Genomic DNA, 114721 nt, shown 5'->3' on the forward strand with positions numbered 1-114721 from the left:
GTTCGTTTTCTGCTTTTCACATCAAAAAGAAAAAAGATCATTCAAAAACCAAAAACACAAAATGGGGTTATACGGCGATTAGGGCTACATTTGAAGGGGTTCAAAATGATACGATTCAAATAAATTTAAAATAGTAAAAGCAAAATGAACCTGTCCCAGTTTTTGTCCCAGTTTTTCTATAACTGACTGAAAAACAGACTAAGTTTGTAGCGCTGTTCCCGCTACTAAACAATTAGTTGATCGTTTTACGGTCAACTTTTTGTGTTTTATATGGTTTCTGATGCAGGTTGTGGATTCAAATCGATTCCAGTTGGTTTTGGATGACTTAATTCTGTCCCAGAATTTGTCCCAGTTTTTGTCCGCTTTTAAAACTGATTTATCCTTCAGTTTTTTAGTAAGTTGGTTGAAGTCCAAATGTCCGATACTTTGTGAATGTAAAAAAGACAAAATCTAAACTATTCGAATAGATTCAATTTTGCTGAAATGAAAATTCTGAATTTTTTAGAAAAATAGCGATTAAGAGTTAGCTCTTATTTGGAGTCTAGTTTTTTTCTTTTTGACCGAATGAACAGGATGTAAATATTTCATACTCTAGGCTATAACAAAAAGAGGGAATGGGTTTTCTTCTCTCAATGACCAATCATAGCAATGAAGCTGATGGAGACTGTTCCTAAAAATTTTATTACTGACCACATAAACAGATACTTTACTTAAATGGCTACAAAACTAGTTTACGTTCACTCTTCAAAATTGGGTTTTGAAAATGTAAATAAGTAAAGTTGTTTTTATATAAAAAATTTTTATAAAAAGACTTTTGAAGTATTACCTCATTCTTAATCTTTATCATGAGATAGGCTTAGTATTAGAAGGAGCAAACTGAACGAGATTTTGATTTAACTCTAGCTTACTTAACTGACTTAAGATTTTTAAGGGTTGTTTTTAATCTTTTACTCATTCGGAGCCACAGCTCCATTTTCAATCCAGGTCAGCCATGCTTCTTTAAATTCCTCATAGCTTAAGGGGGGCAAAGCTCTATCCCCTCCCATAGTCCAGCCTTCTTTTACAAGTCCATCATCAGCGTGCGCTTTCAAGGCCTCCATATCCTTATGTCCATTTCGCTCAGGATCAACTAACTGAAGTGCAAGCTCTCTGGGAGATTTACCTTCAAACACCATTTTCATATCCGCAGGCGGTAAATGCCATTCAGGGTTTCCAGGAGGGGTATGCTCTCCGGGAACACCTTCGGGTGCGTGACAATTGGAGCATTTGAGTGTCAATATACCTTTGCCGTCTAAACCCCTCATTGGCGACATAGCATGTAGTTTTTGCTCGTCTCCCTGTAGCGGAATATCTCCTGCTGGGTGGCAGTTCATACAGCGAGGGCTCATCAGGACTTTATATACATCCTCAAAAGCCTCCAGAGACTTAACCTCCTCAGCTTTCAACTCGGTTGATGTAGTATTTAGCCTATTTTTAAAGGAATATCCTGAGAAAATCAACAATCCGGCCAGGACTAAATTTGAAATTAGCAGCAGCCTGTTCTTGGCAATTTTACTGAAATCTTTGATGTCTTTCATAGTAAACAGTGGTTTATTACAGTTAAATTATACAAGAGTTATTCCTAGTAGAATATTCAGGTTGACAGTCTTTTATCCTGTAAAAACCCAGGTATCAATCCTATTTATAGGGAGAAACAATCGCTAACACCGAAAATATTTCCCCACTTTAAAACTCACTAAACTAGCCCATTAGTCATCAAAAAGTATCCGGATCACTTACAGCAACTTCCTGTCTCCCAATTTTTTGAAAAATTCATCCCTATAATTCCTGCTGATCGGGTATAGCTCTTTTCCTATCAAAACCTCATTGGACTGCACTTCATCTATATGTCGCATATTGATAATGAAGGAGCGATGAATGCGTACAAATTCCCCTGGCAAAGCATTGGCTATGCCAGTTAGAGAAACCAATGACATCACTTTCCGTGTCGGAGTGATTATCTTGATGTATTCCCGCTGGGCTTCTATGGCCTGAACTTCTGAATAGAGAAATTTCACAATTCTCGTATCGGTCTTAAGAAAAAAGTAATCAAGTTTCTCGGTTGTCTCTTCAGCAACTACTTGAACTGATAGGTATTCAACAGCTTTATCAATAGCTTTTCTAAAACGCTCAAAAGATACCGGCTTTACCAGGTAATCAATGACGTCCAACTCATACCCCTTTACCGCATATTCCTCATAGGCTGTTACAAATATTGTGAGCGGTTTATCTTTTAATTCATTCAGCAAATCCATGCCCGTCATCAGTGGCATCCGGATGTCCAGTAATAGGATATCCACCGGATTTTCCTTCAGGAACGCCAAAGCCTCCTCTCCATTGCTACACACTCCTGCCAGATCCAGACTACCTACTTTGGACACATAATCCGAAAGCAGTTTCCTTGCTGGCGGCTCATCATCTACGATTAGGATTTGGTAGTTCATTTTAGGTCTATGGTTAGTTTCACTTCAAAAGAGGTGAGCTGCTGATCCATGATTAACTCATGTTTATCGGGATAAATCAGGTTAAGCCTCTTTTTAACATTAGACAGCCCTACCCCACTTTCCTCTTCGGCGGTTTTGCGGGCATCGATCACATCATTTTTAATATGGAAAAAAAGCTGATCATTTGCATCGACATGTAGCTTGATTTCTATTGTTCCATCAATGGTATTTCCGTGTTTGAAGGCATTTTCCAAGAAAACCAAAAAGATCAAATGGGCGATCTGATGACTGTCTCTCACTCCCTTATGTTTGAAAATGATTTTGGGTTTCTCATCCAGCTTGAGCCTCCAAAGCTCTATGAAATTCTCCATAAAGGAGATTTCTCTGGCAAGCGAAACAAACCTTCCCTGATCTTCATAGAGCATATGTCGCATCATCTCGGAAAGTTTCATGATTGCAGGAGCAGTATTGCTGTCGCTGAAATAAGCCATGGAATAAATGTTATTCAGCGTATTAAACAGGAAATGCGGACTCAGCTGAAGCTTGAGAAACTTCAGTTCAGAAGCCAGTTGGCTGTTTCGGAGTTCTATTGCATTTCTCTGAGCCGAAATCATACTTGCAAAAAACCAGATAACGGTCGTGATCAGATAAAAACCAAGAGCCGGAACTGCCCTTATAAAATACGTGTAGGTTACAGACATATGGGTCATTCCGAGAAGGCTCACCCTCAAAAGAACAATGATTACCACCAAAGCGATAGACGCTAAAATGTAGGCAGAATACCTTCCTTTTTTATAAATACGCGGCAGGAGTATATAATAATTGATGTAGGCTATAGACGAAGAAGTCAACACATCTGAGATCACCGCCTTCCACACATCGTTAGGTGATCTAATCCAGTTGCTGAGCGAAGCAAATAATATCGCCCCATAGCACATCCAGAAGAGGACATGCAGCGCATAAAAAACCGGACGCGATACGAGATTATTTTTCATTTTTGAAATTTAGGATTTTAAATGACACCAAATCCCAGAGATCATCCAATTGACACGTGTGATCTACAGAATACCACTTTTATCCAATAAGTGGTAAAATATTCCGATCTAGATACCGGGAGAAAACGCCCTCGGTACTGACTTTTCTGTAAAGGTGCTGATGCAATCAAAAGCAAAGTAAACACTAGTGGGCAACTTATAGGAACTGCCCCAGAAAGGGGAGAAATCAAAAAACCACTTTTCATTCGTAGATCAAATCTGTCATTTGGGTGATTGATCTCTGCTGTCTATTGATTTTCCGCAAACCGTAGGAATATTTTTCGTCTCTTAGTTGTGTATAAAAAGGTTTACAAGTTTCGGCAGAGCCATTTCAACATCCGATTCATAGCCTACTACAAGATTCAGAAACATACCGACTTATAGTCATGTTCAAAATTAGAATTCTACATTTCATCCTAGCACTTAGCACTGTTTCCCCAGCTTTTGGCCAGAAAGGATCTATTGTATTAGAAGACCAGGGAAGTTTTGCAGTGGGAGGAAAAGTAATCACTGCTCCGGGTGCGTTTCACCCAATAGAAGATGGAGCTTTTAATCCATCGAACCAAAGTTCCGCCGGACAGACGCTTCATGGAGACCATGCCTATGTATTTTACCAAATTCCTGAAAAATCAAAGGAACTCCCTTTGGTGTTTTGGCATGGCTACGGTCAGTTTTCCAAAACCTGGGAAACAACCCCCGATGGAAGAGAAGGCTTTCAAAACATCTTCTTACGCAAGAAATATCCTGTTTACCTCATCGACCAACCCAGACGGGGAAGAGCTGGGCGGAGCACTGTTCCTGGAACCATTTCTGCATCACCTGATGATCAACTTTGGTTTGGGATTTTTCGCCTGGGAGTAGGCACAGAATTCTATCTGGGAGTTCAGTTTGATAAAAGTCCAAAAACGCTGGATCAGTTTTTCAGACAAATCACGCCGGATACCGGACCTATTGATTTTGATGCAAATACAGAGGCTGTCACTGCCCTTTTTGACCAAATCGGTGATGGGATTTTGGTCACCCATTCCCATAGTGGCGGACAAGGATGGCTTACAGCATTAAAGTCACAACATATTAAAGGAATAGTCTCCTATGAGCCCGGAAGCAATTTCGTTTTCCCTGAAGGCAGTGTACCAGATCCAATCCCTTATGTAGGAGGAACATTGCGTGCAGTTGGTGTACCAATGGATGAATTCGAAAAGCTGACCCAAATCCCTATTGTAATTTATTACGGAGACTATATCCCGACCGAACCGGTAGAAAACCCAGCCCAAGAACAATGGCGGGCTGCCCTGCAAATGGCGAAACGCTGGACAGAAACAGTAAACGAACATGGTGGAGATGTCACCTTGGTACATCTGCCGGAAATCGGCATCAAAGGAAATACCCACTTTCCATTCTCTGACCTAAACAATCAGCAAATAGCCGACTTGATGTCCGAATGGCTCAAGGAAAAAGGCATCAATAAATAAACATCAACTAATTAAAAAATAAAACCATGAAATCGAGCATGACTTACGAATCACATAATTAGTTGGTTATAAAGTCTGCGAGATTCCATCCCGTATCCTTCGTCACGGGACAGGTTATGACCATTTAAAATCAAATCACAATCATATGAAAAAGTACCTATCCATCCTTACTCTCCTCCTATTGAGTGTTTCATACACTTTTGCCCAGTCCGCCGAAGAGCAGGCCATCAAAAAACTCTCCATGGACAAGTGGCAATGGATGGCGGATAAGGATGTAGCCAAACTGGAGAAACTCTTTGACGACAAAGCCAAATTTGTCCACATGAGCGGAAGCTGGAAAAAAGACCGTGAACTGGAAATCATCGAGTCTGGAAGTATCTGGTACAAAAACGCAGAAGTCCATGATACAGCCATTGAGATTTCTGAAAACACCGCGGTGGTCTGGAATAGAATCACTTTGACAGCCCATGTTAGAGGCAACGATGTGGTCACAGAATTTACGGTGACCGAAGTTTATCAAAAGCAGGGTGAAGACTGGAAAATGTTGGTTTTGACATTCAGTAGTGTTAGAGACACACACGAGATTGAACATTAATCCTATATCCAAACAACTATGAAAAAGACAATTCTAGCATTCTTCTTAATGTTCTCCGCAATACAATTCTCCTTCGGGCAAGACGAGGCGACCAAACAAGAAATCATCGAGCTTTCTAAAACCAAATGGCAGTGGATGGCAGATAAAGAAGCCGATAAACTCGCCGAGCTTTTTGACGACAAATCAGTTTTTGTGCATATGGGCGGTGCCTGGGGCAAAGAGCAAGAAGTCAACATCATCCGCAGTGGCGGGATCTGGTATAAGAAAGCGGATATCCATGAAGTGTCAGTTGAAATCATCGATAACACCGCTATTCTACTAAACCGCATCACATTGATCGCCGAAGTCGGTGGAAATGAGGTAAGCAATCCATTTGAAGTCACTGAGGTTTACATCAAAAAAGCAGATGGCTGGAAATTGGGATCCCTGTCTTTCACAAAACTGATGGGACCTGGGGATCGGTAAAAATAAAAATCCATGAAGTATTTATTCCTTTTCATTTTCCTCTTTAGCTCCTTGAGCTGCACCAGCCAAACTCAGACTGAGGCTATTGTTAATCCGGTTGAAACAGACTCGGATAAAATCCTCATTGTTTACCTCACGCGTACGAAAAACACGAAAGCAGTGGCTGAGATGATTCAGGAAAAGGTAGGTGGCACTTTGGTGAGTCTGGAATTGGAAACTCCTTATCCTGAAGACTATGGAGCCATCGTGGCCCAAGTAGCCCAGGAAAATGAGACGGGAGTACTGCCTCCATTAAAAACAACGGTTGACCTCTCAAAATACGAAACTGTGTTTGTGGGATTTCCGACCTGGGGAATGCAGCTACCCCCACCGATGAAAACATTCCTGAGTGAAAATGACTTCAGCGGCAAAACGGTCATTCCATTCAATACCAACGCAGGTTATGGAATAGGAAGCAGCTTTGACTCAGTAGAGGAGCTATGCCCGGAAAGTAACATTCTGGAAGGCTACTCTACTACAGGAGGGATAGAAAGGGATGGGGTATTATTTGTCATGGAAGGGGAAAAAGAAGTGGAAGTTAGAACTGCCGTCAATAATTGGCTGAGTGATTTGGGCTTCTAAGCGATCATTTACGCAGCAAAAAAGATTAGAATAAGCTATGATTCAGACAGCGAATAAAATATGTGTAAAGATTAAAACTGAAGAATATTCAAATTCTGCGGCAAACAGGATTAGTGCAGATTTTCTGGAACTGCTGGAAAGTCAATTTCCCATTACTGATCTACGCGATACGCTTAAGCTTAGGTCTGCCTCAGATTTTGCACAAAAACTGGATATCCATGTAAACCATCTCAATAGATCAGTCAAAGCAATAAACAACAAACCAACTTCAGTGATTATTCGCGAGAGAATTCTTGCTGAATCCAAACGTCTTTTGAAGCAAACTGAGTGGAACGTGTCTGAAATAGCTCATGCATTGGGATTCACAGAAGTGACTCATTTCAATAACTTTTTTAAAAAAGGCATGAATATAAATCCTTCCCAGTTCCGCAAATCATTAATTGAGAACAGAAAACATAAAACATAGATTGGGTTACAAGAAAGAAAGTCCAGGCCCATGTGGGCTTGGCTTTTCTAGTTCATCTAATCAAACAAAAAAGAGTATTGACATGCAAAACATAACATTAAACAACGGAGTTGAAATGCCCATTTTGGGCTTTGGGGTTTTTCAAATCGCCGATCAGGCAGAATGTGAAAGAAGTGTAATAGATGCAATCGAAGTTGGTTACAGATTATTGGACACAGCTTCTTCATACAAAAATGAGGAAGCAGTCGGTAAAGCAATTAAAAACAGCGGAGTCGCCAGAGAGGAATTGTTCATCACCACCAAATTATGGATTGAAGACACAGGTTTTGACAAGACCAAAGCAGCCGTAGAGAAATCACTGAAAAAGCTCCAACTGGATTACCTGGATCTCTATCTGATCCATCAGCCATTTGGGAATGTGCATGAATCCTGGAGGGCGATGGAGGAACTGTACAAGGAAGGTAAAATCCGTGCGATTGGCATCAGTAATTTTCAGCCTGACCGGGTTGTGGATTTGATGGCCTTCCATGAAGTCGTTCCGGCCATTAACCAGATCGAAACGCACCCTTTCCACCAACAGATCGAGACCCAGCAATTTCTAAAAGAGAACAACATTCAAATCGAATCTTGGGGGCCTTTTGCAGAAGGGAAAAATGGACTTTTCAGCAATGAGCTTTTGGCTGCTATCGGTGCCAAATACCAGAAATCCATTGCGCAAGTTGTGGTAAGATGGTTGACCCAGCGTGGGATTATAGCGATTCCAAAATCAGTCAGAAAAGAACGGATGGCCGAGAATTTCAATGTTTTCGATTTTGAGCTTAGTCCTGAAGACATAAAGCAAATTGAATCGTTGGATCAAAAGGAAAGCTCCTTTTTCGATCATCGGGATCCAAATATGGTCAAATGGCTGACCAGTAGGAAATTAGAGGAATAGCCATCAATCAAGCAATAAACTTCCAACCCCAACCTTAAATCAAAATGAAAAAACCCCTATTGATCAGCTTATTTTTCCTGATAACAATTACAGGATTTGCGCAGGAACCCATCGTGAAAATCAGTTCCGGTTCACTCCGGGGAGCGACGGAAGGCGATGTCACCAGTTTCAAAGGGATTCCTTTTGCAGCGCCTCCTGTCGGAGAGTTTCGTTGGAGACCTCCCCAGCCTGTCAAAGCATGGGAAGGTGTCAAAAATGCCACGGAATATTGTGCCGATTGTCCGCAACGAACCTGGCCGGGATCTACTGCCAAAACATCAGAGGATTGTCTATTCCTGAACCTATGGAAACCCGCAGATGCAGTAAAGGGAGCGAAACTTCCGGTGATGGTATGGCTTCATGGAGGAGGGTTTACAGGTGGAAGTGGCGCAGGTCCAGGCTCAGCGGGAGATGCATTTGCGAAGCAAGGGGTTATTTTGACAACCATCAATTACAGGTTGGGTAGATTGGGTCACTTTGCGTTTCCGGCTTTGAGCCAGGAGAATCCTGAGGAAATGAAAGGTAGCTATGCCTATATGGATCAGATTGCAGCACTACAATGGATTCAGGACAACATTGCTGAATTTGGCGGAGACCCGGATAATGTGACAATTTTTGGTTTTTCTGCTGGAGGAGTTGCTGTGCATTCCCTGTTAAGCATTCCATCAGCAAATGGACTTTTTCATAAAGCCATCAGCGAATCCGGAGGTGGACGTGATGGGGTTTTAACCGGAAGACCTATCAGAGAAGATAATGCTGATGAATTGTACCCAGTTTCGGCAGAAACCATCGGGATCAACTTTGCAAAAAGATACGGCATTCAAGGAACTGGTAAAGCTGCATTGGATCAGCTTCGGGCATTGAGCGTCGATGAAATTTTAGATGGTGGTTAGGAAAATGACAGCACAGGAGCCAGAACTTATTCAGGACCTATTCTGGATGGAGAACTCGTAGTGGAAACAGCGGAAACCGCCTATCAAGCCGGAAGACAGGCAAAAGTTCCGTTGATGATCGGAAGCTCAAGTGCAGAAATCGGTGGCGGATTTATCAATGCCAGTCAAACCAAGGAAGAGCTATTTTCACAATTCGGTGAGTTGGAAGCAGAAGCAAAAGCTGCTTACGATCCAGATGGCAACAAGGAATTCAATGAAGTCCTGACCAAGTTTACAACAGATTGGGGTTGGGGCGAGCCAGCTCGGATGTCGGCAAGAGCGTTCGTCGAAGAGGACCAACCGGTTTACGTATGGCAGTTTGGATACGTCCCTCCTGCTGCAAGAGAGCGATCTCCTTATGGAGCGGGACATGGTTCGGAAACTTCTTTTGTCTTTAACACGCTGAATGCAAGATGGGGAGCCCAGGGTGAGCCAACAGAAGAGGAAAAGGAGTTAGCACGGATCATGAATAACTATTGGGTCAATTTTGCCAAAAGAGGAAATCCTAATGGAAACAATCTCCCAGAATGGCCTCAGTACGACATACAAAAAGCAGGGATTTTGGATATAACGCTCGACGGAAAAGTTACCAGCACCCCCGATCCTAGAAAAGCACGATTCGATGTATTGGAAAAAGCATTTAAGAATCGCACCCGACTGCAAACTAGACTCGGTTTTTAAGTCCCTTAGATTCTGATTTTCCAACAACCACTAATACTACAACCACATGCAAACATCAAAATTTATTCTTCTCTTTTCCATCATCAGTTTGGGGCTCCATGTAAGTTGTACCGCAGATGATGGCCTGATCGATGATCAAGACACTGGTCAGGAGCAGGAAGTAGGCACACCGGTGGAAACGAATTCGCCAAATTCAAACTTTCAGCCAGCTTTTGAAGGCCAAACAAGAATTGGAAGTGTGACTACTGAAACCCCATTTAAGGCAACTGTTATATCCTCTGATTTGACCGCTCCCTGGGGAATCACCAATCTCCCAGATGGAAGGTTGTTAATCACCCAAAAGGCGGGCCAGATGCGAATTGCTACCACCTCAGGCGAACTGAGCGGAGCGATCACTGGTCTGCCTCCCGTCAATCCTGCCGGGCAAGGAGGGTTATTGGGGTTATGTGTTGACGCAGATTTTGGCAATAATAGAATGGTCTATTGGGTTTTCTCAGAGCAAACTTCCGGGGGAAATTTAACAGCAGTTGCCAAAGGAAGACTTGCTGACAATGAAAGTACCATCGAAAATCCGGCAGTGATCTATCGTGCTAATCCAGCAGATAACAGTAACGCACATTATGGTGGAAGAATTCTTTTTGATGCAACCGGAAATCTGGTAGTGAGCACCGGAGAAAGAGCTTGGCCAGCCACAAGAGCTCTGGCACAATCGGTAAGTACCGGATTGGGGAAGATCGTACGGATCACTACAGATGGCCAACCTGCTCCCGGAAATCCAACTTTTGAGGAATCCGGAGCTTTACCGGAGTTATATAGTTACGGACACAGAAACCCGCAGGGATTGGCCTTCCATCCCACAACAGGTGATTTATGGCTAAGCGAATTTGGACCTAGAGGAGGTGATGAAGTAAATCTCATCACACCGGGAGCTAATTACGGATGGCCAGTGATTACTTACGGGATTGATTACAATGGTGAGATAATGGGTGGTGGAATCCAGCAGCAGGAAGGCATGGAACAGCCGGTTTACTATTGGGATCCGGTTATTTCACCTAGCGGTATCACGTTTTACAAGGGGAATCAGGTGCCTGAGTGGGAAAACAATCTCTTTATCGGCGGTCTGAGCGGAATGCACATAGCGCGACTCGTAATTGATAGTGACAATAAAGTAGTCGGGGAAGAAAGATTGCTGGTTGGAGAAAACCAACGCTTCAGAGACATCACCCAAGGATTGGACAATTCCCTTTATGCCATTACAGATGCAGGAAGATTATATAAAATCGACAGGCAATAAGTAAAATATCCCTTTGTGATGATCTTCACAAGGGGATTCAGAATTTAAAGTAAATAGAGAAACATGATCAATAAAATAAAATCCAACCGACGGGAGTTTTTCAAAAGTGCTGCATTGGCTGGAGCCGGTTTGGTAATGACCCCTACTCTTGCAATGAGCTCAGGAGACAAACCACGCCTGAACGCATCAGCCGCTCTCCCAACCCGAAAACTAGGCGGTTTAGAAGTTTCAGGGATCGGTCTGGGATGCATGAGCATGGTAGCGGGTACTTATAATCCAACCCCACCAAAACAGGATATGATCGCCCATCTTCGCAAAGCTGTAGAACGTGGCGTGACTTTTTTTGATACGGCGGAAGTTTACGGGCCTTATGGTAGTGAAGAAGTTGTGGGAGAAGGTTTGGAACCATTCAAAGGTCAAATCAAAATCGCAACCAAAATCGGTTTTGAAATTCAAAACAGCCAACGAATGGGACGAAACAGCAGCCCTGAATCACTTAAAAGAGTGGTGGATGGTAGCTTAAAAAGGCTTCGTGTGGAAACCATCGATCTCCTTTATCTGCACAGGTGGGATCCACAGGTTCCGGTTGAAGAAATAGCAGGAGCATTTAAAGAAATTATAGCAGCAGGAAAAGCAAAACACTGGGGATTATCGGAAGTAGCGCCCGATACCTTAAGAAAAGCTCATGCAGAACTACCTGTTTCTGCTCTGCAAACCCAGTACTCCTTAGGTGAGCGATTTCCCGAAAACCAAATTCTGGATACTTGCGAAGAGCTTGGAGTAGGTTTCGTGCCTTGGGGACCGACATTGAGATCCTTTCTGACGGGAAGGTTTAATGAGTATAGCCGATTTGACGAATTGGACAGACGTTCTCAGTTGCCATTTTTCTCTTCTGAGGGATTGGAACAGAACATGCCGTTTTTGCGGATTGTTCAGGAATGGTCGCAGAAAAAAGGAATTACTATGGCGCAATTTTCCCTTGCCTGGCTACTTGCCCAAAAGCCTTTTATTGTTCCTATTCCAGGAACAATCAGCCCTCAGCATTTGGAAGAAAACCTAGGAGCTTTAGAAGTGAGGTTTAGCGAAAGCGAGTTAACTGAAATTCGATCCGAAATAGAGAAATTCGATTTGTTGGGTGTCCGTACTAAAGAATCTGCTTTAGTTGATCAGTAAATTCTAAATCACTCCAAGACATATCCTGTTTTAAATCAGTAAATTAAGCAGACATGTTTATTGAATAAGTATTTCAACCTACATATGAAAAAACCCATCCTAGCCATTCTGTTCATTCTTCTTTCGGTTTCTGGATTTTGCCAAAACAATCGAGTAATGAATCTTTTCCCTGAGGGAACAATCCTCCATGAAAATATTCCCTACCAAAATGACACACTAAAGAAGCATCTCCTGGATATTTATTTGCCAGCAAATGCTAAAGGCAAGATCCCTTTGGTGGTATTTATTCATGGGGGTGGTTGGCTAAGTAATGATAAATATGCCGACATGGGTTATATGAAGGAGACAGTTTCGGAAATTCTTGAAAGCGGCTATGCTTTGGCTTCGATCGATTATCGTTTTAGCACCCAGGCTGTTTTTCCAGCCCAAATGCTGGATTGCAATGCTGCCATTTCCTATTTGGTGGATAATGCTGACAAGTATGGATTTGATGTTGATCGTATGACTCTGATGGGATTTTCTGCGGGAGGTCATCTGGCTTCCATGGTGGGATTGGCCAAAAACAATAAGGTAGATTCATTCTTTATTCCAGGCAGTACTAAAAACTTCAGCTTCAAAGGAGTGGTTGATTTCTATGGCCCGGCAGATCTGACTCTTTTTCCCGGAGCCAATGATGCCACATCTCCTGAAGGAATCTTGATTGGCGCAGCTCCACTGGATAGACCAGACTTGGCAAAGGCAGCAAGCCCAGTGAGTTATGTAGATGAATACGATCCGCCTTTTCTGATCATTCATGGAGAGAAAGATGACTTGGTGTCTCCGAGACAATCTCATTTACTGAGTTCTTGGCTGAGTGTAAAAGGAGTGGAAAACGAACTGATTGTAGTCAAAGATGCTCCCCACTTCGGGCCTATGTTTGATGTGGAAGAAATAAGAACGAAAGTGATGGCTTTTTTGAGGAAAAGTCTGGATTAAAAAACTGCGATACTATATTCATGAAAACTGCAAGCACTAAAATTAACCGTCGCTCATTTCTCAAAGTTTCCGCACTTACCGGAGGTGGGATGCTGCTTAGCCTCAACTGGCTGGCGGCTTGCCAACCTAAGGAAGCAAACGCTTTGGGGATGCCTAAAGAATGGTTCCAGTTCAATGGATTTATTAAAATCGGCGAAAACGGGTTGGTAACCATTATGTCTCCCAATCCTGAAGGAGGACAGAATGTAAAGACGTCCATGCCGATGATCGTTGCCGAAGAACTCGATGTGGATTGGGAAAATGTCCTTGTAGAGCAAGCGGATTTAGACACCAAATATTTCACAAGACAATTTATCGGAGGGAGTCAGGCCATCCGCTCGGGCTTCACCAACCTTAGAACTGCCGGAGCAACTGCCCGTGCAATGTTGGTAGCTGCCGCAGCCCAAAGCTGGAATGTTCCGGCAAATGAAATAACTGTGAAAACAGGCATCATTTCCCATAAGGGATCAGGCAAATCAGCAAATTTCGGAGAGTTTGCTTCTTTGGCAGCCACGATGCCCGTTCCTGAAGAAGTTCCATTAAAAAGCGCCGGGGATTTTAAAATTATCGGCACCTCCAAGAAGAATGTAGAGTCTAAAAATATAGTGACAGGCAAACCGCTTTTTGGAATAGATACCAAGCGGGAAGGAATGCTCATCGCCATGATCGTTCATCCCCCTGCTTTTGGCAAAACACTGAAATCTTTCGACGATTCCAAGGCGCGGAACATGCCGGGAATTACAGATATTTTGCAGATCAAGTCCATTCAGGATGATTACAAAAAAACATTTTTTGACACCGTCCAATTCACGGATCTAATCGCAGTTGTAGGAGAAAGTACATGGCAGGTATTGCAGGCAAAGAAAGCTATAAAGGCAGAATGGGAAATTCAGGAAGCCTATGAGGAGAAGCGCGATATGTTAGGCAGGGAAGGGATAAGAGTAGTCCCAAAAGGTCTGGAAAGTATGGCTTCTCAAGAACAGGCAATGATGGTAGCAGCACAAAAACCCCAAACCCAACGGAAAGATGGCGATCCTGAAGCAGCATTTGCCCAAGCCGCAAAAGTCATAGAAAGAAGTTACACAGGCCCATTTTTAGCACACAACTGCATGGAGCCGATGAATTTTTTCGCTCATGTAAAAGGTGATAGAGTGGAGTGCGCCGGTCCTTTGCAGAAACCGGAACTGACCGAGCAGGCACTTTCTTCCAGACTGGGAATTCCTCTGGAAAATATAGAAATAGCCATGACCCGTCTGGGTGGTGGTTATGGAAGAAGATCTTACGCACATTGGCTGATCGAAGCGGCTGTGATTTCGCAAAAAATGAACGCCCCGATCAAGCTGATCTACACCCGGGAAGACGATATGACCGGAGGAGTTTATCGATCACGCTACCAGGCAACATACCGTGCTGCATTGGATGAAAACAATCAAATGATCGCATTCCATGTCAATGCCGGAGGGCTTCCCGAGAATCCTCTGTATCCGGACAGGTTTCCTGCCGGTGCTGTAGCCAATTACCTGGCTGAAGGCTGGGAAGTTCCTTCCAATATCACCACAGGTTCATTTCGTGCCCCGCGATCCAATTTTATGGCATGTGTGGAGCAATCATTCTTGGATGAAGTTGCCGAGGCGGCAGGCAAGGACCCTATTGATTTCCGCTTGGAATTATTAGCAGATGCCAAGGCAAACCCTGTGGGAGAAAGAAATGATTACGATGCGGAACGCTATGCAAAAGTGCTGGAATTGCTTAGGGAAAAGGCTAACTGGGGAAGTTCGAAGGATGGGATTTCCAGAGGAGTATCAGCCTATTTCTGTCACAACAGCTATGCAGCCCAGGTGTTGGATCTGAAAATCGTAGATGGTGAAGTGAAAATCGACAAAGTGACCAATGCGATTGATTGCGGGCTGGTGGTGAATCCCGACGCTGCCAAAAATCTCTGTGAAGGAGCAGTAGTGGATGGGATAGGAACGGCAATGTATGGAGAATTGAAATTCGAAAATGGGGTAGTCAACAACTCCAATTTTCATCAATATCGCCAAATCCGGATGAAGGAATCCCCAGATTCTATAGAAACCTACTTTGTAGAAAATGGAGAGGATCCCTCAGGACTGGGTGAACCTGCCTACCCTCCTGTTTTCGCTGCTTTGGCTAATGCACTGTATCAAGCAACCGGAAAAAGGTTTTATGATCAGCCCTTTATCAATCAGTTGAACAGTTAGTTGAATTTAGAATCCTTTTAAATAGAAATAATTCGATGGTAGAAAATACGCTTCGTTTGAATTTCGTAAGCAACACTCCTTGTAAAAAATTAATTTAGAGATAAATACAACACATATGGCACAGTATAATTTAAGCATCAACGGAAAATCAATGAATGTAGATGTCGATCCCAATACCCCTTTGTTATGGGTATTGAGAGATCATCTGGATCTGGTAGGTACAAAATTCGGTTGTGGCATCGCCCAGTGTGGTGCTTGCACCGTTCACATAGACGGCGAGGCGGTAAGATCCTGCTCCTACCCTGTCAGTGTGATTGAAGACAAAAAAGTGGTTACCATAGAAGGCTTGTCCGAAAAAGGCGATCACCCTGTACAAAAAGCCTGGCTGGAACATGATGTGCCACAATGTGGGTATTGTCAATCAGGACAAATTATGACTGCAGCCTCACTTTTAGCTGAAAATCCAAATCCAACCGATGAGGAAATTTCCTATGCAATGAATGGGAACATCTGTCGCTGCGGTACCTATACTAGGATCAAAGCAGCCGTAAAAACTGCTTCCAAATCACTCTAATCCGCGCAAATCATGACATTAATTGATAAAAAATTAAACAGAAGATCCTTCCTGAAAGTCTCTACACTGGCAGGAGGAGGAATGATGCTGAGCTTCAGCTGGCTGGCCGGGTGCAAACCCACCGCTGAAGAAGTACTGACCATGCCTGATGAGTGGTTTACAATCAACAGTTACATCAAAATCGGTGAAAATGGAGCCGTAACACTTTTCAACCCGAATCCTGAGTTTGGCCAAAACGTCAAAACTTCCTTGCCAATGATCCTCGCCGATGAGCTGGATGTGGATTGGAAAAACGTCTTTGTAGAGCAGGCAGACTTCTACCCAGAACGATTTGAAAGACAATTTACCGGGGGAAGCAATAGTGTGCGGTCAAGTTGGAAACCGCTTCGTACTGCCGGTGCTACAGCCAGACATATGCTTATAAATGCTGCTGCCCAAACCTGGAATGTACCTGCAGGGGAAATCATCACCAGTACAGGAATGCTAGAACATAAAAGTTCGGGTAAAAAAGCCGGTTATGGTGAACTGGCTTCGCTGGCAGGGACACTCGAAGCCCCGGATCCCGAGGCAGTGAAACTGAAGGAAAATGCAGATTTCAAGATCATCGGTAATTCCAAAAAGAACGTGGATGGAGCCAAAATTGTGACAGGAAAACCTCTTTTTGCTTTAGACCATAAAGTGGAAGGGATGAAATATGCTGCCATCGTCCATCCTCCGGCATTCGGTATGAAGCTAAAATCATTTGATAAGAGCTCCGTTACTTCCTTGCCGGGAATTCAGGATGCCTTTGAAGTGAAAGTTTTCAAGGATGATTATGGACGAAACTTCTTTGACACCACCACTTTCCCGGAGATCATTGCCATCGTAGGCAATTCTACCTGGGAAGTGATGCAGGCAAAGAAAAAACTGAATGTGGAATGGGAGAAAGCTCCTGACTCCACTTTCCCTATGGCGGGTAGAGGAGGTCAAAATATGGACATTAAAGTTCCTGGAGGCTTGGAAAACTCTGCTGCACATAAAGAAAAGATGGCTGAGTACATCACCAAACCAGGAAATGTGCAAAGAAAAGACGGGGATCCTGAGGGGGCTTTTAAAAAAGCTGCCCGTGTCCTCGAGAGAACTTATACGGCTCCTTTCTTGGCTCATAATACCATGGAGCCGATGAACGCTTTTGCTGATGTAAAAGGAGACAAGGCAGTAATCTATGGCCCAACCCAAGCGCCGGAATCGATTATGAATGCCCTTTCCAGTAGCCTGGGCCTTCCTAAAGAAAATATTCAGATCAACCTTGCCAGAATGGGCGGTGGTTTTGGCCGAAGAGCCTATAGCCATCATTTAGTAGAGGCAGCTTTGATCTCCCAAAAAATCCAGGCTCCTGTGAAAATGGTGTATAGCCGGGAAGATGATATGAGTGCCGGGGTGTATCGACCTACTTATTCTGCCACTTACAGAGCTGCTTTGGATGAAAACAATAACCTACTTGCTCTTCATATAAAAGCAGGGGGAATTCCCGAATCTCCCCTTCATGCCAATAGATTCCCGGCAGGGGCGATTGACAACTACCTGGCTGAAGGCTGGCAGATCGAATCCAACATTACAATCGGCGCTTTCCGTGCTCCTAGATCCAACTTTATTGCAGGGGCGGAACAGAGCTTTCTGGATGAATTGGCCGAAGAAATGGGAAAAGATCCAATCGAATTCCGGCTGGAATTGCTAAAAAGAGCAGAGACCAATCCAGTAGGGGAAAGAAATGATTATGATCCTAAACGGTATGCCGGAGTACTGGAACTGGTCAGGGAAAAATCAAACTGGTCTGCTGTACCGAATGGAATATCTCGCGGAGTTTCTGCTTACTTCTGTCATAATTCTTATGTAGCCGAAGTCATTGATGTGAGCATCAAAGACAATCAGCCTGTGGTAGAAAATGTATTTGCGGCAGTTGATTGCGGTATTGTCGTCAATCCGGATGCTGCGGCAAACATGGGTGAAGGTGCCATAGTGGATGGTATTGGAAATGCTTTCTATGGGGAAATGGCATTCGAAAATGGAGTTCCTACCAAGACAAATTTCGATAAGTATCGCATGATCCGGCACAGCGAAGCTCCAAAGAAAATCGAGGTTCATTTCGTTGAAAGTACTGAAGATCCAACTGGATTGGGGGAACCGCTCTTCCCTCCTGTATTCGCTGCATTGGGCAATTCACTCTACAAAGCAACCGGCAAGCGGTTGTATGATCAGCCTTTCCAGCCACAGATTATGCAGATGGAAAATTTAAGGATGTAACTTTAGTAATGAAACTGGATATTGAATTACTTTAAAATCATGTAATATGATGGGATTTTTCTATTCTTTGAATCCCTTTTATAGTTCTGTTGGTTACCTAATTTACAATATCAGTTTGCATTTATTTCATTTTTATGGTAGACAAGTATGCGAAATTGAATTTCGTCAGGGACTAAATCTGTTAGCAAAAAGAATGAAACATAGGTTTTTATAAAAAATGGTATATCCGCCGATAATTCGTACCAATCGTATAGCTCGTACCCCTCGTACCGTACGAATTGTACGAGGCTAAATTGAGATTCTAAACCATTCAAATTATTTCAATCCTGAGACAACTCAAATACCTTCAAATTTGCAGGAAATTCAAAGGTTCATTTTCTAGTTTTGACCCTACCTAAAATAGGTTCGTTTTCTGATTTTACATCAAAAAGGAAAAAGATCATTCAAAAACCATAAACATTAAAAGTGCCTATACGGCGTTTAAATGCACATTTTGAGAGGTTCGAAATGATTGAATTTAAATAAATTTAAAACTGTAAAAACAAAATGAACCTGTCCCAGGTTTTGTCCCAGTTTTATTATAAGTCACTGAAAATCAACAGAAGTTTGTAGCGCTGTTCCCGCTACACAGAACCCCTTATACGTAAAGTATTTGGGGTTTCTTCGTTTTTGGGGTTTTGGTTCCCATATATTGAATCACATCGATTTCATTTGTTTATTATCTGATACCCTTTTGTCCTCTTAATTTTTTATTTTGGAGCTTGACTGAATTAAGGGTTTATTGAAATTTTAAAGAGGATTAAAATAAATTCTTCTTCAAATCTATGTGACCCTGAAGTTGAAGAATATGATGCCATAACATCGTATGTACATAATGTCCAACTTGAAATAGAAAGAGTTTCGATTTCCAAACAGGGTAAAAGATCGTTTTGTTTTCTACTCTTAAATGGCTACTTGCTCCTCGGTGAAACTTCATTTTTTCTTTTAGTTGAAGCCGAGGATTTTTACATAAAAGTGAATTTAATCTAGATTCAGAACTGAAAATAAGCACTCTAAAATCACTTAATTTCGATAATAATTTTACAAAAGCTGCAGGGCTTTATAACCCGACTATTTGAGACTCATTACATACGGTAGACTTTTTGAAAGTGAAAATCAGATAAATAAGTCGATTCATGTCTGAATTACCTGAAAAACTGGTCTATGTAAATGAGGGATATCCTGGCTTTCTTCGAAAAAAGTCTGGAAAAGGCTTTGTCTATGTAGATAAAAAAGGGGATAAAATCGCAAAAAAGAAGGTTTTGCAGAGGATTCAGCAACTGGTTATTCCTCCTATGTGGAAGGAAGTTTGGGTTTGTAAAAGTCCAAATGGTCACTTGCAGGCTACAGGATTGGATGACCGAGGAAGGAAGCAATACCTATATCACGAAGAATATATACGATTTCGCCAGGAATCTAAATATGAAAAAATGTCTGAGTTTGGGAAAAAGCTTCCCCAAATCAGAAAATCCCTTGAAGCAGATTTGAGAAAAAAAGGCTGGCCAAGAGAGAAAATCCTGGCAGTTGTGGTGATGATGCTTGATGAGTATTACATCAGGATTGGTAATAAGTACTACGAACGCGAAAATAAAACCTATGGACTTACAACTTTAAGAAGAAAGCATGTAGTCCAAGAAAATGGAAAATTGACATTGAGCTATCGTGCAAAAAGCGGTAAGGACCGAAAGATTCCAGTGGAAAGTAAACGATTGATCAGGTTAATAAAACGTATTTCAGAAATTCCCGGATACGAGCTTTTCAAATATAAGGCCTGTGATGGCTCCTATCACTGTGTCGGTTCAAAAGATGTGAATGAATATCTTTTGGAAATTTCTGGAGTTCCATTTACTGCAAAGGACTTTAGAACTTGGGGTGGTACGGTACTTTCATTGGATCATTACGAGGAATGTGCCAAACTTGTTGAAGAATCGCCACAACGTAAGCTGGAAGCCACTATCGTAAAAAAAGTCTCAGAAGTTTTAGGAAATACTGTCGCAGTTTGCCGTAAATATTACATACATCCTATGGTAATGCAGGTATTGCTTGATGGAGAACTAAAGCGTTACCAAAAACATAAACTTAAAAATGTTCAAGATCAGGATCAACTTTCGGAAAATGAACAAACTGTCTTAAAGATCCTCCAAGCTAAAAAATGAAGATTTGGCAAATTCAAAGAAGAAATGAGATGGTTCTGTAATTTCTAAGTAAAGAACTTGACCTTTGAATTTACAATTGGAAATGATTCCTATACTTATTGGTGACTATATGAGGTTCGAGTATTGGGTTTTTGCGGTTCAAAAAGAACAAAACCTTCGAGGTTAGAAAAAAACCTCAAAGGTTAGATGCTGACTTCTTTTCTAACTTGCTAGTTTTCAAACATCCTTCAAGCCATACCTCACATAAGCGAACTTTGTTCCTTCAGGATGCCAGGATGGAACATTGATGGTTCCTTGACCTCCATAAAACTCTTCGGTCAAATCGGTCACTTCTTTGGTCTCCAGGTCAAGTAAGCGCAGTTTTACCTGTCTCCCAAAAGGATGTCCTTCTTTCTGGTCTTCGAGATAGGTGATGATTGTAGCTACTTTATTGTTTGGAGAGATATGTGCAAACCAGTTTGAGTGCATGTCAAAAGTCATCTGTTCAGGATTAGAACCGTCAGGTTTCATTCTCCAGATCTGCATCATTCCTGTACGATAGGAATTAAAATAAATGTATTTCCCGTCAGGAGAATATTCTGGACCATCATCGAGACTTTCTTCAGAGGTCAATCTGATTTCTTCCCCTCCATTCACACTCATTTTATAGATATCGTAATTTCCATTCCTGGGTGCGCAGTAAACAATGTCTTTCCCGTCTGGCGAAACTCCATGCCAGTAAGAAGGGGAAAGAGGTGTGATCAGGGTGGGGTTTCCTCCCTCGGCTGCTACTTTATAAATATAGGAGCCTCCTCTTTCTACATCGGGCTTTCCACTGGAAATAAACAAAGTCTTACCATCAAAAGAATAACCATGGTCATTGTTGGCTCTTTGGATGCTACCAGTATTTAAAGTTCCAAGATTTTTTCCCTCAGGACTTATTTTTTCCAGCTTTCCTTTGCTATTAATTAGGAGAAAAGACCCGTCAGGAGACCAATTTGGAGCTTCAAAATGACGATCTTCTTTTAAAATCATTTCTGATTTACCAGTTGCCATATCATAGATATAAAGTGAGCTGATGACTTGCTTCCCTTCTGGCACTTGTGCAAACACGCCAGAACTAAGTAAGAAGAAATAGATCGCTAGCTTTTTCATAGGTTAATTGGGTATAGGTTTATTGGTTTTGAATCAAATGGTCTGAAGTCGAAATCAACAATTGTGTATTAATCTTTAATTCACGAATTGTTCATTTAATCAGACCTAGAGTGTTAAGGAAGTTAAGTTAATAAACATTTTATGTTTAGGGATATTTGAATATAAAATTCTGGGATAAACTCAAATTCAAAATATATCGTACATGTTTTTTAAGATAATCTTAATAAATGCTAAAGAATGTTCTAATTGATTTTTCTTGAACTTGTCAGCGAATAATCATCCTGTTTTATAATGAAAAATAAAATTTCAAGAAATGAATTCCTTAAATCCTTGGGTTTTAAGGGAGCGTCTTTGCTGGCTATTTATTGCGGAGCATCTACTTTGACATCTTGTATCAATGAAGCTGGAGATCCTAGTGGCCCAGCAGCTCTTGATTTTACTTTGGACTTGACAGATTCTGCCAATTCTGCTCTTAATTCGATTGGAAATTACCTAATCATCAACAAAGTGGTGATTGCCAGGATTTCTGCGAATGAGTTTGCTGCTGTGACACAAATCTGTTCTCATGAAAATAGGTCGAAGGTAATTTATCAAGGTTCAGGGTTTTATTGTACCGAACATGGAGCAAAATATACTACCGAGGGAGTTGGTTTAAACTCAGAGGGTAAAAGGGGAATTAAAGCTTACAATACCGAATTTTCCGGAACTACACTTCGGGTTTTTGCATAATTATCAAGGAATTAAACATTGCCTTAAATGATCAAAAAACTAACAGTTGCGCTCTTATTTATTTTGATGTCCGGAGTTTCTTTTGCTCAGGATGACTTATTAAATATGCTCAATGAGGATCTAGAAAAGGAAACTGTATATACGCAGGCTACTTTCAAAGCAACTCGCCTCATCAATGGCCAGACCATTGAAACAATTTCCAAAAAGCATTTAAACTTCTGGATTTCTCACAGATTCGGTTCTGTAAACAGTGGCTTTCTTTCCAACTTTTTCGGTTTAGATGAAGCAAGAATACGCTTGGGATTAGAATATGGTTTGACGGATCAGCTGCTGATTGGAGTGGGGAGAAGTTCGGAGGAAAAGACCTATGACTTCTATACCAAATACAAATTGTTGAGGCAATCAAATTTGTTTCCTTTTAGCTTATCGGCTTATGGAAGTTTGGCAGTGAATACCATGCCTACAGGTTATGTTATGAATTCGGGAAGCGAGATGAAGTTCTTCAATAACAAAGAGCGCTTGACCTATACTACCCAGGCTTTAATTGCCAGAAAATTTAATGACAAGTTTTCTTTTCAGTTGATGCCTACTTTCATTCACATCAATAAGGTAGAAAATAGCTTGTTCGATAATAATTTATTCTCCTTGGGAATGGGAGGAAGGTATAAAATCAGTTCTAGAGTTACTTTCTCTGCTGAATACTATTATAATTTCGTGGACAGAGATTCCTACCAAATAGAAACTGGTGTACCATACCCTTATCATAATTCGCTTTCCCTTGGATTTGATATTGATACTGGTGGTCACGTCTTTCAGCTACACTTTACCAATGCTAGGGGAATGATCGAAAGACATTTTATTGCGTTGAATACAGGGACTTGGGAAAATGCCGATATCTTTTATGGGTTTAATATTTCCAGAACGTTCAGCTTTGATAAAGGAAGATAATTGCAAAAACTATGAAAAAGAGAATCATCCATTTAGTCCTTATTTTCTGTGCTGTAACCTTTACAGCTTCAGCTCAGACATTGTATTCCACTTCTAATGGAGAGATTTCGTTTTTCTCTGATGCACCTTTGGAAGATATTCAAGCAGTCAATAAAGCGGTAGCTTCCATCATCAATGCTGATAATAATGAGATTGCGGTGCAAATGAGGATCACTGATTTTGAATTCCCCAATAAATTGATGCAAGAACATTTCAATGAGAATTACCTCGAAAGTGAGAAATATCCGACGGGAGTATTTAAAGGTAAAATCAAAGAACCTTTGGATCTGAAAACAGCAGGTACTTATAAAGCAACGGCTGAAGGAACCATGACCATTCATGGAGTGACTAAATCAGTGACTATTCCCGGTACGATTGTTTCCAATGGAAATCAGCTAAAACTTGATTTTAAATTTCCCATAAAATTGGAGGATTATAAAATTGACATTCCAACTATCGTTTTTAACAAAATCGCAGAAGTGGTAGATGTGACAGGTTCGATGACCTTGGTGAAAAAATAAATAGCTGGCTCAATTTTGGGCCAGCTTATTATATTTATTTCGGTATTCCAGCGGTGTCAAACCTGTGATTTTTTTGAAGGTGTTTCTGAAGGCCTTCGTATCCGAATACCCAACATCAAACATGACTTCTGAGATATTCTTCATTGTAGATTCAAAGCTTCTTTTTGCTGCCTCTATTTTTACTCTTTGAATGTATTCCAGAACCGAGTTGTTGGTTACTCTCTTAAATCTCCTTTCAAAACTTCTTCTTCCAACTGCTACTTTCTCCGCAAGTGTGTCCACTGAAATCTTGTCTTCAATCATTTCTTCAATAAGTTCCTGGGCTTTTTTTACTGCTTCGTCCTGATGGGTTTTTTGAGCTGAAAAAATAGTAAACGGAGATTGGCTATTTCGATCAATGTCTATGGCAAAGTATTTAGAAAGCATGATAGCGGTTTCTCTATCTGTAAATTTCTCAACTAGATGCAATAGTAAATTCCAATAGGAATTCGCTCCTCCGCTTGAATAAATTCCGGATTCCTCGGTCACAATGCTCCCATCTTGAACATCAACATCTGGGTACATTTCTCGAAATAAATCTGTAAAACCCCAATGTGTAGACACTTTTTTCCCGTCAAGAAGACCTGTTGCCCCTAGCAAAAATGCACCAATACATAGGGAAGCAATTTCTACTCCTTTATGATATTGCTCAGAGATCCAAGGGATAAACTCTTTATTGGCAGAAATTGCAGTTGGAAGATCTCCGAAAAGTGGTGGGATAATGATGAGATCTGCCCGACCTGCATCTTTCAAAAGGATGTCTGGAGCTATGGAGAAATTCGGTCCTGATGGATAAATTTTAGGTTTAAGACCGATTAACTGAACGTCAAAAAGGGTGTCTTTCCCTGATTGAATCAAGAAGTTGTTTACTGTACTGAAACAATATTGGGTTCCTGCAATTACCTGAAGAACAGAGTGCTCTGGCGCTAAAATGTAGATCTTCTTCATATCCAAAAGTAACTATCCTTGTCGTAATTAACCCCATAATTGTCTAATTTGTACATCCTGATTTTCTAAGATGATTGGTACTTTTGAAATATAGACTTTACCTCATTTAAACAACCAAGAAATGACAACTGCAGAAAAAACAAAGATCACAGTTCAGGTAATTGTGAATTCAACCAAGGAAAAGGTTTGGGATAGTTGGAATAAGCCAAAGCACATTGTGAATTGGTGTTTTGCATCTCCAGACTGGCATTGTCCAAAATCTGAAAATGATTTGCAGCCTGGAGGAAACTTTATTTCCAGAATGGAAGCAAAAGATGGAAGTTTTGGATTTGATTTTGGCGGAGTGTATCAGGAAGTCAAAAAGCACGAATTTATCTCTTACATCATGGATGATGGAAGAAAAGTAAGCATCGAATTTTCAGAAACTCCAACTGGTATTCTTGTCAAAGAAACATTTGAAGCTGAAGCTACCAATCCGGTAGAAATGCAGCGAGATGGATGGCAAGCAATAATGAATAATTACAAAACCTATACTGAATCGCTATGAAAGATTTTGAAAAACTGCGCTTTGAAATTTTGATCAACGCTTCTGTAGAAAATGTTTACAGAAATATGATCCAAAAGTCAACCTATGAAGAATGGACAACGGTTTTTTCGCCGACTTCTTCTTTTGAAGGAAATTGGGAGGAAGGAAGTAAAATTCTTTTTGTGGGATTTGATGAAAACGGGAATAAAGGAGGGATGGTCAGTAGAATAGAGAAGAATATTCCTAATAAGTATGTGAGTATCGAGCATCTCGGTGAACTCAAAGATGGAAAAGAGATTTTGGGCACGCCCGAAGTTCAGGCTTGGGCAGGAGCGCACGAAAACTACATTTTCGAAGCTAAAGGAAAACAGACTTTGTTGAAAATTGAGCTGGATTCTAACAAAGAGTTTGAGGAATACTTTGCCGGAATTTGGCCAAAGGCATTAGAAAAACTGAAAGAAATCTGCGAGCGCTAATCCCAAAATTTTGGCATTGTGTTTACATACTTCTGAATATGAATCAGTCCGTTTTAGAAGAGACTGCGTTTTTTCTTCTTCATTCCATCAATGGAGAACTTTCCAGCTCCCATCACTAAGATCGCTAAAAACAAAACAAAGAATAGCAATGGTTTTTCTTTGGTGCCAAATGGATCATCAGCATGAGCATAAAAGGCTGCTGTTAGCATTGTAAGCATCAAAGGAACTGTTGCCCATCTGGTTTTGAATCCAATCATTACCAAACAGGTGCAAATCACTTCTGCAATGACAGCCAAAGCCAAAGAGATTTCTGGTCCCAAGCCGAAAGGATCGTGAAATCTCACCGGGCCTTCACCAAAAAGTCTACCTATTTTGGGAATCCCATGTGTCAACATCATACCACTTGCAGCAAGCCTGACAATTAATTTTCCTAGGTTTTTTAATAATGATTCATTCATAGGGCGTAAGTTTCTTTAACGATTTAAATTATAGTTCTTTTCGGATAATGAAACAAAGAATTATAGCAACAGCATTATTTGGAAACAATCGGTAGTCAACTAATTAGAATTGGTGGTTAGGAGGTTTTCATTTTCTTTCGAATTGACTCGAAAGTGGGTTTATTATCTACCCAATCCCCAATTTGGGGAGTGGATTTCCGATTTTTTAAAATATACCAGCCAAAAGGGGGGCTGTCTGTGACAGCTTGTCAGTAAAAAACAGGATGATCAAAAGTATCTATTGTACTTTATCTAGAAATAATTTTAATTATTCCAATTCTACAATTGCTTTATACAAATTGCCTCTTTCGGTACGAAGGTTGTTTCTTTAACGCGTGTCATAATTAAATTTGACTTCTAATAATCAGATATTCAGCTTAAAACAATAGAAATTCAATTCTGATTTATTTTCAACTAACATTTCCATACGGGTGATCTTAGTTTGGAAAAAATCAATTTATTATAAAAAAAATAAAAATGTCAAATCAAAGAATTCTCATCAAATATGGTGGGAATGCGATGATCAACCCAGACTTACAAGATGAGATTGCCAAGCAAATCTATAAGCTTCAGCAATCTGGTTTCGAAGTCATTATGGTACACGGAGGTGGGCCATTTATTAACAAAGCCTTAGAAAAAGCAGCCATCCAGTCTCATTTTGTGGATGGTCTCAGGGTGACCGAACAATTGGCTTTTTCTGAAATCCAAAAAGCTTTGATAGGAGAAGTCAATGCCAATCTGATTTCCACCCTCACAAAAAATCAATTGAAAGCTGTTGGTCTTTCCGGAAAAGATGCAGGGATGGTCAAAGCAAAAAAATACAGACATCTGACTGCCGAGGGCAAAGAGGTGGATTTAGGGTTAGTTGGAGAAATCACTGACATCGATACCGAGTTGCTCGACACACTTTGCAAGGCCGGCTACGTACCGGTAGTCGCTTGTATAGCGGATGGAGCAGATGGGCAAAGCTACAATATCAATGCGGATACTTTTGCAGGAAAATTGGCCGCTGCAGTAAATGCGGATCAGTTTATTGTTTTGACGGATGTAGATGGACTCTTTTTAAATTATCCAGACCCATCTTCTATCATTTTTCAACTGAACGAGGCACAGGTCAATGAACATATGGGAAGTACCATCAAAGGTGGAATGATTCCCAAGATCAAATCTTGCGTGCTTGCATTGCAAGAAGGAGTGAATAAATCCATTATTCTCAATGGAACGAAACCGGAGCAAATCACAAGCTATGCGGTGGATGGAAAGCAAGTAGGAACAACTTTGACACTCAATTAGACTATGACAAATCAAGATTTATATCAAAAAGACAAAGAGAATTATCTGCCAACCTTTAACCGGTTTCCTTTAGCTTTTATCAAGGGAAAAGGAAGTCGACTTTGGGATGCAAATGGCAAAGAATACATTGATTTACTGGCAGGAATTGCTGTAAACAATGTGGGGCATTGTCATCCAAAAGTGGTGGAAGCCATCCAAAAGCAAACAGCTGAATTGATGCATATCTCCAACTTTTTTGTCAGCCCACAGCAAGTAGCTTTGAGTGAATTGCTGGTAAAAATCTCTGGTTTGGATCGTGTTTTTTTGACAAATAGCGGTGCTGAATCAGTGGAAGGAGCAATGAAAATTGCCAGAAGATTTGCTCATAAAAATGGTAGAGGAGGAAAAATCATTTCCATGCAAAATTCATTTCATGGAAGAACTTTAGCAACAATCGCAACAGGTCAAGAAAAGTATCAAAAAGGCTTTGAACCTATCCCAGTAGGATTTTCACAAGTGCCTTTTAATGATCTGGAGGCAGTGCAATCTGCAATTGATAAAGATACCGCAGCAGTAATCTTGGAGCCTGTGCAAGGTGAAGGAGGGGTGATTCCTGTTGAAAAAGCCTATTTAGAAGGATTAAGAAAGCTCTGTGATGAAACTGGAGTTCTATTGATTTTTGATGAAATCCAGTGTGGAATCGGAAGAACTGGGAAGTGGTTTGCAAAAGATCACTTTGGGGTTCAGCCGGATATTATGACTTTGGCCAAAGGCCTTGGTGGAGGCATGCCGATCGGAGCTTTTTTATGTAATGAAAAGGTAGCTGAAGCTATCGAATTTGGTGATCATGGAACGACCTTCGGAGGAAATCCTTTGGCAGCGGCTTCAGCGATTGCTACTATCGAAACTATCGCAGAAAATCAGCTTTGCAAACGAGCAACTGAAACCGGTGCTTGGCTGAAAGAGAAGATGCAGGAGCTTATTGAAAAGCACGAGGAGCTGGAATCTATCAGAGGCTTAGGCTTGATGCTCGGAGTGAAATTAAAGTCACCGGGAGCACCTTTGGTAAAACAACTCCTAGAAGAGGGGATCATAGCCAATGCGACTGCGGTAAATATTTTAAGACTAGTTCCAGCCTTGAATATTTCGAAGGAAGATCTTCAGATTTTCTTAGATAAGCTGGATGAAATTTTAATCGAAACAAAAATTACTTCCTAAGATGAGTCATCAAAAATTAAAAGTTGCCATCGTAGGTGCCTCAGGATTTACAGGGTCAGAATTGGCGAGATTATTATTAAACCATCCGGATGTGACCATCTCGATGATCACTTCTGAGTCGCATGTTGGAAAACCATTTTCCGATTTGCATCCGCAGTTTTTTAATAGGCTGGATATTCCTTTGGTGAGCGCCGACGAGGTAGACCAACAACAATTGGATGTGATTTTCTTGGCTTTGCCACATGGCGTTTCGATGGATTTCGTTTCGAAGTGGAAAGATCTGGGAGCTAAAATCATTGATTTATCAGGTGATTTCAGGCTTTCTTCCAAAGAAGTTTATGAAGAATGGTATCAAAAGAAACACAGTTTTCCAGAAGGGTTTGAAGGTGCAGTTTATGGATTGCCTGAGTTGTATTCAAAGCAGATATCTGATGCCAATTTAGTAGCCAATCCTGGCTGCTATCCGACGGCATCCATTTTGAGTTTGGCCCCGCTTTTTGCACAGCAGATTGTGGTAGAAGATTCGGTGATCATCGATGCAAAATCCGGATTGACGGGAGCAGGAATCAAGGCGAATGCGACAACTCATTTCTCCAATGTCAATGAGAATTTTAAAGCGTATGGCATCGCGGGTCATAGGCATACCATTGAGATCGAAGAGCAACTTGGAGGGTTGGCAGGTTCATCTGCCAATGTGCAATTTACTCCTCATCTTCTGCCTGTAGACCGAGGGATTTTGGTGACAGCTTACGCCAAAGTAACCGAAGAAATGGATCAGGAGAAATTACGATCGATTTATCAGGACTTCTATCAGGATAAGCCTTTTGTTAGACTTCGAAATCAGGCTCCAGGCATCAAAGATGTACGAGGAAGCCATTTTTGTGATGTTTTTCCTGTTTGGGACGAAAGAACAAATAGAGTCATTGTGCTCTCAGCCATAGATAATTTATTAAAAGGAGCAGCCAGTCAGGCTGTTCATAATATGAACTTGATGTTTGACTTGCCAGAGGCAACAGGCTTAAATCAAATTCCACTTAAACCTTAACGGGAAAAAGAAAATGATTCAGAATATTACGAATGTACGAGGAATAAAATGTTGGGGAGCGCATACCGGCGTGAAGTCGATGAAGCGTGATTTGGCGATTATCTATTCTGAAGTTCCGGCTGCTGCCGCAGGAACTTTGACACAGAATAAAGTAAGGGCAGAGCCTATCAAAATCACAGAAAGAAATCTGAAAGACAACAAGGCTCAGGTGATCATTTGCAACGCAGGAAATGCCAATGCATGTACTGGAGACCAAGGTCGGGAAGGAGCCGAGGCAATGGTGAGAACTACTGCTGAATTGTTGGGGATTTCAGAAGAAGACGTGATTGTTGCCTCGACAGGAATCATCGGAGTCGAATTTCCTACGGAAGATGTAGTGGAAGGCTTAAAAGTGAATATCCCGAAATTGAGCGACGAACTTAAAGCAGGTTCTTTTGTGGCTAATGCGATTTTGACGACAGATACCTTTGCCAAAGAAGGGTTTATCGAGTTTAAACACGAAGGTGAAACGATTAATCTTGCTGGCGTTGCCAAAGGTTCAGGAATGATTCATCCGAATATGGCGACCATGTTAGCCTTTATCGTGACGGATTTTAATATCGATGAAAAGTTACTTCAAGAAACAGTCACATATTGTGTGGACCGCTCATTTAATATGATTACTGTGGATGGCGATACTTCCACCAATGATATGGTTGCCGTGATGGCTAATGGTCTAGCCGGAAATAGAAAGGTAACAAGCAAGGATGATCCTGGATACGAAGTTTTTCAGGAGAAATTATTAGAGATCTTAACCCATTTGGCTAAGCTGATCGTCTCTGACGGAGAAGGTGCATCCAAGTTTATTGAGTACAAGGTAACGAAAGCCAAATCTGAGCAAATTGCCAGATCATTGATTAGAGCGATTTCAGACTCTACCTTGGTCAAAACAGCCATGTTTGGTAGAGATCCGAATTGGGGAAGAATTGTTGCCGCATGTGGCAATGCTGGTGTTCCTTTCAATTATAAAAAAGTCAATTTATTCATTGGGGATCAAAACCATTTGGTTCAGGTTTTGGATAAAGGAAATCCGATGGAATTTGATAAGGCATATATGAAAAAATTACTTCGAGAATCTCAGATTCAGGTACTTCTTGAGTTGAATTCTGGAGAAGAAGAAGGTATCGGGTGGGGATCTGACTTGACGACTGATTATGTCATGTTTAATTCAGTTTATACTACTTGATTTATATCCAATCATGCAAAAAAAATCCTGCTTCGGAAGAAGCAGGATTTTTTTTGAGCTAATCAATATTGCTAAAAAACTCTTCCAGATCCAGCTCAAAACCATGTATCACATTAGATTTAATGATATCTCCATGCGAAAAAAGTTTACTTGGCTGATATTTACCTTCAATCAAATTATAAATAACCAAGGTTTCTTCAGAAGGATGAATAATCCAATATTCTTGTACTTCTGATTCCTCGTAGACTTCGTACTTATTCTTTAATTCCTTTTTATTGCTGCCTGGTGAAAGCACTTCTACAATTAGATCAGGAGCACCTAAACAACCCGCTTCGTCTAGCTTTGAGCGATCACAGACTACACATATGTCAGGCTGAACCACTGTGAATATATCCTCATCCTTTTTAGAATGGACAGGTAGGCGAACGTCAAAGGGGGCAATAAAGACTTTGCAGTTTTTACCTTCTAAGTGCTGCAATATCTTGGAAAAAAGTAAGCCAGCCACTTCCTGATGTTTTCTCCTTGGCGCTGCTGCAGCAGAGCGAAATACTTTACCTTTGATGAGCTCGACCATTTCATCAATTTCCCAAGTCAGATAGTCAGCATAAGAATAAGTTCCGTATTCCGTAAATGGCTCTTTTACAAGGTCTTTCTCTTCAGATTCCATAGTGGTAAGTTAAGAAAAGAGCTTGAGAATTTTACTAATAATTCATCTAAATAATTAGTACTATAACTGCGATCTTTCTTGTACTTTATGGTTTCAAGAAAATGGTTAATTGTATCTCCCAACCTTAAAACCTGAGATTTCCATAGAGGAATCTTTTTGCTGATGCAATTCGCTGATGATTTTGCCGGAGGCAGGAGCCAAACTTACTCCCATCATAGAATGTCCGGAATTCACCAAAACATTGGATAAGCCGGGTGCAAAGCCGATATAAGGAAGACCATCTGGAGAGCAAGGTCTAAGACCTTTCCAGATTTTATTTTCCTCTGGGAATTTTGCCTCAAAGGAAGGATAATAGCGGTTGATCGATTCGTAAATTCCTTTTACACGATTAATGTTGATTTTCTGATTGGTACCGGCAATTTCCATGGTTCCACCAAAACGGATTTGAGAACCATATGGGCTTACTGCCACTTTCATTTCAGTCAATATAGAAGCCTGCAAAATTTCGGGTTTATTTTCCTGAATGAAGGAATAGCCTTTTCCTCCCATCATTGGTAAATAAAAACCGAGCATTTTCGCTAATTCTCCAGACCAGGATCCTCCACAGAGAATGACTTTTTCCGTTTCGATTTTTCCTTTGTCTGTCAAAACTGCGTTCACAGAATTCCCGACTTTTTCAAAACCATGCACTTCGGTGTTTGAAAGAAATTTCACGCCCTTCTCTTCAAGATAGCTTTTTAGAAAACCGTATAATTTCCCCGGATCCAAATGTGCATCACCGGGAAACATCACAGCTCCTCGAGCTTTTACCTCCAGGTTTGGTTCTATTTTTTTGATGTCTTCAGGACTGAGAATATCTGCCTCCAATCCGTGTTTTCTTGCCAGATGAGCAAATTCTATTTCTTCTTTTTCAATGGCTTCGGTTTGGTAAATCATCATCAAGCCTTTTTCCTGCAAGGCAATTGCTGAAGAACGATGCTCGTCCCGAAACTCCTGATACAATACTTTGCTTAGTAAGCTGAGATTCTTTAGAAATGGTATGCTTCGTTCTACATGGGCCGGATTTGCCGATCTAAAAAACTGCAAACACCATTTCAATAATTTCGCATCCAATCGAGGGTGAATATAAAAGGGACTTTTAGATGAAAACATCCAGGAAATTCCTTTGCTGATCATCCCGGGAGCAGCCAATGGGATAATATGACTAGGCACAATCATACCTGCGTTCCCAGTGGAGCAGTTTTGGAGCATGTCTCCCTTGTCGATAACTTGCACTTCAATCCCTTCTTTTTGAAGGAAATAGGCCGAGAAAAGTCCAACTATTCCGCCGCCGATGATAAGGGTTGGTTTCATATTTAAGTACCAAGTACTAGGTACAAAGTACCAAGACAAGCCGATAGGACTTTTTACTTGGTACTTTGTACTTCGTACAATTTATATTACTTGGAATCCATGTACGTATGGATCGTCGTCGTCCAGAATGATTGTATTGTATCCGTAAACTTTTGCCCAGCCTTCGATACTTGGAATGATAGCTGGCTTGCCGGCGATTTCAGTTTCTTCTTCGATTCTGCCAATAAACTTAGAGCCGATGAAACTTTCATGAATGAAGTCTTCTCCTGGTTTTAAAAGGCCTTTTGCATACCATTGGGCCAATCTTGCCGAAGTTCCTGTACCACAAGGAGACCTGTCAATTGCTTTGTCTCCATAGAACACAGCATTTCTTGCGGTACTTTTAGGGTCAAGGGTTTTTCCAGTCCAAAGGATGTGGGAAAGACCTCGGATTTGATCATGCTCAGGGTGAATAAAATCAAACTTCTCATTCATTTTCTTTCGAAGAGATCTCGCCATCGAAATCAATTGCTCGGCTTTGAAATGCTCTAATCCCGGGAAGTTTTCCTGCGGATCCACAATGCAATAGAAGTTTCCACCGTAGGCTACATCTACAGTCAGTTTGCCTAATTCATCGGACTCAATCTCTAAGCCTTCTGCTGCCAAAAAACTTTTGACATTGGTCAGCTTTACTGATTTTACTTTTTTTCCTTCCTGCTTATACTCTACCAAAACAAGCCCGGCGGGCGTTTCTAGCCTCAGCTGGCCTGGAGTTTTTGGATAGATTAATCCTTCCTCGATCGCAATAGTCACCGTCCCAATGGTACCATGACCACACATGGCCAAGCAACCGCTGGTTTCGATGAATAATACTGCAACGTCATTTTCCGGATTATGAGGAGGGAAAAGCATGGAGCCGGACATCATATCATGACCTCTTGGCTCCAACATCAAACCAGTCCGGATCCAATCCAGATTCTCTAGAAAATACTGGCGTTTTTCCAGCATGTTATTTCCTTTTAGGAAAGGAACTCCACCGGAAACCACCCGCACCGGATTCCCACAGGTATGTGCATCAATGCAGGAGAAAGTGTGTCGTGTTGACATGTAATCTTTGTTAGTCGCTATTGGACTTTTTATTTCAGTAATAAACCTAGAGTGTTCCTTTTAAAAGGTTACGATAAAATTCTTTCAATCGTAAACTTTCCATTGACCTGTCTTACTATGCCTAATGGGTTCTCGTCTTTCAGCGCATCAGGAAGTAATGCGGATGGCATGTCCTGAAAAGCAATCGGTCTTGCAAAACGCTTGATAGCATGAGCTCCAACAGAAGTGCTTCTTGCATCAGTGGTAGATGGGTATGGTCCGCCATGTTGCATTGCATAGCCAACTTCTACACCGGTAGGAACTCCTGTGAAAAGTAATCTTCCACATTTTTCTTCCAAAAGGCTAATAAGTTCTCTTTGGTTTTTAAGTTCAGCATTGTCACCCCAAAGCGTAATGGTTAACTGACCATGAAGTTTTTTGGCAACCTCTAGTAGTTCGTTTTCATTTTCATAGACGACCATCAAAGCAAAAGAACCGAAAACCTCAGCTTGGAATATATCATCCTCGATCCAGTCGGAAGCTTTGATTTCTGCCAAAGCAGGACTGACATTGATCAAGTGCTTGGCATCAGGAACTTTCACCCATTTTAATTCTGGTCTGGTCTGGAGATTATCCAATGCTTTATAATATGAATCCGCAATTCCTTCATGAAGCATCGGACTTGAAGGAGCTGTTTGCAATGCTTCAGAAACTGCACTTTCAAAATTTGCTGCCAAATGCCTAGGCACGAAAATCAAACCCGGATTGGTACAAAACTGGCCGGAACCTAAAGTAAGCGAACTCACATAGCTTTGTGCCAAAGGAACCAATTCATTGCTTAAACGCCCTTGAAAAGCAAATACAGGATTTACTGAGCCCATTTCTGCATATACTGGAATAGGTTCTTTTCGGTCATTTGCAATGTTGAAAAGAGACTTACCTGCACCAAATGATCCTGTAAACGCCACCGCTTTTGCTAAAGGATGTTTGACAAGGTCCTGACCCATTTTTACCCCGCCTTCTACATGCGTGAAAACTCCAGCTGGAATTCCACATTTTTCTGCTGCCTGAGAAATACATTCTCCGACAAATTTGGAAGTGTCAGGATGAGCAGGGTGTCCTTTATAAATTACTGGGCATCCTGCTGCCAAAGCAGAAATCGTATCTCCACCTGCCGTAGAAAACGCCAATGGGAAATTGCTGGCACCGAAAACTACTACTGGTCCGATAGGAATCAGCATTCTTCGGATATCTGCCTTTGGAAGGGGAGTTCGAGTAGGATCTGCAGGATCAATAGTTGCTTCTACCCAACTTCCGTCTCGAACCTGAGAAGCAAAAAGTTTGATTTGACCTGTTGTTCTGCCTAGTTCTCCATTGATTCTGCCTTCTGGCAAATTGGATTCCCTACCAGCCATTAGGACAATGGCGCTTCTGTTTTCTTCCAGGATTTCTGCAATCTTTTCAAGGAATTCAGCTTTTTTATCAGCTGAAATAGATTTGTAGGTTAGAAATGCTTCTTGGGCTGCTGAAAATATTGTATCGAGATTCATAAATAGGTTGTAATAGATGAGAAAATTTGAGCTTTTGAAAAGCCAGAGCTTAAGTTACAATTTTTGTCTCTTAGCCCTGACATTTCCCGAAAGGGATTGCTAAAACCAATTAAAGTTTTGGTCTTTTTGCAATTCCTTCTTTGATAATTTTCTCAATTCTTTCTCTTTCTTCACCTATTAAAGTCAATCTTGGTGCGCGGACATGCTCAGAACCGATTCCGCAATGAGTTTCTGCCAGCTTGATGTATTGAACCAATTTTGGATGAATGTCCAACTCCAAAAGAGGTAAGAACCAACGGTAGATTTCTCTAGCTTCCTCAATTTTGCCTTCATTGACCAAATTGAAAATGGTAACAGTCTCCTTTGGGAAAGCACAAACCAAACCAGCAACCCATCCTACTGCACCCATCAGCAATTCTTCCATGGCTAAAGTATCCACACCACATAGCAATTGGTATCGATCGCCGAATCTGTTGATCATTCTGGTTACATTAGAAATATCACGGGTAGATTCTTTGATTGCCTGGATATTTTCACACTCGGTAAGCTCCGCAAACATTTCGATTGTCACCAAGGTCTTGTAATCAACCGGGTTGTTATAAATCATGATTGGCAAATCCGTACTGTCGGCCACTGTTTTGAAATAAGTAACTACCTCACGCCCATCTGCTGAATACCTCATTGGAGGTAGCATCATCAATCCTGAAGCACCTAATTCTTTGGCTTTTGCAGCCCAGAAGAGTGCATCTTGAGTAGCTCCTTCCGCGATATTCAGAATTACCGGAACTTTTCCAGCTACATAGTCTACAGTTTCCTTTGTCAAAGTGATTTTTTCTTCCTGACTCAAGACAGAGCTTTCGCCTAGAGTACCGCCTAGGATAATTCCATGGACTCCAGATTCCAGTTGAAAATCAATGTTCTTAAAAAATAAATCCATATCCAGACTACCGTCTGCATGGAATTTGGTTGTTACCGCAGGGAATACGCCTTTCCAGTTCATATCGTTTTTGTTTCAAAATTAGCGGGTTATGAAATAAGTTTCGAACCCAGGATTAGTAAAAAGTGGTTCTATATTGATTAAATAAATTTAAAATTATTAAGATTGTGGTAATTTAATACCATTCAAGAAGTATGAGTAAAGTAATTTCATTTCAAATTCCCAAAACAGGAAAGAACTTCGTCCAGTACCAAGAAGATCGAGGAAAGCATTTTTACAATAATCTCCACCAGCATCCACAGTGTCAATTGACAGTTATTTTGGAAGGTAGAGGACAGCTTCTTGTAGGGGATTACGTGGGTAGATTTCAATCGGGCGATGTGTTCCTTTTAGGTGAAAGTATCCCGCATGTTTTTAGAAGTGATGCTGAATACTTTGAGGAGGGGAATAATTTAACGATTGCAGGCAATACAATCTTTTTTGATTTTCAGGCATTTGGTAGATCAATACACGAAGTGGACGAGTTTCGGGAATTGATCCATTTAAATGAACAGATCAACGGCTGCTTTAAAATTGAAGGAAAGACGAAAGAACGAATTCTTGAATTGTTTCAGGATTTCCCATCACTTTCTGCTTTGACAAAGTTCCAGCGTGCTCTCCATATGCTTTCAATTTTGGAAATTGGATCAGATGAGGTGATTTCCCTTAACAGAATACCTGTTTTGAGATCGCTCTCTGAGAGGGATGGTAAAAGGATGGATCAGGTAATGCGATTTATTCTTGAAAACAGCGCAAGACCTATTTCACTCGATGAGGTAGCGGAACAGGCATATATGAGCAAAGAGGCTTTTTGCCGATTTTTTAAATTGAGGACCAGAAAGACTTTTACGCAATATCTTCAGGAACTGAGGATTACTGAGGCCAAAAAGCTTTTGCTGGAAACAGATCTAGGAATCGCCCAAGTTTCCTATCAGGTGGGCTTTCAGACCTTATCCCATTTTAATAAGACATTCAAAAGCATGACTAATCAGACTCCAAAGTCATGGAAAAAATTGAACTAAAGCCAGATAAAGGGGAGGGAATTCCCCGTTTTAGGGTATGTAAATTGCATTATTTTTAAAAATGAATTCTTTGTTATCATCTGTCAATATAGGGTTTTATTGAGTTAAATAATTGAAAATCAATTATTTAAATTTTTTTATTTCTGGTTTGTTTTGAGGGAAGTCAAATGAGGCATTCGCTTTGGCTTTCTTAAGCAAAAATAAACCAACTATGAAAAAGCTAATTTTATCTCTGTCACTGCTGCTTGCAGGTTTGGCAGTTCAAGCACAAGAAGTAAGAGAACTGGACGAAATTAATGAAGATAACTCCTGGTTGAAATTAGGAATCAATCTTGGAGCTCCTGTAGGAGATGTTGGAAACTATTCCTCATTTGCTTTGGGACTAGATGTTGCCGCCCAGTTTATGCGTACCGATAATTTCGGATTGGGAATCGCAACAGGTTATACCAAATACTTTGAAAAATCCGATGCACCTGCATTTGATGGATTGAATGACGGTTTCGGAGCTATTCCATTGGGTCTGATGTTCAGATATTATCCACAACCATCAGGAATTTTTGTAGGAACAGATGTCGGCTATACATTCTTAACCGATGTAAATTCCGCTGATGGCGGTGCTTATATCAGACCACAAGTCGGCTATCATAATTATAACTGGAACATTTTCGGGTATTATAATCAGGTTTTCAGAGCCGATCCGGCGATCGATGTACAGAGCATTGGTGTCGCTGTGACCTATAATATTCGATTTAAATAATAAACTAAAACCATTTCAACCATGAAAAATCAAGTAATTAAGTACACGCAAAATTTATTGTTGTTTTTTCTTGCCATGACTGCAAGCATTGCAACTTATGCACAAGATGGAGGGCTTGACATCGATGTGAATATCGGAGAGCCTGAATGGTATCAGCAAACTTGGGTATGGGTAGTAGGTGCAGCGATTTTCGTTTTAATCTTAGTCGCGCTACTCAGGAAGAAAAAATAGAAAAAAAAGGTCGTTTCATATTTGAAACGACCTTTTTTTTATAAAATATCTACACTTATTGTATTGTCATCAGGAATTCGATCAATCAATTTATTGTAAGGATCGATTCCTGCTTTTGCCGGTTCTCCTTTGACCCGAATCGTGATGGATGTTTCACCGGGCTTCAGCTTGTATTTCTGAACAAATAGGGGATTTACCCTGTCTTTACCGTTTTCATCCTGATCATCTGCCGCAAAAACCCCGACGTCTATGTAATCGCCATCGTAGTTAGCATTTGACTCTTCACCGGCTGGAGTGGCGTAGAGTTTTTGGGATCTCAGTTTTAGTGTGACATCATATTCTCCATCAGATACTTTTTTTGCGGTGACCTCTTCAGCTTTGTTGTCATACAGTGTGATTTTATTCCAAGTATCATCCAGATAATACTTTAAGCTGTCCGGAGTATAAGCTTCCAAATGTCGATAAAGATCCGAACTGCCAGGAAATGGAGGAGCTGTTCTTAATCCAAACTCTGCATTGAAATTATATAAAGCACTGTCGATGGCTTCCTCTCCTATCAAATCCCTCAAGCCATAAAGAATCAAACTTCCTTTATTATACCATTGATAAGCTCGATTACAATTGATGAATACATTCTCTTTCTTGCTTTCATTAGATCGGCCACGTAGGTAATCATCAAGTTCATCCTTTAAGAATCGTTTCATATTTTCTTTCCCATATCTTCTCTCGGAGAGAATCAACGCCGAGAATTCTGCCAATGCTTCCGAGGTCAAATTTGCACCCCTAGTATAATTCGGAGTAATTTGATGCCCCCACCATTGGTGAGCCAGTTCATGGGCAGTGACGTAATAAACATAGTCAAAACTATTTGGATCGGAAAAATCCGCAACCCAGCCAAAGCTTTCTGCAAAAGGTACCGTGTTCGGAAAAGACTGAGCAAACCCAGCATAGCGAGGGAATTCTAAAATTCTCATTTGCCTAAACTGGAAAGGTCCATAAGTCTCAGAGAAATAGGTCAAACCATCTTTGTAAGACTGGACAAACCGATCCAGATTATATTCGTGACCCTTTTGGTAATAAATTTCAATGTCAATTTCCTGACCACTAGGCAATGAAGTTTTGTCTCTTAATACTTCATAATCTGCCGAAAGAACAGAGAAAAATGATTGAATTGGGGTGTCTTGAATGTAATGAAAATACCTTCTGTCACCTTCAGTCCATTCTTTTTGCAGGTATCCCGGTGCAATCGCTATTTGACTAGGGATGGTACTGACAGTCGCTTCGAATTGGATTAAATCTGCTTCATCAGAGAATAACAACGTGTTTCTTCCATAAGGATCATCATGTGGAGGAAGGTCGTCTGGTTTTTCGGGCAGGTCATGTTCCCGACGCTTTTCATCACTGCTGATTTCATTTTGTGCTGAATAACCGATATCAGGCATTCCGCCAGCAATGAAACTTCCGTTGTAAACAAGCTCACGTCCGAATCCGGAATTTGGGAATCCCTGGTTGATCACATTACTTTTGATCACTAAATCAATGGTATCTCCTGGCATTAGAGTTTGCGGTAAAGCAGTGATTCTATACCATTCTCTATCTGGTTTTTTTCCGAAAATCTGGAATTTAAAAGGTTCATTTACCAATGGATATCGATAGGGAAGTTCAGAACCTTGATATAAAATTTCAAAATCAGTTAAACTGGTGCTGTTGAAATGAATCGAATCAATCGGTTCCTGAGTCTTATTGACCAATTGAACTTCGGCTTCAAAATAAGCATCCCGGTCCATTGGAAATAAGTCCGCTTTTAAATTGACTTTGGTGATTTTTGGTTGTGGAATGAATTCATACTTTTTGAGTGTTTTTTCATAGTTCACCTGGCGCAATTCTGTTTCATCAGAGGTTGCAAAATTGTTTTCATACACCACTGTATGGTAAATGAATCCAGCGCAGGCAAGTCCGATGACTAGGAAGACATAAGATGCCAAAGCCGTTTTCTGACCAAGATTCTTTTTGGCAGTTTTGAATCTGCTGAGAGCAGAATTATCCGTTCCTCTGCTATAAAAAATACTGAAGAATAGGATAAGAAATAAGCCAATGGCTGTCCAGTAAAGGTTAAACCAGAACAGAGGTTCGCCAAAATGCCCTAACCCATTCATATCACTCCATCGATAGCCCGGCTTATAGGAGAAGAAGAAAAGGTTGAAATTATAGCCTGCAAAATCCCTTAAAACTATTATCAAAACCCAGATTCCTATTGCAGCGGCATGACCTGCAAATTTGTTGTTTACAAAAAGGTGAACAGCAAAGACCAACATCACCATTTGGAGGTAATCTGGAAGAGAGATCAGGTAACTGTCTACCAGATATACTCCTAGATCATAATTGAAATAGCCTTTCAAAGTTTGAATAATGATACCTACGATAATCGGAAGGGTAGTCAAAATAAGACAGATAAATGCCATTCCGGAAAATTTTGAGGCAATCACTGTTCCATCTTTTACCGGGAATGTGTCATTAATAACTGAATAGCCAGATGCTTTGTCCCGGTGTAATGTTTCTCCAGTGAAGAAAACTAGAATGATGAAGACAAAGATGTTGTAATCAAAAGTCTTGTACTCCATCAAAAATGAAGTCGAGGGGAAATTTGGGACAGAATAAAGTGTATTTCCTATCCAAAAATCCAAAATCAAAAAGACCATTCCCCCCAATAAAATGGATCGGAAATACACGTCCTTCACAATGTTTTGAACCTCGATTTTTGTCAAAGTCTTAAAACTGCTCCACTGGTAGTTTCCGGCAAAATTTGCTTTTGCGATGATAGTAGTAAGACTTGGAGCAGGACCAGTTTCTTCCGCTTTTTTAGACTTTTTCTGATCTGTTCTGAAGAAATATGCAAAACTAAAACGGAAATAAGCAGCCAAGAAAAATATCAAACCTATACCAGACCAAAGTAATCTGTTACCTAATAGATTTCCAGTAAGCGGAAGAATGAAATTATTTTGTTCGAAAGGTGTCAGATATCGGGTTTGATAATCAAATGTGTTAAGTCCAAATGGATCTAGGAGTTGTACCAGATCTTTATTTTCAATATCGCTAGCTAGAAAATTTGCCAGTAAATAGGCTATAAATACAACAATGCCTCCAGAATAAATGGATTTGATGTTTCTGGTAAAGACAATCAAAGCAAAAAACAGCGTTGCCGCAAACCATAAATTAGGAAGCGTAAGCGTCAGCCAAGGCTGTAAATAATTCATCAAGTGATTTGGGCCATATCGAAGCGCGTCGGTGCCAAAAGTAGGGCCGAGGAGGCTACCAAGATAAATTCCTATAATGCTTCCGAAAGAAATGAAAAGCAAAGTGACAAAGGAACCCCAAAATCTTCCCATAAAGTAGGCGAATTTGGAAATGGGGTAACTGAATAGGAATGTCCCTGTTTTATGTTCCAAGTCTCTATAAAGTGGCACTCCCATAACAGCAGAGGCTAGGAGAATCCCAAACAAGGAGATCAAAAGTTGAAGGTTTGCGATCACAATAGGAGCATTGTGATACACTTTTTCGGAAGCTGGAGTATTTCCAAAACCAATTAACAGCATTGCTACGACGAGCAATAGTCCAAAGTAGATATAGGTGGCCGGGCGACTAAACCGGTATCTCAATTCGAAAATGAAAATGTCCAAAAACATATCTGCTCTTTAGATAGTAATGGGATCTACTTTTTTTGAAATGTAGCTGAAATAGACATCTTCCAGATCAGCAGGAACTGGGACGAAACCATTTCCAGGATCAGTTTCGCTTTCTATTCGGAGGCTGAGTTTTCCTTCTATCAGTTTCGTAGAAATCAGATTATAATCACTTCGATAAGATTCCAGGTCTCCTTTGTCAATGGATTTTTGGTAGATTCTTCCTTGGACAGTTGCAATTCCATCCTTGGGTTTTCCTTGCATTAGCACTTCACCTTTGCAAATGATCGCCATATTGGAGCAAAGCGTATTCACGTCTTCCACAATATGCGTCGAAAGAATCACGATGGTGTTTTCTCCGATTTCAGAAAGCAAGTTGTAGAATCGGTTTCTTTCCGAAGGATCCAAACCTGCCGTAGGTTCGTCCACAATGATCAATGAAGGATTCCCCACCAAAGCCTGAGCGATTCCAAAACGCTGTCTCATTCCTCCAGAGTAAGTTCCCAAACCCTTTTTTCTGTCCTTATATAAATTGACTTTCTGAAGTAAGCTTTCTACCAGTATTTTACGGTCTGATTTATTCCCAATTCCTTTCATCTGGGCAATATGATCGAGCATCACTTCAGCACTGATTCTAGGGTATAGCCCAAAATCTTGAGGTAAATAACCCAGCTTTTCTCTGACGGATTGTTTGTCCTCCAGCACATTGATCTCATCCAGCATAATACTACCGCTGTCTGCATCCTGAAGGGTTGAAATAGTTCTCATCAAAGTGGATTTTCCGGCTCCATTTGGACCAAGGAGGCCAAACATTCCCTGTGGAATTTCCAAGGAAATGTCATTCAAAGCCTGAACTCCATTAGGATAGGTCTTTGAAAGGTTCTTAATGCTTAAAATCATATTAAAGTGTGGTTAGTAGTGATATTTTAAAGAATAGAAAAATTAAAGAGTTTGGTGTGAATTGATTGGTATTTGAATATAAGGAATTGTTTTTAAAAGAGTTATAAAGGTATTTAGAGTTACTTGTAACTATTAGATGCATATGGGAACTACATAGTTGCATAGGACAATCATGTTTTTCTAGAAAAGGGGAATTATAAATGTCCAGTTGAAAGCTTGACTGAAAAATGGTGTCAGATGAGAATTGAGCTGCTAAACATTCTAAAACAGTAAATCTCTCGCTCATAAAAAAACTGGATAGATTCACTCCAAAAGCTTTAAATTAATCCTCTTACTTAGCCACCATCAACCATGAAAAAAACAATACTACTAATTCTATTCAGCATGAGTTTGCAATTGGTATCAGCCACCGAGCTGGTTCAAACCATTCAAACTTACCAGGCTGACTGGGGAGCATTGAGGAGATTATACACCAATACGCTATCTCTGGAATATTTTGATCGAATTGAGGAGTTTAACCAAGATTATCTTACAAACCTTCAAAAGCTGAATTATAACAATCTCTCTGAGGATGGAAAAATCGATTATGTGTTGTTCCGAAATTTTCTTGAAAAAGAGCTTGCTGAGCTCGCTTTAGAGAAGAAGGCATTTGAGGAAATATCTTCTGTGGTGGCATTTGGCGTTCCGTTGGAAGAATTTGTAGTTGGTAGAAGGAGAGCAAAAACGCCGGACTCCCAAGCTCTTGCTGCTACTTGGAATGAAGTGGCAAAAAAGGTAGATGCTCAAATAAAAAATCTTCCAAGTACTCCGAAATATACAAGTTGGCAAAAGGCAGATTTGGCAGCAGAAGCTGTGGAAACCTTGGATAGAGTAGTAGGAGAAGCTTATAACTATTATTATGATTATGATCCCATGTTTACCTGGTGGATGCCAGAACCTTGGAAAAAACTGGATGAAAGCATGAAAGCCTATGCCAAAGCTTTGCGCGAGCACTATACAAACTCTGTGAAAGATGATGGAAGTGGAATCATCGGAAAACCGATCGGAAGACAAGCTTTGCTCAATCAATTAGCTTTCGAAATGATCGCCTATAGCCCTGAGGAATTGATAGCGGAAGCCGAAAAGCAATTTGAGTGGTGCGAAAAAGAAATGCTAAAAGCATCCAATGAATTGGGTTTCGGTGATGACTGGAAAGCAGCTTTGGAAATGGTGAAAGAAACCTATTTGCCAGCAGGAGAATGGCCAGCAGAGGTAATTCGATTGGCTGAAGAGGCGACGGATTATGTGGAAAGCAATGATTTGATCACGGTACCACCGATGGCAAAAGAAACTTGGAGAACGACAATGATTTCTGCAGAGCGTCAGCGGGTAAGTCCATTTTTCCTAGGTGGTGAGGTGATTCAGATTTCATATCCAACCTCCGAAATGAGCCATGAGGATAAAATGATGAGCATGAGAGGAAATAATCCGCATTTCTCAAGAGCGACGGTGCAGCATGAGTTGATTCCGGGACATCATCTGCAGCAGTTTATGAATCAGCGAAATATGACCCACCGCAGAATGTTCGGAACGCCATTCTGGACGGAAGGATGGGCACTTTATTGGGAATTTGTGCTTTGGGATAGAGGATTCCCAAGAGATGCAAAAGATAAAGTAGGAATGTTGTTTTGGAGGATGCACCGTTGTGCAAGAATTATCTTCTCTTTAAACTACCACTTGGAAAAGATGACTCCTCAGGAATGCATAGACTTGCTAGTTGATAAGGTAGGACATGAGCGAGCCAATGCCGAAGCTGAAGTAAGAAGATCTTTTGAAGGAAGATATGGACCTCTTTACCAGATTGCCTATATGATCGGAGCTTTGGAGATTTACTCTATGAGAGATGAAATGGTGAATTCAGGCAAGATGGGAGAGAAGGAATTTCACGATCTGATCATGAGCCAAAATGCCATGCCGATTGAAATTTTGAGGGCGAAAGTCACAGGAAATCCTTTAAAAAAGGATCACAAAGCCAGCTGGAAATTTCTGGATTGATAGAGGTCCTAAACAAAAAAAAGGAACCCAATATTGGGTTCCTTTTTTAATTCCAATCAACCAAATAATTTACTTAGGTTCGTTTTTTAGCTTGATGACTACTACGCCATTTTCAGCCTTTTTTCCGAATTTCTCAATTGCTTTTTCACCTTTTAATACCTCCATACTTTGGATGTCTTTTGGATCAATGTTTTCGAAACCCTTCACTTCTTTCATGCCATCTTTGGTGTCGATATAAAAAAGCGGCTTCTCATTTTCATCCGCTCCAGCAACCATGACAGATACTTTTGGACTATATGAACCATTTCCATATGCTTTAGCTTTATCACTATCCCAAGTCACAACATAGCCAGGCTTTCCTACTTTTAAATTACTTTCATTGACGCTAGTTGCTATGGCACTTCCTGAAGTATAACCGCGGACACTAGTAGCTGAGGCTCCATCTTTCACTATGAAAAAGCTATTTTTCTGAAGCATCTTTTGCTGCTCCTCAGTGAGTTCGTTTTTGATAGCCACCAAATTATCAAGCTGCATTTTTTTCAATTGGTTTTCTAGCTTTAGGACGGTATCCATCTGCTTTTGAACAGCAACTTGGTCAATTTTTGGTAAGTTGAGTAGGTTTTTCAGTTTGGTAGTAGCTTCATCAAGGTCCCACTTTATCGTGCTGAATTCACCGGCATTTTTGCTGTAGGCTTTTTTAATGTTTGCAACCTGAGCATCCGTCAGATCAAGTTCCTCACGCATTCCCATTACCTTGTCTGCAGAATATAGATTTCTTTGAAATAAATCCTGCCCTGGTCCTGGTCCAATGGAAGTAGCTATTTGTCCCTGAGCGATTCCTGCGCTCAATAGGAAAAAAAGAATTAGTACATGTTTCATAAAATAAGTTGGTTTAGTAATCTGTCAATAATGAGGCTGTAGGGGACTCCCATACATCCAAATAGGCTTTTTCTTCGATGATGAACTCCTGTTCATTGTTGTCTCCTTCCTGAAGTGTGATAATTAACACTTCATTAGGTCCTTCAGGCAAAGGTTGAGGTTCTTGCATGATTAACCCCAATAAAGCCAATGAGGCTGCTATCCCTGCTGGTATCCAAAGATTGAATTTTCGTGTTTTGACTTCCGGAAAAGCTGGGATGTCTAACTGCTCATCTTGCTTTTTCATCTGATCAAAAAACCGCTCTAATTGTTCGTCATTTTCCATAATCTTCCTGGATTTGAACTTTCGTAATTAATTCTTTCAGTTTCTTTTTCCCGCGATCATAATGCGTGCGGGCTGTCCCAATACCGATTTGTAATATTTCAGCACTTTGGGCAATGGTCATTTGATGGTAAAAAACCATCAAAATCACTTCGCGTTGCATCTCTGGGAGCCGATTGATGATTGCCTCATAATCTGTGGCGTCAATTTCCTCCGGGATGTCAATAGGATCGTAGGTTTCGGAAATGGACACTACCTTTCCTGCTTTTCGCAGTTCATCAATCGCCGTATATCTGATGATGGAGAAAAGCCAGGTTTTTGCTTTTGAAGTATCCTTTAGCTTTGCTTGCCCTTCCAAAATCTTCAGATAGGATTGTTGTAAAACATCCTTTGCGAGATCATCATCAAATGAACAGCATTGCCTAGACCACAGGTATGCATCCCGATGGTGAACTTTGAGGATATGATCTAGCTGGCTCCGATTCATTTACATAGGTTAGTCGGACAAGGTCTTCAATATATGACATCGAAGTGAAAAAAAATTAAATAAGGTGAAACTCAGCGATGTGAGAATCAATTTGTCGGTTTTTGATTTTTAGATTCTCTAATTCGGAAAAGGTAGGCCAAAGTGAATTCCAGAGTGGTGAAATTTAAATCAAAAATGCGTTCCTGAGATTCTGGATTTGTAAAATCATATCCAAAACGAACTTCCCCCGCAAGAGTACTTTTTCCGAAAAGCTTGGAAATACCTGCTCCAGCAGTGAGGCCGTACATCAATTTTTTTGGCTTATCATCTGCTCCTCCATACGTCGGGATTTCTGGGGGAGAGCTTTCAGAAAACTCCCGGATCACATCATCTGCGCTAATCAGGTATCCTAAATGTGGACCGAATTTGATTTGAAATCTTCCGGATCTTCCAGCGTAAAAACTTGCAAGTATTGGGATTTTCAAATAATCTAGTTGCGTCTCATTGATTGAAATAACTCCTTCTGTATCTGCAATAGATTGTCTGAAACCGGTAGAAAGGTATTGAATGTTCAGTTCCACTCCTGCGTTTTTTGCATTGTAGTGTTCTACAACGAAAGCGAAAGTCGGTGCCGCTAGACCATCTACAGAGATGCTTCTGATGTTTAATGCCGGAATGTATGAAAAGGAGGAAGTGGTATAACCTCCTTTGATCCCAATACTTGTCTGGGCTTTTATTGAAAAGGAGCTGATCATGATAATCAACACCAAAATGATTCGGTTCATGGTCAAAATTAAAGAAATCCGCTTAGCCCCCGCAATTATTTTGCATTGATCGTAAAGGTGCCTGACAATCCTCGACCATTGACAGTTAATCCTTTCACAGAAACAGTCATCGGGCCAGCTTGATCATTGGTATAGAATGAAATGGTTACAGTGCCATTATCATCGGTCACCAGATATGGATTCCAATAAAGAGTCTGTCTTTTATCTTCAAAGTTCGGGTCATTTTCCTGAGAATAGTCTACTACAAACATTGGATTATAGGTGGAATACCCTTCGACCATAAATGAATTTAAACCAGCACCGGCCATTGGATTCACCGCATTTGGATCATATTCTTTCAGGTATACTGCAATCACTCCATTTCTTCCCTGATCCCCAAGCATAGGAACTGTCCGAGTCACTATTTCTACTCGTTCAATGTCATTGACATTAATGCTCCGTAAATTATCTGCCGCTGTAGTTGCTCCAGTTTGAGCCATAATACCTCCATTGACCATCACCAGAGGTTCTAGACTACCGCCAACAGAAGCTCCTCCACCTCGCAACCTAATTTGTTGCTGTCCGGTAGCCCCAACCAAAGTAACTCGCATTCCTGGGACATTTCCCGCAAGACTATTGACCAGATCAACCGAATTGCCCGTAGCCATTAATTTGTCTCCCTCTACGATGTAGTTCGGTTTTCCATAAATCGCCTGCTTTTCGTCTTTTTCGGTTTCTTCTTCCTCTACTATTTCTTCAGGAACTTCCTCCGCCTCCACTATTGGATAAATGGAGTTGGAAACAGTTTCTTTTTTAGGAAAATAAGCATCAGTAGGTAAGGTGATCGGAGCCTTCAGATCATCTAGTAATTTCACAGTTCCTTCAGGATTTCCTTTTTTGTCAGTAGACTGAAAATCTAATTTCATAGGCCCGTAAAATTCCATTTCTTCCATCGTGAATTCTCCATCACGGTTTGATTCCAGATTCACCATGCCTTGAAAATCATTTACAAAAGCTGTTACAGAAGAAGAAATTGGTTTTCCTTTATCATCTGTAACAAAGCCTTTGACAGAAAGGGATTTCTCAACCGGATAGGAAAAACGATCCAGTCCTAGACTAGCTGGAATAGATTCCAGCATCAAAGATTGGTTAATGTCTAGGGATTCTTTGATTGGAATAATCTGATTTTGGTCTGTGACAGAAACAGATATGTTAGCAGCTGTCGGCATTTGTTTATCCGTTAAAGTTTTGATGGTTATGGTGACTTTTTCCCTTTTTCCATAAGAATCTTTATCTGCTTTTACAGTAATGCCATTTGTTTCCGGAAGCTCCGAAGCCTCAAACTCCACAACACGCTGATATGGATCCAAAATGCTGACAGACTTGAGGAAATAATGGTTGGGGCCATAATTTTTTTGCCAGTTGGTATACGCACGGAGAAAGTAATCTTCCTGAGAAAGTGTGTCAGGCAAAGAGAAGTTTCCTACTGCTATTCCATCGCGAATCGGCAATTTTTTAGCAATTATTAGATCTCTGTTTTTATTGATGACTTCGACATGTAGGACTTTACTTAGTTCATCTCTGAGGTAAGGATTTCCATAATTAAAATATCCTTTTAGATAAATCTGGTCGCCAGCATAGTAATATGGTTTGTCCGTGTGGAGGTATACTTTTTCCTGAAAATTGGCTGCAGTTCTATCCATATTTTGGAGCATGATGGCTTTCTCGGCATCATAATCCAATGGGAGTAAAGTAGAAATCCGCTTTCGGTCCATATCTCCAGAAAAGACCAGATCTTGCGGATTCATCACCATTCCGTTTTCCTTCACGCGAACCGTGTTTTTATTCACTTCAAGCCAGGAAACAGGGTAGGGAGCATCTTTGTAGGTATTGACCTGAGAATAACCTTTTTGATAGTGGATCTCAATTCTACCTTTCATGTTGATCAGGTATTCTCCGGGTTTATTTGGCGCAGGAGTAATCAAATTATCCGGCTTATAGGGCACCACCGATTTGCCGAGTTCATTAGCGAAAATATCAGAGCGCATGTTCATGGAAGGAGATCCTCCGGCTTTGTCTCCGTAAAGAAAAAATCCTTCTTTTTCCTGATCTCCCGTGATCATTGCCCGAAACATATTCATAGGAGATTTTCGATAGATTTCTGCTCTGTTATTTTCCCAGGTAGTTCTTTGTTCCTCTGATTCTGGTTTCATTTCCTCGAATCTTGCTGCTCCGGCAATTCTGTAATTGGTTGGGGAATCAAAAAAATCTTTGAGGTCAAAGCTGATCTTGTAGCCGAGATAATTATTGACGATTTCTAAAGGAATGCCTGCGGTGGCTTTGAACGTGTTTTTTTCTTCACTTTCAGGAAAGTCAATTACCCAAGGATTTTCGATGGTGGATTTGCTGGCGATTTCATCATTGCCAAGGAATAGATTCTCAAATTTTCTCAGATCTCTTTCCCAGCTTTTATCCCTGGAAGCTTTGATTTCTACATCACTCAGCTCTTGAGCAAAAGGCTTCATGTTTAAGGTTACCGTCGAAGTTCCTCCGGGATTCAAAGTAATTTTTTTTGTCTCGGCCACATAGCCTATAAAAGAAAAACCTATTTCCAAAGGACCTGGCTCAAGGTTTGGCAGGGAATATTTTCCATCCATGTCAGTGACAGTCGCGATGGTTGTGTTGTTGATAAAAACATTACAAAAAGGCAAAGTCTCTCCTGTTTCCGCGTCTTTTACTACACCGGTGACAGTTCCAGTTTGGGCCAGAATTAAAAAATTGACTCCAAGAAGAAGTAGGAAAGTGAATAAAACTTGTTTCATATAATTACTTTGATCTATACGTTTTAAAAATATTCTATTGTTGATTAATGACGAATTTACCTTCAACTGGTTGTCCATCAGCAGTAATGCCCTTTATTTCTATCCACATTGGACCACCGGAAAGAGAGCTTTTAAATGTTACTTTTTGGGAAAGTACGTCTTCTGAAGTTATGATTTCCGGATTCCAATAAAGAGTAGGTTTGAGACCTCTCAAAAGTGGTTCTTGGGCTTGGGCTTCGATAACAGTTTCAAATTTCTTCAATTTAGGAAATCCTGAAAGCTTGAAAGGTTTAAAGCTATTTGACATTGCTTCGTTGGCTTCTTCTAATTCAGCCCCGGATTTCATGATAAATGAAATGATGCCATTTCTACCTCCTTCGCCAAGCATGGAAACAGTTCTTTTGATTACTTCCACCCGCTTGATGGCAAAAACATTAATTCCTGCGATAATATCTGTGGCTGTTCTGCCACTGGCACTGCCTCCTCCTATCATAGGACCAGAAGGTGGGTTTATAGGTACACCATCGATCATGATTAATGGTTCACCGCCATTTCGAAAACTGATGGAAGGAGGCGTACCCGAAACATTCATTCCAGCTACCTGACCTGCCAAAAGGTAAATGAATTGAGAAGTGCTTCCATTTAGGGGCAAGGTTGCAGGATCGACAGAATTGTCTGGCTCTCCATAAACCATAGGCCCTACAGGATCGGTCTTTTCTTCATTGATAACAAATTCATCCAATAAGATTTCGCCCTGTTGCATATTTTCCTGAATCTCTTTTGCTGTCAAAGAAGCGGTTTGTGTGCTTGTCATTTCAGGAAATTGAAACTGGCTCAAATCTCTTCCTGTTGGAAAATTCTGAATTTCTAAATCTATATTCCTGATTGGAAGAGCATCTTTATTTTTTGCTTGAATAGCTATTTCAAATTCATCATCGAATGTAAGGTTTGGAATCGTAAAGACCCCATCCTTACTGACTTCGAATTTTTCAATGTTTTCCATGCTGTTAATCAGCGCTGTGACATCTCCTTCTACAGGATTGTTATTTTCATCTTTGATTTCACCTATGGCAGTGAAACGTGTTTCCAAAGGATAGGTGAAATCTTTTAAATCTGCATTTGGCGCAACTGGTGGAAGTTGGAATTCTTCATCCATAGAAATTCTGGACTCCAAAGGAACAGCCTGATTTAGATCCAAAACACTGATGGATAAATCTGCGGAAACCGGCTTGCCATTCTTGTCTCTCACCATGATGTTTAAATTGACATCTTCTCCCGCCGAATAGGTTTGTTTATCCGAAAAAATGGAAACTCCACTTGATATCGGTGCAGGCATTGAAACCGCTGGTTTTATGCTTGGGTCATGAACCTGTATAGGAAGATAAAAACTGGATTCATCTCCGTAATTCAAGCTCCAAGAAGTATAAGCTCTCAAGATGTAATTTTTCTGATTCAACGCTATTGGTAAAAAAATGGAGCCCATACTTTTGCCCGAAATAATTGGGAAAACCTGATGATATTCTTGGTATCCGGTTGTATCGAGGATTTCTACATGGAGAACTTTGCTGAGTTCATCTGCTAATAAGGGATTGGAATAAATCATATTAGCTTTAAAAAATAAAGTCTCTCCCCTCAAGTAATGTTTTCTGTCTGTTTGCAGGAAGACTTTTTCCTGCATGACCTGCGCATTTTTTTCTACGTTGGAAAGCTTTAAGATTTTCTCACTATTGAAATTCAGTGGCAGTTTGTCAAATGGATGTATCTTCTCAAAATTACCGCCTAATATCAATTTTTCTTCAAAAACAGGGCTTCCCTCAGCTCTCAAAGCCAGATCCTCACCCGAATAACTCAAGCTTCCTTTGCCATCGATTTGCAGTGGGTGGTTAAATTTCAATAGATATTCTCCAGGAAATTTCCCAAAAGAGACCTCAGCCGAGCTTTCTCCGGAGGAACTATTCAATTCTCCTGTTAGCATTTGCCGTAAATAGAATTCTGGGGAAATACTGAGGATTTTTTCCCGGATCGAAGTTCGTTCCGAAATAAGTTCTGGGACCTCATTGATCAGGTCCAAAAATGTCAAGGAGATATTTTCATTTAAAATTGGTTGACCGATTTCAAAAGGTTTTAAAAGATAGAGGGTGTATAAAAATCCGGTTTGGTCATTTACAAAAATCAGGTAATCTTCCGAATTGACTAAGGTGCTTTTGGAATTTTCCATTTCGGAAAAAATCAATGCCTCTGGGTTCAAAAACCTGATTTGATCTTTAAATTGGCTTCCTGAATAAAAGGAGGTCAAAAACTCTTCGATAAGTTTTTCCCGTTTTTTATCGGATAAATTGAGTCTGTTTATACCTTGCTCAGGTAATGGTTTAAGCAGAATTTCTAATTTTGAATTGCCATTCTTTTTGACTAGAATGCTTTCATGCTGCATTTCAAAGCCTTCCTTTTTTGCAGAGATTTCCCACCTTCCATCGGAGATATTAGCGATTGAAAATCCTCCCAAAGAATCAGTAAAGGATTGAAATGTCGAATTGGCTATAAAAACATGCGCGTCTTTCAAAGGCTTGCCTGTAGTTCCATCTTTCACTATTCCCGTGAAAATGACGTTTTGAGCAGAAATATTTCCAGGGAAAGCGGTTAGAGAAAAAATTAACAGGAGTAAAAAAGAATATGAAAAATAGATATTACGTCGCATTACTAAGTTTTCGTTTTCTAAATAAAACAAAAAAGCTCCAATTAGGAGCTTTTAGTTTTGTTAAATAATATTTAGAGAAGCTTATTCTTTATCACTTCCTTCAGAATCCAGATCATCTCTGTCTTTCAGCTTTTTATCCTCGACGTTTTTATTCAAAAACTCATTTATCTTATCGATGGAAAAACTAGAATTGATTTCTCCAAATGAATTGATATCCATTTTGAAGCCTTTCAAGTCTTCATGAACTTTTGGATCTGCGTCTTTTTTATTTTTCTTTTTAGCCATGGCTTGTTTGTTTAGGCAATTACCGGAAGTGTATCTAACGCAAACTGGATGCGCTTGGACACTTCTTGAGTTCCTAAAATAGCAAAAACTTCCATCAAATCCGGCCCTGCACCTGATCCAGTTACCGCAAGACGAACAGCCTGCATCACTTTGCCAAGTTTAATTTCTTCGGCTTCAGCAGAAGCTCCAAGCATAGCCTTAGCAGTTTCTGCATCGAAAGTTCCAGTAAAACCGGCAATCGTTTTAGAGTAGTGTGTCAACACCTTCACGGCATCGGCATTCCATTTTTTGGCAGCAACGTCCATATCAAAGCCAGTCAAAGGCACAAAAAGGAATTTACTTTCTTTCCAAAGGTCTGCAGGGAAAGTCACTCTTCCCTTTACCAACGCAGCAGCTTTTTCTGCAACCTCCTGATTTAATTCAACTCCATCTTTTCCGGCGTCCTCTTTGATATAAGATGCAAGTTCCTGATCAGATTTGTTTCTCAGGTATTGTTCGTTATACCATTTAGCCTTGTCTATGTCAAATTTGGTCCCGGATTTACCGATTCGCTCCATAGAGAACGCTTCCACCAATTCTTCCAAAGAGAAGATCTCACGCTCATCGCCAGGATTCCACCCCAGAAATGCCAAGAAATTTAAAAATGCATCATCTAAATAGCCTTGTTCTCTGAATCCAGCAGCAGTTTCGCCAGTTTCTTGGTTCTCCCAGTTGATAGGGAAAACAGGGAATCCCAATTTATCTCCATCACGCTTAGAAAGTTTTCCGTTGCCATTTGGTTTAAGCAAAAGTGGCAAATGAGCGAACTGAGGCATGGTATCCTCCCAACCAAAAAACTTGTATAGCAACACATGCAAAGGTGCAGATGGCAACCATTCTTCTCCTCTGATCACATGAGTGATCCCCATTAAATGGTCGTCGACGATGTTTGCCAGATGGTAAGTTGGCATTCCATCAGACTTCATCAAAACTTTATCATCCAATGAACTTGTATGAACCATCACCCAACCACGGATCATGTCGTTTAGTCTGACTTCCTCTTTTCTTGGCATTTTAGCGCGGATCACATATGGCTCCCCAGAAGCCAGTCTTTCCTTCACTTCCTCTTCAGAAAGTGTCAGGGAGTTTTTCATCTGAGTTCGAGAAATGCTGTTATACTGAGGCTGAACTACCCGTGCCGCTGTCAATCGCTCACGCATAGCTTCCAGCTCCTCGGCAGTGTCAAATGCATAATAAGCATGTCCTTTTTCCACTAAGTCCAAAGCATACTGCATATAGCTCGGCTTGCGTTCAGATTGACGGTAAGGCCCACAATCTCCAGGATTCCAAGGGCTTTCGTCAGGAGAAATGCCTAACCATTCCAGAGATTCTTTGATATATTCCTCGGCACCTGGTACAAACCTAGTTTGGTCGGTATCCTCAATTCTCAAAAGGAATTTACCGCCCATTTTTTTTGCAAAAAGGTAATTGTATAGTGCTGTACGAACACCCCCGATATGCAATGGCCCTGTAGGTGATGGGGCAAATCTTACTCGAACTTCTTTACTCATGCTTGGCTGTTATTTCTTGTTGAGGCGAAAAACCTCAAGGATTTTATAAAATCAGCTGCAAAGATAGGAATTTGTCAAGGAAGGGAAATTCCAGCTTGGGATTATTCTGATAATTAAAACAGACTATTCTTTTTGAATGACTTTTTTCAAATAACCCAAAACGAAAAAAGTGATTAAAGCACCAACACCTGGGAGTGATAAGATGAGCATTTTTAGAAATTTTTCATTTTCCTCAGGAGTGAAATGGAAAAAGGAAAATTCCACCGATACTTTCCAGTCGGTCATCAGATTCAAGTAGGAAAGATAGATAAGATAAATAGATAGGCAGATCAGAAGTGCTGCCAATACTTGGAAAATAACGATGAAGGTCGTTGCCAGATTTTTGGCAGGATCAATGGCGTTAAATGAGTTCATTTCAGAAAAAGTTTAAATAAAACTAGCAGATATCCTTCAGTAAATCAATGGTTTAAATCTTAAAATGCGTTAATGAGATTTTTTGTCCAAAAGCCAAAGTAGCGAATTGATAACGAGTTGGTCCTGTGTTTTATTTCCAAAAGTATTGGAAAGAGTTTTATTCGTTCCTCCATCGTAGTCCATGTCATTATGACCCATATTGAAATAAACCATGCTATAGTTTTTATTGCTCCAAACCACTGGGTAATAGCCTTCATGCCAGATCTCATGTGGTTTTGGTCCTGTTCCAAGAGGAAAACTAACCGGATCAATTGACGCTAAAATCTCTATGTCTGGATTTTCTCTCAAGTCATGCTCCCATTTATACCATTCGTTTGGGGAAGCCTGAAAGGTATTTGGGATTCCATTGAAAATTGGGTGATTAGGATTTTCTACTCTTAAAGTAGCGGAAGTTGGTCTCCAAGTATTGCTTGCGTATTGGCCAGAGCCGAGAAATTCCTCATGGTACCAATCCCAGTTTTGAGGGAAATCAGATGGAGTTAAAGCGAAAGCCGAGAAATGGAATCCCATCCAGGCACCACCATTTTTCATATAGCTTTCGAAAGCCAAGCGCTGATCTTCATCTTCAGGTCTTGTATCTAAGAAGATAACGAGTCCAATGTTTTTCAATTCCTCCTGATTCAAGCGTTCCCAATCTTGGGTAGCTTCAAAGTCAAACCCATTTATTTCTGCTTGTTTCTCAAACCAAGGTAGAGCCTCGTTTACAAAAGAAATATGTGCCAGATCGTTTTTGGCAGTGTAGAAAGCTAGAATTTTAGGTTGCTGCTGGGCTATAGAAACCAGCGAGGTAAGTGATAGAATTATTAAAAAGATGTAAAACTTCATAGTTAGAGACGAATAATTCTGCAGGGAATCGAATTTAATGGAATTCAACAAAAGTATTTTTTAGTTAATTTTTTTTTTATAGATTTAGTTTATGAACATAAATGCTCCATTTATTTTTTTGCTTCTATTATCCTTGATCATTTCATGTGATTCTCCTAATGATGGAATTGGAATAGGGAAAGGAGATCCTGCCATGGGCGAGGCAGAAAAACTTCAAGTTGTTTCTATTGATATGGACGTGTCAAGAAAGGCGAAATTGTCAGAATATTTCTCTGAAATAAACTATACACTTTTGGATTATTCCGATGATGAACCTATTGTAAATGCTTACAATATGGATTTCGCCCAAGATAAAATCTATGTGGAAAGTCGGGAAACTGCAAAGGTTTTTGTTTTTGACAAAAACGGTAAAGTTTTAAACATACTAGGCAAAAATGGGGATGGGCCAGGTGAATTTCGATTAATAGATGATATTTCTGTGTCTGGAGATACTGTTAGGGTGAGAGTAGGACATGCTAATAAATATGTATTATTAAATCACCAAGGAGATTTATTGGGGGAAGAAAAACTTGATTATAGAGGGGTGTTGTATGAAGACCCTAAATTTAGTCTATACCATATACAGGATGGCGTAAGTGAGGAACGCTGGACTTATTTAAGAAAAGACAAGATAAAAAATAATGCAGTAGGGTATTTGCCAATCAGAAAAGGATTTGAAAGATTCTATGCTTTCGGAGAGTTGAATGGGTTTATAATAGACCCTATTAATGGAGAGATTTTTTTTGCCGAGCATTATGATTACCTGGTTCAGAATTTTGACAAAGAAGGGTTTTTGAAAAAAACGATCCGGTTTGATTTTGGGAAAAATAATTGGGATTTGAAGAGCCGTTTGGAATTAGCAAGAAGTGGGCAGGAAAGGCAGGATTATTTATCTGAGAATCAAGTGGTGCAATCGATTGGAGATTTTTTTCCTTTCCAAGATGTATTTTTTATGTCATTTAGAATGAAAATGAAAAACTACTGGGTTTTCATGGATAAGAGTTTTGAAAATCTGAATGTGATCAATGACTGGGAGAATGATTTGGATCTGATGAAATTAGATTATTGGACATGGACAAAAACGGAGGATGAAATCATCTACCAGAAAAGTTCCAGGGGCTTTTTCAATGATTATAAAGCTGCCTTCAATGGGAAATCGGTTGTTATGAGACCAGGAGACGTGCATCATTTTTTTGAGGAAAACAGGGAAAAGCTCCAGGAAGAAAAAATTGTGTTGATCTCATTGAAGCTGAAATAGAAAAGGCTGGAATCTCAATTGGGAGGATTCATTTATCAAGAAAACAACAAAAAAAGGAACCCATTGCTAGGTTCCTTTTTATTGAAAGAGCAATTGCTCTTAGTGCTTCACTCTGATTTTCTCCTTGATACGTGCAGCTTTACCCTGACGTCCTCTCAAGTAGAATAGACGAGCTCTTCTCACTCTACCTTGTCTCAATAGATCGATTTGCTCGATCGCAGGAGAGATGATAGGGAAAATACGCTCTACACCGATACCGTTAGAGATTTTTCTTACTGTGAAAGTCTCACCATTGGTATTAGGGTTTTTACGTTGGATCACAGTTCCTTGGAACTGCTGGATACGCTCTTTGTTACCTTCTTTGATACGTACGTGTACGTTGATGGTATCACCAGCTTTGAAAGTAGGGAACTTAGCTCTAACCTCGCTGTATTCTGCCTCTACTATTTTAATTAGTTCGCTCATAGCTTTATCTTTTTATGCTTTCGCTTTTTGCCATCTCTGTGGCTTATTTAATTACTTCTCGTTCGATGCTGTATCGAAGAAACCCTATTCCTGTCCGTCTAGCAGATCAGGCCTTCTTTGTTGGGTCCTACGAACCGACGCTTCAAATCTCCATTCATTTATCTTGGCTTCATGCCCAGAAAGCAAAACATCCGGAACTTTCATTCCATCATATTCTGCAGGCCGAGTATATACTGGTGGTGCCAGTAAGCCATCTTGGAAAGAATCTGTCAAGGCCGAAGTTTCGTCATTCAATACCCCCGGGATCAGGCGAATCACTGCATCAGCGACTACCGCTGCTGCTAATTCTCCTCCGGAAAGTACGAAATCTCCAATGCTGATTTCTTTGGTGATGAATCGCTCCCTCACCCGCTCATCTACACCTTTATAATGACCACAAAGGATCAAAAGGTTTTTTTTGAGCGAAAGCGCATTGGCCATGGGTTGGTCAAAAGTCTCTCCATCAGGCGTCATATAGATTATTTCATCATAAGTCCGCTCCTGCTGTAAAGATTCAATGCATCGAGCGATAGGCTCGATCATCATGACCATTCCGGCTCCCCCACCAAAAGCGTAATCATCTACTTGCTTTTGTTTGCCCGTTGAATAATCTCTCAAGTTGATCACCCGGATGCTGGCCAATCCTTTTTCTTCCGCTCTTTTCAGAATGGAATGTGCAAAGGGGCTGTCCAACAATCCCGGAACCACCGTGATAATATCAATGTGCATGGGTCAGTCTTCCAGATAAATTTCAAGTAAACCTTCGGGTAATTGGCAGAAAACTTTTTTTGCTGCCTTGTCCACCTTTTGGATAATTCCGTCTTGAATCGGTATCAAAACTTCTTTGCCCTGGTGTGTCACCCCGAGGAGATCCTGTGTTTCCAGATCATAAACAATCTGGACAGTTCCGATCAAACCTTTGGCCTCATCAAAGACCTCAAATCCGATCAACTCGTGGAAGTAATATTGGTCTTCTTCCAATTCTGGTAGCTCGGTCAGAGGAAGATAAACTTCCGTTCCAACGAGTGACTCTACCTGATCGAGCGAATCATAATCCTCAAATTTGGCTAAGGCTTTATTTCCAGGTTGGAGTACAAAATGCTCCAGGAAAAACGGCACCAGCCGGGATTTTTGCTCTAGGAATAGATGCTCAAGATCTTCATAATCTTCGGGATGATCTACATCCAGCACCACGACCACTTCTCCACGAAGTCCATGAACTTTGGCTACATAGCCTAATTGAAAGCATTGCTCCTTGTTCATGGGGAGATTTGTTTATTAAGCTTTTGCTTCGTCGCCTTCTGCGGAAGCCTCAGGTGCTTCTGATCCTTCAGATGCCTCAGGAGCTGCTTCTTCAGAAGCTTCTTCAGCTGGAGCAGGTTTGTTTGCAGCTTCAGCAGCAGCTAGAAGAGCTTTTTGCTCATCTTCTCTTGCTTTAATAGCATCCAATCTAGCTTGGTTTTTAGCAGCTTCAGCATCCAAAGCCTTCTGACGTGCGTCAGCTTTCGCTTTGTTGATACCTTCAGTCTTACCAGCGATTTTTGAGTCTTTTTCGTTCAACCAAGCTTCGAACTTAGCATCTGCTTGTTCTTGCGTGATTGCACCTTTCAATACACCAATTTGAAGGTGTTTCTTCAGCATGATACCTCTGTAAGAAAGCATAGCTTTTACAGTATCTGTAGGCTGAGCTCCATTCAACAACCATTTTAGAGCGCGCTCATTGTTGATGTTAATGGAAGCAGGATTCGTGTTTGGGTTATAAGACCCGATTTTTTCGATGAAGCGTCCATCACGTGGAGCTCTTGCATCAGCTACAACCACGTCGTAGATAGCCATTTTCTTTCTACCTCTTCGTGCTAATCTGATTTTTACTGACATAAATTTGTTGTATTTAGTGAGTGGATGGAACCCGTCCATCCTAATTTTGGAGTGCAAAGATAGTGTAAATCCTTGTAAAGCCATAAGTTGGCTAAAGAATATTTGTCTAAAAGAGAGCTTTTCTTTTATCTTGCAAAACAATTTTCTATGGCCCTGTACCTGCCTGCCGGTTGGAAAGGGTTCGTTGGATATCTACCAATCTGTAGGCCGTGGTTCCAAACAAGGGGATAAATAACCGAATATGTTCACAGTTTATGCCTTAAAAAGTGAAAAGGATGGTAGGATTTATGTTGGTTTTACTCAAGATATAAATAGGAGATTAAAAGAGCATGATTCAGGTAAGACAAAGTCAACCAAAGGTTTGGTACCTTGGTTTGTTATATTTACCGAAGAAGTAGAAACTAGAGAAGAAGCCAGGGCTAGAGAAATTTATTTGAAATCTGGCGTAGGAAAAGAATATTTGAAATCTTTATAAATATGGCCCTGTAGTTCAACGGATAGAACAAGCGTTTCCTAAACGCTAGATCTAGGTTCGATTCCTAGCAGGGCTACAATCAAATGGAAAAGTTCAGTCTAATCAACTGTTATGTTACAAATCCATAACATGCGTTTCCTAAACGCTAGATCTAGGTTCCCTGCCTGCCGGTAGGCTGGGATTCCTAGCAGGGCTACTTTTGATTTTTTATGGTTTCATTCTGAAAATACCTTAAATTAATTCCAGTTTGAACCCAAAATAAATGTCTGAAAAAAGAAGACTTACCCTGAAAGATATTGCCAAAGAGCTTGGAATATCTGTCTCTACTGCCTCAAGGGCATTAAATTCTTATCCTGGTATTGCCGAAGAAACCATCAACATGGTCAAGGATTTTGCAGAAAAGCATAATTATGTCCCCAATACCATGGCTGTTAACTTCAGAAAAAACAAGACCATGACCTTGGGAATTATTGTCCCAGAGCTAATCCATTATTTCTTTTCATCTGTCATCAGTGGAGCAATCCAAACGGCAAAAAAACATGGTTATAGTGTTTTTGTCAGCCAAACAGATGAGAAAGTTTCAGATGAGGTGATTGCCTGCCGAACTCTCCTTTCCTCTGGAGTGGATGGGCTTTTGATCTCTATTTCCAATGAAACAATCGAAGGAGAACATATCCGGGAATTTCTGGATGAAGGTAAACCAGTAGTCCAATTTGATAAAGTTTCAGACTATCTGGAAACTCCGAAAGTGATTGTCGATGATTTTCAGGGAGCTTTTAAAGCAGTGGAACACCTGATTAAGCAAGGTTATAAAAATATTGCACACATAGGTGGCTGGGCAGATGTTAAGAACTCTATGGAGAGAAAGAGAGGATATGAAGCCGCTTTGGATCGTTATGGATTCAAAATTGACAAAAGCTATTTATTCCAATGCAAAGATATCAGCGAGCAGGAAGGGTACGATTTCACCAAAAAACTAATGGAGTTACCAAATCCTCCTGATGCTATTTTCTGTATCACAGATATAGTGGCGATGGGTGCAATCAAATATTTGAAGAAAAAGAAAATGGCTATCCCTGAACATATTGGGATAGTTGGATTCAGCAATTGGCAATTGGCAGGTTTGGTTTCCCCTGGATTAAGTTCGGTGGATCAGCATGCTTATCAAATGGGTGTCAAAGCTGTTGAAATAATGATCAATATCCTGAAAGGAAATGCTGTCTGCAAAGATGAGGCACACTTGCTCGAAACTGAATTAGTCGTCCGAGAATCATCTTCTTTGGGCAAGTACTCCAATCTTGAGTAAGGCCTTAATTGATCGGTTCAAAGAGATAGAATTCATAAGGTTCTAAGATCAGATATTCATGATCCATTCCAATTTCGAATTCCTGTCCGCTCCAGTGATCCAATAGTTTGGATGGAACAGGCTTAGACTCTTTGAAAGCATACCAAGTCAAGAAGGCTGTTTCAGCGCTGAAATTGAAAATTCCATATAATTTTTGATCACCATACTGTCTTAAGAATCCTGCCACATGGATATTATGCGGAGGAAGCCATTGGAGATTTTTGTGATCTGCTACTACTGACAAGCTTTTTCGAAGCGAGATTAATTTCTTGGTTCCTTCAAAAATCTGATGTTCAACAGTTCCTGTTTCTTTCCGGTTTTCATTTTTTTCCCAATTAATAATCGGTCGGTGCATCCATCTATTATCATAGCTTTTCCCAGGATCCTCTAAGTAGGAATAGTCATTGGTATAGCCAATTTCATCGCCATAAAACAACATAGGCAATCCACCAAGGAAAATAGAATGGGCCTGCATCATCAGGATTTTTTGAATCGATTGCTTGATGCTGTATTCATTTTGTTCATCCTGGGCTTTTTCCAGTCCACAAAGGGATGCCAAAGAACCGCTGATTCGGGCATCTCCGGTTTTGGGATTGGAAGAAAAAAGCGCGCCTTTTGAAGGACTATGGGTTTGAGCTCCTGTGAAGTAGTTCTTCAAAAACTTCCGATGTTCAAAAGGGTTTTTCCCTGCCTGCTCTATCATGTAATCATCATATCCCAAGCCGATGTCATCATGGCATCGGGTGTAGGTGATCCAAGTAGTTCCAGCTGGTTTTTTGAGGATTTCATGTTGCGCAGCGAGCATCACCTTTGTTTCACCAGAAGCTAACATATCCCATTGAAGTGCCATCTGCGTTGCATTATAGGCGAAATCACATTCCTTGGCCAGATAGTCTTCAGTTCCAAAATATTTGATTATTTCATTGGGTGCAACAATTGCCTCGCCCAACAATGCCATACCTGGAGTAGCAACTGAAACACATTGCTTGATGAGCCTTAAAAGCGTATGTGCCTGCGGCAAGTTTTGAGAACTGGTCCCAGTTTGTTTCCAGATAAATGCAGGTGCATCTATCCTCAAAACGTCCACACCTAGATTTCCATAGAATAGAATATTTTCCAGCATGGCTCTAAATACCGCAGGGTTCATGTAATTGAGATCCCATTGGTAATTGTGGAAGACAGTCATCACCCATTTGTTGCATTCGGGCACGAAAGTGAAATTTCCTGGAGAGCTTTCTGGAAAGATTTCCGGCATAGATGCATCATACTGATTTGGGATCCAGCGATCGTCATACATGTAGAAATAATCTTGGTATTCAGGGTCTCCTTTTTTGGCTTTTTCTGCCCATTCATGTCTATGCGAAGTGTGATTCAATACAATGTCAAGCATCAAATACATCCCTTTTTTCTGCATTGATTTTCGCAAAACGATCAGTTCCTCAAGTGTACCGTATCTTTCATCGACTTTTCGAAAATTCGAAACCGCATACCCTCCATCACTTTCTCCGGCTGGGCTTTCGAAGAGCGGCATCAAGTGTAAAAAATTCACCCCTAACTCATCAAAGTAACCTAGCTTGGATTTCATGTTTTTAAGCTTTCCTGAGAATCTATCCACATACAAGCTCATTCCAACCAGTTCATTGCTGAGAAACCAATCTCCTTTTTTTTCCTTTTCAGAATCCCTTGATTTCAGATCTTTTCCTCTTTCTGCATTTGCGGTAGCCAAAGACAAAATCAATTGGCCAAAACTCTCCTGAGCTTGAGGCGATGTACCGTAAATTTCAGAAAAGAGTTCTTTGATCTTGTCTATGGAATTGGAAAGTCGCAAGAAAAATGCTGAGTCATCTTTCTTCGAAAAACCGTTTTTAGATAAAATATCAACAGCAAAAGAGTAAGCAGGTTGATCCATTGTATTCATGTAGGTAAATAACTATTAATGTCCGATTGGTCCAGCAGTAGGGCTCTCGGTGATGTTTTTATTTTCTTTGATCCGAAGGACAGCAAGTGCACCAATCAGCAAAAGAGCTCCGGCAAATGTGATGGCAGTTCCAGGATCGTTATTGAGGAAGGTTTTGGAAATGAACCCAAAACTCAACGTTTGAAGTATCATCGGGATCACGATCATCATGTTGATGATTCCCATATACACGCCATATCTCTCTTTTGGAATTTCATTGACCACAAGCAGATAAGGAACGCCCATCATACTTGCCCAGGCGATACCGAAGCCAGTCATCGGGGCAAAGAGCAAGTATTTATTTTCGATATGTGGGAAAATAAGTAAGCCAACTCCAGCCATTATCAGGCAAATGAAATGGACTTTTTTAGGGCCGAATTTGGTGGCCATTTTAGCCAAAAAGAAAGCAGATAGAAACGTGACAATGTTGTACCAGCCATTCACCAGGCCCGTCCAACCCACGGCTTCCTCATAAAGCGATTTGTTTTCTAAAGGAGAGGTATCCCAGACAGATTGAGCAATACTCTTTGCGGCATTCTGCCAATAGCAAAACAGTGCATACCATTGAAAAAGGTACACAAGAGCGAGTTTCCACATCACCGATGGCATTTGGGTTAGGGCTTCTATGATCTCGAGATTTTGGGCAAAAATGACTTTAAGAGTAGGATGATTTTCTGCCCAATGGATTGTCCTTCGGATGATTTTTCGGTCAAATAATGCCGGAATCATCAAAATGAATAAAACCAAATAGGCAAATAAAGTGGTGAGAATAGAAAGGAAAAACTGAATGGCCGGATGAGGCATTCCTTTGTTTCTTTCCTTCAAAACGGCCAACTCTTCTTCGGAAGGAGGATATTCTGGAGTTTTGGAAATACTCCACATGACTGATCCAATGGAACAAATGGTTCCTAGAAAGAATGAGGCATAAACCCAAATAGGTAAGGAGCCGGCAATTCCCGGAATGTATTTTTGGAATACGAATAAGGAGACATTGGCTAAAGTGATGCCCAATCCGGTGAAGAAACTTTGTGTCAGAAAGCCTTTGCTATACTGCTCATCTGGAAGCACATCCGCTATCAAAGCTCTGTATGGCTCCATGGCAGTGTTATTGGCGGCATCCAATACCCACAGCAAACCTGCAGCCATCCAAAGCGAACTACTGAACGGATAAAAGAAAAGACAAATGCTGCACATCAATGCCCCGATAAAGAAAAACGGTTTTCTTCTCCCAAACCTTGGACTCCAAGTACTATCACTTAATGCGCCAATAATGGGTTGAATCAATAATCCAGTCATTGGTCCTGCCAAATTCAAAATCGGGATTTCGTCTGGTGCAGCACCCAACATATCATAGATTGGGTTGACTGCGCTTTGCTGTAACCCGAAACTATATTGAATCCCAAAGAACCCAACATTCATGTTGATGATCTGGGAAAAGGAGAGCTGAGGCTTTCGCATGCGTTATTTTGGGTTCGGTTTTTTGGGTGTTGATTCTAGAGAGATTTATAAATTCTTTAAAATCAGCATTTAAAATACGGATTAAACCCCTTAATCAAAGCGTTGTCCTTTAGGTAGAGCACCCTTTAAAGCATTCAAAATTAGCTATGATCCATTATTTTGAAGCATTTCAAACGGTTGAAATAGAGAAAATTCAAGGGGATTTTTTTTTAAAAAAAAGTTAAAAAAAATCAGTCGAATTAGGATCTAAGAGGTCAAGCTTACCAAATCCATAATATTTTCCTTTTAGTTATTCGCTTTCTCCTGACAACCTAACTATTATTTTTGCTTGATTTCCCTTTACCGTCCAGGCTGGAATTCTGATTTCAATTCTCTTCAACCCTAAGATGTGCCGGTCTAGCTCCAGCGGTGCAGGATCAAGTGAAACCACAGAAACCATGATTTCAGGATGGGAGAGGTTCTGAAGGTGAAGGGTTTTGCCGTTTTGCTTTAATATCGCTCCATTCTTAGTGATTTCTACATCCGCCAAAGTCATCATTTGCCAAGTGATAAGCTGGGTTTTTTCAGAAAGCTCAATTTCATCCTCAATGGTGATTGAGAGCGGGCTGTCTTTTAAAAACTTCCTTTTTGCTGATTTAACCTGACCTTCAAGTGTTTTGCTTAAGTCAAATGTCGCTTCTGGTTGCTCCCCATCACTAAAAGATAGAAGTCTCGATTGGCCTTCAGTTCGGTGAAGGGAATTGTTGACGGTTAGGGTGCTGTGTCCAAAATTATTTTTGGTCAATAAAGTCCAACGCTCACTACTTTGAGAACGATTCCAAAGGTCAAATCCGGTTTGCTCCAAGTCATTGTAATTTTGATTTCCCGGATCTATAGACCAACGCACGCCGTTCAATTCAAATATAAAGGAACCCGCGTCCATATTTCCGTGATTGACCATACCTCGACCACCCTTGCCTCCAAAGTAATAGTGACTCGGATCATTCTCACCTCCTGTAAAAATCACGATCGGATTTGATCCTTCCCCTTTCCAGGCTGTGGGGATTCCTTCTCCTCCTTTTTCTTCGTATTGGGAAATCCAGGCCATAGATGCACCCGCGAGTCGACCCAATTTCCCGAGTTTTTCAGGTGAAATGAGGAAACGATCTCTTTCAAAGTAATGAGGGTTTCCTGATTTTGTTGCGAACCAAGCCAGCGTAAAATCTCCGGCATTGCTACGCTGATCTCCGCAATCCGCAAAATTATAATACCATCCTGAGGGAGCATTTGCCAAGGTGCGGAAAAAAGCACTTTCCTTAAATGCCGGGAATTCCCAATGTCCAAAGTCCGTTCCAAAAGCACTTTCTAGCATCGCAGCCGTGATGACTGAAAAGCTGGTTCCGTAGGCCCAATAGGTGGAACCTTCGGGGTAAACTCCATCAGGACCGTACTCGACCAACGAATGGGGCAGGCCATCCAAAGCCCGATGGATGGTTTTAGTGGCCAACTCAGGATTGACCTCTGCGATGGCAATGGACGCAGCGATCATGCCTCCATTACAGACTTGATTCCAGTTGTTGGTGCCATAAGCCCAACTAGGATTTTTCCCATCTTCAGGCCAACTAGGCATGATTGCCTTTTCGATCAGCGATTTTTTTGCGAGCTCTTGGGTGGATTTAGGTAAGTCTCCAGCGGTCCAGTCCAAAGCAAAAGCTACTGCAGTTGCCATTTCTGCCACATCCAAAAAATGAGAGGGATTCCAGTCCGTAAAATTGCAAACTGCCAAAACCTCATCATTGATTCGGGCGAGCACTTTAGGATTTTTCTCCATCAGATAGACAAACCCCAGCATATTTATCCGATAAAGCATTTCCCTGGAAACTCCCAATAGCCTTCTTCCCTCCATCTCTCTTTCCAAAAGCGGCTCTGCAAAAATGGATTCAGCATTCTGCTGAATGGCAGCATACATGTTTTTTAATACAGGGTCTGTGTTGATTTTCTTTTGCAGGTCTTTTACTATTGGTTTATCGAAAACTAGACGTGGAGAGAATTTTCTAAGGTTTTTTTGGAGATAAGAAGTTGATATGGGATTATCAAGTTTGGGGATTTCTTCCTCCTGTGCAAAAGCTGAAAAAATAACCACAATAAAAATAAGGGAGAGAACCAGTCTGAGTTTTGAGTACATGATTTTCGGTTTAAGTAATTCGCATTTCCTTAAATTAATGCCTTGTTTGGTAAAAAACCCTTGGAAGTGGTTTTTACCAAAAACACATCACCACTTAGCGGATATTCGGTGAGCTGGGCTTCACTGAGATTTTCCTGAGCGGTTGTGATCAAAAGCGTATCCAGATTTTCTCCTCCAAAGCAACAGGAGGTTACATGCGGTACGGGAAGATCTATTTTATCGATTAATTCGCCTGAATTGGGATTCCAGCGATAAACTCCCGAACCTCCATAATGCGCCACCCAAAGCATTCCTTCTTGATCAATGCACATCCCATCAGGGAAGCCAAGTTCTTCTGGAATCTCTACAGCAATTCGGTCAATTCTGATATCTCCACTTTCTAAGTTGAAAGAAAATGCTTTGATCTGCCTAGTTGGAGTATCGATAAAGTAAAAAGTCTGATTGTCTTCCGTCCAGGCCATTCCATTGGAAATGGTCAATTGATCTAATTGTTTTTCTGGCTTCAAATCATGACCAATTCGATAAAGGGAGCCGGCTCCTTCTGTAAATAAAGTGCTCAAAGTCCCGATCCAGATTCTTCCTTGTGGATCTACTTTTCCATCATTGAAACGATGCAAAGGAAATTCCTGCTCCACCTCCGCAATCCAATTCAGGTCTTTTGATTCTAAATTGTACTTAGCCAGCTTACAGTCCAGACCTAAAATCAATTCATTTTCTTTCCCTTCCAAAACCACTGTCAAGCGATGGGGGAAAGTCATCGAGCTGGTATTTCCAGTTGCTGGCGAGTGTTCAAAGAGCTTTCCGTTTTCAATATCCACCCAGAAGAAACTTTGCCTGCCTGAATGCCAATAAGGACCTTCGCCAAGAAAGCATTGAGAGGGGATGGATGTGTAGTTATAGGTTTTCAAAATTTTAGATTATTACTATTTAAAGAAGTGATGATACAAACCTTCGAGGTTTCAAAAACCTCAAAGGTTAATTCTATTGCGTATTTCGTACTTCACTTTTCTTCATTTCATTCCAAGGGGCATATTGAGCGAAGCTGAGGGGGCTGAGGTTCTTCAGAATCTCGTAAATCCGATATCATAAATCGTAAATTACTCGTGCCAATACTGGGCGATTTTCTTTTTCAAGAATCCAACACTTCTGGCTAGTTGATCCATGCCATCTACGCCATCTTCAATGCTGATCCAAGAATCGAACCCTACGCGTTTCAATTCAGTGAAAATGGCGTCGTAATCGTTCATGCCTTGACCGATTTCTCCATGGCTCAGACGCTTGGCATACCCTTGCGCTCCGCCTTCTTCTTTTCTCAAATCTTCAATCGTTCCATATTTCAAAAACCGATCGCTCGCATGCATGGTCACGACTCTTTCTGATACATCATAAAGCAAGTCCAAAGGATCTTCTCCCGCCAAAAATGTATTGCTGGGATCGAAATTCACTCCAAAATTTGGATGATGGATGCTGTTCACCAACTTGGTGAATATGGCTCGTTTCTGAGCAAACTCGGGATATTCCCAAAAATCGTCTTTGTAGTGATTTTCAATGATAAGCGTAATACCCAAGGACTTGGCATAAGGAAGGCATGCTTCGATGCAGTCCTTCGCCAATTTGATTCCTTCATCAATGGATAGCTCAGGTCGGTATTGGCCGGAAAGTACGCGACAATAGTTGCCTCCCAATTCGTCTGTCATCTCAATCCAGCGTTTTTGCTTCTGGATTTCTTTTTCGCGAAAGGATTTGTCCCGATGTGTAAAATCCGGCGAGCAGCACATCATAGGAATCACCATGCCATGATCTTCGACCATTCTTCTGAATAAAGGCCAGTTATTTTGGTTTTCCATTTCCAAAAAGCCTGCATACCATTCCAGCCCATCTATTTCTAAAGGGGCTGCAAGCTTTATCCACTCGGCAATTTTCATGGTTCCATCTTTGCAAAGTGCTTGCATAAAAGCTTTTGGGAAAGCTGCTAATTTGGGCATTTTAGTTTGGGTTATTTATGAGGGATCGTGCTTGGGTCTTTCGGGATATTTCTGCCGATCATCGGGAATTGCTCTAAATCAACTACCTGTCCGCTGATCGGTCCGCTTTCATCGGAGAGCCAATAAATGGTAGCAGCAGCTATTTCCTCCGGCCAAATAATTCTCCCCGCCGGAGCATACATCTTGGATAAATGCTGGTACCAAGTGTCAGAAAGTCCATGCTCTTTCTTTCGCTCAACTTCCTTCTCGGTTAGAACCCAGCCTGGATTGATCTGATTGACACGGACCCCGTTTTCACGGAAAAGTGAATCGCCCAAGTTTCTGGTCATGGTCATTATTGCTCCTTTAGTAATACTGTAAGCCAATAAATTGTGCTCTCCGCTCCAGGCATTGATCGAACCGATGTTTAATACTGCTCCGTGATTTTCTATCAAATGAGGTAGTGCAGATTTGATCAGAAATAAAGGGGCATAGGTATTTACCTCCATTAGTTTGTTTAAAAATGCTTTATCAGTCGAGTGAATATCTGAGGCTGCCACGATTGCTGCATTATTGACGATGCTGTCAAGCTTTCCCCAAGTGCTTATCGCTAAGTCAACCAACCGTTGAGTGGCTCCCTCATTGGAGAGGTCTTCAATATGTAAAACTGAATTTTCAGATCCGATCTCAGCAACTACCTGCTTTCCTAAGTCTTCTTCCAAACCATGGATAACTACTTTTGCGCCTTCAGAAACAACCTTTTTGGCAATAGCTTTTCCTATGCCCATTGTGCTTCCTGTGACGATAATAACTTTGTCTTTTAGCCTCATTTTATACAGGTTTTAAAACACTTTTTACAACTTCTCCGCTATGCATTTTCTCAAAGGCTTCATGCCATTGGGTAATTGGCCAAATGCCTCCGATAATAGGTTTTACATCTAATGTCCCGCTGGCAAGCAAGCCAAGAACTTTCTCCCAAATCGGCCAGTTATGGCTGAAACTCCCTTGAAGTCTTACATTTTTTTGGACGATTGGGTCTAAAGAAAAATTGCAGGGTGTGGGTCCCCAGCCAACTTTGGTGATCTGTCCATTTGGGCGAACAAGTTGCATCGCGATCTTTAAAGTTTCACTGACTCCGGCAGCGTCGACGACTAAATCAGCTCCCAATCCGTCTCTTTTTCTCGCCCATTCAGAAGCGTCATTTATTATTGGAGTGATTCCATAACTTTTCGCGATTTCCAGTCTTCCTCGGTCTTTTTCCAAACCCAGAATTGCCACATCTCCACCACAGATTTTCGCCACTGCTGCGCAAAGAATCCCGATAGTCCCTGGTCCAATGACGATTACTCGATCTCCGGGTTTGATGTGCGAGTTCACTGCTACGGCATTGTAGGCTACGGAGCATGGTTCGGTAAGGCAAGCTTCCTCAAACGAAAGTCCTTCAGGTACATGATGCAGGCATCGCGCAGGAACTCTCACAAATCTAGTCATGGCGCCATTGACGCCATAACCAAACCCTTTTCTGGTGGGATCAAGGTTGTACAATCCGGATTTGCTCATGGGGTTTTGTGGGTCGATTACAGCGGCGGTTTCACTTACTACCCGATCACCGACTTTCCAGCCGGTCACCCGATCTCCCACAGAAGCTATTTTTCCTCCAAACTCATGACCTAAAACCACGGGGTAGTTCACGGGCCAAGAATGATCGGAAGTCCACTGGTGCAGATCGCTTCCGCAGACCCCTACATTTTCAACCTCCAATAAAATATCTTCTTCACCAATTTCGGGGACAGGGATCTCTCTTATTTCTACAGAATGCTTTTTCTCAGCGTAGTTGACTACGGCTGCATTTTTGGTGCTGGACATGGTTAGGTTTTTTTGGGTAAAACAGTTGTTTGACTGTGGATTGCTTCGCAAATCATACGGAGTGAGCCCTCCAGATCACCACTGGCAGTTTTGAAAGAATCGGCATCTATGGTCAAAGGAGCTCCTAAAACCACCAATGGCGCACCGTATTGTGGGCATTGGATGGCTTGTTCCAGAGATAAACCGCCAACCGCCTGCACAGGGATATTGACAGCTTCCACTACTTCTCGGAGTTGATCCAATGGGCTGGGCATTCTTTGGCCGGAGGCCGCAATTCCCCTTCTTTCATCATAGCCGATATGATGGATCACATAGTCGCAGCCTAAATCTTCTAAAAACTTTGCGCCATCCACCATGCTTTCACAGACCATGTTGTCTCCCATGACTTTTGCACCGAAATCCTTACCAGCCTGCACGACACATTTAATTGTTTCAGCATGTGCTCTTGCCATGACTACTACATGGGTGGCACCAGCTCTCGCCATCATTTCTGCTTCGAGGTAGCCTCCATCCATGGTTTTGAGATCTGCTACGATTGGAACACCAGGAAATGCTTCCCGCAACTTTCTGACTCCATGAAGTCCTTCTGCTAAAATCAATGGAGTTCCGGCTTCCAGCCAGTCGACTCCTGCTCTCATCGCCAAGGCTGCCGTTTCGAGCGCCTCATCAATGTTTATCAGATCCAGAGAGATCTGTACAATAGGTTTCATATATTTTGGGTTTTGGTAAAAAAGTAAACCTTAATATAAACCTTTTTTGAAATTGAATTAGAGGGTTGTATCCTGATTGCTTTTCTTCGCTCAACAAAAAACCTCAGCCGTTTATGACTGAGGTTACTTTGGTTTTGGATAGCATTATTGCTGCAATCGAGCTTGGACTTCTTCGATTAGCCCTTCATATTTCTTTAGGATACGTGCCCAATCTTCAAATTTCTCATCGTCTTTAACCGTCACTTGGTTTTGACCATCTAGAAATGCCTCTTGGCTGATCAATTTGATCGCATATGCTAACTGATCTGAATTTCCTCCACTGCTCACGATGACTCTGGTACGGATAATACTTGATTGGAAGTTTTGAACCTGCCAAGAAGTAGTCAAATAGCCCGTGTTAAAATCAACTGTTTCCAGGATGTCAAAATATCTTGTGATAATGGAGCTTAGAATTCTCCAAGCTTCTTCAGGAGTATGCGCTGAGTTGACAGGAACGGTGATTCTCACATTTGCCAAATCCGATGAAACAGAAGAAGTATAGGCTTCATCCACATTCATTTCAATAAAATCAGTAACTGGAGGTTCCTGCATGTTTGGCTGATTGTAATAGTTCTTCACATAGCGAACATATCCATCTTTCTTCACCCGGATTTCTACGTTTCCATTTTTAGGGACTTTCAGATCATAGCTGCCTGTTCCGACTGTTTTCCCGCCTATCTCAATGATGGCATCATTCGGGTTAGTAGTGATCTTAACCAATCGGTCATCCAATTGAGCTTTTTCTCTAACAGGAGGTTCAGGGTCTGTGTCTGGCTTATTACAGAAAACTTTGGTGTATTCCACATACCCATCCTTATTAACAGTGACCGTTACGCAGTCACCCAAAGGAATTTTGATGTCTTGATTTCCTTTTCCGACGCTTACGCCATTGGCAGTTACATTGCCATCAGCAGGGATCACTTCCAGACGAACCTGGCGATCTTTTAATTCAAAATAATCTTTTGCCGGAGGCGTCTCTCTGTCTGGAGAATTGTAATAACTTTTTGTGATAGGGGCATATCCTGGCTTCTTGATTTCCACGGTATGAAAGCGATCCTTCTGGATAATTAGGTAAATCGCTTTTGTTCCGATCATTCTACCATCAACAAAAATCTCTGCATCGTAAGGTTCGGCTGTGATTTCTACTCTTCGGGAATCCAAAGAAACATATTGCTCTTTGTCCCATTTCAGATCTCTATTGAACTCTTTGATGACTGGTTCGTAACCAGGTTTGGTGATTTTGATACGGTTCCGACTATCTTTCTCTAGTTTATATTCGATTGCACCGGTTCCCAATTCTTGCTTATCCGAATCATCGTAATCATTTAGCAAGATGAATTTTGCGTCAGAGTGATTGGCAGTAATCTGAAGTTTTTGAGAAAAGGAAAGTGAAGCTGAAAAAAGGAATATTAAGGTAAGAGTGAGTAAATTTTTACAATACATATAAGGGTGGTTTGGCTTTTATTTTCCGCAAATAATTCAATTAGAATTATTTATGCAAAATAAAATTTCAAGAATTGTCCAATTTTTCCCCAATTAAGACCATTCTTTTCTTAAAAAATTTAACCAATTCTTATGCATTACTTTTTCCACATCTTGCTCTGAATATCCTCTTTGTCTCAGTAAATCAGGTACTTTGCTAAGATCACCAATCGTGTCTAAGTCATGTGGAGCTTGTTCCTTACCAAATGCCCCATCCAAATCTGAGCCAATACCAATATGATTTGCATTGCCCGCGACTTGGCAAATGTGATCTAAATGATCAAGAACCGTATTTAATGTCACGTTTCTTTCCTGAGGAGTAGTTTTTCCTCTTTCCCATCCCGGACTGAGCATCCATGCATCCATTGCCCCACCAATAACAGCACCACGATCCACTAATGCTTTGATCATCTCATCAGAAAATTGCCTGTTGTGATCGACTAATGCCCTGCAATTATTATGACTCGCCCAGACAGGACCTTGGTAAATGTCAAGTGCTTCCCAAAATGCCAAATCACATAAATGGGTAGCGTCTAAAATGATTCCCAGTTCATCCATTTTGCGGAGCAAAGCTTTTCCATCTTTGTTTAGAGGAGCGGAGGCATCTGTGCCATGGGCATATCTTCCAGGGCCGTAATGTGCGGGACCAAGTGCGCGAAGGCCATATTCATAAGCTTTTTCCAGATAATCCAGATTGACAATTGAGTCAGCACCTTCCAGAGAGAGGATAAAACCAACTGGTTTTTCGGTATTATCCTCATCGTTTTCCCAAAGAGAAACATGGTCGTTCAGCTCAGAAAGATTTCTGATTTGGGTCATTTCACCTTGCTCTACCATTGCTTGATACCAAGCCAATTGGCCTTGTGTCTGAGCCCAAGCCTGAGCAGGAGAGTGCCAGCCAGGAAGAGGATTGTCAGGAGCGACATATCTTCCGATTTGAGTAGCTACTACCAATCCAATATTGCCCTTTCTAAGATCGGGAAGGGATACTATCGCGTTTCCTCTATCTGGTTTATCCGTCATTCCAAGCTCTCTTGCATTGATTTCGGAAGCCGGTCGGGTCAAGTCACGGTTCCACTCGAGAGCATTCATGCTCAGATCCAAATGTGCGTCAATTGTCAGCATATACTAAAAGCTTTGAAGAATAAAAACAGTAGGGATTTTATGTAGATCAAGAGGAAGTTTCTTCCACTCAGCAATGGTTTTGGTAAGGATCATCTCGTCTTTTGCAGTGATATTTTTTGCGATGCAAAGCTTGGTATTCGCAGAAAGCACCCGTAAACAATCTTCAAAAATCTGATTGTTTCGAAAAGGAGTTTCCATAAAAATCTGAGCTCTTTTTTCGCGTAGTGATTCCGATTCTAAAGCTTTTAATGCAGAGGCGCGGTCTTTTTTATCGATTGGTAAATATCCATGAAATGCGAAAGATTGTCCCGAAAATCCAGATCCCATCAAAGCCAAAAACATGGAGCTAGGTCCAGAAAGTGGGACCACCTGAATACCTTTGACATGGGCATGAGCCACAGCCAATGCTCCCGGATCAGCAATTCCCGGGCATCCAGCTTCAGAAATAATCCCCACATCCGCCCCATTCATCAAAGGCTGCATGAGACGATTGATTGTTTCAGGTTTGGTGCTTTTATCGAGTATTTCAAAGTGGATTTCTTCGATGTTTACTCCTAATTTCAAGCTGCTGATATATCGCCTGGCGGTTCTAAGGTTTTCTACCAGATAGACTTTGGTATGCTTGACTACCTCTCTGACCTGCGGACTGATGACATCATTGGCAGTGTTTTCAGCTAGTACATTGGGTATCAGAAAAAGTTTTCCTTTGGGCATGGGATGCTATTTTTATTCGAATTTAGAGTTTAATCCACAAAGGAATATTTATCAGTTCTAATTTTCAGTTTTACTTGAGAAACTTCAAGACTTCTTCAATGACCGCATTTGGCTGTTCCGCATGTAGCCAATGGCCTGCACCTGAAATAAATTCTACTTCATAATTGGGGAAGAACTCTTCCATGTCCGACAAGTCCGACTGTTGGATGTAATTCGAATTTTCTCCTGCCAGAAATAAGGTAGGACCTTCGTATTTTTTATCACTTTCCAGTGCTTCTCCCACATTATTGATATTTTTTGTGATCACAGGCAAGTTGATTTTCCAGACAAAACCATTGGAATCTCTACTCAGGCTTTTTAACAAAAACTGCCTGATCCCTAATTCTGAGACATATTGGCCCAAAATATCATCCGCATCTTTTCTGGATTTGATGGTTTTCAAATCAATAGCGTTGAGTCCTTCGAGAATCGTCTGATGATGAACCGGGTAGTATCGAGGAGCGATATCAGCCACAATCAGCTTTTCGACGCGTTCTGGATACTGCAAAGCAAAATTCATCACCGTTTTTCCCCCCATGGAATGACCCATCAAATAGACCTTTTCAAGTCCTTCCTGATCCAAAAGATCTTTGAGATCTTCTACCATCACCTTATAATTCCACTCGTCTGCATGAGGGGAATCTCCATGATTTCGTTGATCTACTAGGTATAATGTGTAGGTTTTTTCAAGCTCTTTGGCAATGCTATACCAATTGTCAGCCGAACCAAAAAGTCCATGAAGAATGACTAGTGGCTTACCTGAGCCTATTTTTTTGAAGTTTAAATGCATTTTGAATTATTGTCGTCATCAGTCCACTGACGACAGTCGACTGCGGATTGATATATAATTTCAGTTAAAATTGAGTTTTTTAGGGCTTGGATTTTTATAGTTAGCTCTTCATAGGATTTATATAGCCTTAAGAAATCATCTTCTGTAATAATCTTTCTTTTCTTTCCTAAATAAAGACAGCTTACAACTTCGATTCCTGATCGACTAGCATACCCGAGAAATTTTTTAAACTCTGGGTTTGATTGTCCGGTGGATCCTTCCGCGATATTTAATGCTACAGAATCTGCCGCCCTTTGTATTTGAGTTGCCAAGACAAATTTTTCTTCGCTCGGGAATTTTTTTATCAATATGCTAATTTCCGTGCTTAGGTCTATTGCCAAATTCCAAACCCTTAAATCTTCGAATTTAAATGCCATAATAATTATGTTTTCTGAACTAATATTTTTGGAAACCGAATCTGGCAGTAGTCTGTTGTCTGTCGACAGTGGACTTATAGATCTTCCAACTGTCTCCGATACATCTGAATGGTATTTTCCAAACCATAATAAAGTGCATCACATACAAGAGCATGTCCAATAGATACTTCATCTAGGTATGGAATTGATTGCTTCAAGAATGCCAGATTATGTAAATCCAAATCATGACCGGCATTAAGCCCCAGACCTAATTCTTTGGCTATTTCGGCAACTTCCACGTAAGGTTTTACCGCATTTTCTTTGTTCTGATGAAAACCTACAGCATAAGGTTCTGTATAGAGCTCCACTCTGTCTGTTCCTGTGAGTTTGGCAGGCTCAAAATACCTGACTTCCGGATTGATGAAAATTGAAACCCTAATTCCAGATTCCTGAAGTTCAGCCACAATATCTTTCAGCATGCCTTGATTGGAAATCGTATCCCAGCCTGTGTTGGAAGTAATGGCATTTGGAGGATCGGGAACTAGCGTTGCTTGAGCAGGTTTTACGGCTTTGACCAAATCCATAAATCGGCGATCAGGATAGCCTTCTATGTTAAATTCAGTTTTAACGACTTTTGCCAGATCGAAGACATCCTGATGTCGGATATGTCTTTCGTCAGGTCTGGGATGAACCGTAATTCCCTGTGCACCAAAGCGCTCAGCGTCCAATGCTACTTTGACCACATCAGGATTATTTGCCCCTCTGGCATTGCGCAGCGTGGCGATCTTATTAATATTTACACTCAGTTTAGTCATTTCCAGGTCGAAAAGGGTATTTTTGTTCCGAATTTTACCATTAACACAAACTTAGAGTTATGAGTTTAAAGCAGAAAATAGATAGCGAAATTAAATCCGCCATGATCGCCAAAGATAAGGATAGATTGAGAGCTTTGAGAGCTGTCAAGTCTTTAATCCTTTTGGAAGAGACAAAAGGAGGTGCAGCAAGTGAGTTGTCAGAAGATGATGAAATGAAGATTTTGACCAAGGCTGCAAAGCAAAGAAAAGATTCTGCAGATATCTACCAGCAGCAAAATAGGGAAGACTTATATGCTGTGGAAATGGCTGAACTAGCAATTATTCAGGAGTTTTTGCCAAAGGCTTTGACTGACGAAGAGATAACTGCTTCTATTTCTGAAATCATCGCTCAGACTGGTGCTTCAGGACCAAAAGACATGGGGAAAGTAATGGGAGTTGCAAGTAAGCAATTGGCTGGAAAGGCAGATGGCAAGGCTATTGCTGATAAGGTTAAATCGTTACTAAACAGCTAAGTTGAGCACAGTAGACATAATATTATTGGTCATTCTGGGCCTTGGTGCCTTTGAAGGATATAGACAAGGATTCCTGATGGGGATCCTTGGTCTTTTCGGTTTTGTCATCGCCATTATTTTAGGGATTTATTTTATGGATCCGATGACGGATTGGCTCAAAGAAAATGTCACTGAATTTAATTTGGGCTATCCAATCTTAGGTTTCATCGTAATCTTCTCGATTACCATGTTTCTAATTAAGTCAGTTGGATGGGCTCTTAAAAAGACCATGGATTTGGTCTTGCTAGGCTCGTTAGATTCAATAGCTGGCGTATTTTTAGGGGTTGTCAAAGCAGCATTTTTCGTCAGTTTATTCTTTTGGCAGGCAAGCCTTTTTAAACTGGATTTACCAAAACAGTGGACTGCAGATTCTGAATATTTAGGATACATAGAGCCAGTGGCACCGGCAATTGTGGAGGGGATTGAACCGTTTTTTCCGAAGGTCGAAGAAAACCTGGAAAAATTAGAAAAGATTGTAGATGATATCCTAAATGATTCTGCTGATTGATAATTTTGATTCTTTCAGTCATATGTTGGCCGATTTGGTCATGCAAACTGGAGCTGAATTAAAAATCTTACGAAATGACTGCTCTCTAGAAAAAATCGATCATCTTGATTTTTCTGGATTGATCCTTTCTCCCGGGCCAGGGAAACCATCAACGGCGGGGAATCTCAGGGATATTTTTGAGAAATATTACAATAAAGTACCAGTTTTGGGAGTATGCCTCGGCCATCAAACTATTGGGGAGTTATTTGGAGCCAAGTTGGTGAAAAATGAAATCCCAGTGCATGGGAAAGTACATTCCATATCCAAAACTTTTGAACATCCATTTACAAATGGATTGCCTGATACATTTCATGTGACGAGGTATCATTCGCTTCAGTTGGAAGAAATACCATCTGATCTCCAAGTTATATTAGAAACTCAAAAAGGAGAAATAATGGGGATAGCGCACTGTGAACTCCCGATTCTTGGGATTCAATACCATCCTGAAGCCTATTTGACTGAGTACGGATTGGAATTAATAAAAAATTGGATGGAGGTAGTTCAGCGTTAATTATCGAAGATCGATAACTTCAACTCCTGCATGCTTTTTCGTATCAAACACAAAATGTGAATCCGGAATAGAAGGATCTGGTTTCAGGTTTTTGAAAGCATAAGAAAAAGAGCCTCCTTGTCCATCAAACATCTCCCAACCCAAAAGATCTTTCGTGTTTTTATCGATCATCAGTTTCACTTTTTGGAAAGGCGCGTTGGATTTTTCTGCATCCAATTCTACTACGTTTGCCTGCTTTCCCTGAAACGTTTTATCTGCTAAAAGCTTATAATTAAAGCCGCTCTCATACATTTTATAAATGTTGGTCGGAGTCAATTCTCCTTCCATTTGAGAAACGTCATTTATTGTAACTTCCTTGTAGCTTGGAGTTTCTATAAAAGTCCAGACTGTTTTTCCATCATTGAAGATTTCCTGGTCTGGAAGTTTTAATCTGTATTGATTTCCTTTCACAGAAATATCCCCGCTTTGGCGGTCACTGGTGCCGGCTTGGTCAGAGTAGGTATAATCAAAGCTTGCGGTAAAACCTTTCATGCTTTGGTATTTCTGACTCATACCGTCTAATACAGCTTTGGCTTTGGGATCTTTTTGTGCAGTAGCATCAAAATTGAAGATCGCTACCAGGAATAGGGTGAATACTAGGGCTAGTTTTTTCATGTAAATCAGGCTGTCGGAACTCTACTAAACAGCTTTTACAAACTATTCAATAACCGTTCCAAACTAGCTTCATCTTGAATCAAGACTTCTCTAGCTTTTGATCCCTCGAAAGAACCAACAATTCCTGCAGCTTCCAGCTGATCGATGATACGTCCTGCTCTGTTGTAGCCCAATTTAAGTTTTCTTTGAATCAAGGAAGTACTTCCTTGCTGATGCATAACGATCAATTTTGCAGCATCGTCAAATAGAGGGTCGCGATCGGATAAATCCACATCTCCTACTGATCCGTCTCCATCTTCACCTTCAAATTCAGGCAGTAAATGAGCATCTGAATAACCTTTCTGTTCTCCGATCCAATCACAAATCGCATCAACTTCTGGAGTATCTAAAAATGCACATTGAATACGCGTGACATCTGACCCTAAAGACAAAAGCATATCGCCCATACCAATAAGTTGATCAGCTCCTCCGGCATCCAAAATGGTACGGCTATCGATTTTCGAAGTCACTCTAAAAGATAATCTCGCAGGGAAGTTGGCTTTAATAATACCAGTAATGACATTGACGGAAGGTCGCTGTGTCGCCACCACCAAGTGAATACCGATGGCTCGAGCCAACTGCGCCAGACGTGCAATAGGCGCTTCGATTTCTTTACCAGCTGTCATCATTAAATCCGCCAACTCATCAATAACAAGGACAATGTAAGGCATAAATTTGTGACCTTTTTCTGGGTTCAGCTTTCGGCTGATAAACTTCGCATTGTACTCTTTCAGGTTTCTCGCTCCTGCGTCTTTCAGCAGGTTATAGCGGTTATCCATTTCGATACATAGTGAATTCAAGGTGTAAATTACCTTTTTGGTATCGGTGATAATCGCTTCTTCCGCTCCAGGTAGTTTAGCCAAGAAATGGCGCTCAATTTTATTGAAAAGTGTTAATTCCACCTTCTTTGGATCCACTAATACAAACTTCAATTGGGAAGGGTGTTTTTTGTAAATCAAAGAAGCCAAAATCATATTCAAGCCAACAGATTTACCTTGTCCGGTAGCACCTGCCATGAGCAAGTGAGGCATTTTTGCCAAATCAGCAACGTAAACTTCGTTTGAAATCGTCTTACCCAAAGCGATCGGAAGATCCTTGTCCGAGCGCATAAATTTCTCAGTACCCAATACTGCACGAGCAGGAACCAGTTCTCGGTTTTTGTTTGGAACTTCAATACCAATGGTGCCTTTTCCAGGGATTGGAGCAATGATACGGATTCCCAAGGCTGCCAAACTCAAGGCGATATCGTCTTCCAGATTCTTGATCTTGGAGATTTTTACACCTGGTTCCGGAACAATTTCATACAGCGTAACGGTAGGACCGATAGTAGCTTTGATCTCCTGAATCCCGATTTTAAAGTTTTCCAGAGTTTCGACAATTTTATTTTTATTGTCTTCTAACTCCTGACGGGAAACGGTTACTTTCTGAACATCGTATTCATTCAGCAGGTCAAGCGTAGGATATTTGTATCTCGGTAAATCTAATGTCGGGTCAAATGGATCTAAATTTTCGACCTCAGAAGCGGTTTTCTCTTCACCTTCTGCTTTGGTGACAGAGAAGTTTTTATCATCGGAAATTTCTTTTGGTGAATCTTTGATTTCATCCAAAAGGTTGATTTGGGAAACATTAAAGATGTCGTCTTCCTCCTCTACAACTTCAGGTTGAGGGGCAGGCTCATCTACCAATTCCACATCGTCATTTTTGATGATCCAGTCGCTGCCATCATCCTCGAACTCTTCCTCTTCATCCTCCATAGAAACAGGAGCAGAGGTAGATTTTTCAAATGGATTTTTTGCTGTTGTATTGGAATCTTCTAGGCCTTCATCCATCAAATCATCCGGATTTTCAGCCTTGGCAGTGAACCATTCTAGTTTGTCGATATCAAAGAAGAAAATCACGAAAATCAATAAGGCTGCGCCAATGAGAATAAATGTTCCCCAGCTTAAGAAATCAGCTGAAAGTTTTGCCAACTCATAACCAAAGCCACCTGATAAGAAGCTCCAATACGAATATCCTTCTACTAAAATGACGATGTATCCGGTCAATAATCCCAGCCAGAATGTAAAGAATAAAGCAAAAGTGGTATAGCGGGTCAAAGAGATCAAAGAGACTTTGAAACTCCATTTGAAACCAAGAATAAACAGAAACGGTGGGAATAGAAATGCCGCAATTCCGAACCAACGGTAGATCATCCAATGTGCGGCCTGAGCACCAAAATATCCAAGCCAGTTATTGGAATTTCTGGCAGTATCCCGGATTTCATCATCTAGCGGAGTATTCATTACCAAACTTTGATCCGTTGGTCCATTTAGTAGGTAACTGACGAAAGCTATGAACAGAAATATCCCGATTGACATGAGTAAAATCCCCAATGTCAAGACCAGTTTGGAGCTTTTAATGGAGCCAAAAGAAAAACCAGGGCCTTTTGGTTTAGAGGCTGGTTTTTTACTTTTCGTTTCTCCTTTTTTTCTAAAAGTGTTGGTCCTAGGTGAATTGGTGGCCATGTATTCGTTAAAATCCGATTTTAAGATAAGACGATTGGATTGAGTTTGGCAATTTACCGCGAAAAATAAGCCAATAATCCTTTCTTGATCTTTTTGATCAGCCCAGGTCCCTCATAAATCATGCCCGAGTAAACTTGAACGAGGCTTGCTCCAGCTTCCAATTTCTCAATGGCATCTTCAGCAGAGAAGATTCCTCCGACTCCGATGATCGGAAACGCCTTGTTTGATTTAGTTGACAAATATCGGATAACATCTGTGCTTCTCTTGGCCAAAACTTTTCCGGATACGCCTCCAGCTCCGATTGCTTCCACTTGGCTTGCTTCAGTGGTCAGATTCGAACGGTCAATCGTCGTATTGGTCGCAATGACTCCATCGATTTTGGTTTCCAAAACAATTTCTACGATATCATCCAACTGGCCATCTGTCAAATCAGGAGCAATTTTCAGTAAGATCGGCTTTGGTTTTTCTTTTTGATCATTTGAGGTTTTTACCGCTTGGAGAAGTTGCTTGAGGGGTTCTTTTTCCTGAAGATCGCGGAGATTTGGTGTGTTTGGCGAACTGACATTCACCACAAAATAATCCACATACGGATGTAAGGCATCGAGGCAAATTAAATAATCATCTACCGCGTTTTCGTTTGGAGTTACTTTGTTTTTGCCGATGTTTCCGCCTACGATCACATCCGATTTTCTCTTTTTCAAACGCTCCACGGCATTTAAAACCCCTCCGTTATTGAAGCCCATTCTGTTTACCAAGGATTCGTCCTGCGGCAATCGGAAAAGTCTCGGAAGTGGATTGCCATCCTGAGGTTTTGGAGTCAAAGTTCCTATTTCTATAAAGCCAAATCCCAACATGGCCATCTCATCGATCAGTTTCGCATCCTTATCAAAACCTGCAGCCAAACCAACGGGGTTTTTGAATTTTAACCCGAATACTTCACGCTCTAAACGAGGATCATCCAGTTGGAAGGATGCCTTGACGATGGATTTTGCAATCGGAAGATTGAAAGTGAGTTTCGTGAGGTCAAAAGTGAAATGGTGGGCGTCTTCGGGCTTTTTAAGAAAGAAGAGTGGCTTAAGGATGGATTTATACACGGCAAATGGTTCTTTTCAATCCACAAAGTTAAACAAAGCCAGCTTGGAAAATAACAAAAACTCAGAATCTAACTGATCCTGAACTAAAAACCATTCAATCACTTTAGCAAGCGCAATCTTTCACCATAAACCCTACACCTTTGTTTGTTGCCTTTCGAATTGCTTGGCTGACTGATCCAAAATTCCAATAATTTTCTCCACCATCTTTATCAGGAATTCCCCAAGCATTGATTTCAGTGACAATTGCGTTATCAGAGACAATATTTCCTGTTGCTGTTTCGATGAGTGCTACTCTGAGAGTGGCAGAAATATCCTGATCGGGATCTGGAGGATTCATTTCATACACCTCTTGAGCGGTTCTATAATCCCAGCCATCAGTATCGCGGGTTTCTCCAAGTGTGATGCCAAGAAAATAAGGATAACCGAGCTCAGAATTTACTTTTGCCCGTTGAGCTGGATCGTTAAGGTCCTTTATTCCTGCCGAAAGCAACTCATAATCTAATCGGTCATAAAGCTCCACATTCGTAATTCCTTGGTCTCTAAGAATGGTAAGGATTTGACTTTCTAATTGATTTTGTTCTCCTGGCGAAAGCCTACTGAATCCTGCATCCCAACCAAGAGGTAGGAGAATTACACCATTAGATTTACCCAGGCAAATATGACATTTAAAACGGGTATAAACTTGAGTTGAAGTGCATGAGGACAGCGAAATTAGAATGAAAAGTAGGAGGGAGATTTTTTTCATTTAATTCAAATTGAGGGGAAATAATGTATACAGGTTGAAACTGGATCAAAACCTATATCCAAACCTTAAATGTAAATTCACCGCCAAGTTTCCTTCATCATAGGAATAGCCTTGTGATTTGTAGAAATAGTGGATGTAACCGAAACCTATTCCAGTTTCAAATATGAAATTTTGTGAGATTGGTCTGCGGATTCCCCAAGTTGGAACAATAGAAAGATCAGGAATTATAGAATCATCGTATTGAGAAATTACAAGGAGATCAGGGTGAAAACTGGTTTTTAAAGAAAAGAAGTTTCCAAAGTTCCCATTTGTGTTTTTTCCTTTGCTGCTCCGTTTTTCCAAATTATAATACCATCTAGGTTCAGCCGTCAAAACTGGGAGAAAAACATAGCTACTAGAGTAGTTTAAATCTCCCCATACTTGCATATCAAAACCAACTTCAGCTCTTAGTGCTATTTGTTTGGAGAGGCTGTATTCCTTATTCAACCATACCCCTAAAAAACCGATATGGACTTCAGGTTTGTTTGTACTAACTGAAGCTTCTTGTGCAAAGGTTACTTTGATAGAAAAGAGAATTAGAGTAAGTAAGAATAGTTTTTTCACACGACTATGGATTTAATTTTTGCAAAACTAAACTTTTTATTAAATCCAGCATCTCAAATCTTAAACCTGATATCATACATCTGATATCCTAAATTTATTTCCTTGGATGAAAATCCGTCAAAACCTGCCTTAGATAATCTCGATTCAAATGAGTATATATTTCAGTCGTGGTGATGCTTTCATGTCCTAACATTTCCTGCACAGCACGAAGATCTGCACCTCCTTCAATTAAGTGCGTTGCAAAAGAGTGACGGAAAGTATGCGGAGAAATATTCTTTTCGATACCTGCTTGTTCAGCAGTTTTTTTGATGATCAAAAAGATCATCACTCGTGTAAGCTTTTTTCCTCGACGGTTTAAAAAAACATATTCTTCATGCCCTTTGGCAATTGTCTGATGTACCCGAACCTCATTTTTATAAATATTCAGGTATTTCAGTGCATCTTTTCCGATAGGTACAAGCCGTTCTTTGTTTCCTTTTCCCACGACTTTCAAAAAACCGACATCTTCAAAAACTTGTCCTTTTTTTAATTCGATCAATTCAGAAACCCGAAGTCCTGAGCTATACAGCATCTCCAGCATGGCCCGATTGCGATGACCTTCAGGTTCTCCCAAAGGAATCGCCTCGAGGAGTTGTTCGATTTCCTGAAAACTCAGAGTGTCCGGGAGCTTTCTTCCCAATTTTGGTGCTTCTAGAAGTTGAGCAGGGTCTTCCGTGATTTTATCCTCGTACATCAAAAAACGATAAAAAGCCTTGATACCGGAAATAATTCTGGCTTGGGTGTAATCCGAGATTTCGAGTTGGGCTAGTTCATTTACGAATTTCCGTATATGCTCTAACTCTAAGTTTAAAGGACTTTTGTCCGGGAAATTCTTCGAACTATAATTTGCTAGTTTTTCTACATCACGAGTGTATGCTTCAATGGAGTTTTCACTTAGCGACCTCTCTAATTTCAAATAGTGTCGAAATTGTTTGATGTGATTTTCCCAGGTTTTGGTCATTGTCAGATTTAAAAATTAAAATATTGGAAAATTAGGTGCTAAAGTTGGAAGGTTCAAATGTGGAAAGGTTTTAACTTTCCAATCAGAAACCGATTACCTTTGTTGCATCTTCATTAAACCGAATTTTGTTTTGAAATCGAGCATGACTCAAAAATCAAAAACTGTAATGATTATTTTCAATGTGAGATTCCATGTGACGAATATAAATCAATAATAAACACATGAAAATACTGATTATTAACGGTCCAAATCTAAACCTTCTCGGTAAAAGAGAGCCCGAAGTCTATGGAAGTACTTCATTTGAGGAATTTTTTGAAACCTTAAAAAAGACTTTTCCTGATATTCAGCTGGAATATTATCAAAGCAATGTGGAAGGTGAACTGATCAATAAAATCCATGAAGTTGGTTTTACCTATGATGCTATTTTATTGAATGCAGGAGGGTATACACATACTTCAGTTGCTATTTCTGATGCCATCGCTGGTGTTACGACTCCTACTTTGGAAGTTCATATTTCCAATATTTACAAAAGAGAAGAATTCCGTCATAAGAGCATTATTTCCAAATCATGTGTGGGAATGATCTCAGGCCTTGGATTAAAAGGCTATGAATTGGGAATCAGATATTTTCTATAAACCTCAGACCTATGTTGACTTTTGCCCCAGGGCCATCTAAAGTTTACGATGCCCTACCCACCTATCTTCAGGATGCCTACAATCAAGGGATCTTAAGTGCCAATCATCGCAGCAATGCCTTTATGCATTTATATCAGGAAACTGAGCAATTGATGCGCGAAAAACTGCACATGCCTGATGATTATAAATTGCTTTTTACTTCCTCTGCCACAGAAAACTGGGAAATAATCACTCAGTCGATCGTGGAAAAGGCAAGTTTTCATATTTATTCAGGATCCTTTGGTAAGAAGTGGATTGGTTTTGCGAAGCATATAAATCCTGCAACTGACGGCCTGAAAATAGAAGCGAATGAGGCAATCGAAGTGGCAGACCTTGAGATTTCTGAGGAATTTGATCTAATCGCGCTTACGCAAAATGAGACTGCAAATGCTACCCAGGTTCCCATGAATGTAATCGAGGCAATCAAAGAGAAATATCCAGAGAAAATGATTGCTGTTGATACGACCTCTTCAATGGCCGGAATTGAGCTGGATTTTGGGTTAGCTGATATTTGGTATGCTTCGGTACAAAAATGCTTCGGGCTACCTGCTGGACTAGGGATTTTGATTCTTTCACCAAAAGCCATCGAAAAATGTGAATCAAAAGGAGAAAGTGGCAGATACAACAGCTTAAGTTTTATGCTCGAAAATGCTGCTGGCTACCAGACGCATTATACGCCGAATGTTTTGGGGATTTATCTGTTAAATCGCGTTTTGAAAGGTTTGCAGGAAATTCAGCATATCGATTCCAATCTTAGAGAGCGTATGCAGAAATTAGAAAATGCAGTAGCTCAATCTAATTCACTTCGAATGTTAGTGGACAATGCAGAAACCAGAAGTACGACAGTTTTGGCGGTAAATGGTCCGGAGGATTTGATCGCTGCCGTGAAAAAAGATGCCGAAAAAGAAGGAATGCAATTGGGGTCAGGTTATGGGCCGCATAAACCAACAAGCTTTAGAATTGCCAATTTCCCTGCGATTACCAATGCGGAAATGGATAAGTTGATAGGGTTTCTATCGAGATATTAATAGGACGACCTTTGGGGTCATTTCGAACGAGGAGGAGCGACAAGGAGAAATCTCATTCTGTAATTTTGAATAACTATGAGATTTCTCCTTCCTTCGGTCGTCGAAATGACAATTGATTCGCGAATTCTCAACTTGGTCTAAGTCTTTATGCTTGGATCATTTATTTTTACCGCTGAGGCGCAACGATCGCAAAGAATTTCCCTGAGATTTTTTTTAATTACTTTCTGACTCTTTTTTAGTCATTTCGAACGAGGAGGGAGGACGAGGAGAAATCTGAGGAGACTTGGAAAAGAGAGATTTCTCCCTCCTTCGGTCGTCGAAATGACATGAAGTTCTTATTTTCTTAAATCTGAAATCATATATCCACAATCATAAATTTCCTACTTTCGCGGCATGTTTGATTTGAAAGAAATTTTATCGGTTTCCCTGATTTTATTTTCAGTGATTGATATCCTCGGCTCGATTCCAATTATAGTGAATCTCCGACAGAAAGTTGGTCACATCCAATCGGAGAAAGCTACCTTGGCTGCAGGTGTATTGATGATCTTGTTTTTATTGGCAGGTAAATCAATCTTAGGACTTTTTGGAATAGGTGTGGAAGACTTTGCTATTGCAGGTGCATTGATAATTTTTGCAATTGGAGCTGAGATGATCTTGGGAATCGAACTCTTTAAATCTGATCCAGATGCCAAGGCAGGTGCGTCCATTGTACCCATCGCTTTTCCACTTATTGCAGGAGCTGGTACCTTGACCACCATTTTAACTCTGAAAGCTGAGTTTGCACAAATCAATATTGCGATAGGGATTCTCCTGAATTTAATTTTGGTTTACATCGTACTGAAAAGTACCGGTTGGCTTGAGCGAAAAATCGGAAAGACTGGTCTGGATGTGCTGAGAAGGATTTTTGGGATCATTTTGCTTTCTATTGCTGTCAAAATATTCAAGACAAATGCCTTTCCAATCGGAGTAGATTCTGGAATTTAATCTCTTTCTCTCCCTCATTTTAACTTTCTTTGTGCCATGATTACCATTTATACTGATGGCGCTGCCAAAGGAAATCCAGGTCCAGGAGGCTACGGCGCTGTTTTGCTTTTCAATAATAAAGGATCCATCCTCCGTAAGGAACTTTCTGAAGGCTTCCGATTGACTACCAATAACCGAATGGAGCTTTTGGCAGTGATACGCGCTCTTCAAGCTTTAAAAGTGACTGGAATACCTGTTCAGATTTATTCTGATAGCAAATATGTCGTGGATGCAATCGAAAAAGGCTGGCTTTGGGGTTGGCAGAAAAAAGGCTTTAAAGACAAGAAAAATCCAGATCTCTGGTTACGCTATATTCCACTTCATTTGAAATACAAGCCAAAATTTATTTGGGTGAAAGGACATGCAGGCAATCCTGAAAATGAGCGCTGTGACCAGTTGGCCGTGACAGCAGCAGAAGGTTTTGACCTAAAGCCCGACCAGGGGTATGAAGGGAGTTTGTAAATGCCATTGGTTTTAAAGCTGCTGGATGTAATCTCTTAGAAAGTCCTTCACAGGGAGTATTTGGATAGTTTTTCCATCTGAAATAAGTGAATCAGTTTGATTTAGAGTCAGTATAAAACCTTCCTTTTTTTCGAAAAATACCATTGCCTCCAATAGTCCATCGAGTTCTCTTCGCTTATTATCCACATGCACTTTCTCAGTGACTTGTATCAGCCATTTGCAATATTCTCCATCGAAGACCACGAAATCACATTCCTTCCGCTCCCTGAAGTAATACATTTTCAAGTTAGTTTTTCGAAGTAATATATATGCCAGATTTTCCAGCAATCTGCCTTGATCTTTGCTAAAACTTAGAGAGTTTGCTTTCGCGAAGCCAGTGTCTATACAATATACTTTTTTGGGATTCTTGGAGATACTTTTGGTAGACCAACTGAATCTTGGTAAGAAGAAGAGCAAATAGGCATCTTCCAGCCATGATAAATAGTCAGAAACCGTGGTCGCCGAACCCACATCAAAGGTCTTTTTCAGACTGTTAAAACTCATTTCTTTTCCCACATTGGATATTAGAAAGAGGGTGATGTCCATCAGCGTTTTCGTGTTTTTGATGCTGTAGCGTATGGCTATGTCTCTGAAAACGATGTCTTTGAGGAGGTTTTGTAAGACTTCAGGATTTTTGTCACGTAGGTATTCAGGGAACCCGCCAGAGTTCAAATACTCTTCAAAGCTTTCTTGTTCATCTGGTTTTGCATTGTAGTCCAAAAATTCCAGATAGGAAAAAGGGAATATCTCATGGGCCAAATATCGACCTGTAAGTCTCGTTCCTAATTCTTTACTCAATAAAGATGCATTTGACCCGGTGACATATACTTTTTCACCCCGATCATGAAGCTGTCTCACATATACTTCCCAGCCTGGAACATTCTGTATTTCATCAAAGTAATAAGCAGACGTATTCTCACCGAAAACCTCGTCTAGCTTAGGGAAATCACTAACTTCGAAACCATATATACGAGGATCCTCAAAATTCAAATAGCCGAAGGAAGACTGGGACTCTGATATGATCTGTCGCATAAGTGTACTTTTCCCGCAGCGGCGTATTCCTGTGATTACCTCTATATGGGTGCTGCTAAGCTTTATTTTCGACTTGGCTTCCCGATTGGTAAGTGATAATTCCTTAGAGAATATTTTTTTCTGACCTGCGACCGCTGCCGCTATTTCCTCCTTAAGTATCATTTTTTGAGGTGTTTAATCCTTCTAAGATACTATTTATATTACCAAAGTAAAATAGTTTATTTTTAAAAAGTATAATAGTTTACGATTATAACGTAAATTATTACGATGTGCTGGAATTGAATTTCAGATATCTGATTTTATAATTTATCCATCGTCATCAGCGGCACATCCTGGCGATTGACTTCCAAAAGTGGCATATACTCCGATTCTGGATATTGCCAGCCATCTTCGCCTAATTCATATAAAAGTGGAGCAAGGTTTTGAACTGCAGCCTTACACCCTTGGACAATCGCTCCCATTTTTCCGGTTTGCTTGGACAGAACAGCTTCGTTTTCTATTTCAAATGGACCTGTAAACTTTTTCTCTTTCAAAACATTCACAAAAGCTCTCCAATCCATCGAGTCACCTAAGCCGAAACCAGGCAAGGTAGCTTCATAATGATGTCTATCCCATGGATTGGTGCTGGAGGTAATTTTCAATTTTTCGGCCCATTCAGGTCTCACTTCCTGCATTGGATACATATTTCCCCAAAATGGATCAGGATTGTTTCTGGTGGATTTGACATGGATCCTTTTGAGGCGATTCATATCTGTGTTTTTTATGACACTCACTGGGTCAGTGTGCTGCCAAATGTCATGAGAGGGATCATAGATTTCTCCGTGATTGGTTTCAGGGACCAAATCGTACATGATTTTTCTCGCTGCCAAAATTCCAGTCAGATTGTTGAACGTTCCAAAATGTCCTGAACTTCTCCAGCCTTCCATCGGGCAGTTTTCATAAAGAACTGTCACACCCAAACTATTTGCATAGCGGATAATCGGACCAAAGATTTTTTGATATTCCAGCAGGTTTTTCTCAAATCCTCCTTCCTGATTTCCCAATTCATGGTTATAGCCGACAAAGGTTCCGACTTTTACATCGTTTTCATCTCCTCCGAGCAGATAGGCCATGCGGATCAGCCGAAGTAAGTGGTTTTGGTTTTTGATCCGCTGCTCTGGATCTCCACCGATCAGGTTTTCAAAAGCTCCAATCGAAAGCCTAAGTTTTGCCCCATTAAATTGGCTGATCAGTTTTTTAGCCTGTTCGGGCCCGAAATTCTCATAATCCAAATGGGTGGCCACAAAATCATCCCGAGTTCCGTCTTTTCTAAAAACACATAGATCCAAACCTTGAACGCCAATTTCACTGGCTTTTTCGATGGTTTGCTCTAGGTTGAGTTGGTCGAAAGCGGATGTCATGATCCAAATTGGGTTTGCCATGAGGAAGAGTTTAAAGTTTATAGTTTAAAGTTATTTCTAAAGTTAAAAATCTGAAACCATATATCTGAAACCATACATCAAGAATAACTTCTTCGGATTTCTACTTTCATTTTTTGTCTTTCCCAGAGAGCGCGGGCTAAGTCAGGGGCAACTTGATCAGGTTCGGATTCATGAAGGATCCTTTTTAGTTTTTCTTCGCCCAAATCTATTCGATAGCATATTTGAAGCAAGCGCTCAAACTCCCTGTCCAGCATTTGCCGGATAATTTTGGCTAAAAATTCAATTGCTTTTTCCTCATCAAATTCAGACTTGATTTCAGGAAGTTGAAAATCTTTTTCAAGCAATTGGAAAGTCTCCTTAAAAATTGGATTTGCCATGTCAATCAAAAAAGCCCTGCAATGCAGGGCCTATATTTTAATTTTCTTTTGTTTCTTCTCCTTCTTCGCTGCTTTCTTCCAAAGTCTCAGGAACCTGAACACGAATGATTTTATACCAAGAAATCAATTTTTTGATATCTGAGGTATACACTCTCGCTTCATCCACTTCAGGAAGGACGTGCTTCATAAATGCTCTTAGTTCCGCATCATCAGGATTAGCGTCTAACCCTAAATCTCCCTTAAACTCAGCTTCGATTTTCTTCATGATAGATTCAAGCGGCTCAGCACCTTCTTCCGTCAATGTATAAATAGAAATATCGCTTAGAATGGAAACTCTTTGAGACATTCCAGCCACAAGTTTTGCTTTTTTATCATCCAAGCTTTCAAGGATCACTCCCGATCTAGATGGCTTCAAAACTTTAAATAAACCCGGCTTTCCGGCTACTGTTGCGATGTCTTTAAAATTCATTGGTTTGTTTTTTTCAGGCTGCAAATATAGGATTATCAATTAAATGATTTCTCCTGATTCGTATTCTTGTACCAGTTCTTCGATAAATCTGGTCAATTCGTCTTTTCCTTGTCCATTTTCGGCCGAAGTCACAAAATAATCTGGGATTTCCTCAAAGATTTCCTGTGTCTTTTTAAGGAATTTGCGGATGTTCTGATCAGTTTTCGTGTTTGATTGTTTGTCGGCTTTGGTGAAAACGATAGCTGCTGGAACTCCTTCTGTTCCGCACCAAAGCAAAAATTCCAAATCGATTTTTTGTGGTTCTAAACGGCTGTCAATCAGTACGAAAACGCCACACAAATTTTCTCTTTTGGTCAAATAAGTGCTGATCATGCTTTCCCAGCCTTGCTTCACTTTCACATTGACTTTGGCGAAGCCATAGCCTGGCAAATCCACCAAATACCAACGGTCGTTGATCATAAAGTGGTTGATCAATTGAGTTTTACCTGGTTTTTGGGAAGTTTTTGCCAAATCCTTTTTCTCGGTGAGCATATTGATCAAAGAGCTTTTGCCCACATTGGATCTACCGATAAATGCTACCTCAGCCCGATCTGGTTTCGGACAATTTCCAGGATTTGAATTACTGATTACAAATTGAGCTTTCTGGATCATAAACGTAGATTAGGATGCAAAAATAGGAATAATCCTTTAGGAATGACTTTCTCTTAAATGGCAACAATTTTCCAATCCTCAGGTTTCTTGAGTATTATTGCGCACTCAAAGAACGATTCGTGATGTCTGTAGTACCTTACAAAGATAAGCAAGACCCTAAAAAAGCACAGGTTGCTGAGATGTTTAACAACATAAGTCCGAAATATGACTTGTTGAACCATGTTTTGAGCATGGGAATTGACATCACTTGGCGAAAGAAAGCCATCAAATTATTGAAAAAAGATCAGCCTAAGTTGATTTTGGATATTGCCACCGGAACAGGTGATTTTGCCATTGAGGCTTTGGCTTTGAATCCCGACAAAGTTATCGGAGTGGATATTTCTGAAGGCATGCTAGCCGAAGGAAGAAAAAAAATGGCCAAAAAAGGTCTGGAAGATAAAATTGAACTCCAGTTGGGAGATTCCGAAGGATTGCTTTTCGAGGATAATAAGTTTGATGCTGTGATCGTTTCCTTTGGAGTTAGAAACTTCGAAAATCTGGAGAAAGGACTAGCGGATATGTATCGGGTACTAAAGCCTGGAGGAAAAACTGTGATTGTGGAATTCAGTAAGCCTAGAAAGTTTCCTATGAAACAGGCTTATGGTTTTTATTCCAATTTTATCCTTCCACAGATTGGTAAAATTGTATCCAAAGACAATTCTGCTTATACTTATCTACCTGAATCAGTACAGGCATTTCCGGATGGAGAAGATTTTCTGGCTGTTTTGAAAAAGGTAGGATTTACCCAAACGATATGCAAACCACTGACATTTGGTATCAGCTCTATTTACGTGGGCGTAAAATAACACTGACATTGTTTATTGTCGGGCTGATGACCTTGCCTTCTTTTGGGCAAGGGATGTTTGGCCTTACCTCAGGTTCTGGATCTGATAATCGGACTTTGTCTTATGGATTCTTTTTGGCTGCGCAAACGAGTACTTACCAGATTAAATATTCTGATGCATTTCTTAATCCTACTACTACCAGTATGGGAAATGTGCAATCGATCAATCCTCAATTTTCTCCTGGGTTTTCCTTGGGATTTATCGGGATTTTGAGATTTCATGATCAGGTACAGTTGCTTTTTACTCCCAAAGTGGGTTTTTATGAATACAAAACTGAAGTAAGATATTTTGGTTCCGAAGATCCTTCCCTAATAAATGTACCTGATGAAAATACTCAGATTAATACTAAAACATCCCAAGTTCTGACTTCTGAAGCGACTATGGTGGAGCTTCCTTTACTTTTTAAATACAGATCTCAGCGATTCAATAATACCCGAATGTATTTTATCGGAGGTGCAAGTTATAACTTCCGTACCAAAGCACAGGATGAAGCAGACGTCGAAGATCTGGTTACCACTGGACAAGATGTTTCTTTGGAAATGGGGATGGGCTTCGAGATTTATTTCAAGTACTTCAAGTTTGCTCCAGAAATCAGGTTCTCTCATGGGCTGAACAATGCCTATAGAAGAGAAAATACCATTCCAGAGATCGCTGATGCGATATCCTCTATCAAAAGAAAAAGCATTACGCTTTATTTGAATTTCCAGTAAACAAAGATTTTTAAATTGAAAAATTTCAATCTTGATACGTATCAATTTTTACTTTTTTAGGCTGGAAAAATCAAAGGTATGGATGACCATTTCATCTTCGTTAAATTCAGGGTTATCTGGGTGCATAGGAAATAAGTTCAATCCATTCTCATCCACGAAGTAATGATGTGGGAGGTAGGTGTTTCTTGGGAGTGTAAATTCCTGCAAAAGTGAATAATCCTGGCCATCATAGATTGAAATCACGAAAAAGGGGGGAGTGGCACTGTATTGCATGGGGTCAGTTTCTTCTGGTATTTCTTCTCCCGGCCAACCAAATCTATAAATCAGTTCATTAAAAGAGTCATAGGCAATTCCGAAATTCTCAGCACTTTTATAGGAAACCCTCATGTTGTCGTCTATAGAAAATGAATTTTTGTCTCTAAAAAAGTATTCATTGGAGAAATTTTTAACTAGATCAGTCTTTAAATATATTTCCTGGGAGGTACTTTTATTCACATCTATTTGAAAGAGTTTGTTGCTTTGACTATGAAGTAAAAGTGCATCATTGTTGGAAAGAGTCAACCCAAAACTAAGTTCGTTGACTGGATCTAATATAGTGGAGGGAATTCGATAGGGTAATGCATGAAAAAGCCCAGACTTTATATCAAAAGAAAGTAGAGGCGCATACTCTTGGAGTGAGCTATCGTCTAACTCGTTTGGTTTTAACATCCTCAATGTACTCAATTGAAAAACCAACTGATTTTTATGATCAAAGATCATATTGGAATACCTGGTTATTCCCAATACATATTGTCCTCTAGGGGTTTCTTCAAAATAGTCATAAGAATTGATCAGATTCCCCTCTGAGTTGATCAGTTGAAATTTATAAGCCATGGTTGGGATATAGATGCTGTCTGAAGAATGAACAAAGAATCCGTAGGGTTTTCCAAGACCATTTGGCCCATCCCGTTCAAGGCGAATTGATTTGGTCACTTTTTTTTGTTGAAGATCTATCACAGTAATCGTCTCACGATCAGAATTCCACCAATACAGATTTCCATCTAAATATTGTTGCGTTCTGGTAAAGGGCTCTGTATCTCGGTCTATTGGAATAGAAGTCTTTTCTGAAATATAGTCGAGAGGATTTTCAGAAACTTCTATTGGTTTAGTGCACGATAAAAATGTAAAAAGTGGCAAAAGGAAGGTAATTGGTTTTTTCATACTTAATATATAAACCAACCCTCTATCATTTTCTTTACAGAGGGTTGGTATCTTAATAATCTACTCTACCACTGGAACATCACAGTTATCCCCCGAAACTGCACAAAGGCCGTCATTTGCTGTCCAATTGCAGTCAAGAGCCACTCTGTCCCAATGACACCAATTGGCTTGTTGGGCTTTTAAGGTGGTGATTCCACCTATTAGTGCCAATACAAATACAGTACTAGCTAGAAACAATTTAAACCGATTTTTAAACATAATAGTTAAATTTTAAAAGTAAAACATAGGACTAAAATGTATTTAGGTTAATTAATAAGTTAAATTAAATAGATGAATGGTTTATTTTTTTTTTAAATGGTTATTAAGTCTTGCGTTCTTAATGCTTTCATTTTTTAGTACAATCATATTCTTTTTATCTTTCAGCATGAAAAATAAAATTGCTTTGGTCACAGGTGCAACTTCAGGAATCGGGAAAGCCTGTGCCATCACTTTGGCCAAATTAGGATATAGTATCATTGCTACTGGAAGAAGAGCTGATCGGTTAAAAGAATTAGCTTCAGAACTTCCCGCTGAGGTGGATTATATGAATACAAAACTGAAGTAAGATATTTTGGAGTGCAAGATCCTGCCTTAATCAATACACCTGAAAATGCAGAAGTTAACACTGTCAAATCACAGATTTTGACTTCAGAAGCGTCTATGGTGGAGCTTCCTTTACTTTTTAAGTACAGATCTCAGCGATTTAATAATACTCGGATGTATTTTATCGGAGGTGCGAGTTATAACTTCCGTACCAAAGCACAGGATGAAGCTGACATCGAAGATCTGGTAACCACTGGACAGGATGTTTCTTTGGAAATGGGGATGGGCTTCGAGATTTATTTCAAGTATTTCAAGTTTGCGCCGGAGATCCGTTTTTCTCATGGGCTGAACAATGCATATAGAAGAGAAAATACCATTCCAGAGATCGCTGATGCGATATCCTCTATCAAAAGGAAAAGCATTACGCTTTATTTGAATTTCCAGTAAACAAAGATTTTTATTGAAAAATCTGAAGATTGAAAAATTTCAATCTTGATACGTATCTATTTTTACTTTTTCAAGCTGGAAAAATCAAATGTATGGATGACCATTTCATCTTCGTTGAATTCAGGGTTATCTGGATGCATTGGAAATAAGTTCAACCCATTCTCATCCACAAAGTAATGATGTGCGAGGTAGGTGTTTCTTGGGAGTGTAAATTCCTGTAAAAGTGAATAATCTTGATCATCATAAATACTTATTACGAAGTAGGGAGGAGAATTACTAAACTGCATAGCATTAATATTTATAGGTACTTCCTCGCCTGGCCAACCAAATCTATATATTACACCTCGGTATTTGTCATGCATAATCCCTAAGTTCTGGGCAGTTTTATATTTTTTTCTAATATTTTCTTGAATCGAACTGCCAGATCTGTTCGAGTTTAAATACTCATTTGAAAATGTGTTGATCGAAAGAGAATTTAATTCTAAACTTTTTACAGAATTATTTTGGTAATTAAATTCATAGAGAAGATTGCTTTTTTGATGTAGTAAAAGCAAATTTTCATTATTCGTTGTACTAACAACTCCTAATACGTCTTCGGCTTCTAGGATTTTCTTATCAAACCTGAACGGCGAATCTTTCACTTCACCTATTTTAATATTCAAATCTATGTAAATGGGGATGTCTTCTAAAGTTGTATCATTTAATAGTTTTTCAAGGGGGAAATTATGTGGATTCAATCCAAAAATTATCCGGTCTCTAATTTTCAAACCCATGTTTGAGTATCTGCTCATTGAAGCCACGATAGTACCATATAAGGAATAATTGAAATAGCTGTAACTATTGATTAACCTGCCATTTCCATTAATGAGTTTAATTTCCAAAGACTTATTTGGTATGAAAATACTATCTATATTATGTACTATAAAACCTAAAGAAGAGCCAACTCCATTTGGACCTTCTCTTTTTAAAAGGATAGTCTTTTTTAGGGTGCTGTTACTTAAATCAAAAACACTAATCGATTCTCGGTCTGAATTCCACCAATAAAGATCGCCATCCAAATACTGCATAGTTCTGGTGTATGGTTCAGTTCTTGAATCGATTGGGATAAAGGTTTTTTCCGAAATGTGTTCTAGAACATTTGTGGGTTTATATTTAGTTTTTGAACAAGAAGCATAAAGAACTAGAAAAAATATAATAAGGAATCGTTTCATAAAGAAGTCCCCTATTTTTCCATAGGGGATTTAGTACAAATTATTATTCTACTACAGGCACATCGCAATGTGGAAAAGAGACTGCGCAATACCCATCATCAGCTATGGACCAGCACGATTGTAAATTCTCATCCCATTTGCACCAAACATCTGATTGGGCATTTAAGCTGGTGACTCCACCCATGAGTGTCAGTGCAAAGACAAAACTAGCTAGAAACAATTTAAATCGATTTTTAAACATAATAGTTAATTTTTAAAAGTAAAACATAGGTTTAATATGTATTTAGGTTAATTAATAAATTCAAGCAATTAGATGAATGGTTTATTTTTTTTTTTAAATGGCTATTAAGTCTTGCGTTCTTAATGCTTTCATTTTTTAGTACAATCATATTCTTTTTATCTTTCAGCATGAAAAATAAAATTGCTTTGGTCACAGGTGCAACTTCAGGAATAGGGAAAGCCTGTGCCATCACTTTGGCTAAATTAGGATATAGTATCATTGCTACTGGAAGAAGAGCTGATCGGTTAAAGGAATTAGCTTCAGACCTTCCCGCTGAGGTGGATTACCTCCCTTTAGTGTTTGATGTTAGGGATCGAGAGAAAGTTCTGGAGATTTTAGGAGCCTTGCCTGAAGAATGGAAAGCCATCGATGTATTGATTAATAATGCCGGTAATGCTCATGGAATGGATCCCATACAGACAGGAAGTTTGGATGACTGGGATGCCATGATGGATATCAATGTGAAGGGATTGCTTTATGTCTCCAAAGCCATCATACCCGGGATGACCGAAAGAAAATCTGGGATGATCATCAACATTGGTTCCATCGCAGGAAAAGAAGTATATCCAAACGGGAATGTGTACTGCGGCTCGAAACACGCCGTGGATGCCATCACTAAAGGTATGCGTATTGACTTGAATCCATTTGGATTAAGGGTAGTTGCAATTCACCCCGGTTTGGTGGAGACGGAGTTCTCCCTGGTTCGATTTAAAGGAGATGAAAAACGCTCAGAGTCAGTTTATCAGGGATTTGAACCATTACTGGCAGAGGATATTGCGGATATCGTGGAATTTGCGGTAACTAGACCTTCCCATGTGACTATTGCTGATGTAGTTGTCTTACCGACTGCTCAAGCCTCAGCCACAATTGTGAATAAAGTGAAATGATAAACTCAAAATCAATTTTATCGATTTGTCTTGGTTTGGCCATTGGCTTCTCTTGCTCACAAAAAGAGGTTGGGGCCATAGAATCTGAATTGGAGAGGGAAATCGCCGATCAATTGGCTCCTTCAAAGCCCACCATTTCTTCATCCGAAATTCCTTTATTGGAAAAGCGATTGATTTCTCAAGGTTTGGTGAATGTGGAAGAAGTCGTGCCTGATATTCGTGTTGAGTTGAAGTATTCTACAGAAGATAATTTCTTTGGAAAAGATGTATATGGGGAATTGATCCATGCATATCTTCAACCAGTCGTGGCAGATAGTTTAAAATCCGCCCAAGAAATGCTTCAAAATGAGTTTCCAGATTACACATTGTTGATTTACGACGGTGCGAGACCATTGAGTGTTCAGCAGATACTTTGGGACAATTTAGAAAAACCAGATAGTTTGAAACCCTTATATGTTGCTGATCCCAAAGTCGGAAGCTTGCATAATTTTGGTGTTGCGGTAGACTTGACCATATTTAATAATGCTACTTCTGAGCCGCTTGATATGGGTACAGGTTATGATTTCTTTGGATATCAGGCCTACCCGGATCGTGAGGAGCAGATGCTGAATGAAGGGAAGTTAACCTCAGATCAAATTGCAAATCGTGACCTATTAAGAAAAGTCATGACTTCCAATGGATTTACTGGGATAGGGTCAGAGTGGTGGCATTTTAATGCTTATTCCAGAAAGCAGGCAGGGGAGCTGTTTAAAATCATTGAATAATATTTCTTTAACATAAAACTCAAATCTAAAACCAAATGAACCTAAGAAAACTTTTACTTACCCTTGGCCTGATTTGCTCAGTGGCAATTATGGCAGATGCTCAGCAATTTAAAGCTCTCGTGTTTACTAAAACTGCTGGCTTTAGACACCAGTCTATTCCAAATGCAGTGACTGCAATGAAGAAAATGGGAGAAAAACAGGTGTTTAGTGTGTACACTTCAGAAGATCCAAGAGTATTGTCTGAAGAGAGCCTGATGAAATACGACGTACTAATTTTGATCAGTACTACAGGGACTATTTTTGACGAAACTACCCGTGCTTCCTTGCAGAAGTTTGTGCAAAGCGGTAAAGGTGTAGTTGGAGTTCATGCAGCGGCAGATTCTGAATATGACTGGCCATGGTACAACAAAATGATGGGAGGATATTTCCTTGCACACCCAGCTCAGCAAACACTTCGTTTAGAGGTAGTGGATCAGGACCATCCGTCTACTTGGCATCTTCCAAAAAACTGGATGTGGACAGACGAACTTTACGAATACAAAGACATCAACCCAGACTTGAATGTTTTGATCAAAGCTGACGAAAGTACTTATAAAGTTGCTAAAGGAAATGGCGATAATCATCCGATGGCCTGGTATCATGAATTTGAGGGTGGAAGAGTTTTCTACACAGCTTTAGGGCATGTGGATTCTGCTTGGGAAGATGATGTGTTCTTGAAGCACTTGTATGGTGGTATTTGGTATGCCGCTACAGGTCATCCTATGAAATAGTAGATTTCTTTTAGAAATTTGCAGCCGCCGGAACTTAATCCAAAGAATTCGGTTTTCTAAACTAAAAAAGAGACGACCATGCTAAAAGCACAAGCGAGACCCGTTCACCTCTACATGGAGGCAAATCCTAATCCTAACTCACTGAAATTTGTAGCGAACTTTATGTTGGCGGAAGAAGGCGTGAGCTTTGATTATCCGGATGCGGCAAGTGCAGAAAATAGCCCTTTGGCACAAGAACTATTTAATTTTGCGGCAGTAAAACGTGTGTTTGTTGCCTCAAATTTTGTGACAGTTACCAAAGCAGAAGATGTAGAATGGTCTGAAGTGCAAAATGTCTTCAGAGATCATATCAAAGGCTATTTGGAGTCAGGAAAACCAGTGGTAAATGCAAGTTTCGATAAGGATCCGCTTTTTGATGAAAATGATTCAGAAGTGGTGAAAAAAATAAAAGGGATTCTCGACGAGTACATTCGCCCTGCGGTGGAGCAAGATGGAGGAGCAATTGTCTTTCATTCATTCCATGACGGCATTGTGAAAGTATTACTACAAGGTTCTTGTTCTGGATGTCCTTCCAGTACTGTTACTTTGAAAGCTGGAATCCAAAACCTTCTGACTAGAATGCTTCCTGAAGTGAAGGAAGTACAGGCAGAGGGGATTTAAGATTGCAAATTCATGGGGAAGAGAGACTGGTCTTGGGCGATTCTAGGTGTATTGGCATTGGGAATTCGCTATTTGGCAGTTCTTAACCCTGAGGCTACAGATGAAATTTATTCTCGAAAATTCTTTCCGGTCATACGGAATGTCATAGATATAACGCTGGGAAGATTGCCTTTTCCCAGCGTTTATTTGTTTATGATCTCCGTGGCTTTGATCCTTGGACTTTATTTTTTTAAGCTTCGCAAAAAGAGGGGATGGAAATCAAAATCTCTGTATTCCATTCGTGCTTTGGCAAATGGGCTAGGAGCATTGATCTTCTTCTTTTTGGTGCTTTGGGGTTTTAATTATCAGCGCACACCCATTGTAGAGCAGCTTGGCCTTCAGCCAAAATCTATGAATCTGGAACAGTTGAAAAATGAAGTTCAGATCACGCTTCGACTGGCTGTGCAATACCGAAGTGCGATTACGCAGGATACTGCTGCTATTGAGGAGATATTGCCTTATCCTGAATTGGAGAAACTCGTGCGAGCCAATATCGCCGATAATCTGGATATGATGGGACTCAATTTTACAGGAAGACCAAGAACCAAGCTTTTTCCACCTCCGGGTTTTATGAGAAAGATGGGCATTCTCGGTATCTATTTTCCATTCACAGGCGAAAGTTACATTGATCCTACACTTCATCCTCTGGAACAGCCTTTTACCGTGGCGCATGAGATGGCGCATAGTTATGGCGTGACAGATGAGGGAGAAGCCAATTTTATCGCTTGGGTGATTTGTACCAATTCGGATGATGCACTTTTGCGCTATTCCGGCCAATTGAGGCTATTGAATTACCAGATTTCGGATTTCTTTAGAATGGCTCCTGAAGAATACAAGGAATGGGTAAAAACACTTGATCGAGGGATTCGAAATGATATGATTTCGCTTCGCAAAGCTAGTGAGGCGATTAAAGCCTTTTCTTTGGAACTCAGCAGAAAGACCAATGATGTGTTTTTGAAAACCCAAGGAGTTAAGGCCGGAATCAATAGCTATCAACAATTGCCAAAACTTGCTTTCGCATGGCGAGAAAGGATGAAAGGTGAGTAATTTTTTGACCTAAAAAGTTGAGACTATTTTCTATTCCCATACCACACTCCTAAAATGACGGCGACAATTCCGAGGTAATGTCCCCAAAGAAGGACTTCACCATCCAAAACTCCCCACATGATTGCCACGATAGGTATCAAATAAGTTACCGAACTGGCAAAAACCGGAGTCACTCTTTTGACCATCACATTGAAAAGAATCAAAGCCAAGGCAGTTCCCATCACCCCTAAGAGCGTCACATAGCCTAATGCTTTTAATGCTCCAGGGACATTAGCGACTTTATAAGAAAAGTCCGTGCCAACAAGGAGGAATATCAATGCCGCCGGCAATACCATCAACAATGAAATGGCCGTGATTTGGATGGGTTTGAGGGTTACGAATTTGTATTTGATGATATTCAAATTGAAACCGTAGCATATACAGGCCAAGATCACAAATAAAGCGTAGACGTTGATTCCTGAGAAAGCTTCTAAACCGGATCCTTCTTTGACTACTACCAAAATAAACACTCCGATAAATGCAATGGCCAGGCCGATTCCATTCCTTTTGGTGATTTTTGAACCAAAAAACAATGCACCAATCATCACTACAGCCAATGGGGTCAGAGCATTTAAAACCCCAGTCAAAGAACTACTCAGCTGGGTTTGTGCTTTTGCAAAAAGGAACGCGGGAATAAAACTTCCTACTAAACCGACGATCACCAAATAAAAAATCTGATGTTTATTGAGGTTTTTTAGTCTTGGGAGAGATAAAGGCAAAAGAAAACTTGCCGCTGCAACGATTCTGTAAGCACCAACTTCACCAGGCGAGAAAACTTCCAGACCTCTTTTGATTAAAATAAATGAGCTTCCCCAAACCAGAGCCAATAATATTAGCATTCCCCAGTTTTTCAGGGTCTCGTTTTCGGTGGTAGTTTTCATGTAGTGTGATGCTTTTTGCAGCTTTTACAAAGGAAGCAAAACCAAATAAAATTTGTTCCAAAAAAATGAGGCCCTGAAAAAATATTTTTTCAGGGCCTTTTATTTTTCTTAGAAGACGTAATCTGCATAAACGTCTGCGACTTGATCGAGCAGCTGGCAGACATGCTCGTAGCTATCAGCCGTGACCATTTCAGTTCGGAATGGTTTGAAGTTTGGCATTCCTCTGAAGTAATTAGTGTAATGCCTTCTCATTTCCAGAATACCCTGTTTTTCACCTTTCCATTCTACAGAGAAGTCCAGGTGTTTTTTGGTAACGGCAATTCTTTCTGCCAAATCAGGAGCTTCTAATTTGGTCCCTGTATTTAAGAAATGCTTGATTTCATTGAAAATCCAAGGGTAGCCAATTGATGCTCTTCCGATCATCATACCGTCTACATTGTATTTATTTTTGTATTCCAGGGCTTTCTCAGGCGAGTCTATGTCACCATTGCCAAAAACCGGAATATGAAGTCGAGGATTATCTTTTACTAAATTCAGATAGCTCCAGTCTGCTTCGCCCTTATACATTTGCTTTCTAGTACGTGCATGGATGCTGATAGCCTGAATTCCTACATCCTGAAGTCTTTCTGCTACTTCCACAATTCGGATCGTGTCATTATCCCATCCTAGACGAGTCTTGACGGTGACAGGAATATTGACTGCTTTCACAATTTCTGCAGTCATGGAAACCATTTTATCAATATCTAAGAGAATACCTGCTCCGGCACCTTTGCAGGCAACTTTATTGACAGGACATCCATAATTGATATCTAAAATATCTGGTCCAGCCTCGGCAGCAATGGCAGCAGCTTCTCTCATTGATTCTATGTCATTTCCGAAAATCTGTATGCCGATTGGCTTTTCGTAATCGTAGATATCCAGCTTTTGAACGCTTTTTGCCGCATCTCTGATGAGACCCTCTGAGCTGATAAATTCTGTGTACATGAGATCCGCTCCATTCTGCTTGCACACTGCTCTGAAAGGCGGATCACTCACGTCTTCCATCGGTGCTAAGAGTAATGGGAACTCTCCTAATTCCAACTTTCCTATCTTAACCACTTCTGTATTATAAATTTGCGCGTAAATTTACCTCAAATATGGAGATTTACGAAACACACTCTGAAATAGCAGAAAGGAAAAGTTGGCTTTTGTCCCTGATAGTCATTGTTTTAGTTGCTTTTGGAGTATTAGTTTTATTACAGGGAATTGCGTTAGCCTTTGTGCCAGTATTGTTTAATATCCCAGTGGAGGACCTTTTGGGACTGATCGGAGGCAATTTTGACGTGCCGAATGGAAGGATGGCAATGCTGTTTGTTCAAGGAATTGGTTCTGGAATCGGATTTTGGGTTGCGGCTTGGATTATCACCAGATATATTGAAAAAGCTGATTTGCATTGGGATGTTCAGATTTCCAGATTCCAGTGGAAAGCGCTTTTGATCGTTCTAGGAGTTACTGTTGGCGGGATGTTTTTTAATTCTTTGCTCGTTTATTTGAATTCCAATCTTGCGCTTCCTGAGTCGATGTCTGAAATAGAAGCTTGGATGAAAGCCACAGAAGATCAATTAATGCAATTGACCAAGTTTCTGACAGACTTTCAGACTATCCCGGAATTGATTATGGGTATCCTAGTGATCGGAGTACTTGCTGGAATAGGTGAGGAAATGTTTTTTAGAGGCCTTGTCCAAGCCAAAATGCATAAATACCTAAAATCAGGGCATTGGGGAGTCTGGGTGACAGCAATTATATTTTCTGCGATACACCTTCAATTTTATGGATTTTTACCTCGGGTGTTTTTAGGTGCCATTTTCGGATACATGTATTTGTTTACAGGAAGTCTCATTTATCCGATTCTAGCACATATTTTCAATAATAGCTTTACCGTGATCATGGTTTATATGTCCAATCAGGGATTGATAGATTTTGATTTGGAATCAACAGATGATGTGTCTTATACAGCCTCCTTATTAGGTTTATTGGTTCTTCTTGTAGGAATCTATTACCTTAAGAAAATGAAAATACCTAAGGATGGACAATTGGATTAAAGTTTTTGAAACCGATCAACAGATCAGAGCGGAGATTGTGAAAGGTGTCCTAGAAGAAAATGAAATTAACGCAGTGGTTTTAAGCAAAAAAGAAACGGTTTACCATGTCTTTGGTACCTATCAAGTGATGGTTCCAAAAGAAGATGTACTGCTAGCTACCAATTTAATCCAGAATGAGATCACGTTTTAATATCAATAATTACAGTAATCTAGGGCAAAGAGCAATCACTGCATTTTTTGGAGCAATCGTCGTGGTAGGAGGGAGTATTTACTCAGACTGGACATATTTCATCATTTTCGCGGTGATTTTAGGATTCTCCCAAATGGAGTTTTACAAACTGTCCGGTCTGGATGGTATGCTTCCTTTGAAAAGCTTCGGGACTTTTTTGGGCTTGATGATTTTCACCCTCACTTTTTTAATTGAGAAAGAGCAGTTCAGAAATGAATACCTCTATCTGATGTTCCCTTTAGTTTCCCTGACCTTCTTTATTAAGCTCTATAGAAAGACCGATAAAAAACCATTTACCGGAGTTGCATTTACCTATTTAGGGATTTTCTATGTGGCTGTTCCTTTCTCCTTATTAAATCTTGCAGTTTTTTCTGTAGACCAAGTCTACCATTTTGAGATTTTGATTGGCTGCTTGCTGATTCTCTGGGCAAGTGATACGGGGGCCTATTTTGCAGGAACAAAGTTTGGGAAAACTAAGTTATTTGAGCGAGTGTCCCCGAAGAAATCCTGGGAAGGTTTTCTCGGAGGTGCATTTTCTGCAATTGCTGTAGCTTTTGTTTTGGCAAGGTATTTTCATGTAATCGAAGACTGGAAATGGCTTGTCATCGCAGGAATCATCATTGTGGCTGGTACCTACGGAGACTTGATTGAATCCTTATTCAAGAGATCTATCGAGATCAAAGACAGTGGACAGATTTTGCCTGGACACGGTGGATTTATGGACCGATTTGACGGATTGTTATTATCAGCGCCTTTTATCACGGCGTTTTTGAAAATATTCTAATTTCTAGGCTCGTATCCTGAAAATCTACTTAATTTTGCGTCGAATTTGATATTCTAAATAAAAACCCAATATGGCTTATATCGAACCTGCTCCGATAATGGATAAAGAAAATCCATTGGAGTCAATGATGGAGAGATTTAACATCGCCGCCGAGAAGCTTGGTCTTTCTGATGAAGTTTACAGCGTCTTAAAAAATCCCGCAAAACAAGTTATCGTTTCCTTACCGATTACCATGGATAATGGAAAAATTCAGGTTTTCGAAGGAATCAGAGTAATTCACTCAAACATTTTAGGTCCCGCTAAAGGCGGGATTAGATTTGCACCTGATGTTCATCTGGATGAGGTAAAAGCTCTTGCTGCCTGGATGACATGGAAGTGCGCCGTTGTGGACATCCCTTATGGTGGTGGTAAAGGTGGGGTACGATGTAACCCTAGAGAAATGTCTAAAGGTGAGATCGAACGTTTGGTTCGTGCCTATACCTTGGCTATGATTGACGTTTTTGGGCCGGACAAGGATATTCCTGCTCCTGATATGGGAACTGGACCACGTGAAATGGCTTGGTTGATGGATGAGTATTCTAAAGCTCAGGGTATGACCGTAAATGCTGTGGTAACCGGTAAGCCATTGGTTTTGGGAGGTTCGCTGGGTAGAACAGAAGCTACAGGACGTGGTGTAATGGTTTCTGCTTTGGCAGCCATGCAAAAATTAAAAATCAACCCATTCCAAGCAACTTGTGCAGTGCAGGGATTTGGAAACGTGGGTTCATGGGCGGCGCTTTTGCTCGAAGAAAGAGGTTTGAAAATTGTTTCTGTTTCTGACATTTCAGGAGCTTATTACAATAGTAATGGAATCAATATTCAGGAAGCAGTAGCCTATAGAGATTCTAATAACGGAACTTTAGAAGGATTCAAAGGAGCCGAAAAATTATCCGATCCTGCGGAATTATTGATTTTGGAGGTGGATGTTTTGGTGCCTGCAGCTGTTGAAGATGTGATTACCATTCACAATGTGGATAAAATCAAGGCAAAATTGATCGTGGAGGGCGCTAATGGTCCTACTTCAGCAAAAGCTGATGCCATCATCAATGAAAAAGGAATTATGGCTGTGCCAGATATTTTAGCAAATGCAGGTGGAGTTACTGTTTCTTACTTCGAATGGGTACAAAATAGATTGGGTTATAAATGGACTGCGGATCGTGTCAACAGAAGATCTGATCGAATCATGAAAGATGCGTTTGATCATGTGTATCAGGCTTCTCAGAAGTACGATGTGCCGATGAGAATCGCTGCTTACATCGTTGCGATTGACAAAGTAGCCAAGACATATACTTACCGTGGAGGTTTCTAATATTTAATCAATCGATCAAATCACTTATCTTTGAGGCGTGGACTAAAATCCACGCCTTTTATTTGACCCCGATATGACTATACACAGAATAGTACGAATACTATTTTTTAACATTAAAAAATCATTTGTAAGCCTTTAAAGGGCTTTTTTTGTTTGTTCCAATGTTTGTTCTTGTGTATTAAATATTTGCCTTTATCGTTTTGAGTTTGTACTTTGTTTGTTCCAAATAATAGCAAACATGGCTACATTTAACCTTTACCTTGATACCCGTAAAACTAGAAAGGACGGGACTTTTACAGTGAAAGTCCGGGCAACACATCGCCGAACGACCAGATATTATCCTTTGCAATACAAGTTCACTGAAAAGGAGTACTTGAAAATAATGAAGGGTAACCGGCTTACTGAAAGTCAAGAAAAGGCAAAATCAAAAATGGATGCCCTTTTGGAAAAAGCCAAAGAGATTGCCCAGGACTTAGACGTTTTCAGTTTTGAAGCATTTGCTGTTCGTTTTACTGGAAAAGGAAATTCAAATGATTTGCTTAAGGCACTTCAGGAACGCATAACCGAAAATCAAACCAATGGTAAAGTTGGGACCGCCAGTATTGATAAGGATACACTTTCAAGCTTGAAGCTGTATTTGAAAGAAAAAGGAAAGCCCCTTCAATTGCAAATGACTGATATTACTCCGAAGTGGCTAGAAGGATTGGAAGCGTGGTATAATAGCAGGGGGATAAGTTCAACCACTATTTACATTCAAATAACAAGGATTAGAGCAGCAATTAACCAAGCTATTCAAATGAAAATCTTTGATGCCCGGAAATATCCTTTTGGAAAGGTAAAGGAAGGAAAGTATTCGGCACCAACCCCGAAAAACACTAAAAGAGCATTGACACAAGATCAACTGATTGCTTTTTTGAATTATGAGCCAAAAACTGATCAAGAACAGTTCGCAAAGGATTTTTGGATTTTCTCTTTCTTATCCAGTGGTATAAATTTGGGCGATGTGTTTAGTCTTAAGTGGAGTGATTTTAAGGGCAAGGAATCATTCACTTTCACCCGAAGAAAAACCAAAACCAGATCCAAAAAATCTATAGAAATTACAATATATCTCAAGCCGGAACATTGGGAGATTATTGGAAGGCATGGAGGCCGAAAGCTTGGAGGCAATGATCATGTATTCAATATCATTGAGCCGGGACTTTCACCGGAAAGAGAACATCAATTGCTAAAGATGGCCGTGAATAAGGTAAATACTTATCTGAAAAATATTAGTGAGAAGCTCGGGTTTGAATTTGGGATCTCGAGCTATTCGGCAAGGCACAGTTATGCTACTAGGTTAATGAAAACAGCCCCTATTGCATACATAAGCAAACAATTAGGCCATTCAAATATAGCGACAACTGAAGAGTATTTGGGAAGTTTTGAGAAAGCAGAGGCCCAGGAATACGAGGCTAATTTGTTACCTAAAGCGCAATAAAGATTTATTAATTTTTAAAATGGGTTGCTTTTTTATTAACTAATTGATAATCAGTAATAAAAGTTTTAATAATCATTAATTAAGTTTGTAAATAACAAACAAAATTTGGTAAAAAATATTTTTACGTTATTTAATAATTTGTAATTACGATTTACATTACTTTACTTTGGTTTAACGATAAAGTTAACGACCGACAATACGGAAAGACGTATAGTAACCTGCTATAGGCAATGTGGTAATAATTGGATGAAATGCCATCTTGGGATTGCCATTGACAGCGTGTAGGTAGGGGACACAAAAATCTATTTTACAGGGGCATTTTCCTGAGATTTAACGGTCGTTATTTATGCGAACTTCTGAAAAACCTTTACAAAAAGGAAACACACTTAAGGGCATGAAAGCTTTAGCAGAACTGCTGGGATGTTCATTGCCAACGGCTCATAAGCTGAAAGCTTCCGGTAAAATTCCATATTATCAGCATAATCGGTTGATTATTTTTGATAGGGCTGAAGTTCTGAAAGCATTAGAGATGGGAGGGCAAAATGGATAATCCAATTATTGTCATGTCCCCTGCTCAAGTTGAACAGCTAATTGCCAATTCTGTAGCAAAAGGAATTCAAATGGCCTTAGGTTCAAATGGTCAAAAATCTGAACCTTTGCCCCCAACCATTCCACTTAAAAAAGCCGCTGAAATATCAGGAAAAACCCCAAATGCACTACGTGTTCAAATCTCTATTGGAAATCTAAAATGTATGCACAGAGGATCTAGGATTTACCTGGACACAGATTATTTCCAAAGATGGCTAAGAGGGGAAGATGAGCCGGAAAGCAATCCACTCGAAATCCTTAAATAGTAATAACGACAACAATTTTAACGACAAAATTTAAATGAAAATGTCAACCAAAAACATTGTCGGTTATGGACAAAAAAGGAAAAAGCCCTACACGGGTGGTGCAAGGCTCAAATGAGTGCTCAAGCTCATTCCAAAACATTAGATACACGAAAGATACCTATTTTCTCGCTCAAGAAAAAAGAGTTTTTAGAGCTTTTTGGGGACCGCCTAGGACAATGCTAGAGGTGGAGGCTATCACCGGAATAATGAGGTCAAATATCTGCTATTTCGTGGGGGACTGGCTGAAAACTAATTCTATTAAGCTGGTGGGTGAGGGAATCTGCAGTGTGAGCAAACATAAAGCAGGTAGATATAGCACCGATCCTAAATATTGGAAAGGAGGCGAAGATGAATCTTGAGAGCATACGAATTGAGCGGAAAATGCTCAAAGAAATGGATTTTGATGAACTTCTATACAAATACCAACGGGAACTAGATGTTATATCCACTATTTCCCAAAGGCTAAAAGACATAGGTCCTATTGCAATTAACCCCTTTGATGATTTCGGCCCTCATTTCATGAAAAACCATGCGATCATGGTTCAGCTCGTTAAAAATGAAATCATTCTTAGATCTACAGTACAGCTAGAGCTTGAATTCAAGATAGGGAAGGAGGTATGTTATGCGGATTAATGGGTTCGAGCAAATCAAACAATTCTATTCCTGGGTATTTGAGAACCAAGGTAAAGGGGTGAAATCGCATCATATAAGTCTATACATGTTTCTTTGGAATCAGAACAACAGGTGCAACTGGGTGGAGTGGTTCAAGTGTCCATACGACACGGGTATGACAGGATCCGGTATTAATTCTAAGCACACATATTATAAAGTGCTCAAAGAGCTTGCTGAATGGGGTTTGATAGAATATAAACCAGGGAAAAACGAGCATTCATCACCACTATTTAGCTTAGTTCCACTAGAGGTGCAAAAATGCACCTCTAGTGTACCTCTACCTACACCTCTACCAGAACCTCTAGTGATACCTCTACTAGCACCTCTACAGGGAAGAGTTATTAAACAGTTAACAGATAACATTCAACCAATAACAGATAACATGGATTCTATTTTGAGTTTTTTAGAAAGGAAATCAATTGGGAAATCGCTAATAGGTGATTCCAGTTTAAAGCTCGATGAAAAGGATTTAGAACGAATAAAATTAGGCACAATAAAAATTGCAGATTTCTTCAATATCTCAGAAGTCAATCAGCCTAACCATTGGATGAAAATTAGAAAGTTCATAGAGTTTCAGGCAAGAAAAGAAAACGGGTTGGAGTATTTATCGGAACAGTTTACAGCTTATAAACAACTAAAAACATCTAATGGATTCAAGCATACCTGGAAAAATTGGATTGGAGATCTTTCAGATCATCCAGAGCCGTATTGTGAAGGTGCTTGGAATAGGGAGAATTGGAAACAGCTATTGGAAGATACTATTCAATCCGAAAAACAGACGAACGGTCAAGTATTGTCCTACAGCCTCAAAAATCCCATCTCAATTCCGGCCCCAAAGAAGCCTAGGAATCCAGATTGATAAAATCAACAATAAGATAAACTTAAACCATAACAAAACAGAAAATGGAAAAATTACAGACCAGACTTATTGAGCAAACCCTAAAAGGTAAGCCCGAAAGCCTAAAAAAAATGGCCATGAGCCAGTTCAAAAGGATGAGCTTCACGACTGAAGATGAATTTCTAGAATTCCTGGATGATTTGGGATCATCTGGTGAAGATTCCAAAGGGAAAAAGGAATTCAAAGGCTTAAAAGTAGAGCCGGACAAAGAGGTGGTGAAAGAAGTAGTGGCTCACATGATGAAATAATGATATGGAAACGAAAGAAAAAGTAATCGTAAAGTATTTCCAAAAGGACCATGAAAATACACTCAAGCACCTAAGCAGGCTGAATAGTTTGCTAGCTGATTTTGCCGAAAAATACGAGGCGTTTGAAAAAGAAACCGGAATGCCTCCATTGAATCAACGCCTTCTGAAATCATTGGTAGAGCAAGGCCGATGGCCATTAGAAGGATCCATTGAATCTTTTGTTTCAAATCAGCCAAAACCTTTGCAAAGTACTTACAGGCAATCGCTTTTAAAGGAGCTGGCAAAATTGGATTTTGCTATCGATAATTTTCAAAAATGGGTTGAATCGATCAATTCTGTCACAAGGTACCCATCCGATTTAAAGAAAATTGAAAACTTGCCTTGGAATGGTTTGAAGCTGGAATTGAATCAGAACTACTTTGATTCCATTAAGGGCCATTTTGAGCTTGTATTAGAGTCAGAAGTTGATCAAGGGTTGTGGGTGCGAGCGGAAGCACTGAGACTTGCTTACAACGAATTTTACTTATTCGCAGATCAACATAAAAGAATGGTTCCGAAAGGCTTTAATGCTCTATTTGGGGTTCACCCTACGTTCCCAGTTACTGAAGTGAATCCACATCCGGAGAATTTCTTGCCGTCAAGGCCAATTGGATGGAAGCCGTAAGTTGAATTTCTCTCAAATCCAGCGCTTTAAATGCGCTGGATTCCAAAATAAAAAGTTCTTCTGTTAACAATTTTCACTACCGTTTTAGGTTTAGTTTATGGCAAATTATAAACGTTTTCGGCCCATTATTGAGGATATGCCTCATATTCGATGTTCACAACTTCGAGAATTTGGAGTTTTGAAGCCAAAAAATATATCAAATGTCGACTTGACTATCTGGATAGGGGAAATTCCAGTGGGAAAAATTTGGTGTTATTGCTCAATAAGTGAAATATATTGCTTTGCAAACCTGTCTTGGATCAACGATAAAAAGGAAAATAAAACACAAACGGTCACTATCCAAAAGAAAGAATCCAACCTAATCTCACACGATCCAAGAACGGGCAAAAACAGTTTGTATTTCTTTGAATGCCCAGAAACCAAAAAGAGATGCCGAAAGCTTTATTTCACTCCTAATGGATTTGTCTCACGGGAGGCACTTGGAGCATTATATCAGGATCAAGCTCAAAGTAAATTAATTAGGCAGTTTATTAAGCAATTCAAAATTGATGAGCTTGTCGGTAAGATTATTCAGGACATGAAAAAACCTTATTATAAAAATATTTATAAAGGAGTAATTACCAAAAGAGCCAAAAAAGATTTGATGAGAGTCAATAAACTAGTAGAGCAGCACAAAAGATTGACTCAAGATTCAATTGATTTTCTTAATGAGGAAGAAATTAAAATTAGAGAAACCAAAAAGGGGTTCAAGGTTATAACTCGGGTTGCTTCTGGAAATAGTGGATTACCAGATATGGGGGAATTGCCAGAATGGGATTAGTTTTTCCAAAAATTAAACACTATAAAAAAGGATGATACTATTTCAACAATAGTCATGGATTCCTTAAAAATCAATCTCCATTTATTCCAAATGATGCTTTATTAATTTAGAGAACAAATAATTTGCAAACACCTCTTGATTAAAGGTTCAAATCCATATCAATCTATTTAAAATCAATCAAATTGTTTCTAGAAGGACTATTAGGGATATTCAATTATTTCAATGGTGCAAATAGTGGTGCAAATTATCTGTTTATATTCTGTTAAATAATTATGTAAATACTATTATTTACACTGTAAATATTACTCTTTGCGCTGTAAATAAAAATTATATTGACATTAAAAATATATTATTTACAGTCATAAAATAATTATAATATAATTTGTTGTTATGTGTTTTGTATATCATATTTAAGCATGATATACAATTCGTATTGCCCAGATGAATGGACATTTATTGATGATCAGATTTTAGCCATGGATATGTGTTCATTGCTTGATAATCAATGGGAATTAGATCGAGAGACTAGAAAGTCAATATGGAGCCTATATCTGGCTCATGCTAAACACAAATCTTTATTACTTAACAACTATAATCATGGAAAATCAAATTGTAAAAACCAGAAGTATGAATGGAATTGATCCATCAGCTCCTTACTATGTGACACGTGTGTATTTATCTAATGGTGAAGCTCAAAAGGAATTTAAATTTCAAGAATTGGATTTCGATCTAATGAGGTCAAGGGCTAAAGCATTTGCAAGAATGGAGTTTGAAATTCAAAAGGACGTTGCTAAAGAAATAGAAGTATTAATTTGTAATTCTTTTAATGACGAAATTGTAGAGCACAAATTAAAATCTCTTTCTGAGGGAAGCGATAGGGATGGACTTCACCAAGAGATCCTGATTCATAATCTGTTTGGTTGCACAGATTGGACTGAAATTGAAGAGATGTATGATGAGGAGATAGAAAACCTTGAGGAAGCTGAAAACATGAAGCTACAGGCACTAAAAGCAGTTGATAAAATTGAAGAGGCTTTACAAGAAATCTATGCTTGTGAATCAATCTTTATCGATGATCAGTTTCTTTTTGATTGGGTATCAATCATGAGTGCAAGGGCTAAATTATTGAAAGGCGAAATCCAGGATAAAATTGATTTCAGACTAAATTCAGCTGCATAACCATGGCCAAAATCGTAAAATTAATTCCAGACAACAAGCCTGATAAGAAGGTTCCGGCTTGGAAGAATAGAGAAGCAATCGACATCGTAAAAGATGATATTGTTAAGACCCATAATCGGAAATTGAAGGATAAAAATTCAAAATCATGAAAAATTATTTGTTTTTTATATTGGCT

121 protein-coding genes, 1 tRNA gene and 2 pseudogenes (1 of these 124 only partly in view) are annotated in these 114721 nt (G+C 40.2%); 65 read left to right on the top strand and 59 right to left on the bottom strand.

Annotated elements, in window-relative coordinates; genetic code table 11:
- Window positions 1-947: 947 nt before the first annotated feature.
- The 3 genes from FHS59_RS12940 to FHS59_RS12950 form a co-directional block, all read right to left on the bottom strand.
- Window positions 948-1577: a hypothetical protein gene (locus FHS59_RS12940; RefSeq protein ID WP_184495549.1), complete on the bottom strand. Its 630-nt coding sequence runs from the start codon at window positions 1575-1577 to the stop codon at window positions 948-950.
- Window positions 1578-1775: 198 nt separating this feature from the next.
- On the bottom strand, window positions 1776-2483 hold the full coding sequence (locus FHS59_RS12945; RefSeq protein ID WP_184495550.1) for a LytR/AlgR family response regulator transcription factor: 708 nt from the start codon (window positions 2481-2483) through the stop codon (window positions 1776-1778).
- Window positions 2480-3478, bottom strand: a complete 999-nt coding sequence (locus FHS59_RS12950; RefSeq protein ID WP_184495551.1) for a sensor histidine kinase — start codon at window positions 3476-3478, stop codon at window positions 2480-2482. Before FHS59_RS12950 ends, FHS59_RS12945 begins: the two co-directional genes overlap by 4 nt.
- Before the next feature lie 425 nt (window positions 3479-3903).
- Here FHS59_RS12950 and FHS59_RS12955 point away from each other — a divergent pair, with 425 nt between their 5' ends.
- The 14 genes and pseudogenes from FHS59_RS12955 (at window position 3904) to FHS59_RS13015 (ending at window position 18282) form a co-directional block, all read left to right on the top strand.
- Entirely contained in the window at window positions 3904-4989 is a 1086-nt protein-coding gene (locus FHS59_RS12955; RefSeq protein WP_184495552.1) for an alpha/beta hydrolase, read from the top strand.
- A gap of 145 nt (window positions 4990-5134) precedes the next feature.
- Entirely contained in the window at window positions 5135-5584 is a 450-nt protein-coding gene (locus FHS59_RS12960) for a nuclear transport factor 2 family protein (RefSeq protein ID WP_184495553.1), read from the top strand.
- Window positions 5585-5632: 48 nt separating this feature from the next.
- Window positions 5633-6049: a nuclear transport factor 2 family protein gene (locus FHS59_RS12965; protein ID WP_246388427.1), complete on the top strand. Its 417-nt coding sequence runs from the start codon at window positions 5633-5635 to the stop codon at window positions 6047-6049.
- Window positions 6050-6061: 12 nt separating this feature from the next.
- A complete protein-coding gene (locus tag FHS59_RS12970) occupies window positions 6062-6670 on the top strand; it encodes a flavodoxin family protein (RefSeq protein WP_184495555.1) in 609 nt (202 codons plus the stop codon).
- A gap of 37 nt (window positions 6671-6707) precedes the next feature.
- Window positions 6708-7136 (top strand): helix-turn-helix domain-containing protein, encoded by a 429-nt coding sequence (locus FHS59_RS12975; RefSeq protein ID WP_184495556.1) that lies wholly within the window; start codon window positions 6708-6710, stop codon window positions 7134-7136.
- An 82-nt stretch (window positions 7137-7218) separates the two neighbouring features.
- Window positions 7219-8070 (top strand): aldo/keto reductase, encoded by an 852-nt coding sequence (locus FHS59_RS12980; protein WP_184495557.1) that lies wholly within the window; start codon window positions 7219-7221, stop codon window positions 8068-8070.
- A 44-nt stretch (window positions 8071-8114) separates the two neighbouring features.
- Window positions 8115-9002, top strand: coding sequence for a carboxylesterase family protein (locus FHS59_RS23300; protein WP_246388428.1), 888 nt, complete (start codon window positions 8115-8117; stop codon window positions 9000-9002).
- A gap of 30 nt (window positions 9003-9032) precedes the next feature.
- Window positions 9033-9722 (top strand): annotated as a pseudogene (locus FHS59_RS23305) (carboxylesterase family protein); the annotation flags it as partial.
- Window positions 9723-9768: 46 nt separating this feature from the next.
- Window positions 9769-11016, top strand: a complete 1248-nt coding sequence (locus FHS59_RS12990) for a PQQ-dependent sugar dehydrogenase (RefSeq protein WP_184495558.1) — start codon at window positions 9769-9771, stop codon at window positions 11014-11016.
- Between the two features lie 63 nt (window positions 11017-11079).
- A complete protein-coding gene (locus FHS59_RS12995) occupies window positions 11080-12189 on the top strand; it encodes an aldo/keto reductase (RefSeq protein ID WP_184495559.1) in 1110 nt (369 codons plus the stop codon).
- An 84-nt stretch (window positions 12190-12273) separates the two neighbouring features.
- Complete coding sequence (locus FHS59_RS13000; RefSeq protein WP_246388430.1) at window positions 12274-13164, top strand: alpha/beta hydrolase; 891 nt, start codon at window positions 12274-12276, stop codon at window positions 13162-13164.
- Window positions 13165-13184: 20 nt separating this feature from the next.
- Window positions 13185-15425 carry a xanthine dehydrogenase family protein molybdopterin-binding subunit gene (locus FHS59_RS13005; RefSeq protein WP_184495560.1) on the top strand — a complete coding sequence of 747 codons (2241 nt, stop codon included), beginning with the start codon at window positions 13185-13187 and terminating at the stop codon, window positions 15423-15425.
- A gap of 115 nt (window positions 15426-15540) precedes the next feature.
- Window positions 15541-15999 carry a (2Fe-2S)-binding protein gene (locus FHS59_RS13010; RefSeq protein ID WP_184495562.1) on the top strand — a complete coding sequence of 153 codons (459 nt, stop codon included), beginning with the start codon at window positions 15541-15543 and terminating at the stop codon, window positions 15997-15999.
- Window positions 16000-16011: 12 nt separating this feature from the next.
- On the top strand, window positions 16012-18282 hold the full coding sequence (locus FHS59_RS13015) for a xanthine dehydrogenase family protein molybdopterin-binding subunit (protein WP_184495564.1): 2271 nt from the start codon (window positions 16012-16014) through the stop codon (window positions 18280-18282).
- A gap of 799 nt (window positions 18283-19081) precedes the next feature.
- On the opposite strand, the gene FHS59_RS13020 is transcribed toward FHS59_RS13015, so the two are convergent.
- On the bottom strand, window positions 19082-19258 hold the full coding sequence (locus tag FHS59_RS13020) for a hypothetical protein (RefSeq protein WP_184495567.1): 177 nt from the start codon (window positions 19256-19258) through the stop codon (window positions 19082-19084).
- Between the two features lie 199 nt (window positions 19259-19457).
- Here FHS59_RS13020 and FHS59_RS13025 point away from each other — a divergent pair, with 199 nt between their 5' ends.
- Window positions 19458-20477 (top strand): DNA topoisomerase IB, encoded by a 1020-nt coding sequence (locus tag FHS59_RS13025; RefSeq protein ID WP_184495569.1) that lies wholly within the window; start codon window positions 19458-19460, stop codon window positions 20475-20477.
- A 216-nt stretch (window positions 20478-20693) separates the two neighbouring features.
- Here FHS59_RS13025 and FHS59_RS13030 read toward each other — a convergent pair whose 3' ends face one another.
- The gene (locus FHS59_RS13030; protein ID WP_184495571.1) at window positions 20694-21611 is read right to left on the bottom strand and encodes a TolB family protein; all 918 of its coding nucleotides are present in this window, start codon (window positions 21609-21611) and stop codon (window positions 20694-20696) included.
- 291 nt (window positions 21612-21902) lie between these two features.
- Between FHS59_RS13030 and FHS59_RS13035 the strand changes: the two genes are divergently transcribed.
- From FHS59_RS13035 to FHS59_RS13045, 3 genes are read left to right on the top strand one after another with little or no spacing between them, the layout of a single operon-like run.
- On the top strand, window positions 21903-22340 hold the full coding sequence (locus FHS59_RS13035; RefSeq protein ID WP_184495573.1) for a Rieske 2Fe-2S domain-containing protein: 438 nt from the start codon (window positions 21903-21905) through the stop codon (window positions 22338-22340).
- Window positions 22341-22367: 27 nt separating this feature from the next.
- Complete coding sequence (locus tag FHS59_RS13040) at window positions 22368-23288, top strand: DUF5777 family beta-barrel protein (protein WP_184495575.1); 921 nt, start codon at window positions 22368-22370, stop codon at window positions 23286-23288.
- Between the two features lie 11 nt (window positions 23289-23299).
- On the top strand, window positions 23300-23848 hold the full coding sequence (locus tag FHS59_RS13045) for a YceI family protein (protein ID WP_184495577.1): 549 nt from the start codon (window positions 23300-23302) through the stop codon (window positions 23846-23848).
- 9 nt (window positions 23849-23857) lie between these two features.
- Here FHS59_RS13045 and FHS59_RS13050 read toward each other — a convergent pair whose 3' ends face one another.
- Window positions 23858-24835, bottom strand: a complete 978-nt coding sequence (locus FHS59_RS13050; RefSeq protein WP_184495579.1) for a GlxA family transcriptional regulator — start codon at window positions 24833-24835, stop codon at window positions 23858-23860.
- Between the two features lie 121 nt (window positions 24836-24956).
- Between FHS59_RS13050 and FHS59_RS23310 the strand changes: the two genes are divergently transcribed.
- The gene (locus tag FHS59_RS23310; RefSeq protein WP_184495582.1) at window positions 24957-25382 is read left to right on the top strand and encodes an SRPBCC family protein; all 426 of its coding nucleotides are present in this window, start codon (window positions 24957-24959) and stop codon (window positions 25380-25382) included.
- Window positions 25379-25837 carry an SRPBCC family protein gene (locus FHS59_RS23315; RefSeq protein WP_184495583.1) on the top strand — a complete coding sequence of 153 codons (459 nt, stop codon included), beginning with the start codon at window positions 25379-25381 and terminating at the stop codon, window positions 25835-25837. The genes FHS59_RS23310 and FHS59_RS23315 overlap by 4 nt, the downstream gene beginning before the upstream one ends.
- Before the next feature lie 53 nt (window positions 25838-25890).
- On the opposite strand, the gene FHS59_RS13065 is transcribed toward FHS59_RS23315, so the two are convergent.
- The gene (locus FHS59_RS13065) at window positions 25891-26295 is read right to left on the bottom strand and encodes a DoxX family protein (RefSeq protein WP_184495585.1); all 405 of its coding nucleotides are present in this window, start codon (window positions 26293-26295) and stop codon (window positions 25891-25893) included.
- A gap of 516 nt (window positions 26296-26811) precedes the next feature.
- Between FHS59_RS13065 and argB the strand changes: the two genes are divergently transcribed.
- The 4 genes from argB to argJ are packed head-to-tail and all read left to right on the top strand — an operon-like array spanning window position 26812 to window position 31094.
- The gene (gene argB, locus FHS59_RS13070) at window positions 26812-27627 is read left to right on the top strand and encodes an acetylglutamate kinase (protein ID WP_184495587.1); all 816 of its coding nucleotides are present in this window, start codon (window positions 26812-26814) and stop codon (window positions 27625-27627) included.
- Between the two features lie 3 nt (window positions 27628-27630).
- Complete coding sequence (locus FHS59_RS13075; RefSeq protein ID WP_184495590.1) at window positions 27631-28824, top strand: aspartate aminotransferase family protein; 1194 nt, start codon at window positions 27631-27633, stop codon at window positions 28822-28824.
- A 1-nt stretch (window position 28825) separates the two neighbouring features.
- A complete protein-coding gene (argC, locus tag FHS59_RS13080; RefSeq protein WP_184495592.1) occupies window positions 28826-29869 on the top strand; it encodes an N-acetyl-gamma-glutamyl-phosphate reductase in 1044 nt (347 codons plus the stop codon).
- 13 nt (window positions 29870-29882) lie between these two features.
- Window positions 29883-31094, top strand: a complete 1212-nt coding sequence (gene argJ / locus FHS59_RS13085) for a bifunctional glutamate N-acetyltransferase/amino-acid acetyltransferase ArgJ (RefSeq protein ID WP_184495594.1) — start codon at window positions 29883-29885, stop codon at window positions 31092-31094.
- A gap of 58 nt (window positions 31095-31152) precedes the next feature.
- On the opposite strand, the gene FHS59_RS13090 is transcribed toward argJ, so the two are convergent.
- The 5 genes from FHS59_RS13090 to FHS59_RS13110 form a co-directional block, all read right to left on the bottom strand.
- On the bottom strand, window positions 31153-31761 hold the full coding sequence (locus tag FHS59_RS13090; protein WP_184495596.1) for a Uma2 family endonuclease: 609 nt from the start codon (window positions 31759-31761) through the stop codon (window positions 31153-31155).
- A gap of 105 nt (window positions 31762-31866) precedes the next feature.
- Window positions 31867-33114: an NAD(P)/FAD-dependent oxidoreductase gene (locus tag FHS59_RS13095; RefSeq protein ID WP_184495598.1), complete on the bottom strand. Its 1248-nt coding sequence runs from the start codon at window positions 33112-33114 to the stop codon at window positions 31867-31869.
- An 81-nt stretch (window positions 33115-33195) separates the two neighbouring features.
- Window positions 33196-34200, bottom strand: coding sequence for a 4-hydroxyproline epimerase (locus FHS59_RS13100; RefSeq protein WP_184495600.1), 1005 nt, complete (start codon window positions 34198-34200; stop codon window positions 33196-33198).
- A 68-nt stretch (window positions 34201-34268) separates the two neighbouring features.
- Window positions 34269-35729, bottom strand: coding sequence for an aldehyde dehydrogenase (NADP(+)) (locus FHS59_RS13105; protein WP_184495602.1), 1461 nt, complete (start codon window positions 35727-35729; stop codon window positions 34269-34271).
- A 109-nt stretch (window positions 35730-35838) separates the two neighbouring features.
- Window positions 35839-36729 carry a dihydrodipicolinate synthase family protein gene (locus FHS59_RS13110; protein WP_184495604.1) on the bottom strand — a complete coding sequence of 297 codons (891 nt, stop codon included), beginning with the start codon at window positions 36727-36729 and terminating at the stop codon, window positions 35839-35841.
- Between the two features lie 131 nt (window positions 36730-36860).
- On the opposite strand from FHS59_RS13110, the gene FHS59_RS13115 reads away from it, so the two are divergent.
- From FHS59_RS13115 to FHS59_RS13125, 3 genes are all read left to right on the top strand, one after another.
- Entirely contained in the window at window positions 36861-37727 is an 867-nt protein-coding gene (locus FHS59_RS13115) for an AraC family transcriptional regulator (protein WP_184495607.1), read from the top strand.
- A gap of 211 nt (window positions 37728-37938) precedes the next feature.
- Entirely contained in the window at window positions 37939-38484 is a 546-nt protein-coding gene (locus FHS59_RS13120; RefSeq protein ID WP_184495609.1) for a hypothetical protein, read from the top strand.
- 21 nt (window positions 38485-38505) lie between these two features.
- Window positions 38506-38715: a hypothetical protein gene (locus tag FHS59_RS13125; protein ID WP_184495612.1), complete on the top strand. Its 210-nt coding sequence runs from the start codon at window positions 38506-38508 to the stop codon at window positions 38713-38715.
- Between the two features lie 38 nt (window positions 38716-38753).
- Here FHS59_RS13125 and FHS59_RS13130 read toward each other — a convergent pair whose 3' ends face one another.
- Both FHS59_RS13130 and FHS59_RS13135 read right to left on the bottom strand, forming a co-directional pair.
- Window positions 38754-42398: an ABC transporter permease/M1 family aminopeptidase gene (locus tag FHS59_RS13130; protein WP_184495614.1), complete on the bottom strand. Its 3645-nt coding sequence runs from the start codon at window positions 42396-42398 to the stop codon at window positions 38754-38756.
- 9 nt (window positions 42399-42407) lie between these two features.
- A complete protein-coding gene (locus FHS59_RS13135; RefSeq protein WP_184495616.1) occupies window positions 42408-43295 on the bottom strand; it encodes an ABC transporter ATP-binding protein in 888 nt (295 codons plus the stop codon).
- Between the two features lie 351 nt (window positions 43296-43646).
- Here FHS59_RS13135 and FHS59_RS13140 point away from each other — a divergent pair, with 351 nt between their 5' ends.
- Window positions 43647-45329: a DUF885 family protein gene (locus FHS59_RS13140; RefSeq protein ID WP_184495618.1), complete on the top strand. Its 1683-nt coding sequence runs from the start codon at window positions 43647-43649 to the stop codon at window positions 45327-45329.
- A 69-nt stretch (window positions 45330-45398) separates the two neighbouring features.
- On the opposite strand, the gene FHS59_RS13145 is transcribed toward FHS59_RS13140, so the two are convergent.
- From FHS59_RS13145 to FHS59_RS13190, 10 genes are all read right to left on the bottom strand, one after another.
- The gene (locus tag FHS59_RS13145) at window positions 45399-46208 is read right to left on the bottom strand and encodes a hypothetical protein (RefSeq protein WP_184495619.1); all 810 of its coding nucleotides are present in this window, start codon (window positions 46206-46208) and stop codon (window positions 45399-45401) included.
- Window positions 46209-46221: 13 nt separating this feature from the next.
- Window positions 46222-46533, bottom strand: a complete 312-nt coding sequence (locus FHS59_RS13150) for a hypothetical protein (protein ID WP_184495621.1) — start codon at window positions 46531-46533, stop codon at window positions 46222-46224.
- The gene (locus tag FHS59_RS13155) at window positions 46523-47017 is read right to left on the bottom strand and encodes an RNA polymerase sigma factor (RefSeq protein ID WP_184495623.1); all 495 of its coding nucleotides are present in this window, start codon (window positions 47015-47017) and stop codon (window positions 46523-46525) included. The genes FHS59_RS13150 and FHS59_RS13155 overlap by 11 nt, the downstream gene beginning before the upstream one ends.
- Before the next feature lie 86 nt (window positions 47018-47103).
- Window positions 47104-47781 carry a porin family protein gene (locus FHS59_RS13160; RefSeq protein ID WP_184495625.1) on the bottom strand — a complete coding sequence of 226 codons (678 nt, stop codon included), beginning with the start codon at window positions 47779-47781 and terminating at the stop codon, window positions 47104-47106.
- 35 nt (window positions 47782-47816) lie between these two features.
- Window positions 47817-50582 (bottom strand): TonB-dependent receptor, encoded by a 2766-nt coding sequence (locus tag FHS59_RS13165; protein WP_184495627.1) that lies wholly within the window; start codon window positions 50580-50582, stop codon window positions 47817-47819.
- Window positions 50583-50616: 34 nt separating this feature from the next.
- A complete protein-coding gene (locus FHS59_RS13170) occupies window positions 50617-53277 on the bottom strand; it encodes a carboxypeptidase regulatory-like domain-containing protein (protein ID WP_184495629.1) in 2661 nt (886 codons plus the stop codon).
- Window positions 53278-53358: 81 nt separating this feature from the next.
- Entirely contained in the window at window positions 53359-53562 is a 204-nt protein-coding gene (locus FHS59_RS13175) for a hypothetical protein (RefSeq protein WP_184495631.1), read from the bottom strand.
- A gap of 11 nt (window positions 53563-53573) precedes the next feature.
- The gene (gene gltX / locus FHS59_RS13180; protein ID WP_184495633.1) at window positions 53574-55112 is read right to left on the bottom strand and encodes a glutamate--tRNA ligase; all 1539 of its coding nucleotides are present in this window, start codon (window positions 55110-55112) and stop codon (window positions 53574-53576) included.
- A 123-nt stretch (window positions 55113-55235) separates the two neighbouring features.
- Window positions 55236-55526 (bottom strand): hypothetical protein, encoded by a 291-nt coding sequence (locus FHS59_RS13185; protein ID WP_184495635.1) that lies wholly within the window; start codon window positions 55524-55526, stop codon window positions 55236-55238.
- A gap of 69 nt (window positions 55527-55595) precedes the next feature.
- On the bottom strand, window positions 55596-56411 hold the full coding sequence (locus tag FHS59_RS13190; protein ID WP_184495637.1) for a ThuA domain-containing protein: 816 nt from the start codon (window positions 56409-56411) through the stop codon (window positions 55596-55598).
- 91 nt (window positions 56412-56502) lie between these two features.
- Between FHS59_RS13190 and FHS59_RS13195 the strand changes: the two genes are divergently transcribed.
- The gene (locus FHS59_RS13195; protein WP_184495639.1) at window positions 56503-57708 is read left to right on the top strand and encodes a 6-bladed beta-propeller; all 1206 of its coding nucleotides are present in this window, start codon (window positions 56503-56505) and stop codon (window positions 57706-57708) included.
- 99 nt (window positions 57709-57807) lie between these two features.
- Here FHS59_RS13195 and rplS read toward each other — a convergent pair whose 3' ends face one another.
- The 4 genes from rplS to FHS59_RS13215 form a co-directional block, all read right to left on the bottom strand.
- Window positions 57808-58173 carry a 50S ribosomal protein L19 gene (rplS, locus tag FHS59_RS13200; RefSeq protein ID WP_184495641.1) on the bottom strand — a complete coding sequence of 122 codons (366 nt, stop codon included), beginning with the start codon at window positions 58171-58173 and terminating at the stop codon, window positions 57808-57810.
- Window positions 58174-58257: 84 nt separating this feature from the next.
- Window positions 58258-58941 (bottom strand): tRNA (guanosine(37)-N1)-methyltransferase TrmD, encoded by a 684-nt coding sequence (trmD, locus tag FHS59_RS13205; protein WP_184495643.1) that lies wholly within the window; start codon window positions 58939-58941, stop codon window positions 58258-58260.
- 3 nt (window positions 58942-58944) lie between these two features.
- On the bottom strand, window positions 58945-59475 hold the full coding sequence (gene rimM / locus FHS59_RS13210; RefSeq protein WP_184495645.1) for a ribosome maturation factor RimM: 531 nt from the start codon (window positions 59473-59475) through the stop codon (window positions 58945-58947).
- Window positions 59476-59490: 15 nt separating this feature from the next.
- Window positions 59491-60090, bottom strand: coding sequence for a 30S ribosomal protein S16 (locus FHS59_RS13215; RefSeq protein ID WP_184495647.1), 600 nt, complete (start codon window positions 60088-60090; stop codon window positions 59491-59493).
- 241 nt (window positions 60091-60331) lie between these two features.
- Here FHS59_RS13215 and FHS59_RS13220 point away from each other — a divergent pair, with 241 nt between their 5' ends.
- From FHS59_RS13220 to FHS59_RS13230, 3 genes are all read left to right on the top strand, one after another.
- Window positions 60332-60565, top strand: coding sequence for a GIY-YIG nuclease family protein (locus tag FHS59_RS13220; RefSeq protein ID WP_184495649.1), 234 nt, complete (start codon window positions 60332-60334; stop codon window positions 60563-60565).
- A 4-nt stretch (window positions 60566-60569) separates the two neighbouring features.
- Window positions 60570-60641: transfer RNA gene (locus tag FHS59_RS13225), tRNA-Arg, on the top strand.
- 186 nt (window positions 60642-60827) lie between these two features.
- Window positions 60828-61871: a LacI family DNA-binding transcriptional regulator gene (locus FHS59_RS13230; RefSeq protein WP_184495651.1), complete on the top strand. Its 1044-nt coding sequence runs from the start codon at window positions 60828-60830 to the stop codon at window positions 61869-61871.
- Window positions 61872-61875: 4 nt separating this feature from the next.
- On the opposite strand, the gene FHS59_RS13235 is transcribed toward FHS59_RS13230, so the two are convergent.
- From FHS59_RS13235 to FHS59_RS13300, 14 genes are all read right to left on the bottom strand, one after another.
- On the bottom strand, window positions 61876-63828 hold the full coding sequence (locus FHS59_RS13235; RefSeq protein WP_184495653.1) for an alpha-amylase family glycosyl hydrolase: 1953 nt from the start codon (window positions 63826-63828) through the stop codon (window positions 61876-61878).
- Between the two features lie 15 nt (window positions 63829-63843).
- On the bottom strand, window positions 63844-65325 hold the full coding sequence (locus FHS59_RS13240; protein WP_184495655.1) for an MFS transporter: 1482 nt from the start codon (window positions 65323-65325) through the stop codon (window positions 63844-63846).
- A gap of 289 nt (window positions 65326-65614) precedes the next feature.
- Complete coding sequence (locus tag FHS59_RS13245; RefSeq protein WP_184495657.1) at window positions 65615-67489, bottom strand: heparinase II/III domain-containing protein; 1875 nt, start codon at window positions 67487-67489, stop codon at window positions 65615-65617.
- Window positions 67490-67518: 29 nt separating this feature from the next.
- Window positions 67519-68397 (bottom strand): SMP-30/gluconolactonase/LRE family protein, encoded by an 879-nt coding sequence (locus FHS59_RS13250; protein ID WP_184495659.1) that lies wholly within the window; start codon window positions 68395-68397, stop codon window positions 67519-67521.
- Between the two features lie 189 nt (window positions 68398-68586).
- Entirely contained in the window at window positions 68587-69474 is an 888-nt protein-coding gene (locus tag FHS59_RS13255; RefSeq protein ID WP_184495661.1) for a sugar phosphate isomerase/epimerase family protein, read from the bottom strand.
- Between the two features lie 11 nt (window positions 69475-69485).
- The gene (locus FHS59_RS13260; protein WP_184495663.1) at window positions 69486-70283 is read right to left on the bottom strand and encodes an SDR family NAD(P)-dependent oxidoreductase; all 798 of its coding nucleotides are present in this window, start codon (window positions 70281-70283) and stop codon (window positions 69486-69488) included.
- Window position 70284: 1 nt separating this feature from the next.
- Window positions 70285-71319, bottom strand: a complete 1035-nt coding sequence (locus FHS59_RS13265) for a zinc-binding dehydrogenase (protein WP_184495665.1) — start codon at window positions 71317-71319, stop codon at window positions 70285-70287.
- Window positions 71320-71321: 2 nt separating this feature from the next.
- Window positions 71322-72029 (bottom strand): orotidine 5'-phosphate decarboxylase / HUMPS family protein, encoded by a 708-nt coding sequence (locus FHS59_RS13270; protein ID WP_184495667.1) that lies wholly within the window; start codon window positions 72027-72029, stop codon window positions 71322-71324.
- A 144-nt stretch (window positions 72030-72173) separates the two neighbouring features.
- Complete coding sequence (locus FHS59_RS13275) at window positions 72174-73511, bottom strand: PEGA domain-containing protein (protein WP_184495669.1); 1338 nt, start codon at window positions 73509-73511, stop codon at window positions 72174-72176.
- 93 nt (window positions 73512-73604) lie between these two features.
- Window positions 73605-74675: a dipeptidase gene (locus FHS59_RS13280; protein ID WP_184495671.1), complete on the bottom strand. Its 1071-nt coding sequence runs from the start codon at window positions 74673-74675 to the stop codon at window positions 73605-73607.
- 3 nt (window positions 74676-74678) lie between these two features.
- Complete coding sequence (locus FHS59_RS13285) at window positions 74679-75389, bottom strand: SAM-dependent methyltransferase (RefSeq protein WP_184495673.1); 711 nt, start codon at window positions 75387-75389, stop codon at window positions 74679-74681.
- A 70-nt stretch (window positions 75390-75459) separates the two neighbouring features.
- Window positions 75460-76218: an alpha/beta fold hydrolase gene (locus FHS59_RS13290; protein WP_184495675.1), complete on the bottom strand. Its 759-nt coding sequence runs from the start codon at window positions 76216-76218 to the stop codon at window positions 75460-75462.
- Window positions 76209-76634, bottom strand: coding sequence for a four helix bundle protein (locus tag FHS59_RS13295; protein WP_184495677.1), 426 nt, complete (start codon window positions 76632-76634; stop codon window positions 76209-76211). The genes FHS59_RS13290 and FHS59_RS13295 overlap by 10 nt, the downstream gene beginning before the upstream one ends.
- 74 nt (window positions 76635-76708) lie before the next feature.
- Window positions 76709-77428, bottom strand: a complete 720-nt coding sequence (locus tag FHS59_RS13300) for a pyridoxine 5'-phosphate synthase (RefSeq protein WP_184495679.1) — start codon at window positions 77426-77428, stop codon at window positions 76709-76711.
- Window positions 77429-77487: 59 nt separating this feature from the next.
- On the opposite strand from FHS59_RS13300, the gene FHS59_RS13305 reads away from it, so the two are divergent.
- From FHS59_RS13305 to FHS59_RS13315, 3 genes are read left to right on the top strand one after another with little or no spacing between them, the layout of a single operon-like run.
- Window positions 77488-77940 carry a GatB/YqeY domain-containing protein gene (locus FHS59_RS13305; RefSeq protein ID WP_184495682.1) on the top strand — a complete coding sequence of 151 codons (453 nt, stop codon included), beginning with the start codon at window positions 77488-77490 and terminating at the stop codon, window positions 77938-77940.
- Between the two features lies 1 nt (window position 77941).
- On the top strand, window positions 77942-78487 hold the full coding sequence (locus tag FHS59_RS13310) for a CvpA family protein (RefSeq protein WP_184495684.1): 546 nt from the start codon (window positions 77942-77944) through the stop codon (window positions 78485-78487).
- Window positions 78471-79037: an anthranilate synthase component II gene (locus FHS59_RS13315; RefSeq protein WP_184495686.1), complete on the top strand. Its 567-nt coding sequence runs from the start codon at window positions 78471-78473 to the stop codon at window positions 79035-79037. Before FHS59_RS13310 ends, FHS59_RS13315 begins: the two co-directional genes overlap by 17 nt.
- Here FHS59_RS13315 and FHS59_RS13320 read toward each other — a convergent pair whose 3' ends face one another.
- Complete coding sequence (locus tag FHS59_RS13320) at window positions 79038-79691, bottom strand: LolA family protein (protein ID WP_184495688.1); 654 nt, start codon at window positions 79689-79691, stop codon at window positions 79038-79040.
- Window positions 79692-79726: 35 nt separating this feature from the next.
- Complete coding sequence (locus FHS59_RS13325; protein ID WP_449355836.1) at window positions 79727-82108, bottom strand: DNA translocase FtsK 4TM domain-containing protein; 2382 nt, start codon at window positions 82106-82108, stop codon at window positions 79727-79729.
- Between FHS59_RS13325 and FHS59_RS23645 the strand changes: the two genes are divergently transcribed.
- On the top strand, window positions 82062-82277 hold the full coding sequence (locus FHS59_RS23645; protein ID WP_246388434.1) for a hypothetical protein: 216 nt from the start codon (window positions 82062-82064) through the stop codon (window positions 82275-82277). The genes FHS59_RS13325 and FHS59_RS23645 overlap by 47 nt on opposite strands.
- Before the next feature lie 10 nt (window positions 82278-82287).
- Here FHS59_RS23645 and FHS59_RS13330 read toward each other — a convergent pair whose 3' ends face one another.
- From FHS59_RS13330 to xerD, 4 genes are all read right to left on the bottom strand, one after another.
- On the bottom strand, window positions 82288-83328 hold the full coding sequence (locus FHS59_RS13330) for a quinone-dependent dihydroorotate dehydrogenase (protein WP_184495692.1): 1041 nt from the start codon (window positions 83326-83328) through the stop codon (window positions 82288-82290).
- Window positions 83329-83431: 103 nt separating this feature from the next.
- Complete coding sequence (locus FHS59_RS13335) at window positions 83432-84073, bottom strand: hypothetical protein (protein WP_184495694.1); 642 nt, start codon at window positions 84071-84073, stop codon at window positions 83432-83434.
- A 45-nt stretch (window positions 84074-84118) separates the two neighbouring features.
- Window positions 84119-84676: a hypothetical protein gene (locus FHS59_RS13340; RefSeq protein WP_184495696.1), complete on the bottom strand. Its 558-nt coding sequence runs from the start codon at window positions 84674-84676 to the stop codon at window positions 84119-84121.
- A gap of 94 nt (window positions 84677-84770) precedes the next feature.
- Window positions 84771-85676 (bottom strand): site-specific tyrosine recombinase XerD, encoded by a 906-nt coding sequence (gene xerD, locus FHS59_RS13345; protein ID WP_184495698.1) that lies wholly within the window; start codon window positions 85674-85676, stop codon window positions 84771-84773.
- Between the two features lie 221 nt (window positions 85677-85897).
- On the opposite strand from xerD, the gene aroQ reads away from it, so the two are divergent.
- The 4 genes from aroQ to rnhA all read left to right on the top strand — a co-directional run bounded on the left by aroQ (window position 85898) and on the right by rnhA (window position 88863).
- The gene (aroQ, locus tag FHS59_RS13350) at window positions 85898-86311 is read left to right on the top strand and encodes a type II 3-dehydroquinate dehydratase (RefSeq protein WP_184495700.1); all 414 of its coding nucleotides are present in this window, start codon (window positions 85898-85900) and stop codon (window positions 86309-86311) included.
- Window positions 86312-86322: 11 nt separating this feature from the next.
- Entirely contained in the window at window positions 86323-87378 is a 1056-nt protein-coding gene (locus tag FHS59_RS13355) for an aminotransferase class V-fold PLP-dependent enzyme (protein WP_184495702.1), read from the top strand.
- 393 nt (window positions 87379-87771) lie between these two features.
- A complete protein-coding gene (locus FHS59_RS13360) occupies window positions 87772-88362 on the top strand; it encodes a MarC family protein (RefSeq protein ID WP_184495704.1) in 591 nt (196 codons plus the stop codon).
- A 36-nt stretch (window positions 88363-88398) separates the two neighbouring features.
- Window positions 88399-88863 carry a ribonuclease HI gene (gene rnhA, locus FHS59_RS13365; RefSeq protein WP_184495706.1) on the top strand — a complete coding sequence of 155 codons (465 nt, stop codon included), beginning with the start codon at window positions 88399-88401 and terminating at the stop codon, window positions 88861-88863.
- A 12-nt stretch (window positions 88864-88875) separates the two neighbouring features.
- Here the strand turns inward: rnhA and FHS59_RS13370 are convergent, their stop codons facing one another.
- The 5 genes from FHS59_RS13370 to yihA all read right to left on the bottom strand — a co-directional run bounded on the left by FHS59_RS13370 (window position 88876) and on the right by yihA (window position 92852).
- The gene (locus FHS59_RS13370; protein WP_184495708.1) at window positions 88876-90096 is read right to left on the bottom strand and encodes an ATP-binding protein; all 1221 of its coding nucleotides are present in this window, start codon (window positions 90094-90096) and stop codon (window positions 88876-88878) included.
- 137 nt (window positions 90097-90233) lie between these two features.
- Window positions 90234-91355, bottom strand: a complete 1122-nt coding sequence (locus FHS59_RS13375; protein WP_184495710.1) for a sugar phosphate isomerase/epimerase family protein — start codon at window positions 91353-91355, stop codon at window positions 90234-90236.
- A gap of 77 nt (window positions 91356-91432) precedes the next feature.
- A complete protein-coding gene (locus tag FHS59_RS13380) occupies window positions 91433-91732 on the bottom strand; it encodes a hypothetical protein (protein ID WP_184495712.1) in 300 nt (99 codons plus the stop codon).
- A 37-nt stretch (window positions 91733-91769) separates the two neighbouring features.
- Entirely contained in the window at window positions 91770-92201 is a 432-nt protein-coding gene (locus tag FHS59_RS13385; protein ID WP_184495714.1) for a DUF5606 family protein, read from the bottom strand.
- Window positions 92202-92240: 39 nt separating this feature from the next.
- Entirely contained in the window at window positions 92241-92852 is a 612-nt protein-coding gene (yihA, locus tag FHS59_RS13390) for a ribosome biogenesis GTP-binding protein YihA/YsxC (RefSeq protein ID WP_184495716.1), read from the bottom strand.
- Window positions 92853-92974: 122 nt separating this feature from the next.
- Here yihA and ubiE point away from each other — a divergent pair, with 122 nt between their 5' ends.
- Both ubiE and porT (FHS59_RS13400) read left to right on the top strand, forming a co-directional pair.
- Entirely contained in the window at window positions 92975-93697 is a 723-nt protein-coding gene (gene ubiE / locus FHS59_RS13395; protein WP_184495718.1) for a bifunctional demethylmenaquinone methyltransferase/2-methoxy-6-polyprenyl-1,4-benzoquinol methylase UbiE, read from the top strand.
- A complete protein-coding gene (gene porT / locus FHS59_RS13400) occupies window positions 93646-94446 on the top strand; it encodes a type IX secretion/gliding motility protein PorT/SprT (protein ID WP_184495721.1) in 801 nt (266 codons plus the stop codon). Before ubiE ends, porT (FHS59_RS13400) begins: the two co-directional genes overlap by 52 nt.
- A gap of 48 nt (window positions 94447-94494) precedes the next feature.
- On the opposite strand, the gene FHS59_RS13405 is transcribed toward porT (FHS59_RS13400), so the two are convergent.
- Complete coding sequence (locus tag FHS59_RS13405; RefSeq protein ID WP_184495723.1) at window positions 94495-95646, bottom strand: DUF4221 family protein; 1152 nt, start codon at window positions 95644-95646, stop codon at window positions 94495-94497.
- Between the two features lie 60 nt (window positions 95647-95706).
- On the bottom strand, window positions 95707-95904 hold the full coding sequence (locus FHS59_RS13410) for a hypothetical protein (protein ID WP_184495725.1): 198 nt from the start codon (window positions 95902-95904) through the stop codon (window positions 95707-95709).
- A gap of 166 nt (window positions 95905-96070) precedes the next feature.
- Between FHS59_RS13410 and FHS59_RS13415 the strand changes: the two are divergent.
- Both FHS59_RS13415 and porT (FHS59_RS13420) read left to right on the top strand, forming a co-directional pair.
- Window positions 96071-96220, top strand: a pseudogene (locus FHS59_RS13415) (SDR family NAD(P)-dependent oxidoreductase); the annotation flags it as partial.
- A gap of 41 nt (window positions 96221-96261) precedes the next feature.
- Complete coding sequence (porT, locus tag FHS59_RS13420) at window positions 96262-96675, top strand: type IX secretion/gliding motility protein PorT/SprT (protein ID WP_317168194.1); 414 nt, start codon at window positions 96262-96264, stop codon at window positions 96673-96675.
- Between the two features lie 62 nt (window positions 96676-96737).
- On the opposite strand, the gene FHS59_RS13425 is transcribed toward porT (FHS59_RS13420), so the two are convergent.
- Together FHS59_RS13425 and FHS59_RS13430 are read right to left on the bottom strand one after the other, a co-directional pair.
- Window positions 96738-97886, bottom strand: coding sequence for a DUF4221 family protein (locus FHS59_RS13425; protein WP_184495727.1), 1149 nt, complete (start codon window positions 97884-97886; stop codon window positions 96738-96740).
- A 43-nt stretch (window positions 97887-97929) separates the two neighbouring features.
- On the bottom strand, window positions 97930-98127 hold the full coding sequence (locus FHS59_RS13430; protein ID WP_184495729.1) for a hypothetical protein: 198 nt from the start codon (window positions 98125-98127) through the stop codon (window positions 97930-97932).
- A 167-nt stretch (window positions 98128-98294) separates the two neighbouring features.
- Between FHS59_RS13430 and FHS59_RS13435 the strand changes: the two genes are divergently transcribed.
- The 5 genes from FHS59_RS13435 (at window position 98295) to FHS59_RS13455 (ending at window position 102333) form a co-directional block, all read left to right on the top strand.
- Entirely contained in the window at window positions 98295-99053 is a 759-nt protein-coding gene (locus FHS59_RS13435) for an SDR family NAD(P)-dependent oxidoreductase (RefSeq protein WP_184495731.1), read from the top strand.
- Window positions 99050-99817: a M15 family metallopeptidase gene (locus FHS59_RS13440; RefSeq protein WP_184495733.1), complete on the top strand. Its 768-nt coding sequence runs from the start codon at window positions 99050-99052 to the stop codon at window positions 99815-99817. The genes FHS59_RS13435 and FHS59_RS13440 overlap by 4 nt, the downstream gene beginning before the upstream one ends.
- A 35-nt stretch (window positions 99818-99852) precedes the next feature.
- The gene (locus FHS59_RS13445) at window positions 99853-100587 is read left to right on the top strand and encodes a ThuA domain-containing protein (RefSeq protein ID WP_184495735.1); all 735 of its coding nucleotides are present in this window, start codon (window positions 99853-99855) and stop codon (window positions 100585-100587) included.
- Between the two features lie 78 nt (window positions 100588-100665).
- Window positions 100666-101247: a NifU family protein gene (locus FHS59_RS13450; RefSeq protein WP_184495737.1), complete on the top strand. Its 582-nt coding sequence runs from the start codon at window positions 100666-100668 to the stop codon at window positions 101245-101247.
- A 12-nt stretch (window positions 101248-101259) separates the two neighbouring features.
- Window positions 101260-102333 (top strand): DUF3810 domain-containing protein, encoded by a 1074-nt coding sequence (locus FHS59_RS13455; RefSeq protein ID WP_184495739.1) that lies wholly within the window; start codon window positions 101260-101262, stop codon window positions 102331-102333.
- Between the two features lie 23 nt (window positions 102334-102356).
- Here the strand turns inward: FHS59_RS13455 and FHS59_RS13460 are convergent, their stop codons facing one another.
- Window positions 102357-103253, bottom strand: coding sequence for a DMT family transporter (locus FHS59_RS13460; RefSeq protein ID WP_184495741.1), 897 nt, complete (start codon window positions 103251-103253; stop codon window positions 102357-102359).
- A gap of 108 nt (window positions 103254-103361) precedes the next feature.
- Entirely contained in the window at window positions 103362-104351 is a 990-nt protein-coding gene (gene dusB / locus FHS59_RS13465) for a tRNA dihydrouridine synthase DusB (RefSeq protein ID WP_184495743.1), read from the bottom strand.
- A 38-nt stretch (window positions 104352-104389) separates the two neighbouring features.
- On the opposite strand from dusB, the gene FHS59_RS13470 reads away from it, so the two are divergent.
- The 16 genes from FHS59_RS13470 to FHS59_RS13545 all read left to right on the top strand — a co-directional run.
- Entirely contained in the window at window positions 104390-105334 is a 945-nt protein-coding gene (locus FHS59_RS13470; RefSeq protein ID WP_184495745.1) for a CPBP family intramembrane glutamic endopeptidase, read from the top strand.
- On the top strand, window positions 105318-105524 hold the full coding sequence (locus tag FHS59_RS13475; protein WP_184495747.1) for a putative signal transducing protein: 207 nt from the start codon (window positions 105318-105320) through the stop codon (window positions 105522-105524). The genes FHS59_RS13470 and FHS59_RS13475 overlap by 17 nt, the downstream gene beginning before the upstream one ends.
- A complete protein-coding gene (locus tag FHS59_RS13480; protein WP_184495749.1) occupies window positions 105508-106347 on the top strand; it encodes a phosphatidate cytidylyltransferase in 840 nt (279 codons plus the stop codon). The genes FHS59_RS13475 and FHS59_RS13480 overlap by 17 nt, the downstream gene beginning before the upstream one ends.
- A gap of 70 nt (window positions 106348-106417) precedes the next feature.
- Window positions 106418-107695 carry a Glu/Leu/Phe/Val family dehydrogenase gene (locus FHS59_RS13485; RefSeq protein ID WP_184495751.1) on the top strand — a complete coding sequence of 426 codons (1278 nt, stop codon included), beginning with the start codon at window positions 106418-106420 and terminating at the stop codon, window positions 107693-107695.
- Between the two features lie 238 nt (window positions 107696-107933).
- A complete protein-coding gene (locus tag FHS59_RS13490; RefSeq protein WP_184495753.1) occupies window positions 107934-109172 on the top strand; it encodes a tyrosine-type recombinase/integrase in 1239 nt (412 codons plus the stop codon).
- A 346-nt stretch (window positions 109173-109518) separates the two neighbouring features.
- Window positions 109519-109722, top strand: a complete 204-nt coding sequence (locus tag FHS59_RS13495) for a DUF3853 family protein (protein WP_184495755.1) — start codon at window positions 109519-109521, stop codon at window positions 109720-109722.
- On the top strand, window positions 109715-110026 hold the full coding sequence (locus FHS59_RS13500; RefSeq protein WP_184495757.1) for a hypothetical protein: 312 nt from the start codon (window positions 109715-109717) through the stop codon (window positions 110024-110026). The genes FHS59_RS13495 and FHS59_RS13500 overlap by 8 nt, the downstream gene beginning before the upstream one ends.
- 65 nt (window positions 110027-110091) lie before the next feature.
- Entirely contained in the window at window positions 110092-110424 is a 333-nt protein-coding gene (locus FHS59_RS13505; RefSeq protein ID WP_184495759.1) for a hypothetical protein, read from the top strand.
- Window positions 110425-110446: 22 nt separating this feature from the next.
- Complete coding sequence (locus FHS59_RS13510) at window positions 110447-110698, top strand: hypothetical protein (protein ID WP_184495761.1); 252 nt, start codon at window positions 110447-110449, stop codon at window positions 110696-110698.
- 154 nt (window positions 110699-110852) lie between these two features.
- Window positions 110853-111596, top strand: a complete 744-nt coding sequence (locus FHS59_RS13515) for a hypothetical protein (RefSeq protein WP_184495763.1) — start codon at window positions 110853-110855, stop codon at window positions 111594-111596.
- Between the two features lie 44 nt (window positions 111597-111640).
- Entirely contained in the window at window positions 111641-111883 is a 243-nt protein-coding gene (locus FHS59_RS13520; protein WP_184495765.1) for a hypothetical protein, read from the top strand.
- A 4-nt stretch (window positions 111884-111887) separates the two neighbouring features.
- Window positions 111888-112547, top strand: coding sequence for a hypothetical protein (locus tag FHS59_RS13525; RefSeq protein ID WP_184495767.1), 660 nt, complete (start codon window positions 111888-111890; stop codon window positions 112545-112547).
- Between the two features lie 97 nt (window positions 112548-112644).
- On the top strand, window positions 112645-113367 hold the full coding sequence (locus tag FHS59_RS13530; RefSeq protein ID WP_184495769.1) for a hypothetical protein: 723 nt from the start codon (window positions 112645-112647) through the stop codon (window positions 113365-113367).
- 597 nt (window positions 113368-113964) lie between these two features.
- Entirely contained in the window at window positions 113965-114546 is a 582-nt protein-coding gene (locus tag FHS59_RS13535) for a hypothetical protein (protein ID WP_184495771.1), read from the top strand.
- 2 nt (window positions 114547-114548) lie between these two features.
- Entirely contained in the window at window positions 114549-114695 is a 147-nt protein-coding gene (locus tag FHS59_RS13540; RefSeq protein WP_184495773.1) for a hypothetical protein, read from the top strand.
- Window positions 114692-114721 carry the start of a hypothetical protein gene (locus FHS59_RS13545; protein WP_184495775.1) on the top strand. It continues 447 nt past the right edge of the window, so the window shows 30 of its 477 coding nt (coding positions 1-30); its start codon is at window positions 114692-114694; the stop codon falls past the right edge of the window. Before FHS59_RS13540 ends, FHS59_RS13545 begins: the two co-directional genes overlap by 4 nt.

Origin of the sequence: Algoriphagus iocasae (genome assembly GCF_014206875.1) — a bacterium.
GTDB classification, from domain to species: Bacteria; Bacteroidota; Bacteroidia; order Cytophagales; family Cyclobacteriaceae; genus Algoriphagus; species Algoriphagus iocasae.

Coding starts and splice junctions, on each gene's coding strand:
- argJ (WP_184495594.1), top strand. CDS start 29,883: ATGATTCAGAATATTACGAATGTACGAGGAATAAAATGTTGGGGAGCG.
- yihA (WP_184495716.1), bottom strand. CDS start 92,852: ATGATCCAGAAAGCTCAATTTGTAATCAGTAATTCAAATCCTGGAAAT.
- FHS59_RS13510 (WP_184495761.1), top strand. CDS start 110,447: ATGCTCAAAGAAATGGATTTTGATGAACTTCTATACAAATACCAACGG.
- FHS59_RS13175 (WP_184495631.1), bottom strand. CDS start 53,562: ATGGCTAAAAAGAAAAATAAAAAAGACGCAGATCCAAAAGTTCATGAA.
- FHS59_RS13035 (WP_184495573.1), top strand. CDS start 21,903: ATGAAAAATAAAATTTCAAGAAATGAATTCCTTAAATCCTTGGGTTTT.
- FHS59_RS13230 (WP_184495651.1), top strand. CDS start 60,828: ATGTCTGAAAAAAGAAGACTTACCCTGAAAGATATTGCCAAAGAGCTT.
- FHS59_RS12960 (WP_184495553.1), top strand. CDS start 5,135: ATGAAAAAGTACCTATCCATCCTTACTCTCCTCCTATTGAGTGTTTCA.
- FHS59_RS13110 (WP_184495604.1), bottom strand. CDS start 36,729: ATGAACTGGAAAGGCGTATTCCCTGCGGTAACAACCAAATTCCATGCA.
- rnhA (WP_184495706.1), top strand. CDS start 88,399: ATGATTACCATTTATACTGATGGCGCTGCCAAAGGAAATCCAGGTCCA.
- FHS59_RS13240 (WP_184495655.1), bottom strand. CDS start 65,325: ATGCGAAAGCCTCAGCTCTCCTTTTCCCAGATCATCAACATGAATGTT.
- FHS59_RS13045 (WP_184495577.1), top strand. CDS start 23,300: ATGAAAAAGAGAATCATCCATTTAGTCCTTATTTTCTGTGCTGTAACC.
- FHS59_RS13050 (WP_184495579.1), bottom strand. CDS start 24,835: ATGAAGAAGATCTACATTTTAGCGCCAGAGCACTCTGTTCTTCAGGTA.
- FHS59_RS13440 (WP_184495733.1), top strand. CDS start 99,050: ATGATAAACTCAAAATCAATTTTATCGATTTGTCTTGGTTTGGCCATT.
- FHS59_RS13300 (WP_184495679.1), bottom strand. CDS start 77,428: ATGACTAAACTGAGTGTAAATATTAATAAGATCGCCACGCTGCGCAAT.
- argB (WP_184495587.1), top strand. CDS start 26,812: ATGTCAAATCAAAGAATTCTCATCAAATATGGTGGGAATGCGATGATC.
- FHS59_RS13150 (WP_184495621.1), bottom strand. CDS start 46,533: ATGGAAAATGACGAACAATTAGAGCGGTTTTTTGATCAGATGAAAAAG.
- FHS59_RS13030 (WP_184495571.1), bottom strand. CDS start 21,611: ATGAAAAAGCTAGCGATCTATTTCTTCTTACTTAGTTCTGGCGTGTTT.
- FHS59_RS13265 (WP_184495665.1), bottom strand. CDS start 71,319: ATGTCCAGCACCAAAAATGCAGCCGTAGTCAACTACGCTGAGAAAAAG.
- FHS59_RS12990 (WP_184495558.1), top strand. CDS start 9,769: ATGCAAACATCAAAATTTATTCTTCTCTTTTCCATCATCAGTTTGGGG.
- FHS59_RS13160 (WP_184495625.1), bottom strand. CDS start 47,781: ATGAACCGAATCATTTTGGTGTTGATTATCATGATCAGCTCCTTTTCA.
- xerD (WP_184495698.1), bottom strand. CDS start 85,676: ATGACCAAAACCTGGGAAAATCACATCAAACAATTTCGACACTATTTG.
- FHS59_RS13215 (WP_184495647.1), bottom strand. CDS start 60,090: ATGTCAGTAAAAATCAGATTAGCACGAAGAGGTAGAAAGAAAATGGCT.
- FHS59_RS13195 (WP_184495639.1), top strand. CDS start 56,503: ATGAACATAAATGCTCCATTTATTTTTTTGCTTCTATTATCCTTGATC.
- FHS59_RS13155 (WP_184495623.1), bottom strand. CDS start 47,017: ATGAATCGGAGCCAGCTAGATCATATCCTCAAAGTTCACCATCGGGAT.
- FHS59_RS13120 (WP_184495609.1), top strand. CDS start 37,939: ATGAAAAAGCTAATTTTATCTCTGTCACTGCTGCTTGCAGGTTTGGCA.
- aroQ (WP_184495700.1), top strand. CDS start 85,898: ATGAAAATACTGATTATTAACGGTCCAAATCTAAACCTTCTCGGTAAA.
- FHS59_RS13140 (WP_184495618.1), top strand. CDS start 43,647: ATGAAAAAAACAATACTACTAATTCTATTCAGCATGAGTTTGCAATTG.
- gltX (WP_184495633.1), bottom strand. CDS start 55,112: ATGAGTAAAGAAGTTCGAGTAAGATTTGCCCCATCACCTACAGGGCCA.
- FHS59_RS13360 (WP_184495704.1), top strand. CDS start 87,772: ATGTTTGATTTGAAAGAAATTTTATCGGTTTCCCTGATTTTATTTTCA.
- FHS59_RS12995 (WP_184495559.1), top strand. CDS start 11,080: ATGATCAATAAAATAAAATCCAACCGACGGGAGTTTTTCAAAAGTGCT.
- FHS59_RS13190 (WP_184495637.1), bottom strand. CDS start 56,411: ATGAAGTTTTACATCTTTTTAATAATTCTATCACTTACCTCGCTGGTT.
- FHS59_RS13135 (WP_184495616.1), bottom strand. CDS start 43,295: ATGATTTTAAGCATTAAGAACCTTTCAAAGACCTATCCTAATGGAGTT.
- FHS59_RS13480 (WP_184495749.1), top strand. CDS start 105,508: ATGAGATCACGTTTTAATATCAATAATTACAGTAATCTAGGGCAAAGA.
- FHS59_RS13270 (WP_184495667.1), bottom strand. CDS start 72,029: ATGAAACCTATTGTACAGATCTCTCTGGATCTGATAAACATTGATGAG.
- FHS59_RS13485 (WP_184495751.1), top strand. CDS start 106,418: ATGGCTTATATCGAACCTGCTCCGATAATGGATAAAGAAAATCCATTG.
- FHS59_RS13460 (WP_184495741.1), bottom strand. CDS start 103,253: ATGAAAACTACCACCGAAAACGAGACCCTGAAAAACTGGGGAATGCTA.
- FHS59_RS23310 (WP_184495582.1), top strand. CDS start 24,957: ATGACAACTGCAGAAAAAACAAAGATCACAGTTCAGGTAATTGTGAAT.
- FHS59_RS13290 (WP_184495675.1), bottom strand. CDS start 76,218: ATGCATTTAAACTTCAAAAAAATAGGCTCAGGTAAGCCACTAGTCATT.
- FHS59_RS12975 (WP_184495556.1), top strand. CDS start 6,708: ATGATTCAGACAGCGAATAAAATATGTGTAAAGATTAAAACTGAAGAA.
- FHS59_RS12950 (WP_184495551.1), bottom strand. CDS start 3,478: ATGAAAAATAATCTCGTATCGCGTCCGGTTTTTTATGCGCTGCATGTC.
- FHS59_RS13245 (WP_184495657.1), bottom strand. CDS start 67,489: ATGTACTCAAAACTCAGACTGGTTCTCTCCCTTATTTTTATTGTGGTT.
- FHS59_RS13475 (WP_184495747.1), top strand. CDS start 105,318: ATGGACAATTGGATTAAAGTTTTTGAAACCGATCAACAGATCAGAGCG.
- FHS59_RS13500 (WP_184495757.1), top strand. CDS start 109,715: ATGGATAATCCAATTATTGTCATGTCCCCTGCTCAAGTTGAACAGCTA.
- FHS59_RS13170 (WP_184495629.1), bottom strand. CDS start 53,277: ATGCGACGTAATATCTATTTTTCATATTCTTTTTTACTCCTGTTAATT.
- FHS59_RS12970 (WP_184495555.1), top strand. CDS start 6,062: ATGAAGTATTTATTCCTTTTCATTTTCCTCTTTAGCTCCTTGAGCTGC.
- FHS59_RS13490 (WP_184495753.1), top strand. CDS start 107,934: ATGGCTACATTTAACCTTTACCTTGATACCCGTAAAACTAGAAAGGAC.
- FHS59_RS13540 (WP_184495773.1), top strand. CDS start 114,549: ATGGCCAAAATCGTAAAATTAATTCCAGACAACAAGCCTGATAAGAAG.
- FHS59_RS12945 (WP_184495550.1), bottom strand. CDS start 2,483: ATGAACTACCAAATCCTAATCGTAGATGATGAGCCGCCAGCAAGGAAA.
- FHS59_RS13335 (WP_184495694.1), bottom strand. CDS start 84,073: ATGAAAAAAATCTCCCTCCTACTTTTCATTCTAATTTCGCTGTCCTCA.
- FHS59_RS13015 (WP_184495564.1), top strand. CDS start 16,012: ATGACATTAATTGATAAAAAATTAAACAGAAGATCCTTCCTGAAAGTC.
- FHS59_RS13125 (WP_184495612.1), top strand. CDS start 38,506: ATGAAAAATCAAGTAATTAAGTACACGCAAAATTTATTGTTGTTTTTT.
- FHS59_RS13535 (WP_184495771.1), top strand. CDS start 113,965: ATGGAAAATCAAATTGTAAAAACCAGAAGTATGAATGGAATTGATCCA.
- FHS59_RS13380 (WP_184495712.1), bottom strand. CDS start 91,732: ATGGCAAATCCAATTTTTAAGGAGACTTTCCAATTGCTTGAAAAAGAT.
- FHS59_RS13455 (WP_184495739.1), top strand. CDS start 101,260: ATGGGGAAGAGAGACTGGTCTTGGGCGATTCTAGGTGTATTGGCATTG.
- FHS59_RS13260 (WP_184495663.1), bottom strand. CDS start 70,283: ATGAGGCTAAAAGACAAAGTTATTATCGTCACAGGAAGCACAATGGGC.
- FHS59_RS13065 (WP_184495585.1), bottom strand. CDS start 26,295: ATGAATGAATCATTATTAAAAAACCTAGGAAAATTAATTGTCAGGCTT.
- FHS59_RS13505 (WP_184495759.1), top strand. CDS start 110,092: ATGGACAAAAAAGGAAAAAGCCCTACACGGGTGGTGCAAGGCTCAAAT.
- trmD (WP_184495643.1), bottom strand. CDS start 58,941: ATGCACATTGATATTATCACGGTGGTTCCGGGATTGTTGGACAGCCCC.
- FHS59_RS13370 (WP_184495708.1), bottom strand. CDS start 90,096: ATGATACTTAAGGAGGAAATAGCGGCAGCGGTCGCAGGTCAGAAAAAA.
- FHS59_RS13450 (WP_184495737.1), top strand. CDS start 100,666: ATGCTAAAAGCACAAGCGAGACCCGTTCACCTCTACATGGAGGCAAAT.
- FHS59_RS13025 (WP_184495569.1), top strand. CDS start 19,458: ATGTCTGAATTACCTGAAAAACTGGTCTATGTAAATGAGGGATATCCT.
- FHS59_RS13435 (WP_184495731.1), top strand. CDS start 98,295: ATGAAAAATAAAATTGCTTTGGTCACAGGTGCAACTTCAGGAATAGGG.
- FHS59_RS13075 (WP_184495590.1), top strand. CDS start 27,631: ATGACAAATCAAGATTTATATCAAAAAGACAAAGAGAATTATCTGCCA.
- FHS59_RS12980 (WP_184495557.1), top strand. CDS start 7,219: ATGCAAAACATAACATTAAACAACGGAGTTGAAATGCCCATTTTGGGC.
- FHS59_RS13235 (WP_184495653.1), bottom strand. CDS start 63,828: ATGAATACAATGGATCAACCTGCTTACTCTTTTGCTGTTGATATTTTA.
- FHS59_RS13445 (WP_184495735.1), top strand. CDS start 99,853: ATGAACCTAAGAAAACTTTTACTTACCCTTGGCCTGATTTGCTCAGTG.
- FHS59_RS13385 (WP_184495714.1), bottom strand. CDS start 92,201: ATGAATTTTAAAGACATCGCAACAGTAGCCGGAAAGCCGGGTTTATTT.
- FHS59_RS13470 (WP_184495745.1), top strand. CDS start 104,390: ATGGAGATTTACGAAACACACTCTGAAATAGCAGAAAGGAAAAGTTGG.
- FHS59_RS13115 (WP_184495607.1), top strand. CDS start 36,861: ATGAGTAAAGTAATTTCATTTCAAATTCCCAAAACAGGAAAGAACTTC.
- FHS59_RS13410 (WP_184495725.1), bottom strand. CDS start 95,904: ATGTTTAAAAATCGGTTTAAATTGTTTCTAGCTAGTACTGTATTTGTA.
- rplS (WP_184495641.1), bottom strand. CDS start 58,173: ATGAGCGAACTAATTAAAATAGTAGAGGCAGAATACAGCGAGGTTAGA.
- FHS59_RS23315 (WP_184495583.1), top strand. CDS start 25,379: ATGAAAGATTTTGAAAAACTGCGCTTTGAAATTTTGATCAACGCTTCT.
- FHS59_RS12940 (WP_184495549.1), bottom strand. CDS start 1,577: ATGAAAGACATCAAAGATTTCAGTAAAATTGCCAAGAACAGGCTGCTG.
- FHS59_RS13255 (WP_184495661.1), bottom strand. CDS start 69,474: ATGCCCAAATTAGCAGCTTTCCCAAAAGCTTTTATGCAAGCACTTTGC.
- FHS59_RS12955 (WP_184495552.1), top strand. CDS start 3,904: ATGTTCAAAATTAGAATTCTACATTTCATCCTAGCACTTAGCACTGTT.
- FHS59_RS13280 (WP_184495671.1), bottom strand. CDS start 74,675: ATGCTGACAATTGACGCACATTTGGATCTGAGCATGAATGCTCTCGAG.
- FHS59_RS13165 (WP_184495627.1), bottom strand. CDS start 50,582: ATGAAACAAGTTTTATTCACTTTCCTACTTCTTCTTGGAGTCAATTTT.
- FHS59_RS13320 (WP_184495688.1), bottom strand. CDS start 79,691: ATGAAAAAACTAGCCCTAGTATTCACCCTATTCCTGGTAGCGATCTTC.
- FHS59_RS13520 (WP_184495765.1), top strand. CDS start 111,641: ATGGAAAAATTACAGACCAGACTTATTGAGCAAACCCTAAAAGGTAAG.
- FHS59_RS13515 (WP_184495763.1), top strand. CDS start 110,853: ATGACAGGATCCGGTATTAATTCTAAGCACACATATTATAAAGTGCTC.
- FHS59_RS13275 (WP_184495669.1), bottom strand. CDS start 73,511: ATGTATTGTAAAAATTTACTCACTCTTACCTTAATATTCCTTTTTTCA.
- FHS59_RS13305 (WP_184495682.1), top strand. CDS start 77,488: ATGAGTTTAAAGCAGAAAATAGATAGCGAAATTAAATCCGCCATGATC.
- FHS59_RS13010 (WP_184495562.1), top strand. CDS start 15,541: ATGGCACAGTATAATTTAAGCATCAACGGAAAATCAATGAATGTAGAT.
- FHS59_RS13040 (WP_184495575.1), top strand. CDS start 22,368: ATGATCAAAAAACTAACAGTTGCGCTCTTATTTATTTTGATGTCCGGA.
- FHS59_RS13095 (WP_184495598.1), bottom strand. CDS start 33,114: ATGAAACCAACCCTTATCATCGGCGGCGGAATAGTTGGACTTTTCTCG.
- FHS59_RS13315 (WP_184495686.1), top strand. CDS start 78,471: ATGATTCTGCTGATTGATAATTTTGATTCTTTCAGTCATATGTTGGCC.
- FHS59_RS13530 (WP_184495769.1), top strand. CDS start 112,645: ATGGCAAATTATAAACGTTTTCGGCCCATTATTGAGGATATGCCTCAT.
- FHS59_RS13405 (WP_184495723.1), bottom strand. CDS start 95,646: ATGAAAAAACCAATTACCTTCCTTTTGCCACTTTTTACATTTTTATCG.
- FHS59_RS13090 (WP_184495596.1), bottom strand. CDS start 31,761: ATGGAATCTGAAGAGAAAGACCTTGTAAAAGAGCCATTTACGGAATAC.
- FHS59_RS12965 (WP_246388427.1), top strand. CDS start 5,633: ATGTTCTCCGCAATACAATTCTCCTTCGGGCAAGACGAGGCGACCAAA.
- FHS59_RS13185 (WP_184495635.1), bottom strand. CDS start 55,526: ATGAACTCATTTAACGCCATTGATCCTGCCAAAAATCTGGCAACGACC.
- FHS59_RS13430 (WP_184495729.1), bottom strand. CDS start 98,127: ATGTTTAAAAATCGATTTAAATTGTTTCTAGCTAGTTTTGTCTTTGCA.
- FHS59_RS13100 (WP_184495600.1), bottom strand. CDS start 34,200: ATGTCAACACGACACACTTTCTCCTGCATTGATGCACATACCTGTGGG.
- FHS59_RS13000 (WP_246388430.1), top strand. CDS start 12,274: ATGAAAAAACCCATCCTAGCCATTCTGTTCATTCTTCTTTCGGTTTCT.
- FHS59_RS13220 (WP_184495649.1), top strand. CDS start 60,332: ATGTTCACAGTTTATGCCTTAAAAAGTGAAAAGGATGGTAGGATTTAT.
- FHS59_RS13495 (WP_184495755.1), top strand. CDS start 109,519: ATGCGAACTTCTGAAAAACCTTTACAAAAAGGAAACACACTTAAGGGC.
- argC (WP_184495592.1), top strand. CDS start 28,826: ATGAGTCATCAAAAATTAAAAGTTGCCATCGTAGGTGCCTCAGGATTT.
- FHS59_RS13375 (WP_184495710.1), bottom strand. CDS start 91,355: ATGGCAAACCCAATTTGGATCATGACATCCGCTTTCGACCAACTCAAC.
- FHS59_RS13425 (WP_184495727.1), bottom strand. CDS start 97,886: ATGAAACGATTCCTTATTATATTTTTTCTAGTTCTTTATGCTTCTTGT.
- FHS59_RS13355 (WP_184495702.1), top strand. CDS start 86,323: ATGTTGACTTTTGCCCCAGGGCCATCTAAAGTTTACGATGCCCTACCC.
- FHS59_RS13105 (WP_184495602.1), bottom strand. CDS start 35,729: ATGAATCTCGATACAATATTTTCAGCAGCCCAAGAAGCATTTCTAACC.
- rimM (WP_184495645.1), bottom strand. CDS start 59,475: ATGAACAAGGAGCAATGCTTTCAATTAGGCTATGTAGCCAAAGTTCAT.
- FHS59_RS13525 (WP_184495767.1), top strand. CDS start 111,888: ATGGAAACGAAAGAAAAAGTAATCGTAAAGTATTTCCAAAAGGACCAT.
- FHS59_RS13020 (WP_184495567.1), bottom strand. CDS start 19,258: ATGAAGTTTCACCGAGGAGCAAGTAGCCATTTAAGAGTAGAAAACAAA.
- FHS59_RS13295 (WP_184495677.1), bottom strand. CDS start 76,634: ATGGCATTTAAATTCGAAGATTTAAGGGTTTGGAATTTGGCAATAGAC.
- ubiE (WP_184495718.1), top strand. CDS start 92,975: ATGTCTGTAGTACCTTACAAAGATAAGCAAGACCCTAAAAAAGCACAG.
- FHS59_RS23300 (WP_246388428.1), top strand. CDS start 8,115: ATGAAAAAACCCCTATTGATCAGCTTATTTTTCCTGATAACAATTACA.
- FHS59_RS13005 (WP_184495560.1), top strand. CDS start 13,185: ATGAAAACTGCAAGCACTAAAATTAACCGTCGCTCATTTCTCAAAGTT.
- FHS59_RS23645 (WP_246388434.1), top strand. CDS start 82,062: ATGAACAGAAATATCCCGATTGACATGAGTAAAATCCCCAATGTCAAG.
- FHS59_RS13145 (WP_184495619.1), bottom strand. CDS start 46,208: ATGAAACATGTACTAATTCTTTTTTTCCTATTGAGCGCAGGAATCGCT.
- porT (WP_184495721.1), top strand. CDS start 93,646: ATGCAAACCACTGACATTTGGTATCAGCTCTATTTACGTGGGCGTAAA.
- FHS59_RS13130 (WP_184495614.1), bottom strand. CDS start 42,398: ATGTTTTTGGACATTTTCATTTTCGAATTGAGATACCGGTTTAGTCGC.
- FHS59_RS13285 (WP_184495673.1), bottom strand. CDS start 75,389: ATGCCCAAAGGAAAACTTTTTCTGATACCCAATGTACTAGCTGAAAAC.